This is a genomic window from Arthrobacter sp. efr-133-R2A-120, from assembly GCF_030209835.1.
Lineage (GTDB): Bacteria > Actinomycetota > Actinomycetes > Actinomycetales > Micrococcaceae > Arthrobacter.
Window position 1 is genome coordinate 1 of the sequence record NZ_JARVRF010000028.1, and the last position, 115,343, is coordinate 115,343.

Below are 115,343 nucleotides of genomic sequence, written 5' to 3' on the forward strand. Positions count from 1 at the left end.
TCGCCATGGCCCGCACCCTGTTCCCGGGCTGCGACGTGTGGCTGAACAACCCGCTGAGGCCCCTGGAGGCCTGCGGGACCTCCGGGATGAAGGCGGCCATCAACGGCTCCCTGAACCTCTCGGTCCTGGACGGCTGGTGGGATGAGATGTACGACGGCGAGAACGGCTGGGCGATCCCCACCGCGAACAACGACGCCTCACCCACCGAACGCGATGACATCGAAGCGGCCGCGCTCTACGAGCTCCTGGAGACCCAGGTGGCCCCGCGCTTCTACGGCTCCACGGTCTCCGCGGAAGCAGGCGCGGCCGGGCCCTCGCAGTCCGGCCCGGAAGCGATCCCGACGCACTGGGTCTCCATGATCAAGCACACCCTGGCCCACCTCGGCCCGGCCGTCTCGGCCGACCGGATGCTCCAGGACTACGTCAACACCCTCTACCGCCCGGCAGCGGAGTCCGGTCGGCATGCCGTGGCGGGCTCCTTCAAGGAAGCGAAGGAGCTCGCGGCGTGGACCACCAAGGTCCGCAACGCCTGGCCGCAACTGATCGTGGAACACGTCGACTCCGTGGGCGTCTCCGAGGAGCCCCAGGTCGGGGACACTCTCCAGGTCAACGCGTACATCGCCCTGCACACCCTGACACCGGACGACGTCAGCGTCGAGGTAGCTTACGGGCGGGCTGAAGAAAGCGATGAGTTGGAGGACATCACCGTGGCCGAACTGAACTCGTTCGAGGATCTTGGCAACGGGCGCCACCTGTTCACGGGGTCCATCCTGATCAACCGCTCCGGATCCTTCGGCTACACCGTCCGGGTCTTCCCGAAGCACCCCTCCCTGGCCTCCAAGGCCGAACTGGGGCTGATCGTCAACGCGTAGCGGCTAACCGGGCCCCGGGTGTCAGCAATCCTACGCGTGCTAGCTCCTTCACCGCTTTTGACGCACGCTTCCGGATCACTGACACCCGGCGGATTCGGTTTAGTTGGCTACTGCTGGAAGACCGCTATGACGGCGATGTCCCGCCCGGAGTAGGATTCGGCGTCCTGGAGGATTTCGCAAACCAACCCGAAGGAGCGGTCTGTCCGGTAGGCCGCCGGGACCTGCCAAATCAGGGTGACGGGTGGTTGGTCATCCTCAGACACACTGTCTGCGAAATCGTGGAGTGAATCGTTGAGCGCGTCCAGGTTCACCCCGAAGTACTCGGGGAAGTCGAGCACCTGGCCGAACACTTCCAAGACGGCCTTCTTGCTGGCTGCCGGCGGCACCATCACGGTGCGGCGGCCGGCGTCGGACACTTGTTCCTGCAGTTCTTCCAGTGTCCAGGTGTCTGCGGAATAGATCTTCATGGTTCCTAGGTGCGGTAGACGTTGATGGTGTTGCCTTGGACGACTTCCCGCTCGCCTGCTGCGACCAGTGCTCCCTGCCTGCGGTCATTGAGCTCGGACGTCGTCAGGCGTAGTTCGAACATCCGGCTCCCCGCCCCGGATTCGGCAACCAGCTTGGGCAGGACAACCTTCTGGTCATCCTTGTTCCCGTTGATCACGATCAAGCCGCGGTAAGCGCCGCCCTCCGAGCTCACCAAAAGCTGCACAACCCGCAGGGAGGGATCGTGCCAACGGGCTGCCGTCATAGGCTGGCCCTTGTCGTCAAACCAATCCAGGCCCGTCCCCTTGTCCGGGAAGCCTGCGTCCTGGGCCTGCATGAACTCCTTGCGGAGCCGGATCACCCGTTTGGTGCTCCGCAGCATCTCATGCGATTCGGGTGTCTGGGTCCAGTCGATCCACGTCAGGGGGTTGTCCTGGCAATAGGCGTTGTTGTTTCCCTGCTGTGTGCGCCCGAGTTCGTCTCCGGCAGTGATCATGGGCACGCCGATGGAGATCATCAACGTGGTCATGAGGTTCCGCTTCGAAAGGGCGCGCGCCGCAAGGATCCTCTCGTTCTCCGTGCGTCCTTCGAATCCGTGGTTGTAGCTGCGGTTGTCACTGTGGCCGTCGCGGTTTTGTTCGCCGTTGGCCTCGTTGTGCTTACGGTCGTAGGACACCAGGTCGGCGAGCGTGAAACCGTCGTGGGCGGTGATGAAGTTGAGGGAGGCGAGCCTGGAGCGTCCCGACGATTCAAAGACCCGCGTCGAGCCAGTCAAGGCGTCGGCCAGGACTCCCACGTTGCCGCCGGACATCCCGGCGTCGGCAGCGCCCCGGTCAGAGAGCCAGAAGCGGCGCACGCCGTCGCGGAAGTGATCGTTCCAGTCCACCCATCCTTCGGGGAAGCGCCCGGTCTGCCAGCCACCGTAGCCCACGTCCCACGGTTCGGAAATGAGCTTGGTCCGGGAGATCACCGGATCCTCAGCGATGCGCTTCAGGAATGGGTGCTCAGGATCGAACTCGTTGCCCGCGTTGCGGCACAGGGTCACGGCAAGGTCGAAACGGAAGCCGTCTATGTGGAATTCTTCCGCCCAATAGCGCAGCGACTCAATGGCCAGATCCACTACCCTGGGTTCGGCGAAATTGAGGGTGTTGCCGCAGCCCGTCGTATCGAGGTAGCGGCCGTGGGCATCGTGGCGGTAGTACCGCTGCTCGCCCAGGCCCCTGAAACTGAAGGTGTCGCCGTCAGGCCCGCCTTCCGCGGTGTGGTTGTAGACGACGTCGAGGATCACCTCGATCCCGGCGGCGTGCAGGAGCTTCACCATGCCCTTGAATTCGTCCTGGACGGCGTGGGGGCCGGCCTGCTGGGCGGCCTGCGTGGCGTAGTCCGCATGGGGCGCAAAGAATGCTGCGGTGTTGTAGCCCCAATAGTTGGTCAGGCCCAGGTACTGCAGGTGCTGCTCGTCCATGTGGAAGTGGATGGGCAGCAATTGAACGGCCGTGACTCCCAGTGAGTGGAAGTGCTCGATCATTGCGGGGTGTGCCATGCCCGCGTAGGTGCCGCGGAGGTGCTCCGGGATATCGGGATGCAGCATGCTTTGGCCGCGGACGTGGGCCTCGTAGACAATGGTGTCCCGCCACGTCGTGCGCAGCGGACGGTCGTCACCCCAGTCAAAACCCGATTCCATCCGCACGGAGGTCAGCAGTTCACCCCGCTGGTGCACCGCCCGACCGTACGGATCCAGCAACAGCTGCTCGGCGTCGTCGGCGTCAAAGTCCGGAGCAGGAACGGACAGTGGAAGCGCATCATCGTGGACTGCCGCGCGGAAGCCGTACCGGGTGCCGGGTGGCAGCCCGTCCACGATCCCGTAGTGCACGCCGTCATCAAGTTTTGGCAGCGTGTGGACTTTCCAGGAGTCACCCGGGGCCTTGTAGGCGATTTCGACCCTAGTAAGTCCGGGGGCCCATAGAGCGACGTTGACCCGGTCCGGCGAGGGGGTGTCGCCGTCGGACACTTCAGGCCGCGGAATACTCAGCCCGAGCGGCGACGGCCGCGAGGCGTCCACTGTAGATGCTGTGTCAAAAATCGGCATAACCATTACTTGAGAGTTTAGTCTCCGACGCCAATTCTCCCTTGCCCGCGGCCCATATGACAGTGGCCATGCCCGGCAACCGGAACCAAGCCGGCGGCCCCGGCGAACGCAAACAAGCCCCTCACCTGCTGAAACGTCGAATCGCCCGGCTCATTGCGCTTTTCGTGAAACCAGCCGTTTGAGCGGATTGTGTCGGTTGCGCCGAATGCGCCCCCACCCACGCGGATGAGTTCGAATCCTCGGCACGGTCGTTGCATACTTTGGCTATACACCAATGTGGAGGTAATTGTGCGAATCGCCCTTGCTCAACTCATCAGCGGCCGCGAGCTGGCAGAGAACCTGGTCCTGTTGGAAGACTACGCCCGCCGGGCCAAGGAAGGCGGCGCAGAGCTCGTGGTGTTCCCCGAAGCGACCATGCGGGCATTCGGGAATTCCCTGCTTGACATCGCCGAACCCCTTGACGGGCCATGGGCCAGCCAGGTGCGGAAGATCGCCCAGGACCTTGGGATCGTGATCGTGGCCGGAATGTTCACTCCCGGGCTGGCGTCCGACGGCAGCAACAACGGCAAGGTCCGGAACACCCTGATCGCCACCGGGCCCGGAGTGGACACCAGCTACGACAAGATCCACCTCTTCGACGCCTTCGGCTTTGCCGAATCGGACACCGTCGACGCAGGCACTGATCCGGTGACGTTCGACGCCGGAGGGCTCACCTTTGGCTTGGCCACGTGCTACGACATCCGTTTCCCGGCCCTCTTCACCGCGAATGCCGATCGTGGAGCCGTCGTGAATATCGTGTCCGCTTCCTGGGGTGCCGGGCCGGGGAAGGCGGAACAGTGGAAACTGCTCGCGCGCGCCCGGGCGATCGACACCACGACCTTCGTGCTTGCTTGCGGCCAGGGCGATCCCGCGAGCCAAGGCCGTGAACCCAAGGGTGCGGCGCCGACCGGAGTGGGGCACTCCGTCGTCGTGTCCCCCTTGGGAAACGTGCTGGAAGAGCTCGACGCCGAGCCAGGCCTCTTGTTCGCGGAGCTGGATGCCGCCGTCGTCGAGGACGCACGGGCCAAGCTCCCGGTCCTCGCCAACCGCCGCGACTTCTAACCCCGGCTTCTCGAGGGAACACTGACGCTCGCTCACATCTGGTGTTAAATCGACGGACGCTCGCTCACATCTGGCGCCAGACGGACGCTCGCTCACATCAAGTGAGCGAGCGTCGTAGGTTTTGGCGACATTCCTGAGCGAGCGTCCGTCGGAAACACCCCATAAGTGAGCGAGCGTCTGTATTTGGCCGGTGGCTGTGCCGCCACCCACCGCAGGGTTACTTGGCCGCGCGCTGCCTTGAGACTTCGTACAAGGAGATGCCCACGGCCATGGAGGCGTTGAGCGATTCCATGGCCGAGTCGATCGGAATGGAGATGATCTGGTCGCAGTTTTCGCGGACCAGGCGGCTGAGGCCCTTGCCCTCGGAACCCACGACAATGCACACGGGATCGGTGGCCAAGGAGAGATCCGGCAGCGAGACATCGCCGTCGCCGTCCAGGCCCAACACGAAGATGCCCATCTGCTTGAACTGTTTGAGGGCGTTGTTCAGGTTGGACGCCCGGGCCACGGGGACGCGGACCGCCGCGCCTGCGCTGGTCTTCCAAGCCGAAGCGGTGACGCCGACCGAGCGGCGCTCGGGGACAATCACGCCGTGGCCGCTGAAGGCGGAAACGGAGCGGATGATGGCGCCCAGGTTGCGGGGGTCAGTGATGCCGTCGAGCGCAACGAAGAGGGGCGCGTTGGGAATGTACCCCTTCTTCCATTTGGCGACCGTCTCTTCGGCGAGGTCGTAGGCGTCCTGGTATTCGTACGGCGGGATCTGCAGTACGAGGCCCTGGTGGACGGCGTCTTCGGTCATGCGGTCCAGCTCGGGCTTACCGGTTTCCAGCAGCGGGATGCCCCGTTCGGCGGCGAGCTTGAGGGACTCCTTGACGCGGTCGTCCATCTCGATCCGGATGGCAACGTGCAGTGCCTTCGCGGGGATTCCGGCGCGCAGCGCCTCCACCACGGAGTTGCGCCCAGTAACCACTTCCTCGGTAGCCCGACCCTTCGGGCCTGAGCGGGCGCCCGGGTTGGAGCGGCTGGCGCCCCCGGCTGCGCGTTTGGCCGCGGAGCGCTCGGCGAGCTGCTTGCTCTTGTACGCCTTGTGGTACTCGCGGTCCTCAGCCTTGGGGGTTGGACCCCTGCCTTCCAAGGCCTTTCGACCGTGGCCACCGGTTCCGGTGGTGGGGCCCTTCTTGCTTTTGACAGCCCGGCGACCGTTGTTGGCCATGAATTCCACCCTTGATTGTGTTGAGTACGTCTGCAATCAAGTCTACTGAATCAACTTAAATCGGGACGACGGCGCTTTCTCAGTCCTTTTTGAGGCTCCAACTCGCCCCATCGGCGCCGTCCTCGACGGCGATTCCGGCTGCCGCGAGAGTGTCGCGGATCGCGTCGGAAGCGGCCCAGTCCTTGTTGGCGCGCGCCTCGGCGCGGGCCTGCAACTGGGCTTCCACCAGGACTTCAAGGGCTTGGGCCGTCTCGGAGTTTTCCTGGACTTCGCCGCGGACATCGTTGAGTCCAAGAACGGTTGTCATGGCGAGCACGGCTTGGAGTGACTGCCGGGCCACGGTGTCATCCCCGGACGCCAGCGCCGTATTTCCGGCACGGACAGTCTCGTGCAGGGCGCCGAGGGCCTGCGGAACGTTGAGATCGTCATCCATGGCAGCTGCGAAGGCATCCGGCACGGGGCTCGACTCGGGGTGCGCGGCGAACTCGCCACCGAACCTCTTGGAGGCTTTCGCAATAAAACCGTAAATGCGCTCCACGGCGGCCGCGGCCTCCTGGAGCGAGGTGGGCCGGTAGTCCAGGATGGAGCGGTACTGCGCCTGGCCGAGGTAGTACCGGACAACCCGTGGACTCGCGAGCTCGAGCATTTCTTCGGGGCTCACCGTGTTGCCTACGGATTTGGACATCTTTTCGCCCTCATACGTGACCATGCCGTTGTGCAGCCAGAAGTTGGCGAACTCGTCACCCGCAGCCTGCGATTGTGCCATCTCGTTCTCGTGGTGCGGGAAGCGGAGGTCCAAGCCGCCGCCGTGGATGTCGAACTGCTGGCCCAGGTACTTCGTAGCCATGGCGGAGCATTCAAGGTGCCAACCCGGCCGGCCGGTTCCCCACGGCGAGACCCAGCTCGCCGTCGTCGGCTCCCCGTCCTTGTAGCCCTTCCAGAGTGCAAAGTCGCGCGGGTCGCGCTTCCTGTTGCTGAATTGAGGCTCGACGTCGGCGGCTCCCTGCATGTCGTCGATGTTCTGGCGGGTCAGCGAGCCGTACTTGCTCCAGGAGCGGACGTCGAAGTAGACGTCCCCGGAGTCGTCCAGCGCAGGGTAGGCGTGCCCGCGGTCGATAAGCCTTTGAATGAGGGCGTGCATCTCGGGGATGTGGCCGGTGGCGCGGGGTTCGTAGGTGGGGCGGGAAACGCCGAGGACGTCGTAGGCCTGCTCGAACTCCTGCTCGTAGCGGTAGGCCAGGGCCCACCATTCTTCCTCGGCCTTGGCTGTGGGTTCCTCGGCCCAGTCCGGCCCGAACGACTGCGCCGACTTGGCAAGGATCTTGTCGTCGATGTCCGTGACGTTGCGGACAACAGTGACACGCAGCCCGCGGTATTCAAGCCAGCGGGTCAACTGGTCAAAGGCGATCGCGGAACGGACATGCCCCACGTGCGGCATCCCCTGCACCGTGGCACCGCAGTAGTAGACGCTGGCCTTGCCGGCTTCAAGGGGAACGAAGTCGCGGACTTCGGCGGATGCAGTGTCGTAAAAGCGCAGGGTCACCGCTCCAGATTAGCGGATGCGCACCATCTGGCTTCGTTGCACACCAACTAACTCTTTTTAGGCGGCATCGCCTGGGGGCGCTGCCGCCACGGCGTAAACGAGGGCCGTGGCGACGGCGGAAATGCCCTCGCCGCGCCCCGTGAAACCCAAGCCATCGCTCGTGGTCGCCGTGACGCTGACGGAAGCTCCCGCGGCGGCGCTCAGGACGCGCTGCGACTCTTCACGCCGCGGCCCGAATTTTGGCCTGTTGGCAACGAACTGCACAGCCACGTTCCCGATTTCGAAACCGGCGGCACGGACAATCCTGGCCGCCTCCCCCAGCAGCTTCACCCCGGACGCACCTGCGAACTCGGGACGGTCGGTACCAAAATGCGTGCCCAGATCGCCGATGCCGCACGCGGAGAAGAGCGCGTCGGCCGCTGCATGGGCGACGCAATCGCCGTCGGAATGGCCTGACAGTCCGCGTTCCCCTTCCCAAAACAGTCCGCCGAGCCATAGCGGCTGCGGATCGTTCTCGGGCGCGTAGGCGTGCACGTCAACCCCGATGCCCGTGCGCGGCAGGATCATCGCTACGTTCTCCGAGGCTGCCATCAGCCTTCCACCCAGCGGAATCCGAGCGGCCCTTCCAGCAGGCCTTCGGCAATGATGAGGTCCAGCGGCGTGGTGATCTTCAGCGATTGGCTGGCACCTCGGACTGCGTGAACGGGAACGCCCAGGAGCTCAACGAGCATGGCGTCATCCGTGACTGCCGCCGATTGCTCGTCGTCGAACGTCGCGGCCGCCGCGTGGGCGCGCAACAATGTCTCGTAGTCGAACCCCTGCGGGGTCTGCACCGCACGAAGTTGTTCGCGGGGGGCGGTGCCGGTGACGATCTCCGGCGCGATTCCGGCGTCGTCCCCGTCAGTTTCCACAACCATCTTGACGGTATCCACCACCGGCATTGCGGGGATGACTGCTTTGGCGCCCGACGAGAGCGCCAAAGCGACGCGGTGGAAGACCCGGTCGGGAGTCAACGCCCGCGCGGCGTCGTGAACGAGCACGGCGCGCGTTCCCTCAAGTAGCGCCGCTAGGGCGGCGCGGACCGAAGCGGCGCGGGTGGATCCGCCGTCGACCACTGTGATCAGCGGCCCGTCAGCGCCCAGCTCTTGGCGGAATTGTTCACAAAGCTCGCGCAGTTCCAGGTCCCCCGCCGGGACGGCCACGCAAATCTGGCGGGCAACGTCCGCCGTCGCGACCCCGCGAAGGGCATGGGTCAGGATCGTTTCGCCGCCCAGCGGCACTTTTGCCTTGGGCATGCCGTAGCCAAGCCGCTCCCCTGAGCCGGCCGCAACGACGACGACAGCGGTGGCCTCGCGCTGGGATTGTGTAGTCATGCGCCCAAGCCTACGTGGTGCCCACCCGCCCAACTAGCTCGCACTAGGTGTCTTTTTGGGCGCTGAAAACGACACCTACTGCGTGGGCTCACGCCGGCGAGGGCCCCTGCCTGAGCTTGCGAAGGCTGGGAGCCGGTGGGGACAGTTGGGCTGCGGGGCTGGGAGTTGTGCTTTTGGGCAAAAGGAAACCCCGGCGGCAGGTTGCCACCGGGGTTCAAATCTTTGAATCTCTGTTAGGAAGCCAGAACTTCGTCGAGAACGCTTGCGGCCTTCTCTTCGTCGGTCTTCTCAGCCAATGCCAGTTCTGAAATCAGAATCTGACGGGCTTTGGCCAGCATTCGCTTTTCACCTGCGGAAAGGCCGCGATCGTGATCACGGCGCCAAAGATCGCGGACGACCTCTGCAACCTTGATGACGTCGCCGGAAGCAAGCTTCTCCAGGTTTGCCTTGTAGCGACGGGACCAGTTGGTGGGCTCTTCAGTGAACTCGGCACGGAGGACGTCAAATACGTGCTCCAAGCCTTCCTTACCCACTACGTCGCGAACCCCAACAAGGTCTACGTTTTCTGCTGGAACTTCAATGGTCAGATCACCCTGAGCCACCTTGAGCTTGAGATACATTTTCTCTTCGCCCTTGATAGTGCGCATCTTGATTTCTTCAATTTTTGCTGCACCGTGGTGAGGGTAAACTACTGTCTCGCCGACCTCAAAAACCATGTGGACTTTCCCCTTTCCCGCAGACCAGTTTATCACGCTTAAGGCATACGATTGGCACGGAAAGGGGTCCTGAGCCCTGTAAATACGCGGAAAATGGCCTTTTCAGCCCTCCGGCACCCCCTTGACGGGAGGGCATAAAAGTGCATTGGACACAGCGTTCCCGATGACGCTACTCCTTCTGGAGGGCCGCCACAATGGTGATCGGAATCCTTGTTCCTGCTAGTTTGCCGATAGGCTATGCCTGAAAAGTGTTCCAATGACTCTTAGAGGAGTACGTGTCGTGCGCATTACTGCGATGAACCGTGTCCAGCGCGGCAAACTGGCGATGGCAGCGGCCGCCATCGGCATCAGTCTCTTGTCCGTGAGCGGCTGTGGCTACATCAACCCCCAGCAGACCAACGAGCAGTATTCTCCGTCTGACGGCGTCAGGGATGACCTCGGTTCGCTCCAGCTGCGCAACATGCTCATCGTCTCCACGGATGCCAACAAGCCGGGACGCGTCATTGGTGCCGTGTTCAACACCTCCTCGAGCGATGCAACCCTGACCATCAGTGGTGCCGGCGGGTCACAGGTGACCATTCCGGTCAAGGCCAAGTCCCAGACCTACCTCAACGAGAACACCGACCCCGCGATTCTGAGCACGAGCGGCGGAGCCCCGGGCTCCATGGTTTCCGTGACCATCAAGTCCGGCTCCGATTCCCGCACCGTGCAGTTCCCGGTCCTGGATGCTTCGTTGAAGGAATACGCGAAGTACCTCCCCACGGTTTCCGCTTCTCCGAGCCCCTCGGTCAGCGGTTCCGCCACCCCGGGCGGCAGCGCGACCTCGGGCACCAGCGCGACCCAGACCCCGACGCCGAGCGCCACCGGCCACTAGCCGGCCAGCGAGCTGCGCCGCTCGGGTCTGCAACAGATCCGGCTCCACGAACGCAAAAGGAAGGGCCCCCACCACGGGAGCCCTTCCTTTTGCTATGTTGCTCTCCGTTCGCCTTACGCGGCCGTTCCGGACCCCGCCGGCCCCACGGGTTCCTACGGCTCGAACTTGTAGCCCAGGCCGCGCACTGTCACGAGGTAGCGGGGCACCGAAGGGTCAGGCTCGATCTTGCTGCGCAAACGCTTCACATGGACATCCAAGGTCTTGGTGTCGCCCACGTAGTCGGAGCCCCAGACGCGGTCGATCAACTGCCCGCGGGTGAGCACGCGGCCCGAATTGCGAAGGAGCATCTCGAGGAGTTCGAACTCCTTCAGCGGAAGAGACACCTGTTCGCCGTTGACGCTCACCACATGCCGCTCGATGTCCATCCTGACGGGGCCGGCCTGCACGGTAGACGTGATGAGTTCCTCCGGCTCGCCTTGCCGCCGCAGCACGGCACGAACGCGCGCCACGAGTTCCCGGGAGGAGTACGGCTTGGTGACGTAGTCGTCCGCGCCAAGCTCCAGGCCAACCACCTTGTCGATTTCGGAGTCCTTGGCCGTCAGCATGATGACCGGTACGCTGGAGCGCTGGCGCAATTGCCGGCAAACCTCGGTGCCAGGGGTCCCCGGAAGCTGCAGGTCCAGCAGCACAAGGTCGGCCCCGTTCCGGTCGAACTCCACCAAGGCGTCACTGCCGTTGTCCACAACCTGGACATCGAAGCCTTCCTTGCCCAATAGGTAGGAAAGAGGGTCGCTGAAGGACTCTTCGTCCTCCACGATCAGAATCCTGCTCAAGCGCCAGCTCCTTGCTCTAGGGCGCGCACAGCGCCCGTCGTTTGAATCACGCTTCGGGGCTTCGCCCCGGCGTCGTCCTCCTGGCCTTCCATTTCCGGAAGGCGGATGGTGAAAGTAGAACCTTGGCCGGGCTGCGACCAGACGGTGACTTCGCCGCCGTGGTTGGACACCACGTGCTTGACGATACTCAGGCCCAAGCCTGTTCCCCCGGTCTGCCTGGACCTCGCCGCATCCACGCGGTAGAAGCGTTCGAAGATGCGTTCCTGGTCCTCGGGGCTGAGACCCTCGCCCTGGTCCGTGACGGAAATGGCCACCACGCCCTCCTTGGCGCGGACCCCCACTCCCACGCGGGTGTTCTCCGGCGAATAACGGATGGCGTTGTCGATCAGGTTCCGCAAGGCGGTCACCAACAAGTCCTGGTCACCGAACACCATTGTTTCCGAGCGGCCGCCGACCACGATCTTGATGTTCTTGAGTTCGGCCGGGAGCTGCGAACGATCCACGGCTTCGGCGATCACCGTATTGATATCCACGGTGTGCCCTTGCTGTGCCACGTTCGCGCCCTGAAGCCGGGACAGCTCAATGATGTCCTGCACCAGCGCGGCGAGCCGTGTGGATTCCTTGTGCATGCGCTTGGCGAAGCGGCGCACGGCTTCTTCGTCGTCCGGGCTTGCCTCGAGCGCCTCGGCCAGCAGGGAGATGGCACCCACCGGCGTCTTGAGTTCGTGCGATACGTTGGCCACGAAGTCGTTGCGGATCTCTTCGGTGCGCGTGATTTCGGTGCGGTCATCGGCCAGGAGGACGATATATTCCCATCCGAGCATGGCTGCCCGCACCTGCACCACAATGGTTCCCTTGCCAAGGGGACCGCGGGGCAACTCGAAAGTCTCCTCCAGGATCACGCCGTCGCGCCGCACCTTTGCGGTCATGTCCAGCAACTGCTTGTGGACCACCGTGTGGCCCCGCACGAGGCCGTACGCATAGGCCGCGGGACTGGCCCGGACGACGCCGTCGATCGCGTCCACCACGACGAAAGCGCGCCCGACGACGGACAGCACCTCCGCGGCTCCCTCCGGAAGCAGCGGCTCGGTGACGTCCAGGTCCACGATCTTCCGCTGCCGTTCACTGAGCCTGAAAGCGAGCACGCCAAAGACGCCGCACGACAGGCCGACTAGACCTGCGATGACACCGATGAGCACTGGATCCACGGATCTAGCTTATGCGCTCAAAACACTGCAAAATATGGAACGGTCACCAAACGGCCCCGGTTCAGCTAACGTTCACCTAAAGGTGCGCAATCGTTCATTGACCACTGCCACCCTTACTAGTTGGACCGTAGTTAGCTGTGATGATTTTCCGCGCCGTCAGAGGGGTGCGGAGGAGATTTCCAAGGAGAGGACGCCACCGTGCGCAAGGTTTTTCAGGAGGAGCTCATCCAGGTCGGTGAGGACCTCATCGAGATCTCAAAACTGGTCACAGAGGCGATCCAGAACGCGACCACCGCATTCGAAGGTGCCGACGTTGATCTTGCCCAGGATGTCATTGCTGCCGATGCCCGCATCGATTTCCTGCAGAACGGACTCGACGAACGGGCCATCGACATCCTGGCCCTCCAGGGCCCCGTGGCAAGCGATCTCCGGATGATTGTCGGCTCCCTGCGGATGAGCGCATCCCTGGAGCGCATGGGTGACCTCGCCCGGCACGTGGCCCAACTGGCCCGTTTGCGCTACCCGGCCACGGTCATCCCGGAGCAGCTGACAGCAACGTTCAAGGACATGGCCCGCCTCGACCTCGAAATCATCCAGAAGGTCACCCTGCTCTTGGAGTCGCGTGACTTGGAAGTCGCCCGGGACATCCTCAAGCTCAACATCCGGGTGGACGATCTGCACTTGAGCGTCTTCAGGGCAATCGCAGATCCCGCCTGGGCCGAGACTGCGGCCACCACGGTGGATGTGGCGCTTGCCAGCCGATACTTCGAGCGTTTCGCGGACCACGGCGTCTCCGTTGCCCGCAAAGTGACCTACCTGGTCACCGGTGAATGGCAGCCAGAAGGCTTCTAGCCGGGCTTAATAAACAACGACGGCGGCCGGCCCACCTTGCGAGGTGGGCCGGCCGCCGTCGTTCTCTCAGAGACTTATTTCTTGCCTTGTGCTGCTACAGCCTTGATGGACTCTGCTGCAGCTTCGGGATCGAGGTAGGTTCCGCCGGGGTTGATCGGCTGGAAGTTCTCGTCCAGGTCGTAGACCAGCGGGATGCCTGTGGGGATGTTCAGGCCGGTTATGTCTTCGTCGCTGATGCCGTCGAGGTGCTTGACGAGGGCGCGCAGGGAGTTGCCGTGGGCCGTGACCAGGACCGTCTTGCCTGCTTTGAGGTCTTCCTTGATGTCGGACTCCCAGTACGGCAGGAGACGCACGAGGACGTCCTTGAGGCACTCGGTGCGAGGCAGGGCGTCGCCGAGGCCTGCGTAGCGCACGTCGTTCACCTGGGAGAACTCGCTGTCATCGGAAAGGGCAGGCGGCGGGGTGTCGTAGCTGCGGCGCCATTCCATGAACTGCGCTTCACCGAACTCGGCGAGCGTCTGGGCCTTGTCCTTGCCCTGCAAGGCTCCGTAGTGGCGCTCGTTGAGGCGCCAGTCACGCTTGACCGGGATCCAGCCGCGGTCAGCCTTGTCCAGGGAGATGTTCGCGGTGTTGATGGCCCGCTTGAGGAGGGACGTGTACAGGATGTCCGGGAGAACGTTGTTCTCGACCAGTAGCTCTCCACCGCGCGCTGCTTCCTCGCGGCCTTGGTCGTTCAGGTCGACGTCCACCCAGCCGGTGAACAGGTTCTTGGCGTTCCAGTCGCTGTGGCCGTGGCGCAGCAGAATCAGCTTGTAAGTCATGGTTTTCATCCTAAGCGATCAGGCCCTGCCGCTGCCGGGCGTTACGCCCCCCGCAACGCGGGGTCACTTAGCGCCGGTGTTTGCGCCTCGGATGGGCCGTAAGTGACCCCGCGTTGGAGGATAAAGTTGGACGGTGGTGCAAAAAGCGGAGCGGGTGCAGGGAAGACGCGGCAAACCCGTCGGCAACATCACCAGGGGCACCACCAATCCCAACCGCATGCGCCGCCTGGATCGCTGGTTGGCGGGCCCGCAGGGATGGCGGCTGCGCTCCGCCGTCGACCCCTTGGTAGTGGACCTCGGCTACGGCGCTTCCCCGGCCACCGCCGTCGAACTCTTCGAAAGGCTGCAGGCCGTCCGTCCGGACGTCCGCGTGTGCGGGATCGAGATCGAACCCGAGCGCGTCCGGATCGCGAAATCCTTGGAGAGGCCCGGGCTCAGCTTCCATGTGGGCGGTTTCGAGGTTCCTGTTCCAGGCAATCCCGTGTTGGTGCGGGCCTTCAACGTGCTGCGGCAATACGAGGAATCGGATGTGGCCGGGATCTGGGCGCTCGTGCAGTCGCGGTTGGCACCGCAAGGATTGTTCATCGACGGCACGTGCGACGAAATCGGCCGAAGGGTGACGTGGGTTGCGTTGGATCCGAACGGACCGTTGAGCCTGAGCTTGTCCATGCGGTTCGGCAGTTTCGAACTGCCCTCCGACGTGGCCGAACGCCTCCCGAAGGCACTCATCCACCGCAACATCCCCGGAGAACGCATTCATGCTTTCCTGAATGCTCTGGACCAGGCCTGGTTGGAGGCCGCGCCGCTTGCGTCCTTTGGCAGGAGGCAGCGGTGGACCGCCATGTGCCAATCAATGCGCGACGCCGGTTGGCCGCTTCAGGACGGAACGTCGCGCTGGCGCTTGGGTGAACTTACTGTCGACTGGTCAGCGGTGGCTCCGGCCTAGCTAACCTGGGCCCACGCCGGCAGGGTTCCCTGAGCGAGCTTGCGAGCTTAGGGGGAGCCGGTGGGGCTCACCAAGGACCGTACGGCCCCTGGTTGCGGCCACTGTTGCCGATTTCCTTCACCGCGGGACGGACGTCCGCCAAGTAGACGCACGCCGCGGTCACGGCGGCGATGCCAAAGATGCCAAAGCCCCCGCCGCCACCGAGGACGGAAAGGCCGCCGATCACCGCGGCGACGCCGGTCAGGGCCAGCCAGAAGGTCTTGGTGCGCTTGGATGCGGCTTCAAAGGACGAGGGTTTGTGGCGCAGGCAATCGACCAGCGCCCACAGCTCCAATGCGAAGGCAACCAGTCCCAGAATGAACCAAATCCCATTCTGGATGTATGAAATCAAAATTTTTCCGTCCACGTCCTCAAGCCTAGCGGTCAAGCGACTTGAGTGCTTGCTCTAAATCGGCCCAGAGGTCTTCGACGTTCTCGATGCCTACGCTCATCCTGACCAGGTTGTCTGGCACGCTGAGCGGCTCGGCGGTGTGCCGGCGTCGGCGTTCGATGAGGGATTCGACCCCACCCAGCGACGTCGCGGGGATCCACAACTGCAGTGCACGAACGAGTTGATCCGCTGCTTCGGCACCGCTGCGGGTTCCGTCCCCGGCCAGTTGGATGCACAGGATCGAACCGAAGCCCTTCATCTGGGACTTGGCCCGTTCGTGGCCGGGGTCGTTGGGCAGTCCCGGGAAACGTACGGATTCGACACGCGGGTGGGTGCTCAGCCGCTCGGCCAACGTTGCGGCAGAAGCTTGCGAGCGCTCGATCCGGAGTGCCAGCGTGCGCAGTCCGCGGAGCGCGAGCCAGGCCTCGAAAGGACCCGCGATGCCGCCGTGGATGATGCGGTGGTGGAGGAGTTCCGCGCGCAGTTCCGGATTGGATGTCACCAAGGCGCCGAGTACGACGTCGGAGTGGCCGGCCAGGTATTTGGTCACCGAATGGAGCACGACGTCGGAGCCCAGGCTGAGGGGCTGCTGGACGAGCGGCGTGGAGAAGGTGTTGTCCGTGACCACGATGGCGCCGGCCTCACGGGCAGCGGTGGTCAGGGCCCGGACGTCGGCAATGCCGAGCATCGGGTTGGTGGGGCTTTCAATCCACAGCATGTTGGCGGGCTTTCCCTCCGCGGGGGCGAGCTGTGCCTTGACGGCGTCGGTGTCCGCGATGTCGACGGTCCGCAATTCAAGGATGCCCTTGGCCGCGAGTTCGGTGGCCATGACGAGCGATCCTGCGTAGCTGTGCGTCGGCATGACGAGGACTCCCCCGGCCGGCACGAGCGACAACGCGGAACTCACTGCGGCCAGGCCCGAGGCATAAAGCAGGCCGGGGAGCTCGGCGCCCTCCAGTTGGGCCAGCGCTTCTTCGAACGGATTCCACGTGGGGTTCGCATAGCGCCCGTAGCCGCGGTCGCCGTCGCTCAGTGCTCCTGTGCCGAAATACGTGGAGGACAGAACGATCGGCGGGTTGACGGGCTGGTCATGGCTTCGTTCGGGACGGCCTGCCGCCACCACCACAGTGTCAGGGGACAGATCTGCGGCATGTTCTCGGGAAAGACTCATTGCTCCAGCCTACGGCGCAGGGAGCGGGCGCTGGAAAGCTGTTACGGCTGAACCTCATACCCCTGAACTGCTGCAGGCGGCAGGGTGCGTCCCTCGCGCGCGGACATGCGCCGTCGTCGGGCACGGTCAGTGTTCCTCTGTACGCTTAGATCCGTGACTACGCAGCGCCTCAAGCAGGACCAGAGCCCCATGCCGGACCAGCGCCCAGGACTCTTCATCGCCTTCGAGGGCGGGGACGGGGCCGGCAAGTCCACGCAGGCCGCCCGCTTGGCTGAGGCGCTCGAGTTGCTCGGCTTTTCCGTGCTGCGCACCCGAGAGCCCGGGGGCACCCCGATCGGCGAAAAGCTGCGCTCCCTCGTGCTGGACCACGGCCACGGCACTATCGATCCCCGGACCGAGGCCCTCATGTTCGCCGCATCCCGGGCCGCCCACGCAAGCCAAGTCATCCGCCCGGCCCTGGCACAGGGTTCAGTGGTGATCACGGACCGCTATATAGATTCCTCCGTCGCCTACCAGGGTGCTGGCAGGGACCTCGGGACCGTGGATGTCAGGCGGCTCAACGAATGGGCCACCGAAGGCCTCGAGCCGGACCTGACGGTACTTCTCGACGTCCACCCCGGCGATGGCCGGGACCGCAGAACTGCCGGAGACGTTGCCGAGGACCGGCTCGAGTCGGAACCGGACGATTTCCACGCCCGGATCCGTGCGGCGTTCCTGGAGCTGGCCGAGGCCCGCCCGGAGACGTACCTCGTGCTGCCCGCCCAGGACGCCATCGAGGACCTCGCAGCCCAGATCCTCGGGCGCGTGCGGGACTTGCTCGGGAGCCGGACATGAGTGTCTGGGACGAGCTCCAGGGCCAGGCGCCCGTCGTCGCGCAATTGCGTGCGGCGGCCCAAGGCGAAGGCCTCACGCACGCATGGTTGTTCACGGGACCGCCGGGTTCAGGCCGTTCGAACGCGGCCAAGGCGTTCGCGGCGGCGTTGAACTGTGAGCAGGACGACGTCGCCCTTCGAGGCTGCGGCGAATGTGCCTCGTGCCGGACCATCCTCGGCGAGACCCACTCCGACGTGACCTTTGTCCGCACGGAGAAGGTCACCATCACCATCGAAGAAGCCCGCCAGCTGGTGTCCAAGGCCGGCGACCGGCCGGCGTCGGGCCGTTGGCGCATCATTGTGGTGGAGGACGCGGACCGGATGGCCGAGCGCACCACCAACGTACTCCTCAAGGCCATCGAGGAACCCACGCCCCGGACGATATGGATGCTGTGCGCGCCGTCGCCCGCGGATGTGCTGGTCACCATCCGCTCGCGTTGCCGCCCGGTGTGCCTCCGGATTCCGCCAGCTGCCGACGTCGCCGCCCTGTTGGTAAGGCGCGACGGCGTCGACCCCGCCATTGCGGACCGGGCCGCCCGCGCTGCCCAAAGCCACATCGGCATTGCGCGTCGGCTGGCCCGCGATCCGGAGGCCAGGGAGCGCCGGATGGAGACTGTCCGCTTCCCACTGGGCCTGCGCGGCGTCACCGCTGCCGTGATGATGGCCGAAAAGCTGGTCAAGATCGCGACCGATGAGGCCAACAGCTCCAACGACGAACGCGACGCCGCCGAGAAGGTTGCCCTGCTCGCGAGCCTGGGCGCTCCGGAGTCGGGCACATTGCCGCCGTCGATGCGAAGCCAGGTGAAGCAGCTTGAGGACGACCAGAAACGGCGGGCCAAACGCTCCATCACAGATTCCCTCGACCGCACGCTGACCGATCTGCTCTCCTTCTACCGGGACGTTCTGGTCATCCAGTTGGGGAACGCCGTGGAGTTGGTCAACGTTGAACTCGGGAGTGAATTGGAGGCCTACGCGGCAGGCTCCACGCCTGAGATCACCTTGGCGCGCATGGATGCCATCAACAAGGCGCGCGTACGGATCACCACTACCAACGTGGCACCGCTGTTGGCGGTCGAGTCCATGGCGAGCAGCCTGATTCAGCAATAGCCGGATAGTTTAGAAGTACAGCACGCTTCCCCAGCCTGAGGAGAAACGCATGACCCCCGCACGACGCCGGCCCGCCGGGTCCAGATCCAGGACACGGTTCCCATCACTGCGGCGGGCGGCAGCGGCAGTCGCTGCCACGGTCTCCGCCAGCCTGCTGCTGAGCGGTTGCGTGTTCTCCGTACCGGTGCCCAGCGACGGCGCCAGCAATGGGACCAGCAGCGGCAGCGTCAGCACCCCGGACGCGTCCATCGCCGCCGCGGCTCCGGCAGGACTGGAGAGTTTCTACTCCCAAAAAGTGGACTGGACATCCTGCGAGCAGGGATTACAGTGCGCCAACATCAAAGTACCGGTGGACTATGCCAAACCCGATGGTGACAGCATCTCCATCGCGGCCATTCGGCTCCAGAGCCAGGGCACAAAGAAAGGCTCGCTGCTGGTAAATCCCGGTGGCCCCGGCGCTTCGGGCTATGACTTCGTCAGGGATGCCGGGAAGACGCACTTCACCAGCAAGCTGAGGTCCAGTTTCGACCTGGTTGGCTTCGATCCCCGCGGCGTCAAGCGATCGGCGCCGGTGACGTGCCTCAGCGATGCCGAGCGGGACGCTTCCCGCGAGAAGGTCTACAACTACGAAACTGACCAGGGCATCGCCGCGGCGTTGGCCGACACCAAGGCCATCAATGCCAAGTGCGTGGAAAAATCCGGCCCCGCCCTGGCACATATCGACACCGCCAGCTCCGCCAAGGACATGGATATCCTCCGCGCAGTGCTGAATGACGCAAAGCTCAACTACCTGGGTTTCTCCTACGGAACCTCCCTCGGCGCCACCTATGCGTCCCTGTTCCCGAACAACGTCGGCAAGCTCGTTTTGGACGGCGCAGTGGATCCGGCCCTCAACAACGAGGACCTCACTGCGGGGCAGGCAGAGGCATTCGAAAAGGAGCTCCGCACCTATGTGGCCGATTGCCAGGCAAAGTCCGGGTGCCCCATGACCGGCAGCGTCGATAGCGGCGTGCAGCAGATTCAGGACCTCATTGCCGACGTCGAGCAGAATCCCAAGCGCGCCAAGGACGGCCGACTGGTCACCGGGGCGACGTTTGTCAGCGGTATTTTCACCCCGCTCTACGACAACGAATCGTGGCCTGTCCTGACCCAGGCCCTGGTGGCCGCGTTCAAGGGCGACGTGTCGCTCATGCTTCGGATTGCCGACTTCGGCGCAGACCGGGACCCGAACGGCACCTATACTTCGAACACCCAGTTCGCGTTCAACGCCATCAACTGCCTTGACTACCCCATGGTCACGGACACGGCCGGGATGCGTTCCGAAGAAGCCCGGTTGAAGCAGCTCTCCCCCACCTTCGGCTACTACTTCGCCTACGGCGGCATCAACTGCAAGGACTGGCCCTACAAGCCGGTGCACACTCCGGCCCCCGTCAAGTACACGGGCGCGGCGCCGGTCGTGGTTGTTGGCACCACCGGGGACCCCGCGACGCCAGTCGCCTGGGCTGGTTCATTGCGGAAACAACTCGGCAACGCTTCCCTTGTGACGTGGAGGGGCGAAGGCCACACCGCCTACGGCCGCTCCAACCAATGCGTGTCCGACGCCGTCGACAACTACTTCGTGGACGGAAGGGTGCCCTCAGACGGGACTATGTGTTGAGCTTGGCGGTTCCGTTGTGGGCGGTTCGCCCGCAACGGTTGTCATTTGTTGAGGCGTAGCCCGGAATGGTGGGCCGGATGGCGGCCTGCACTTTTGCGCGGGCCCCAGCAGCGTAGGTGGCGGAATGACGGCTCCCGCGTGGCAGACGTCGGGCCAAAAATGGTAGATCGTTGAGGGGCCGGCGTCAGAGGCGTGCGGCGCGGGGCTCTAGGAGCGCGGGAACGTCCTTGACTGAGGGCACGACGGCGGTGGCACCGGCCGCGCGCAAAGCCGCCTCGGAGTGGAATCCAGTGAGAACGCCCACCACAGCGGAGGCGCCGGAGCGAAGGCCGGACAACATGTCCGAGCTCGTGTCCCCCACCACGACGACCTCGCGGACATCATCCAGGTCGAGGGCCAACACGGCCGTGAGAATCATGTCCGGGTAAGGGCGCCCGCGGCCGGCGTCGGCGGGGCACAGGCTGAGATCGGCCTTCCCCATCCAGCCCAAGGACTCAAGCACCATGTTCTGGGTGTGCCGGCCGAAGCCCGTGGCCAGGCAAACTTTCACGCCGGAGTCCCGCATCCAGTCGATGGTCTCCTCGGCGCCTGGAATAGCCCGGACGCCGCCGTCGGCAATCAGATCGTCGTAGGCCCGTTCAAAGGCCTTATTGGCGCTCTCGGCGCGTTGGGCTTCTTCAAAAAGGTGGCTGAAAACCGTCATCTTCGAAAAGCCCATGGTGTCCCGGGCGTAGCCGAGCATGCTTTCGAATCGGGGCGAACCAGGCTCGACGCCGGTCTCCTGCAGGGCGAAGGACATCGCACGCTCGGTACGGCCATCGTCGGTAATCGTGGTGCCCACCATGTCCAAGACAGCAAGCCGGAGCCGCTGCGCACGATGTGCCCCGGCGTCGTCCGCGTTGATGCTCTTGCTGCTGTCCATGCTCATGGCGCCCCTTCGCTGGTTGATGACCGAAATCGTCCGGCCACGTTAGTCCGCCCAGCTTGCCCCCGGTCCGCGACGACGGCCTGAACCCGGCGCGACGAGCGGGTGAATTCCGCAACAACGGGGCCACGGGAGCTCCACCCGGGCCGTTTTGACCCGGACGAGGTGACTCTATTACAGTTGTATCTTGCGTGATTCAGCCGGTACCCGGACGATAACGCGGTGCTTCCTTAGCTCAGTCGGTAGAGCGTTTCACTCGTAATGAAAAGGTCATCAGTTCGATTCTGATAGGAAGCTCGAAAAGCCCCGCCATCCATAGGAATGAGCGGGGCTTCCTTTTTTGGTTCACGGCTGCTTTCACGACCCGGGCACGAGTGCCTTGGCTCGCAACGGTAGGCTGCCCGGCGCGCCGGGCGCTGCGAAGTTCAGGCAACAGGATAGAAAAGATGGGCGGGAGCTACCGGCTTCCGCTCGTCTTTCCTCGTTCTGTGGGACAGACTTCCGAGCTCCCGAACACCTGAGGGTCATGAACTTCCGCAATCGCCTCGCCCTGCCCACCGCATTCCTTTTTGCCGCATTGACCCTCGCCGGATGTCAGCAGGGAACCCACCCCGCCGAAGCGATGACCAAGGCCGCGTCACCGGCAGTTCCTCAGGCCGTTGCAGCCGTTCCCGGTGGTGCGGCGGCTGCAGCCGTGAAGTCCATCCACTCCCCCGGCGTCGTCGCTACCGACGAGCAGCTTGCCGCAGGACAGTGCTCCGCCAAAGTGGTCGACGCCGCCAGCGGCGCGTACCTGCCGGACCCGGCCTGCACTCCGGGGGCCGCAGATCCAGCGGTTACCCAGGAGAACATCGACTCGACGATTTGCATGAGCGGCTATACGGCCACGGTGCGCCCGCCCGCTTCGAATACCGACAAGGTGAAGGCCGAGAGCCTGCGCGAATACGGCCAGACCGCTGTGAAGACCACGGAATACGACCATCTCATCAGTCTTGAGCTCGGCGGCACTAACTCCGTGTCGAATCTGTGGCCTGAGCCGAACAAGGCGAGCGCCACGGGCACCACGAACCCGAAAGACGCGGTGGAGAACACCCTGCACAAGGCCGTCTGCACTCACAGGGTCACCCTGTCAGCTGCCCAGAATGCGATCGCCCACAACTGGGTCACCGCGCTCAAAGACCTCGGCTTGTAGCGGCGCAAACCGCTGGCTCCGACGATCAGGGTCAGCAGCTGGGGTATAGTCACCCCCTGCTCTGCATGCGTCGATTTACTTGCCCCCGACCGGGTTCCGGTCGCGAGGGCTCTGAGGCGCGCGCCTAGGTCCTGGCGCCGGATTTGAGTCGGGGGTGGAACCCGCCGCTCAAATCCGATCATAAGGACCCGCAATGCCCGCTTATCTCAGTCCCTCCGAACTCAACAACGCTTTGACCATCCGGGATCTCTCAAATCCGGACGGCGGGCCTCATGCAATGCAGACACTCTTGCAAGGAGCAATCGACGCGTTCGGCGGCAAATGGGGTGTGCCGGAACGGATCGTTCGGCACAGCCCGCTGGTGAGCGTGGCGGACAACTACGACCGCCTGGGATTCAACAAATCGGATGTCACTCGGGATCAAAGATACTCCCGCTACGTCAGTCCGACGGTGATGCTCCGCAGCCATACCTCGGCTTCCATCCCCTCTCTGCTGCGGGCACTGGATCCAGACGAATCCATCGACGAACTCTGGGCCATCCCCGGTCTTGTCTACCGGCGCGATTCCATCGATCGCACCCACGTCGGTACTCCACACCAGGTCGACTTGTGGCGCGTCAGCTCCCGGGAAGCCCTCGACTCCGGTGACTTGCAGGAAATGATCGCCTCCCTCGTGCAAGCGGTCATTCCGGGGGCGCAGTGGCGAGCAGTTCCGGCAGTTCACCCCTACACCAGGAAGGGCTTGCAGCTCGATGTATTCATGGACGGGGAATGGCTCGAACTCGCGGAGTGCGGACTCATGGCCCCACATCTGTTCTCCGAGGCTGGCCTGGATCCCGCAAAGTGGTCGGGACTGGCTCTGGGGATGGGCTTGGACCGGGCCCTGATGCTCCGCAAAGGCATCCCGGACATCAGATTGCTCAGGTCGACCGACAAGAGAATCGAACAGCAGATGCTTGACCTGTCCCAATGGAAACCGGTCTCGCAGATGCCCTCAATCTGCAGAGACATTTCTATCGTCATTCCCGCGGATTTGGATGCCGAATTGCTCGGAGACCGGGTGCGGACAGCCTTGGGCAAGCAAGCCGAAGACCTGGAAAGCGTCGAACTCCTGGCTCTGACTTCCTATGAAGAGCTTCCCGCGTCAGCGCGGGCGCGGCTCCGCATTCGCAACGGACAGGCCAACGCCCTGATACGTCTGGTGCTTCGTCCCCTCACCCGAACCATGACAGATCCACAGGCCAACCACATCCGCGACGATGTTTACCTTGCCCTGCACGAGGGGCCGGTCAAGGAGCTCATCGCCGGATAGAGCATACGCGGCCTCGGTCGACGACGATCACCCATCTCTGGAATCCCACATGCCCGATGATGCCCAGACAATTAGTGGCGAGGACATGGCCATCGGCGCAAGATGGCAATCGGGTCCGGGACCCGCTGACAAGGAAGCCTCATCGGCGATGTTGCCTGGATGTTGGACGAGCCGGACAATACCGGCAGGAGGTTAGATGCCATGTCTGACACGCTCGACGACGACCGGCGGGCCGCGGACTTCGTCCTCGTCCCGGATGTTGTGGGGGAACGCTTCCTCAAAGCCCGGGAGATCGCAGGGGCCGCTGGCCTGACCTTGGCGAATCCGGACCCGGATGGGCCGCCGATCAGTGAGATAGCGTGGCGACGAAACACAACCGTTCAGGCCCAGTCTCCTGATCCAGGGAGCCTGCTGTACCGGTACGATTCCCTCCAGGTTTGGTTGCGATCGGATCTGGAGCCGGACATGGCCCGCAAGCCCGACAGCCCGCCACCCTCGGTCGACTCGGCTCATGCAGTTCCGGAAGTCGCGCCTCGATTAGTCGAACTCGCCGGCGAGCAACCGACCGGCGAAGCCGCCGAGTAACAGGCTCCTCCTGTCCCGCTCCCCTACAAGGTGGGCTGGCACTTTCCTTGACCAAGGAGGGAGAGCCCGGTGAGGTCACCGGCGCCGAACGACACCACGCCTGGGGTCTCGGAGGGATTCATGATCTGGCTCGGGTCATTGACATGGTCCAGGCCAACCAGGTGACCGAGCTCGTGTTCGATCACGGCCCTCACCTGGTCAGTGCCTATTTCCGCGGACATCCGTTGAAGCGCAGGCCCGTTCAGTTCCACCTGCCCGCTGACGTAGGTGAAGCCGGTATTCCCGAAGCTGACAGCTTCGCTGCCTCCCAGACCCGTGACAGTCTCCCCTTGCGCAGGATTCGTGAATTTCGATTGTTCGGCGTGGGTCTCCCAGGCGATGAGCACAGGGGCCCAACGGTCCCCGTAACGATCCTTCTGATATGACCGATGGCCCGCGGATGGCACCTCTGTGGTGTCGCCGTCGTTGACGAAGGTCAATCCAGTTGCATGGGAGATCTCAGTGATTGCTTCCTGGATGAGCTCAGGGCCGACGGCGGGTGAGTTGTCGGGGCGGGTGACGTAATGGATCGCCCGGCACGGATCATAGGTGACCGGGCTGCCGTCCTCACGCTTCTGTAGGAAGGCGTACGACTTGCTGGTCACGGTCAGGGGTGCGGGCCACCCGAGCGGGCCCGGATTTTCCCCGACACCCGCTGGTGGATGATCCTTTGCCTGGAGTGCCGCCCCGCCGGCTGCAGGGCCAGCTGGTGTCAACGGTCCGATCGCACCCGGATTGGCAGCGCCGGTTAGTCCACCAAGCCCGTCCAGTCCGGGCACAAATGGGCCCACGAAATAGAGCCCGGCCAGAAGCACAACAATCCCGGTGACGATCGAAACAGCTCTGGCAACCCGCCGCAGTTTTTTAGGTCGCGGGGTAGGATCAGCTGCTTCACGCCAGGCAGTCGGGGTCGGCGTATGCTCTCCCAGCATTTCTTCGAGCTTCCACACCGGAATACGTTCCGGCACTTTCCGTGGCCCAGATGCCGAGCCGCCGGTGACCTCCCCGTAGATGCCTTCGTTGTCCCTCGAATCCCCCATTGTCAGAGTTTATTCCCAGCCACGAACAGACATCCCACGTTCCGGACTACATCAATGAACCCTCAGCGCTCCCCTCTGGGCAACGCGGGGTCACTTACGGCCCATTTGGTGCCGCTGAATGGGCCGTAAGTGACCCCGCGTTGCGAGATCCCGCCCGATACACGCAAGAAGGCCCCGCACCTGTTTTGGTGCGAGGTCTTCCCGTTGAGAAATTCCGCGAGTTGTGAAACTGCAGCAGTTAAGAAACTATGCGAAGTCCGAGACTGCCGGGTCCGGTCCGATGCGGCCTTCGGCGCCTCGGTCCAGGCCGTTGATGGCTTCGATGTCGGCCTCCTCCAAGGTGACGCCAAGCGCTGCGAAGTTCTCCTGGATCCGGGACTCGGTCACGGACTTCGGGATCACGACGTTGCCGATCGCCAGATGCCAGGCGATAACCACCTGCGCCGGGGTGGCACCGTGCTTGGCAGCAATCTGGGCGATAGTGGCGTTCTCAAGCAGCTCGCCGCCCTGGCCCAGTGGCGACCAGGCCTGCGTCAAAATGCCCCGTGCCGTAGCGAACTCACGGAGTTCGGCCTGGTTGAAGAACGGGTGCAGTTCGATCTGGTGGATGGCCGGAACAACGCCGGTCTCCTCGATCAGGCGCTGCAGGCCTTCCTTGCTGAAGTTGGAGACGCCGATGGACTTGATGCGTCCACGCTTCTGGAGCTCAATGAGCGCCTTCCAGGTATCCACGAACTTGTCTTGCTTGGGCTGCATCCAGTGGATCAGGTACAGGTCAAGGGTTTCCAGGCCGAGGCGGTTCATGGACTCTTCGAAAGCCGCGAGCGTGGACTCGTAGCCTTGGTCCGCGTTCCACAGCTTGGTGGTGATGAAGATTTCCTCGGGCTTGAGGCCGGAAGATGCGATGGCGCGTCCGACGCCCGCCTCGTTGCCGTAGATCTTGGCGGTATCGATGTGGCGGTAGCCGGCGTCGAAGGCCTGACGCACCACCTTTTCGGCTACATCGTCCTCTACCTGCCATACCCCGTAGCCGAGCTGGGGAATGGAGTTGCCGTCGTTAAAAGTAAGGTTCGGTGACGAAGTCATGGTTTCCATCCTGCCAGCGCGCACACGCAGTGGCTACGGATTCCGGCGCCTCTAAGCTAGGCGCTTAATAGTTGTTATGTGGGAATAGACGCGTCTGCACCTAACTCCCCCGAACGCTTACGCGCCAGCTTTCGTGCTCAGTAGCCGTTCGGCTTCTTCTACATGCTCGTAAACGGCTTCGGCGCGTCGTCGCACCGAAACCGCTCCCACAGGAACGGGCCCGACGGCGAGACGCAACATCGCGGCCGCCTCCGCGGTCGTGGCAAGAGAGTTTCCCGCTTTGGACAGCGCACGATGGACACCCGCGAGCGATCCGGGAATATCCAGCCCATCACTGGGCGAACGGAGCTGCGCCTCCACGCAGACCGCACGAACCCTGGACGACAAGCCCGCCAGCTCGTTGGCAATGACTACGAGTTCACCGTAGAGCTGCTCGTCTTCGACGCCTTCCAGCACTTGGTGATACCGATCAAGGCCGCGGTGAAAACGGTCGTGGGCACGCCGCCACAATCCTTTGCCAAGTTCAGCGTCATCCTTCCGCCCTTGCCGGACGGCCCCAAAGAATCCCAACCCGGTGCTCAGAGGTACTGGCCCGGGTGGCGGTCCGGATCTTCAACTCGGGCAGGTTTGCCGGGTTCGGCTTCCTTGCCGGGAAGGTGGGCACGCTGAGGCTCACCGTTCTCGCCAATAACGACTCCCGGGGCGATCATGGTTCCGGGCGGGAGCTGGCGAAGCTGCAACTGGGCAACAGCGTGCTCCCGGGCTGCTTGCTGGGCTGCAATGGCGGTCTGGATTCCATGGAACAAGCCCTCGAGCCAACCGACAAGCTGCGCCTGCGCGATCCGGAGCTCAGCGTCGGAGGGGGTTGCGTTTTCAGGGAACGGGAGGCTGATGCGTTCCAGCTCTTCCACGAGTTCCGGGGCGAGGCCCTCTTCCAACTCTTTGATGGAGCGTTCGTGGATTTCGGCAAGGCGTCCGCGCGCTGCCTCGTCCAAGGGAGCGCTCTTCACTTCTTCGAGGAGCTGGCGGATCATGGTGCCGATCCGCATGACCTTGGCGGGTTCGTCGACGAGGTCCTGCAGGGTGGTGCCCTTCTTGGCGCCAGGCTTCCCATTGGCCTTGGGACCCGCTTCCGATGTGCTCTGTGCCGTGCCAGCGTCCAAGGTTGTGCCCTCCACCGGGATGTCGTCAAAACTCTCGCCACTGGGTTGAGTGTCGTCCTGATCGCTCATGCGTTCATACTCTCATGGGCCGCAACTCAGCCCAGTGCCTTGACGAGTATTTCGCCTTCGTCCTTAGCGAAACCACATTTTTCATAGAAGCCCGTGGCATAGAGGTTGGCGGGGACCCAGACCTCTTCCATTCCGTGTTCCCGCATCCATTCCTCCATGACAGCCAAGAGGGACCGGCCGACACCGCGGCGGCGCCACTCGATATGAGTTCCCATTTCCATGAGGAGCAGCTCGGCCCAAGGTCCGGCATTGCGACGGCGCTGAATGCAGCAGTGGAGGAATCCCACGATCCCGCCCCCGAGCTCAGCCAGCCAAAACAGAACGGTCGGGTCGCCCAAAAAGGAGCGGGCGGCGTCGTACGTCAATGCGCCCGACGGGGCGACTGAAGGATCCTCGTCGAACAAGTTATCCGTCTCCGCCAGGCGGATCAGCGCGTCGGCGTCGTCCGGGCCAATCAGCCGGATCCGAACGTCGGCATTCGTCAAGGTTTCGATGTCAGCACCTCCCCTGCGGAGCAGTCTATGCGGTGGTTGTCCCGTTACCACGGACGGTTCCGATCATGCCGTTGCTGGAGCCATTGGCCTGCTGCACCAGCCTGGCTTCGCAGAGATCAAGCCAACGGGCCTCCGCCTCGGCATGGAAGATCAGGGAGTCCAGGACGAGCAGCCTGGCCGTGTCCGTCACTCGTTGGTTGGCGGCCACGTCCTTGCGGTCCTGGGTATAGTCCTGCAGTTCGCGCAGGGAAATCTCACGTTGGGCCTGGATGAGCGCGGGGACGTCGGTGCCCGCCGTCGTGACGGCCAGCGCCAGCTTGATGGCCAATTCGTTCCTCGGCGGCGCTCCACGATCCACTGCGGTTGAGAACCATCGGCGGATCTCTTCAGCCCCGGCGTCGGTGATGCTGAAAAGCACGTGGCCGCGGCCGCCGTCGCCCTCTTTGCGGACCAAAGCGTCGCGCTCCAGCCGGTTCAGGGTGGTGTACACCTGCCCGATGTTCAGCGGCCAGACGGCTCCTGTGCGTTCCTCGAACGCCGCCCGCAATTGGTAGCCGTAGCGTGGCTGCTCCTGAAGCAATGCCAGGATGCTGTACCGGATGGACATCGCTCTCCTTCGTACTGCCGGTTTGGCGGGCGCCGCTAGAGCAGTAGCAGGACTTTGCCCATGTGTTCGCCGGAATCGAAGTACTCGTGGGCTTCGCGGACCTGCTCCAAGGGGAACGACTTGGCCACGAACGGCTTGATTCGGCCGTCGGCCAGCATCGGCCAAACCGACTCGCGGACTGCGTTCATGATGACGCCCTTCTCGGCGACCGGACGCGGACGCAGCGCTGTGCCGATGATCGCCGCGCGTTTGCTGACCAACTGACCGAGGTTGAGTTCGCCCTTCACGCCGCCTTGCAGTCCGATGACCACCAGCCGGCCGTAGTCCGCGAGTGCTTCCACGTTTTGCTGCAGGTATTTGGCACCCACGACGTCGAGAATCACGTCCGCGCCTTTGCCGCCGTTTTGTGCCTTGAGGCTTTCGGCGAAATCTTCTTCCGTGTAATTGATGGCGATGTCGGCTCCGAGGAAGGCTTTCGCGGTTCCGACCTTTTCGGCCGTTCCTGCCGTCGTCGCGACCGTGGCACCGTACGCTTTGGCGAGTTGGATAGCCATGGTGCCGATGCCGCCAGTGGCGCCATGGATCAATACCGTCTCACCCGCGTGCAGCTGTGCAGTCATGATGAGGTTCGAGTACACCGTGGCGGCTACCTCAGGCAATGACGCCGCGGTGACCAGGTCCACGCCGTCGGGCAATCGCAAAACCTGCTCCGCCGGGACGGCAACCTGTTGCGCGTAGCCGCCACCCGAAAGCAGGGCAACTACCTTGTCGCCCACGGAAAACGGCTTGCTCACCTCGGGTCCGAACGCCGCAATCCTGCCGGAGACCTCAAGGCCCGGAATTTCGGATGCACCCGGTGGTGGCGGGTAGAACCCGCGGCGCTGCTGAACATCCGCCCTGTTGAGACCGGCGGCGACGACGTCGATGAGAACCTCGCCGGGTCCGGGAACCGGAGCGGGGACGTCACGGATTTCCAGAACCGCGGGCCCGCCCGGTTCGGAGATGTAGACGGCTTTCATAGAGTGCTCCCGATCCCTCGCTCAGTGCAGTTGGCCTTTTCAGACACCTTAACCGCGTTAATCGCGGCGGCAGGTTTTTGGCGCAGCCAACTCCCTATGAAACACTACTAGGCAGGGAAGGTTGTCCGAGCGGCCTAAGGAGCTGGTCTTGAAAACCAGTGTGCGGTAACCCCGCACCAAGGGTTCAAATCCCTTACCTTCCGCGTGGCGCGTCTTGAGGCGCGAACTGGCAGCAGATGCCCACAGAATCGCTTCTTGTGGGCATCTGCTGCTTTTTCGACGACGCTAGCCTGTTCAGTAGCTGCGGTCGCCGAATCGGCGCTGCACGTCGAGTAGGAACTTGAGCCCGCCGTCAGACGGGGCAGCGACGCCGGGGCGCCCCGGCTACGGCCTAGACGGCTACTTCGACGTATCCGTCCACGAGGCGGGTGGCGTAGCTTGCGAGCCGCAGTTCGGGGTTAGTGAAGCATTCGCCCGTTTCAAGGTCGTAGACCTCTTTGTGAAGCGGCGAGGCGATGGTGGGACGGCTGCCCCGGGAACCGACGATTCCCCGCGCCATGACGTTGGAGAGAGTTGCCGGGTCCTGTTGGGACACCGCCAAGACCTCGTCCGGCGTGGTGCGGAACAGCGCTACTTGCTTGCCTCCGACCAAGGCAGCTTCGCCCCAGGCCGGTTCGAGCTCGTCGATGGCGCAGACTCGGTGCCAACCGGACGCGGTCGGTGCACTCAGCTGTTCTTGGTTTTCCCGATCCAGAATTACGGTCATTTCAGCCCCTATCGCTTAGCCTGCCGGTCCGGCGGATCCAATTCCGCCATCCGGCACGGGCCGTTTGCGGCCACAACTTCACGGTAGGCCCGCCATGTTTCGCCGGAATGCAATCAATGTGTCCTGCTCGTAAAGGAGACCTCACATCGCCGCAATCCTCACCGTGATGCCGAAGTTAAGCCCCTGAAACAAAGGGGAAACTGACGCGAAACTGCGTGTCTTTAGTCTGAAGTGACAAGTCGCGGATGACGGTTCTGCGGCACATGCGAAAGGCCGCCAGTGACCGGACATACTTCCCCTTCAGAGAACCCGCGCCGCATTGTTGTCGCGGGCGGAGGCCCTGCGGCCCACCGTTTTGCCGATGCCATGCATACCCGCGGTCTCGAGGGCTGGCACGTCACGGTCCTGACCGAGGAAGCGCATCTTCCCTATGACCGGGTCACCCTGAGCAAGGCGCTCATCGAGGTGGACTACGACCTCACCCTCGGGCATGCGTCGATGTGGGAGCACGATGCGCTGGAGCTGCGCACGGGCGAGCGGGTCGTCAAGATCAATCCCGAAGCCAAGTCCGTGGAAACCGCGGCCGGCAACAGCTACGAATACGATGCCCTCGTAGTCGCAACGGGTTCGAATGCCGCCCGCCTGCCCATCCCGGGCGCCGAGCACACACATGTCTACCGCACGCTCGAAGACGTGTGGGCCATCAATAAGGCGATCACCGAACTTACCGAGAAACTGGGGCGCAAGATCAACGCCGTCACTATCGGCGGCGGGCTCCTCGGCCTCGAATCAGCCGCCGGGACTGAGCGGCTGGGTGCCACCCCGATCGTCATCGACGGCGCGCCATGGCTGATGGCCACCCAGCTCGACGAAGGCGCTGGCCAGGCAATGGGCCGCCTCATCAAGGACAAGGGCTTCGAAATCCACGGCGGGGTGTTCCCCTCGGAAGTATTGTCCGACGACGACGGACAGGTCACCGGTGTCCTCATGGCTGACGGCCGCATCATCGACGCCGACATCGTGATCGTCGCGATCGGGGTCAGGCCGCGCGATGAGCTCTTTCGCGCAGCGGAGGGCGAGGAACAGGTCTTCACGCTTGGCCAGCGCGGTGGCGTTGTCATTTCCGACGGTTGCGAGACCGAGATCCCCGGCATCTTCGCGATCGGTGAGGTGGCGAACTTCGGCGGGATGTGCCTGGGGCTCGTCGCTCCGGCGAACACGATGGCCGAGATCGTCGCCGACCGCCTGCACGGCGGGCAAGCGACCTTCCCCGGCTTCGACACCGCCACCAAGCTCAAGCTCTCCGGCGTGGACGTGGCCAGCTTCGGCGACGCGTTCGCCAAGACCGAGCATTCCCTGGAGATCGTCTACGCGGATCCGGCCCGGGGCGTCTACCAGAAGATCGTCACCACCGACGACGCCAAGACCCTGCTCGGCGGGATCTTCGTCGGCGACGCCACACCGTACATGAGCCTGCGCCCCCTGCTCGGCCGCGAACTGCCCGCCGAACCCGGCGCCTACCTCACCGCTGCCGGTGGCGGTGACGCCCCCGAGACCGAACTGCCCGACGACGCGATCCTGTGCTCCTGCAACAACGTGGCCGCCGGGTCTATCCGGGACGCCGTCAACGCGTGCGGGACGTGCGAAGGCAAGGAGCCGGTCCAGGACGTTCCAGGCCTCAAGGCCTGCACCCGGGCCGGAACGCAGTGCGGCTCCTGCGTGCCGATGCTCAAGAAGCTCCTCGAAGGGGAACTGAAGAAGTCCGGCATCGAGGTCTCCAAGGCCCTGTGCGAGCATTTCGACCTCTCCCGCCAGGAGCTTTTCGACGCGATCCGTGTGCTGGAACTGACCTCCTTCGAGGACATCCTGGCCAAATACGGCACCGGCGCGGGCTGCGACATCTGCAAACCCACCATCGCCTCGATCCTCGCGTCGCAGCATTCCGCGTACGTGCTCGACGCCGGCCGCGGCACCCTGCAGGACACCAACGACCGCGCCCTGGCCAATATGCAAAAGGACGGCACCTACTCCGTGGTCCCCCGCATCCCAGGCGGGGAGATTAGGCCCGACAAGCTAGTGGTCATCGGAACGATCGCCAAGAAGTACGGTCTCTATACGAAGATCACCGGCGGGCAGCGCATCGACATGTTCGGCGCCCGCCTCGAACAACTCCCGGACATCTGGGGCGAGCTCATTGACGCAGGCATGGAGTCCGGTCAGGCGTACGGCAAGAGCCTGCGCACCGTGAAATCCTGCGTGGGATCCACCTGGTGCCGCTTCGGTGTGCTCGACTCTGTTTCCATGGCCATCAACTTGGAACTGCGCTACCGCGGACTGCGCAGCCCGCACAAACTCAAAATGGGCGTGTCCGGCTGCGCCCGCGAATGCGCAGAAGCCCGTGGCAAGGACGTCGGCGTGATCGCAACTTCGGAAGGTTGGAACCTGTACGTCGGCGGCAACGGCGGCGCGAACCCCGCCCACGCCCAGCTCCTCGCCGGCGGCTTGGACGACGAGACCCTGGTGAAGTACATCGACCGCTACTTCATGTACTACATCCGTACCGCCGACCGCCTCCAGCGCACCGCCCACTGGCAGACGGAACTCGACGGCGGCCTTGAGCACGTGCGCCAGGTGGTAGTCGAGGACTCGCTCGGCATCGCCGACGAGCTCGAGGCCGCTATGGCCAAGCACGTCGAGTCCTACGAGGACGAGTGGGCCGCGACCCTGAAGGATCCGGAACGGCTCCGCCGCTTCCGTTCCTTCGTCAACGCCCCCGAGCAGGAGGACGAGGCCATCGTCTTCGTCCCCGAACGCGGCCAGATCCGTCCGGCCACCAACGAAGAAAAGAGTGCCGTCTTGATTTCTTCCGCCAGCATCCCGGTCCGCGGGAAGGAATAAGACGCACCTCGACGGCGGGCTACGGCGACGGCGAGTGGTCGCCGCGGGCTCCGACCACGCCGCCCCGTAGCTCGCCGTCGGCGTTTTCCAGAAGGGCGCTCAGGCGCTTGACCTGCTCAGCCAGCCGGCGAATCTCCTGCTTCATGGGCTCCTCGGCGACCGTTGCGGCCGCCGCAGCTCCGGAGGAGACCTGTTCAACAAGCCACGAGGCAACCGAAGCCGTCACGACGCCCAAGACAGCGATTCCACAGACCATCAAGCCTCCGGCAACGCAGCGGCCCACGACCGTCACCGGGTAGTGGTCCCCGTAGCCAACAGTGGTGATGGTGACCATCGCCCACCAGATGGCATCGCCAAAGTTGGTGATTTTGGCGCCCGCGGCGTTCTCCTCCGCATCAAGCACGGCGAGCGCACCACAGTACGTCAGGAGGGCCGCGGACCCGAGAACAAAAGTGAGGATGCGGCCCCGCATGGCGTTCCCGGCGGTGCGATGAAGCAGCTTCAGCAGTGTTACGAGCCGCAACAACCTCAAGGGCCTGAGGACCGGGAGGGCCAGTATCAGCAATTCGTGCAGGTTCCGCACGAACCACTGGGCGCGACGCCGCGCCAAGACGAGACACATCGCGTAGTCCACGGCTACCCTAATAGCCGTGTTCACCTGCTGGCACACGGCTGCCTCCCAGCAAACGTTCATCTCCCAGTAACCGGCGCTGGCTAGGATCGAGCCCATGATTAATATGATCCAGGCCATCGTTATGGGCCTGCTGCAGGGAATCACCGAGCTCTTCCCGATTTCCAGCCTCGGCCACAGCGTCATCCTTCCCAAACTCTTCGGTTGGGGCCTGGACCAGAAGGCACCGGAATTCCTGAACTTCCTCATTGCCACCCACTTGGCTACAGCAATTGTGCTCTTCTTCTTCTTCCTCCGGGACTGGGTTGAAATCGCCAAAGGTCTTGGCCGTTCCATCCGGGACAGGAAGATCGCTCCGTCAGACACGTATGCGAAGCTCGGCTGGCTCCTTGTGGTTGGAACCGTGCCTGCCGGAATTATCGGCTTGGTCTTGGAAAAGCCCATTCGGAATCTCTTCGGTTCCCCGCTGATCGCAGCCGCCTTCCTGGTGGTCAACGGTCTCGTGCTTTTCGGGGCCGAACGCCTGCGGACAAGGGACAGCCGCCGCGCCGCGGAGCACCCGGCCACTGCAACGGCTTCCGACGCCGAAATCGCAACCCTGCCGTGGAAGCGCGCCTTGGCAATCGGAACCGCCCAGGCAGCAGCCCTCATCCCGGGTATCTCCCGTTCCGGCTCGTCTATGGCCGGCGGTCTGCTGTCCGGGCTGAACAACGAGAACGCCGCGCGCTTCAGCTTCCTGCTTGCTACGCCGATCATCGGCGCCGCAGCCCTGCTCAAGCTGCCCGACCTTTTCACCCCGGCCATGGCCGACGAGCGCGGCGTGTTCCTGGTGGGGGCGCTGTGCGCCGGTGTCGCCGCGTGGTTCGCCACCAAGTTCCTGCTTCGCTTCTTTGAGACCCGGACCCTGACGCCGTTCGCAATCTACTCGGTGGTCGGCGGAGCGATCTACTTCATCCTGATGCTCGTCATGGGCTAGTTCCGGTGAAAGCATCGAGCGAAGGCATTGAAACTGTCAGAGGCCCCGCATAGGGTTTGTCTGTCTCCACCACCCACTCATGAAACCGTGGAACAACCGCGGTAACGACACAGGAGCAAACATGCCCACGCCTGACATCACCCCCGGTTCACCGTGCTGGATCGACCTGATGACCTCGGACCCGGAGAAGGCAAAGTCCTTCTACAACACGCTCTTCGGCTGGACCTACGAGACCGGGGACCAGGAAAAGTACGGCGGCTACATCACGGCCTCGAAGGACGGCAAAATGGTTGCCGGGATCATGCAGAAGCAGGAAGACATGGGCCAGATGCCCGATGTCTGGTCCACCTACCTGCGCACTGACGACATCAAAGCCACCACCGAAGCGGCCCTCGCCAACGGCGGCCAGGTCTACATGGAACCCATGGAAGTGCCGGACCAGGGAACCATGGCGATGTACGCGGATTCGTCCGGAGCGGCCATCGGTGCCTGGCAGTTCGGCGAGATGAAGGGATATCAGCTGGCTGCCGAAACAGGCGCACCCGCCTGGCACGAGCTCTTCGCCAAGGAGTACGACTCCGCCGTTTCCTTCTACCAGAAGGTCTTCGGTTGGGAAACCACCGTCGTGGGCGATACCCCGGAGTTCCGTTACACCACGCTCGGGGCGGGCGATGACTCCAAGGCAGGCATCATGGATGCCTCCGGTTTCCTCCCGGCCGAGGTGCCGTCCTACTGGGGCGTCTACTTCGCGGTGGACAAGGTCGATGCCACGATCGAGCAGGCCGTCTCCTTGGGCGCTACCGTGATCCAGGCGGCTGAAGACACCCCCTACGGGCGGATGGCCACCCTGACCGACCCCACGGGTGCGATCTTCAAGCTCATCGAAAACCAGGCTGCCTAGGGCCCACCAGCTAGGCGCAGCCCACCACCCACCAGAGAGCATGCTCTCCCCCGGCCCCGGCGAGTGGAGATATCAGGTTTATGTCCACTCGTCGGTACGGGCGGAGAGCATGCTCATTTTTATTGGTGGAACATGCTCATTTTTGGAGGGGAAGGCCGAGCATGTCCCTGGCGATTTCATCGGCGTCGCGGAGGGTCCGTTGCCCACTCCGATAGCCGCGACCATCGGAAGGCCGGGCTTCGGCGGCAATGGCCGTCCCCCACTGGGTCGAAGAAAGCTGCAGGCCAAGGGCGTACATTCCCGGAGTCACGGAACCGTTGGCGCCCACCAAACGGTAGGGATGCGGCTGGACGTCCAAGCCGGAGGTCTGCACCGGCGTTCCCTCGGCAGTCATCATTACCTTGGGCCGCACCAAGCCGTCGGCGAGCAACTGCCGCAGGAGCGGAGAAACACTCACGCCCACCCGGTTCGCCGGGGACATGGCCTCAATCAGCGTCCTGGCTTCCGCGGCGTCGTCGTGCACCCATGCGGACACCGCGCGGAAGGCGCGCTGGGAACGGTCAACACTGAATCGCGGATCCGGGCCCACGAAACTTACGACGCCGGCACGCGCCAAAGCGGCCAACTGTTCGGCGCGCAGGGCCGGAGGACCGCTCGCGAGTCCCTCAACGAAGGATTCGAACCAGCCCCGGAGCTCACCGACCCACGACTCGTCCGTGATGCCGCCGTCGGCCACGGCGCTCTTCAGGATGGCCCGTCCGGTATGCAAGGCACCGATCGCCATCTTCACTGGATCTGCTTCTCCGAGCGCGGAGCGGCGGGCGTCGTCGTCCAGATAGTCCACGACGGCGGCGTCGAGTTCCTTCCTGGACGCGAAGGAATGTCCGGCCAAAGGCGCGGCGAGTCCCAGCAGGTCAAGGCGGCGCGACGCTGCGACATGGGTGGAGACCAACTCCCCGACCTGGTTTTCCCATCGCCCGGTGGCATGCGCGTGGGGCTGCAAAAAGTCTTCGAGGGCGGCCAGGAATTCCGTCGCATCAGACACGGCCACTGGTTCGGCTACGACCAGAGTTGAATAGTATGCCCACAACGCATCCCGATGCAGGAGGGGCCAAAGATCGTGGTCGAAGCCAGGTTGGATGCCCGCCGCGGCGAAGCGTTCCACCGCGCTCTCCGTCAGATAGCGCAATCGCACGGACTTGGGATAGTAGCCGTCCAAACCGGCCTTGGCCCGGTAAGGAGTGCCACGCCTGGATGCCGCGATGATCTTCGGTTCCCGGCCCGAAGGCACGTACTTGAGCTTTCCCTGGAGACCGTCTTCGGCCGGCACGAACTGTCCCCCGCGGCCTTCCGTCAGTTGGCCCATGACGTCGAAGAAATTCAGGCCCATGCCCCGGACCAGGACCGTCTCCCCGTCCGGGACCAGTGCCCAGTCCACGTCGGCAGGTGCGGCTGGCGGCACGTAGAGGAGCCCGAGCTCCCCCGCCACCTCCCTGAAAGAACGCTGCTCCGGGTTGAGCCGGGACTCAAGGTGGCCCAGCGCGAGGACAAGGGAATCCACGGTGAGCCGAGCGCCGTCGTCGAGTTCGACGTCGAACCCTCCGCCCGCGGGCTGACCAGGCGAACCGTCCGGATCGCCCTCCGCCGGACCGCCAGCCAGGGGATGCACCGCCACGGCGTTTTTCCGATGGAAGGCGATCTCCACGCCAGCCGGGACACGGTCCAGCAGTTCCTCCAAAGTGGATCGCAGGTACCGTCCGTAAAGGGCACGGCTGGGAAAGTCGTCCGAGGCGAGGGCGGCAAGTTCGGCCCGTTCCTCAGCACTCAAGCCATGGCCGCCGACGGACCGCTGCTCAGCCCGCCACTGCTCAAAGGAGCCGCCGCCCAGGGGCGGCGCGAGTCGCTCGTCCTCGGGGATCAGTGTGGGGTAGAACGACTGCGTGTTCATGAGGTACAGCCGGGACTGCTCGGGCTGCCAGACGTGCCCGGGACCGGCAGGATAGGGGTCCACGACGTCGATATGCAGCGAACGCCCTTGTGATTCCGTCGCGGCCCAATTGGCGAGCAAACGCTCCAGCACACTGGTGCCGCGGGGACCTGCCCCGATCAGCCCAACCCGAATGTTCTGCGATTTACCCACGCCCAAGCCTAACTTCTTGTGACTTGCTTCCTTCTCAGACAGTCACTCTAGGATGAGGGATGACCACCACAGCAGCTGATCAAGCGCCCGCGCCCGACAACGAAACTGCCCAGGGAACCGCAATCGCCCCCGAACCTGTCGACGAGAATATCTGGCTCGAGGACATTCACGGCGAGGAACAGCTGGCCTGGGTACGGGAGCAAAATGCCCGCACCGAAGACTTGCTCGACGACGCCGACTACGCCGCATTGGAAGCCGGAATCCTGGAGGTTCTGGACTCCACGGACAGGATCGCCATGGTCAACAAGCGCGGCGAGCACTACTACAACTTCTGGAAGGACCAGCAGAACCCCAAGGGCCTCTGGCGCCGGACCACATGGCAGAGCTACCTCAGCGACGCCCCGGAATGGGACGTCCTCCTCGACATCGATGCACTCGCCGCAGCCGAGGGCGAAGAATGGGTTTTCCACGGCGCAAACTTCCTGCGCCCTGCCGATGGCGAACCGCACCGCCTCGCCATCATCGCCCTCTCCCCCGACGGCGGCGACGCCAACCGCCACCGCGAGTTCGACGTCGAATCCCGCACCTTCGTGGACCCTGCCGCAGGCGGCTTCGACCTTCCGACCGCGAAAGGCAACGTGAGCTGGCTCGACGCCGATACCCTCCTGGTTGCCACGACCGCCGACGGCCTGCCGAAAACCAGCTCTTCCTACGCGCGCACCGGGGTGAAGCTCCGTCGCGGCCAATCCCTGGCCGAAGCAGAGCGGATCTTCGAGATCCCCGAAGACCACATGATGGCGCTCGTCGCCCACGACTCCACCCCGGGATTCGAACGCACTTTCGCCGTGGACTGGATCGACTTCTTCAACCGGACCACTTCCGTGCTGCGCGACGACGCGTGGCTGGCCATTGATGTCCCCACTGACGTCAACCTCAGTTCCCACCGCGAATGGCTCATGTTCCGCCCACGGCAGGACTGGCACGTGGATGGAACCACCTACGCCGCCGGGTCCCTGTTGGCTGCCGACTTCGAGGGCTACTTGTCCGGGGCACGCGACTTCACCGTGCTTTTCACCCCGGATGAGCACACGTCCCTCCAGTCGTGGAGCTGGACCCGGAACTACCTCCTCCTGAACCTGCTGCACGACGTCTCTTCCGAAATCAGGGTGCTCGACCCGGCCAGCAAGGATTCCGCCGGCGGTTGGGCCTCGACTTTGTTGGATGCGTGCCCGCCGCTGCACGACGTGAACGCCTACGCCGTGGATGACGAGGACGAAGCAGAAGGCGACGACGCCGGCAACGACTACTGGCTCGTCGCTACCGGCTTCACCACCCCCACGACACTCATGCGCGGCACCTTGTCCCCGGGCATCGCCGGCTACACGCTCGACGCAGGCCATGACGGCGGGGTGGCGAGCACGCACGCAGTAGTGAAGTCCTCGCCGTCGTTCTTCAACGAGGCGGACTACGAGGTCCAGCAGCACTTCGCTACCTCAGCAGACGGTACGCGCGTGCCCTATTTCCAGGTCGCGTCCAAAGATCTGGACCTCGACGGCGAGAACCCCACACAGCTCTCGGGCTACGGCGGGTTCGAAGTCTCAAGGACCCCCGCCTACAGCGGAGCCATCGGGCGCGCCTGGCTGGAGCGCCGGAGCGAAAGCATCACGTCCGACGACGGCTCCGCGCCACATTCACGTGGCGGCGTCTACGTCGTGGCCAACATCCGCGGCGGCGGCGAGTATGGTCCCGCATGGCACCGGGCAGCCTTGCAGGAGAATCGGCACCGCGCGTTCGAGGATTTCGCCGCTGTGGCGCAGCATCTCATTTCGCGGGGCGTCACCAGTCCGCGGAGGCTCGGCTGCGTGGGCGGCTCCAACGGCGGACTACTGGTAGGCAACATGCTGACCCAGTACCCGGAGCTGTTCGGAGCGATCTCCTGCGGCGTCCCGTTGCTGGACATGCGCCGCTACACCAAGCTTTCGGCTGGCTACTCCTGGATTGCCGAGTACGGCGATCCCGACGTGCCGGAACAGTGGGAGTACATCCGCACCTTCTCGCCGTACCACCTGCTGCGCGACGGAGTGGAGTACCCGGAGACGTTCATCTGGACAGCCACCTCCGATGACCGTGTAGGCCCGGTCCAGGCCCGGAAGATGGCAGCCCGGATGCAGGCAATGGGCATCCCGAACGTGTGGTTCCACGAAGCACTTGAAGGCGGTCACGCAGGTGCCTCGGACAACCGCCAGGCGGCCTCGCTCCAAGCCCGCAGCCAGCACTTCCTGTGGCGGGCGCTTGCCGGCAAGAAGGGCTCGGGGCACTAGCGCCCTTAACGGCGGAGCCCCCGACGGCAGCCCGCGTCCCCGTTTTGCACTGGGTGCCCAGTTCTGCGTATCCTTGGTTGGCTAGCAATAGCAACTGGAGACGTGCCAGAGCGGCCGAATGGGCTTCACTGCTAATGAAGTGTGGGGCACAACTCCACCGGGGGTTCAAATCCCCCCGTCTCCGCGTTTTGGCCCCGGTCCCTGACCGGGGCCTTTTTGCGTTCCGGGAGTTTTGGGTTCCGGGACTTTCAGCGTTCCTTGGTCTTTTCGTTACGGTCTTCAGCGGCCACGGTCTTCAGCGGCCGATCCTGGCGGCGAAGATTCATGTCTCCGACTCTTTGAATTCAGCTCGCGCCAATAGCCTCGTCCGGGTAACGGAGACCAACGACGAGGAGAGATTCATGCGTTCAATGACGAGATTCGCGATCGCGACGGTTGGGGCCGTCCTGTTGTCAACCGCGTTGCTCACTCCGCCGGCACTGGCGGCCAACCCCGGTAGCAACACTTCGGGACAGAATAGCTCCAACGGCAACGGACACCAAGGCAATACCGAAGGCTTCAGCTTCGGCGTCATCGGCGACGTACCCTACGGTGCCGCTGAGATCCAAGCCTTCCCGTCCTACATCCAGGACCTCAACGCACACAAGGAACTGAGCTTTGTAGCACACGTGGGCGATATCAAGAACGGATCTTCCCAGTGCACTGACGAGTACTTCGAAGCCATCAAGAAGAACTTCGAAAGCTTTACTGCTCCGCTCGTCTACACCCCGGGGGACAACGAGTGGACTGACTGTCACCGAGCGAACAACGGTGCCTACAACCCGTTGGAAAGACTAGCCAAGGTTCGGGAAGTGTTCTTCCCGAAGCCGGGTGTCACGCTTGGTTCGCCCATGCAGGTGAAGTCACAGGCAAAGGAAGGCTTCCCGGAGAACGTCAGCTTCCGCAAGCATGAGGTCGCCTTCACTGCGGTCAACATTCCGGGCAGCGATAATTCGATGCTGCCTTGGACGGGACTCGGCCAGACCCAGCCCACCGCCGCCCAAGTGGACGAGGTACAGCAGAGGACCGAGGCTGACATCCAGGAGTTGAGGGACACCTTCCGCAAGGCGCGGAACAACGGCGACCGGGCCGTCGTCGTGATGACGCAGGCGGACATGTTCGACCCGACAGTCGCAGCCCCTTCACAGGCGGATTTTGGCGCTTTCAAACCCCTGGTGCAGACCTTGATCGAGGAATCGAACGCGTTCGGCGGCCCGGTCTACCTGATCAACGGCGACAGCCACGTTTACAACCAAGACCACCCCCTCGCCGCCGGTTCCACGTGGCTGTCCTTCTACGGTCAGGCCACAGCGGCGAAGAACCTGACGCGAATCACCGTGGATGGATCCAACAATGCCAAAGACTGGCTCAAGGTCACGGTCAACCCGGAGGAAGCAACGAGCGTCATGTCGTTCGAACGGGTCCCGTTCACGCACCCGGCTTCGTAGCCAAAGCGATCCAAGCAAGACGCGGATGGCCAAGAGTCGCCGGAGTCTCCGTGATGGAGGTTCCGGCGATTGGCGTCCCCAAGGCTCTCTAGCCGCGCCGTTTCTCGGGCTTGCTCACAACGCTGCGGCTGACTTCGGCTCCGGCGTGCCGGTGCAGCGTGAGGCTGTCCACCGTGCTCAACAGCATCACGGCAGCCATGGCGAGGAAGGCGCCACGGTACGCCGAGGAAGGGCCGTCGCCGAAGAACGACGGATGGTCGAAGAGACGCAGGAAGAGCGCACCCACCGCAATACCGGCGCCCGCGGCCAGTTGCACCAACGTGGCTGACACTGCGTTGGCCGAGGGAAGCTCCCCCGGGACGATATCCGCATACTGCACGGAGGCGTACGCCGAGAAGCCGATCGAACGGAAGGCCCCGCTGGCCAGCAGCAAGGCAAAAATCAAAGGCTCCGGGGTCCCTGCGTTGAGGGCCGCACAAGCGGCAAAGGTGACGGCCGACGCGAAAGAGGCGAAGACCAACACAGGCTTGAAACCGAACCGCCGAATGATGGGCGTGGTGGCCGGCTTGATGCCGATGTTGCCGATGAACACCGCGGCCACCATCGCACCGGATTTAAGTGGATCCCAGCCAAAGCCGTCCTGGAACAACAGCGGTAGCAGAAACGGCACCGAGCTGATGGTCAGGCGATAGACGAACCCTCCGGTGGAAGTGGCCCGGAACGTGCGAGTGGCGAAAACCCGGAGATCGAAGAGCGGGGCCTTGGCCTTGAGCATCCACCACGCCGCTCCGGCCAAAGCCACCGCTCCGGCCAGCAGCACGGCTGCCGGGACCGCGCCCGCGCCATGGCCGCCAACCCCTTCAAGACCCACCACAAGCGATCCGACGCCGAAAGTGGTGAGTGTGAGGCCGAGCCAGTCGAGCCGCCGGCCGGCATCGCCTCCCGTTCGCGGAACCAGCCTCAGGGCTGCAATGAACGCAGCAAGGCCCAGCGGGACGTTGATCAGGAAGATCCAGTGCCAGGAAAGGTAGGTTGTGAAAGCTCCGCCCACAAGCGGCGCCAAAACGGGGGCCAACAACCCGGGCCAAACAAGGAATGCCGTGGCTCGGAGGAGCTCCGACTTGGGTGTGCCCCGCAGCACTACGAGAGTCCCTACCGGCACCATCATCGCCCCACCGGCGCCTTGTGCCACCCGGCTCAACGTCAACAGGGTGAGATCCTGGCTTGCTGCGCACAGCAGCGACGCAACGGTGAACACAGCGATAGCCAGACAGAAGATCCGACGCGCGCCAAAGCGTTCTGCGAGCCAACTGCTGAGCGGAATTCCCATGGCCACGGTCACCAAGTAAGCAGTCATCGTAACGTTGACATCGGCCGAGACCACTTTGAAGTCGGCCGCGATGCTCGGCATGGCGGTAGTAAGGACTGTTCCGTCCAGGAACTCCATGAAGAAGGTGGCGGCAACCAGCAACGCGAGCCGTGGCTGCCACTTGGATTCGGGCTGGACGTCCGGGGCTGCGCCCATCACGCTGCTTGACCGAGGACGAGAGGCAACACCGATCCTGCCCCGGCTTGCCTGAGGGCGCGGCCAGCAACAGTCATGGTCCAGCGGCTGTCCGCCAGGTCATCGACCAAGAGGATGCCTTGACCCCCTAGGGATGCAAGGTTCTGTCCAAGTTCCGGACCCACCACGAGGCGCTCCCAGACGCCGGCGAGCCGATAGGCGCTGTTGCCACCGCGCCCGCCCGTGGGGCCGCCGTGCTGGAGTTCGAGGGAACCCAAATACGGCATCTGGCCGATCCCGGCGATGCCGCGGGCCAAGGATTCGACGAGCGCCGGCTTGTTCCTGGACGGGATGCTCACGACGGCCGCCGGACGCCCTTGGCCGCTCCACCCGGTGGATCGGCCGTCACCGGCAGACCATTCGCGCAAGACCTGCACGCAGGCCTGCAACATGGCAGGTTCAACCTCGCGGTCAGCCGCCCCGGCGGCAAAAAGTTCACGGAGGGCACCACCCCAGCCGAGATCGGTCAGGCGGGCCAGGACGCGTCCTTCGGCCAGCAACTCGTCGGGCTTGATCTTGCCTTTTACCGTCACGCCCAGCCGGTCCATGCCACTGGGCCATTGAAGCCGTGGCTCGAGCGCTAGACCCGCGCGCCGGAGGGTCTGCACGGCGGCGTCGGCGGCTGCGGCTGCCACGTCCGCCGGGAACCACTTGCCGGCGCAATTGTCGCAACGGCCGCATGCACGTGCGGATTCGTCGTCCAGGACCGCGGTGATGTATTCCATGCGGCATCCGGCGGTGTCCTGGTAAATCACCATGGAATCCTGCTCATCCACCCGGGCCTCGGCGATGCGGGCGTAGCGTTCGGCGTCGTAGATCCACGGACGTCCCGTGGACCTCCAGCCACCGCCTACGCGCTCCACCGCTCCATCCACCGCCAAGACCTTCAGCAGGAGTTCCAAGGGCGTCCGGCGCAGGTCCACCCGCGCCTCAAGGGCCACCGTTGACAAGGCAGAGCCGGATTCGGCCAAGACGTTGAGGACGGCTGCGGCCTTTTCCTCCGAGGGCATAGAAGCAGTCGCAAAGTACTGCCAGATTTCGCGGTCCTCGGATCCGGGCAGGAGGAGCACATCCGCATTCGCGGCGCCACGGCCGGCACGGCCGACTTGCTGGTAGTAAGCCACCGGCGATGACGGGGCACCAAGGTGGATGACGAACCCGAGATCCGGTTTATCGAAGCCCATGCCGAGCGCCGAGGTGGCAACGAGCGCCTTCACTTGGTTGTCCTTGAGGAGTTGCTCGGCCCGTTCACGATCCGCGGGGTCCGTCCGCCCGGTGTAGGACAAGACGTTGTGGCCTGCCTCGGAGAGCAGCCGTGCGGTGTCTACAGCGGCCGAAACGGTCAAGGTATAGATGATTCCGCTGCCTGGCATGTCTGCCAGATGGGTCAGCAACCAGCCAAGGCGATCCCGCGAATCGGCGAGCTTCAAGACACCCAGCCGCAAGGACTCGCGGCCAAGCTGCCCGCGGATGGTCAGCACTCCGGCGCCGAGCTGCTCTTCGATGTCATGAACCACCCGGGAGTTGGCCGTGGCTGTGGTGGCCAGCACTGGAACACTGCCAGGCAGTTGCTCGATGAGATCGGAAATGCGCCTATAGTCGGGACGGAAATCGTGTCCCCAGTCCGAAATGCAGTGAGCCTCGTCAATCACGAGGAGACCGGTACGCCGGATGAGCTCGGGAAGTTGGTTTTCCCGGAACGAAGGATTGGTGAGCCGCTCCGGCGAAACCAGGAGAACATCCACCTCGTCCGCGGCCAGTTGCTCGCGGACGTTGTCCCACTCAAGTTGATTGGCGGAGTTGATCGCCACGGCTCGCACGCCGGCACGCGCGGCCGCCGCCACTTGATCCCGCATGAGCGCAAGCAGCGGCGAAACGATGAGCGTGGGCCCTGCGCCCCGGCGCCTCAACAGCAACGACGAGACGAAGTACACAGCCGACTTGCCCCAGCCCGTCCGCTGCACCACCAAAGCGCGCCGTCCGGCGTCGACGAGCGCCTCAATCGCTTCGTACTGTCCATCGTGGAATCGGGCGTCTCCATTTCCCACAAGCTCCTTCAGGACTTCAAGGGCCTGCAGCCGGGTGGTGGACTGTTCCGCTGCGAGTAGGGCAGCATCCGGGTTGTTGGGCATGGCTTCAGTATTCCAGCACCCGCAGACAGCCAGAACCCGGAACGTCATCTATGTGGACAAGCGTTTTCCACAGAGATGGCGTCCCTGCGCAGCGACGCCCCCGCTCCACAGTAAGATTGAGCGCGTGACTAGCGAGCAGAACAAGACATTTGACCTCTCAGCTTCCTTCAAGGCCTATGACGTGCGGGGAATCGTCGGCGAATCCATCACATCCCACATCGTGGAATCCGTCGGCGCGGCCTTCGTCGACACCCTCGGCCTGGCTGGCGAGACTGTGCTGGTTGGCGGCGACATGCGCCCGTCATCCCCCGAATTCATCAAGGCATTCGCCGACGGCGCTGCTCGCCGCGGCGCCAATGTCCAGCTCCTGGACCTCATCTCCACCGACGAGCTCTACTACGCCTGCGGTGCCCTGAACGCGGCTGGTGCCACGTTCACCGCAAGCCACAACCCCGCCGAGTACAACGGCATCAAGATGTCCAAGGCCGGCGCCCAGCCGATCTCCTCCGAAACAGGCCTCAAGGAAATCCAGGCGCTGGCGGAGAAGTACCTCAACAACGGAAGCATCCCGGCTGCAGATGTACAAGGCAAGATCAGCACCCGCGACGTCCTGAAGGACTACTCGGAGTACTTGCGCAGCCTGGTTGAACTCAAGGGCTCCCGTCCGCTGAAGATCGTCGTCGACGCTGGAAACGGCATGGCCGGGCTGACCACTCCCGCAGTGCTTGGTGACCAGCTGCTTCCTGCCCTGCCGTTCGAGATCGTCCCGCTGTACTTTGAGCTGGACGGCTCTTTCCCGAATCACCCGGCCAATCCGCTTGAGCCCGAAAACCTGCGCGATCTTCAGGCCGCAGTCATCGAGCACGGCGCGGATATCGGCCTGGCGTTCGACGGCGACGCCGACCGTTGCTTCGTGATTGACGAGAAGGGCGAACCGGTATCTCCGTCTGCCATCACCGGTATGGTTGCGCGTCGGGAAATCGCCCGCGCACAGGCAGCGGGTGAAGAGACACCCGTGATCATCCACAACCTGCTGACCTCGCGAGCAGTCCCGGAACTCGTGGCGACGGATGGTGGCAGGGCCGTTCGCACGCGCGTGGGCCACTCGTTCATCAAGGCTGTCATGGCCGAAGAAGGAGCCGTCTTCGGCGGCGAACACTCGGCGCACTTCTACTTCCGCGATTTTTGGAACGCAGACACCGGCATGCTCGCGGCCATGCACGTCTTGGCGGCACTGGGCGAGCAGGACGGCCCGCTGTCCGAGCTTGGCCGCCAGTACGAGCCGTATGTCTCTTCCGGTGAAATCAATTCCGAAATCGAAGACAAGGCAGGAGCCATTGAGCGGGTGCGCGCCGATTTCGATGACGAAGACGTCGACGTGGACACCATGGACGGCAGCACGTTCACCGCGAAGGACGGCAGCTGGTGGTTCAATCTTCGCCCGTCCAACACTGAACCGTTCCTGCGCCTGAACGCCGAGGCGAAGGATGTTGCCACCATGGAAAAGGTCCGGGACCGCGTGCTTGCACTGGTCCGGTCCTAACCGGCAGCCCCGAAGGCGAGCAGGAGCATGAGCACGGCAAGCAACGGCCTCGAAAGCACAAAGGAACAAGAGCTCCGCGAAGTCCGTGAAACGCTTGGTGCCGCCCTGGCGACGGCGCAGGAACATTTGGAACAAAACGGTGGCTTCCTGCCCTTCGCAGTCACGCTCGCGGAGGATAACGAACTTCGGATCGTCTTCGTAACGCCCGGAGAGCCGGACGACGAGGGACACGTCGACACGGAGTTGATGTTGGCAGACATCCTCGAATTGCTGCGCCAAGGCCGTGACGAATACCGCGCGGTGGCGATCGCCAGCGACGTCATCCTTCCGGAACACGGCTCGGACGGGATTCACGCCGCGGCTGAGCACCGTAGCGGCGGGCTGATGGCAGCCGTCGTCCCCTATGTCCAGATCGCCGAAGGCTTCACCTTTGACAATGCCGAAGCTGACACCAATGAACGCCTCGTATGGGTTGACTAGACCTTACTCCGTAAGCTTGAGGGCATGAAGATCAATGCCTTCGCGGATGTGAGCCTGCGTGCGCTCCTGGTTCTCTCGTCCGCGCCCGCAGGTGAACTCCTGACGACCCAAAACATCGCAGACGCAGTAGGGACTCCTTACCACCACGTCAGCAAGGCCATTGTTCGGCTACGGGAGCTGGGCCTCATCGACGTCGAGCGAGGACGCAAAGGGGGATCCCGGCTCAGCGCCGCCGGACAGAAGGCCACCGTTGGCCACATCCTGCGGGAGTTGAATAACAGGCCCGATCCCGCCGAGTGCCAATCCGTGCATGGCGACTGCCCCCTGATCACCGAATGCGGCCTTCGCCATGCCCTGGCCCGCGCAAGGGAAGCCTTCTACCGGGAACTGGACGACGTCGTCGTATCCTCCCTACCGCGCCTGCGGCAAATGGCGCCGGCGTTCCAGGCGATCGGGCTACGCCCGGGGCTGTAAACCAGGGTCCTGGCGCGCCTCTGTCATCTCCGGGCTGTCGATTCGCCAAATCCTTCTACAGCGTGTAGAAATTTAGCTATAGATACTTGCATTCCAAATACAAGTATTGATCTCGGTCCGCATGCAACCCCACGGGCCACTACGACAGGAGTACCTATGCTCTCGGACAAGTCCTTCCCCGTCATCGAGGCCACCTTGCCGCTCGTCGGCTCCCGGATTGGTGACATCACCCCCAAGTTCTACTCCCGCCTCTTCGCTGCGCACCCCGAACTGCTCGATGGGCTATTCAGCCGTTCGAACCAGCGCTCCGGCAACCAGCAACAGGCCCTGGCTGGGAGCATCGCCGCGTTCGCAAGCCATCTGGTGAGCAACCCCGGCACCCTTCCGGAGACGGTCCTGTCGCGCATTGCACACCGCCATGCTGCCCTGGGGATCACCGAGCCGCAGTACCAAGTGGTCTACGAGCACCTCTTCGCCGCCATCGCGGAGGACCTGGCAGAAGTCATCACCCCTGAAATCGCCGAAGCCTGGACAGAGGTCTATTGGCTCATGGCAGACGCGCTGATCAAGCTCGAAAAGGGGCTCTACGCAGCGCAGGCCAACGGCAGGATGTGGAGCCCTCGGAAGGTCGTGTCCAAGACTCCCGCCGGTACCGGGTCCATGACCTTCACCCTGGAGCCGGCCGACGATACCGCCATCACCGCAGCACTGCCGGGCCAATACATCAGCGTCAAGGTCACCCTCCCGGACGGCCTGCGCCAGGTCCGCCAGTACTCGCTTTCGGGCGATGCCGGCACCAGCCGTAGCTTCACGACCAAGATCGACGACGGCGGCGAGGTCTCGCCCGTGTTGCACAACACGGTCGTGGTGGGCGATGTCCTGGAGATCTCCAACCCCTACGGCGAGATCACGCTCAAGGATGGCGACGGTCCCGTGGTCCTCGCCTCGGCCGGAATCGGCTGCACGCCCACGGCTTCCATCCTGCGCTCGCTCGCCGATTCCGGCTCCGACCGCCAAATCCTGGTCCTGCACGCGGAGAGCAATCTGGACAGTTGGGCCTTGCGCGGGCAGATGACGGACGACGTCGAGCGCCTGGACGCAGCGGAACTCCAGCTCTGGCTGGAGGAACCGCAGCCCGGGTCCAATGCCGGCTTCATGTCCCTGCGCGAAGTGGACCTTCCGGCGGATGCCTCGCTGTATCTGTGCGGACCGCTGCCATTCATGAAGCACATCCGCAACGAAGCCATCAACGCCGGAATCCCTGCCACAAAGATTCACTACGAAGTCTTCGGACCTGATATCTGGCTCGCCAACTAGCAAGCAGCAGATGACCCCAACTAGTCCCCACCGCCACCCTCGCCTCGCAAGTCCCCACCGGGTCCCAGCCCTCGCAAGCTCAGGCAGGGACCCTCGCCGGTGGGCCCCCACGGCCAAGGAACCCTGGCGGCGTGGGCCCACGCAGTTGTTGTCGTTTTGGAGCCTCAAAACGACAACAACTGCGAGTCAGTTGGGCGGCCCAACCAGCAGTGGCAGCATCACTTCATCCACCACGTGCACCAAGAAATCGTCATCAATCGGCATTCCGGAGAAGATGAACCTCTGCCTGAGCAAGGCGGGGCCGGCTTCGATCCTCGTCTCCGTGGCCAGGCCGGGATCGCATTCGCCGCGGGCCGCGGCCTGCTCAATGATCGCGCGCATGATCTTAGCTACGTTGCCGCGGGCGTACTCCCGGATCTGAGCCGCCACCGCCGGATTCTGGAGCGCCTCCCCCAACAACCCGCGCATGGCTTGCCCCACCGCTCCTTCCAGTTGTTGGGCCACGAGCCGCAATATCGCCAGGGCGTCTTCGCGCAGGCTGCCGGTATCCGGCGCGGATGCCGGACCGGGCATGGCATCGTAGGCTGCCTCGAGCACCAAGGCCGCACGTCCGGGCCACCGCCTGTAGAGCGAAGCTTTACTCGCCCTGGCGCGTTCGGCCACGCTGTCCATCGTCAACGCCGCGTAGCCTGACTCGGCGATCTCTGCCCGGACTGCTTCGAAGATTGCGCTGTTCAGGGCCGCCCCGCGGCGGCGCGGCAACTTTCGATGGTCCCGCTGTTCGGGTGTCTGGTCCCGTTGCCCCGGCATCTCAAGGCCTCTCCGCCGAGGCGCCCGGAAGGACCACTCCCAGGGTTCCGTCCACGAGCACATCCTGCCCGTCAACCAATGTGCTGGTGCCCGAACCGGTGCCCATAACGGCCGGAATTCCGTATTCCCTTGCAACGATTGCCGCATGCGAGCCGAGCCCACCGGCGTCCACCACAACCGCGGCTGCCCGCTGGAACAGCGGCGTCCAGGCGGGGTTGGTGTATGGGCAGACGAGGACCTCTCCGCTGCGCAGCAGTCCGAACTCCGCCGGCCCGCGGATCACGCGGACCGGCCCGCTCGCTCGGCCGCGGCTGGCTGCAGTGCCGGAGACGAGGGCCTCTTCCACCTGGCGGCCCTGGCGGCCCCGGCCAAAGAGCAAAGCCGGATCGAGCAGCGGGATGCCTTCGAGCTCGCGCCGCTTCGCCGCCCGAGCCAGCACAAGCGGCCGGAAACGGTCACGGAGCGAAGCCGGCAGCGCGCCGTCGTCGGCGTCAGTGATGGACTCGAGCTCCTCGAACCGCAGGTGGTAGATTTCGTCCGGCTCATCCAACACGCCGGCCAGCACCAGTCGGCGGCCGAGCTCCCGGTAGGCCCGGCGGATAGGCGGGATGGCTTTGGTGGCGTAGAAGTGGCTGTCCTCGCGGAACGCCATTCCGGCTTGGGCGGACTCAACGGCGGCGAGCACCCTCCGCCGCAGCAGTTCGAAGCGGAGAGCCGGATGGCGTTTCAATTCCACAAGCGCATTCCCGGCCTGTTCAACTGTTTGGGGCCGTTCTCCGGACATGGCCTTCACGAGCCCCAAAACCACCTCGGGGGCATCGGACCAAGTGGGCGAACTGCTGAGGACAACGCTCATGGTCTCACGGTGGCCGTACTCGAGCTGAAACGCCTCGAAAGCCTCGCGAAATGCACGATGTCCGTGTTCCTTTTCCAGCAAGTCCAGGAGCTCAAGGGGGCCTGAATCAAGTAGCGCGCGGGACAGCCCGGGATCGTCCGCCGCGATGGACGCGAGCCGTTCAAGGGCCCGGTTCGCTTGGCTCGTCCGGGTTTCCGCCCCGGAAATCAGGGCTGGCGCGAGCTTTGTCTTGCCCAGGAACAAGAGCATGAAACGCATTTTCAGCACCGGCACGAGGATGCCGGGCAGGTAGGAGACCCTCAAGTCCGTGATGCCCTGCATCGCCGCGAAGCATTCCCCGGCAAAGGCAGTGACCGCACGCCACCGCAGCGGGCCGAGGTCTTTGCCATTCAGTCGTTCGATGTTGTCGATAAACGAGGAGAAACGAGGATCCTGGGTCCAAGCGCGGGCGTTGAATCGCATCGCCCTGCGCAGCAAAGACGCTGGCGCGGCAAGCGTTCGAATGGTCGGGCGCGGCACAGGTGGGATGAGCTGCACCACCACCCCGTCCTCCTCCGGCAGCAGCTCCTCAACCGTAGGGAAGACCACACCCACGCTCCCGGCCATCCCGTGCAGCATGGCAAGGATTCCCCGGCTCATCCAGCCGGATACATCCAAGGGATACGGCCGCGACTGGAACATCTCTATGAAGAACGGCCCCACCCGTCGTTGGACCGCGTTGAGGACGGGCGGTTGGGGCGGAAGTGCGGTCATCGGCCTCGACTGCAGCAAGTACAGCTTTCCGCCGACCGCCGCCCATTCGATGTCCTGTGGCCGGCCGAAATGCTGCTGGGCCTTCTTTCCCAGCGTGGCCAATTCCGCCAATTCCGCAGCGGCGAGCCCGGGCGTCGCACCTTGGGCACCGGAGCTTTCTTGCGTGCCGCCGCCCTCAGCCGCGCCGATCACCACCTCGCGGCCACCGGGCGTGAAACTCAGCACCTTTCCCGAGGCGTCCAAGACATAATGCTCCGGCGTCACGCGCCCGGAGACCACGGCCTCACCCAGTCCGGGGTTCGCGTCCACCACCAGCTCGCCGCGCTCGCCCGTGACCGGGTTCGCAGTGAACAGGACACCTGCCATGGCGGCCGGCACCATCTTTTGCACGACGACGGCGATGGCCACCTCGTGCGGATCGATCCCCTGCCGCCGGCGATAGGCCTTGGCCCGGTCCGTCCACAACGATGCCCAGCAGCTGGCTACCGCCTGGACCACATCGTCCCCGCCTTGCACGTTGAGATAGGTGTCCTGCTGACCAGCGAACGCGGCTCCCGGAAGATCCTCCGCCGTAGCGCTGGACCGGACCGCGACCGCCCCGCCGCCCAGCCCCGCATAGGCATCGAGGATCTCCTGCCGCAGCCGGCCAGGCATTTCCGCTCCGGCGAAGAGGGCTCGCAGGGCGGCCCCGCCGGTGCCGTCGCCGCCGTCGGGCGCACCGCCGTCGGGCACTTCATCGGGTTCGACGGACAGAAAGCCGCGCAGCGCCGCCCCAACATTCGTTTCCGCCAGGAAGGACAGGTACGCGCTCGTGGTGACGATGAAACCCGGCGGCACCGGGAACCCTTGACGCACCAACTCCCCGAGAGCTGCACCCTTTCCACCGGCGACGGCGACGTCCCCCACGCCGAAATCGGCCAAGGGCGCGGTGGCCTGCCCGGTTATCTTGGACCCCTCATGCGGTCCTGACGCCAGAGTGGATTCTTTTGTGTACCGCTCGGCATCGTCCATGGCCGGACCCCCCGAAAATTAGAGAACTGCTGGTTCTCTAAAAGCTACTCTCGGCCACATCGCGGCACAATGCTCAGGAAAGGGAACCGACGGCGGTCCCGCACCTTGGTGCGGGACCGCCGTCGTCATAAGCCGGGTTGCCGGCAGGTGGGCTAGGCCAGGCGGGCCTTCAGGCCGTCGAGCTCGGAGAGCAGCGCTGCCGGCAGGGAACCGCCGAACTTTGCGTACCATTCCTCGATCGATGCCAGTTCGGTCTCCCATTCGGCTGGGTCGACGCGCACTGCGGCTTCCACCTCGGCGGGGGTCATGTCCAGGCCTTCGAGGTCGATGGCCTCACCGGTCGGCACGAAGCCGATGGGAGTCTCGACCGCGTCGGCCTTGCCTTCGAGCCGCTCGATGGCCCACTTGAGGACGCGGGCGTTGTCACCAAAGCCGGGCCAGGCGAAGCCACCCTCGGCAGTGCGGCGGAACCAGTTGACCAGGAAGATCTTGGGCAGTCGCTCCGGGTTGGCCTTGGCGGACAGGTTGACCCAGTGGTTCAGGTAGTCGCCTGCGTCGTAGCCGATGAACGGCAGCATGGCCATCGGGTCGCGACGCACAACGCCAACGGCACCGGCCGCTGCAGCGGTGGTTTCGGAGGACAGCGTGGAACCCATGAAGATGCCGTTGGACCAGTCGCGGGCCTCGGTGACCAGCGGGATAGTGGTCTTGCGGCGGCCGCCGAAGAGGATCGCGGAAAGCTCCACGCCTTCGGGGCTGAAGTATTCCTCGGCCAGCATGTCGATCTGGTCGATCGGCGTGCAGAAGCGCGAGTTCGGGTGCGCTGCAGGCTTGTCGGAATCGGGAGTCCAGGAGTTGCCCTGCCAGTCGGTCAGGTGTGCCGGAGTTTCCTCGGTCATGCCCTCCCACCACACGCCGCCGTCGTCGGTCATCGCGACGTTGGTGAAGATACTGTTGCCCTTGGCGATGGCACGCATGGCATTGGGGTTGGTGCCCCAACCGGTGCCGGGTGCGACGCCGAACAGGCCGGCCTCGGGGTTGACGGCGCGGAGCTCGCCCTCTTTGCCGAAGCGCATCCAGGTGATGTCGTCGCCGAGGGTCTCCACCTTCCAGCCCTTGATGGTGGGGTCGAGCAACGCGAGGTTGGTCTTGCCGCAGGCGGAGGGGAATGCTGCAGAGATGTAGTAGGTCTTCTGCTCCGGGGAAGTCAGCTTCAGGATGAGCATGTGCTCGGCCAGCCAGCCTTCGTCGCGGGCCATGACGGACGCGATGCGCAGGGCGTAGCACTTCTTGCCAAGGAGGGCGTTGCCGCCGTAACCCGAGCCGAAGGACCAAATGGAGCGCTCTTCCGGGAAGTGCACGATCCATTTGTCCGGGTTGCAGGGCCAAGCCACGTCCGTCTGGCCGGCTTCCAAAGGAGCACCCAGGGAGTGCAACGCCGGGACGAAGAAAGCGTCGGTCTGCGTAATGCGCTCAAGGACGTCGGTACCGATGCGGGCCATGATGCGCATCGAGGCAACAACGTAGGCGGAGTCAGTGATCTCGACGCCGAACTTCGGATCTTCGGCATCCAGGTGGCCCATGACGAATGGAATGACGTACATGGTGCGGCCGCGCATGGAGCCGGCGAACAAGCCGCGCAGCTTCTGCTTCATCTCGGCCGGGGCCATCCAGTTGTTGGTGAAGCCTGCATCGCGCTCGTTCTCGGAGCAGATGAAGGTCTGCTCTTCCACACGCGCAACATCGGCGGGATCGGAGAATGCGGCGAAGGAGTTCGGGAAAGTCTCCGGGTTCAGCCTTTTCAGGGTGCCCGCTGCGACGAGTTCGTCGGTCAGCTTCTTATTTTCAGCTTCGCTGCCGTCAACCCAGTGGATGCGGTCCGGCTGTGTCAGCTCGGCTACTTCCTCCACCCAGGCCAACAGGCGTGCATGCGTAGTAGGTGCCTTCTCAAGCAACGGCAGTCGCGCCAGATCGCCCATCGTGGTTCCCTTCCTCGGGTTCAGTGGTGTGTCCTAAATGCTAGGGGTCGCGGAGTAGACCAATCCGGGTCCAGACATAGGATCTCTTGACCATTTCGGAGCAAAACCCCTAAAAATCAAGGATCTGCGTCAACGACTTGCCAAATTTAGTGACCAAGGTCACATAGACCGGTCTAGTTAGGCAGATTACACCGCGCCGATTTGGCACGAACGGGGATCTCGCGTAAAGTTTATTGAGGTTCGAGGGGGGAGCGAGTTTGAAACTCCCGAGAATCACCAAGATGCGCCCATAGCTCAGCTGGATAGAGCGTCTGTCTACGGAACAGAAGGTCAGGGGTTCGAATCCCTTTGGGCGCACAAATGAAGACCCGCACCGGTCCCGGTGCGGGTCTTTTTTCGTTAAATTCCGGGGCCGGGCTGGTTGGCGCGCCTCGTCTCGTGGGTTGCGCGCGCCGTCCTGACCCTCTTTGCCGCCCCACGGCCACCACATGACGAGACTCGCCGTGTCGTAAGCGCTTTCCCAAACCAATGAAGGTCAGGAAGGGCAGCCCTTCAAGAACCCGAAGGACTCCCCCGGCACTACGCGGCCAGCAGACCTCACTCCACGGCGGAGGTGCGTACGATTCTGCTGGATCACAAGCACTCCCCGGGCCCGGCACCCTTGGAATCACACGGCCAGAGACCTTCGGCAGGGGGAATGATCCAGCAGAATCCGACGCCTACCCAGGGCATCGCTCTACGATCCAACGTGCAAGCCGACGCGCGCGCCGTTCTGACCCTCTTTGCCGCCCCATGGCCACCACATGACGAGACTCGCCGTGTCGTAAGCGCTTTCCCAAACCAAAGAAGGTCAGGAAGGGCAGCGTCTCCGGGGGTTGCGCGCAAAAGGCAAGGGCCGCCGTCGTACTTCATGACAAAGTACGACGGCGGCCCTTGCGCTTGGGTGCCAGGCCTTAGACCGCGACGGCCTCGCTGATACGACGGCGGATTCCGTCAAAGTGACGGTTGAGCAGTTCGGCGGCCGCGGTCTTGTCCCCGGTTGCGACGGCGGTGTAGATACTTCGGTGCATGGCAGCGGTGGCAACTAGATCTTCGTTCGCGGAGCCGATCTCCACGTGGATCTTCCGGTAGACCTTCCAGAAAACGCCCATGAGGTTGATGAGGAGCTCGTTATTCAACGGCTCGAACAGCCGGCGGTGGAACTCAGCGTCGGCGGCTACGAAGTTCTCGCCAGCGTGCGCCAGCTCCTCCATCTGCTTGACGGCTTCTTCGATCAGGGCAAGCTGCTCAGTGGTCATCACGTCCATGGAGGAGCCGATCAGCCCCGATTCGAGCGCTTGGCGCACGTCCACGAGTTGCAGCGCCTCGAGCCCCTGGTGGCGCAGCGACAAGCGGCCCCGGAACGTGAGGCCGTCGGCGAGCGCCTCGAAGTTGCTCGGGGCGACGAACATGCCAAAGCCATGGCGGATCTCGATGACACCCAGCGCCTGCAGCACCTTCAGGGATTCGCGAAGGGTATTGCGCCCTACCCCCAACGCCACGGAGAGTTCATTTTCCGTGGGCAAAGGATCGCCCGCCTCGAGCTCGCGTTCGAGGATCAATTCCATAATGTCCGACTGGAGGGCCCTGAGCCGGGCCTGTGCGCTGAACCGCGCCTGCGGAACGACACCGGAAGTGGTCATGGCTCTCCTTGCAAAAGTACCCATCCTTGGCCCGGATCCTTTCAGGACCGGGGACAAGGAATCAGTGCAGTGTTAATGTTGAGGTGAGCCTAGCGCCCACCGTGGATATAGTGCTTCGCAACATACAATATCGGATGTCCCATCTCCTTGATAGATGTTCGCCCTAATTTTTGACCGAGCCCCAGGCCGAACTTCGCAAGGCGAACCGCGGCGCATCGCCAATCGGCAGCACCTGCCGGCGACGCCGCAGTCGCTCGTCGGGTCACCAGTGATCCAAATCTCGCTTGACGACTTCATGTGACCGCCCTTACAGTTTCTTTACGAGCATCGGATGTCCTACATCCGATAACCAGAAAACTTGAATGGTGAGGCATCTTATGAGCAACACGATTAACACCCTGCCGCTGGTCAGCGACGCCAGCCGACGCAACTTCCTCAAGCTGACCGGGGCGATTGGAGCCGCGGCAGCCTTCACGGCCACCCTGTCGGCATGTGGTGGTCCTGCCTCCACCACAACGGGCGCAGCAAACAACACTGCGGCCGTCAACAAGGATCTCACCATCGAAGCAGGCATCTCCTATGCCCTGTCCACGGGTTTCGACCCGATGACGTCCTCCGGAGCCACGCCGCAGGCGGCCAACCTGCACATCTTCGAAGGCCTCGTGGAACTCCACCCCGCTACCCGCGAGCCTTACAACGCGCTGGCCGCCAGCGACCCCAAGAAGGTCAACGACACCACGTACCAGGTGACCATCCGCGACGGCGCCAAGTTCCACAACGGCGCCCCTGTCACCACCGACGATGTTGTCTACTCCTTCACCCGCGTGATGGACCCGGCCAACAAGTCCTTGTTCTCCCAGTTCATTCCCTTCATCAAGGACGTCAAGGCCCTCGATGCCAAGACGGTCGAGTTCTCACTGAAGTACCCTTTCCCCGGCTTCGGACCCCGAATCTCCGTGGTGAAGGTGGTTCCGAAGGCTCTGGCCTCAGCCGATCAGAAGGGATTCGATGCCAAGCCCGTAGGTTCCGGCCCCTACAAGCTGATCTCGGCAGTGAAGGACGACAAGATCGTCTTCGAAGCATTCGCCGACTACAACGGCCCCAAGCCGGCACTCGCCAAGGGCATGACCTGGCTGTTGCTCTCGGACGCGGCAGCCCGTGTCACCGCAGTCCAGTCGGGCCGCGTCCAGGCGATCGAAGACGTCCCCTACCTGGACATGGACGGGCTCAAGTCCAAGACCCGCGTTGAATCCGTGCAGTCCTTCGGCATGCTGTTCCTGATGTTCAACTGCGCCAAGGCCCCGTTCGACAACAAGCTGGTCCGCCAGGCACTCCATTATGGACTGGACAAGGACGCCATCATCAAGAAGGCCTTGTTCGGCAATGCCAAGGCTGCGTCGTCGTACTTCCAAGAGGGCCACCCGGACTACGTCAAGGCCAAGAACGTCTACGGATACGATCCCCAGAAGGCCGCGGACCTCCTCAAGCAGGCCGGCGTGAGCAACCTCGAATTCGAGCTGCTCACCACCGATACTGCCTGGGTCAAGGACGTTGCCCCGCTGATGCTTGAATCCTGGAACAAGATCCCGGGTGTCAAGGTCACCGCAAAGAACCTGCAGTCCGGCGCCTTGTACTCAGACAGGGTTGGCAAGGCCGACTTCTCCGTGGTTGCGGCCCCAGGCGACCCCTCCGTCTTCGGCAACGACGCAGACCTGCTCTTGAGCTGGTTCTACTCCGGCGCCACCTGGATGGCCAAGCGCGCCTACTGGACCACTTCGGAAAGCGCCACCCTCCAGGGCCTGATGGACAAGGGCTCGCAGGCCGCAGCCGCCGACGCGAAGAAGATCACCGGCCAGATCGTGGACCTCGTCTCAGACGAAGTCCCGCTGTACCCGCTCTTCCACCGCCAGCTCCCCAGTGCATGGGACGAAAAGAAGCTCTCAGGCTTCAAGCCGCTGCCCACCACGGGACTGTCCTTCATCGGCGTCGGCCGCACCTCCTAGCCACACCCAACTGGCTCGCATTTGTTGTCGTTTAGACGGCTCAAAACGACACTTACTGCGAGTCAGTTGGGCCCCCGCACCAAAGCAACCGGAGAACAAATTGGTCATGATATTGCGTCTGCTTGGACGCAGGCTCGCAGCATTGCCCCTGATGATCCTGGGCATCACGCTGCTGGTCTTCCTCGTCCTTCAAGCAGCACCAGGCGACCAGGCCAGCACTGCCCTCGGCGAAGGCGCCAGCGAGGCGGCCAAACAGCAGTACCGCCAGGACAACGGCCTGAACGATCCCCTTTTCGTCCAATACTTCCGCTTCCTGGGCAGGCTCCTGCAGCTAGATCTTGGCGTGACCACCCCGCCGTCCAAGTCGGTGGCAAGCATGATCGCCGCGGCCTTCCCGCTGACCCTCCAGCTGACGTTCCTCGGGGTGATCATCGCCGTCATCCTGTCCTTGGTTTTCGGCATCATCGGCGCCCTTTACCGCGACAAATGGCAGGACCAGTTGGTCCGGATCTTCTCCATCGCGGCCATCGCCACCCCGTCCTTCTGGCTTGGCATCCTGCTCATCCAGTGGTTCGCGCTTGGGGACAACCCGCTGTTTCCCTCGGGTGGAATCGCGACGCCGGAGTCCGGCTTCGGCGGTTGGCTCAACTCGATGGCGCTTCCGGCCCTCGCGCTCGGCATTCCGGTCTCCGCTTCCCTGATCCGCGTGGTCCGCACGTCGATGGTGGAGGAACTGGACCGCGACTACGTCCGGACAGCCATCGGCAACGGAGTCCCCTACCGCGAGGTGGTTTCCCGGAACGTCCTGCGCAACGCGCTCGTGACTCCGGTGACCGTGCTGGGACTCAGGATCGGCTACCTCCTGGGCGGCGCCGTCGTGATTGAAATGATCTTCGCCCTTCCCGGCATGGGCCAGCTGATCCTCAACGGCATCACCAACCTGGACGTCAACCTGGTCCAGGGCGTGGTCCTCACCATCTCGGTCACCTTCGTTCTAGTCAACATCGTGGTGGACCTCCTGTACCTGCTCATCAACCCCCGAATCAGGACGGTATAGCCATGCGCAGCAAACTTGCTGAACGGCTCAGCGCCCCGGGCGTCCGCTTCAAGTCCCTCCCCTGGGGATCGCGTTTTGCCCTGTTGTTCCTCGTGGTTATCGCCTTGGCAGCCATCTTCGCTCCGGTCGTCGCGCCCCACGATCCCCTGGAAACGTTCATTCCTGCGCAAGCTCCGGACGGCGACCACTTCTTCGGCACCGACCGCCTGGGCCGCGACATCTTCTCCCGGCTCCTTTACGGCTCACAATCCTCGCTCATGATCGGCCTCGGCGCAGTGGCCCTTGCGATCGTCGTCGGCGCCGTGCTTGGCTCGCTCGCCGCGACGTCCAGCAAGGCCGTCAACGAGATCATCATGCGCCTCATGGACATCCTCATGGCCTTCCCGGGCATCGCCCTCGCGGCAGTGCTCCTGGCGGCGTTCGGCAACTCAGTGCCCACCATCATCGTCGCGATCGCCATCATCTACACCCCGCAGCTCGCCCGCGTGGTCCGCGCCAATGTGCTGTCCCAATACGGTGAAGACTACGTCCGCGCCGAACGCGTGATGGGCGCCGGCCGCGCCTACATCCTGCTCAAGCACATTGTCCGCAACACCGCGGCCCCGGTGCTGGTTTTCGCCACGGTCATGGTGGCCGACGCCATCATCCTCGAAGCATCGCTGTCCTTCCTCGGCGCCGGCGTCCAGGATCCCGCGCCGTCATGGGGCAACGTGATCTCCTACGGCCGCAACCTGGTCCTCTCCGGCGGCTGGTGGGCAACCACCTTCGCCGGCCTCACCATCCTGCTCACCGTGCTTGCGCTGAACATCCTCGCCGAGGGCCTCACTGATGCCATGGTGAATCCGAAGCTGCGGAAGGCACCGGTCGTGAAGGACGACGACGGTGCTGCCGCTGCCTTTGCGGGCGCCGCGATGGCGGGCGCCGCCGTCGATACCGAGATTGCGACGTCGGTGGCCCAGTCTTCCGTGGTGGAACAGCACGAGCTCGACGGCGTTCGCGCCGCCAACGGCGATCCGCTCTCCGAAGAGGACTACGCGGCGTCCGTCCTGAACGATCCGAAGCTCGCGGCAGAGAATCCGCACGCACTGCTCGATACGGAGCTTGAGCTCCTCGCATCGATCGAGGCCAAGCGCACCGATCGACTCCCACAGGTCCCAGCCGACGCCCGGAACGTGCTGGAGATCAAGAACCTGTCCATCCGCTTCCCCGGCCGCTTCGGCGAAACCGCGATCGTGGACAACGTCTCCTTCACCGTCCGCGAAGGGGAAACCATGGGACTGGTGGGCGAATCCGGTTGCGGCAAGTCCATCACGTCCCTCGCGATCATGGGCCTCCTGCCAAAGACCGCCGAGATCACCGGTTCCATCGTCTTCGATGGCAAGGAACTCCTGGATTCCGGCTCGAAGCACAGCAACGCCAAGGCCTACCAGGGCCTGCGCGGCGAACAGATCGCCATGGTGTACCAGGACGCGCTGAGCTCGCTCAACCCGTCCATGAAGATCAAGGAGCAAATGACCCAGCTGACCAGGCGAGGCGGCCGCAAGACCCCTGCCGAGTTGCTGGAAATGGTCAAGCTCGATCCCGTGCGCACGCTCGCCAGCTATCCGCACGAGCTCTCCGGCGGCCAGCGCCAACGCGTGCTGATCGCCATGGCACTCTCCCGCTCGCCGAAGATCGTGGTGGCAGACGAACCCACCACCGCCCTAGACGTCACCGTCCAGAAGCAAGTAGTGGAACTGCTCAACGAACTGCGCGAACAGCTCGGCTTCGCCATGGTCTTCGTCAGCCACGACCTCGCCCTGGTTGCCTCCCTGGCGCACCGGATCACGGTCATGTATGCAGGCCAGGTGGTGGAATCCGCACAAGCTTCGGAGCTCCTGCAGAACCCGCGGCACGAATACACGCGCGGTCTGTTGGGCGCAGTCCTTTCGATCGAGGCCGACGCCGTCCGCCTCCACCAGATCCCCGGCACCGTCCCCTCGCCGCGCGATTTCGCCGCTGGCGACCGCTTTGCGGCACGCTCGTTGAGGCCCGACGCCGACCCGAACCAGCAATTGGTCCTCGCCGTTGTTGAACCCGCGGGCGGCGGAACGGACCGGGACCACTACTGGGCCAGCCACCTGAAGGAGGACGCAAAATGAGTGTTTCAACCGGCAAGCCGGTCATCGAACTGAAAGACGTCAAGGTCCACCACCGGGCCCGCACGGGCGGCCTCTTCCGGCCCAACATCGTCAAGGCAGTCAACGGCGTGGACTTCAGCATCAGCCGCGGCGAAACGGTCGGTATCGTCGGTGAGTCCGGCTGCGGCAAGTCCACGCTCGCTTCAGTGCTCGTGGGACTCCAGGCCCCGACGTCGGGCCAGGTGCTCTTCCACGGCAAGCCGGCCATCAAGCGCAACGCCCGGATGCGCAAGGAATTCGGACGCGCCGTCTCCGTGGTCTTCCAGGACCCCGCCACGGCACTCAATCCGCGCATGACCATCCAGGACATCCTCACCGATCCCCTGCAGGTGCACGGCATCGGCAACGCCGCGTCCCGCTCGGACAAGGTCAAGGAACTGCTGGCCCTCGTGGGCTTGCCGCAATCGGCGGCCGAGGTCACGCCGTCGCAAGTCTCCGGTGGCCAGCGCCAGCGCGTGGCGATCGCCCGCGCACTCGCCTTGGACCCGGACATCATCGTGGCGGACGAGCCGACGTCGGCCCTCGACGTTTCCGTCCGCGCCCAAGTCCTGAACCTGCTGTCCGACCTGAAAACCCAGCTGAACCTCGGCATGGTGTTCATTTCGCACGACATCCAGACCGTCCGCTACGTCTCCGACCGCATCTGCGTCATGTACTTCGGACAGATCGTCGAGGAAGGCCCGGCCGCCCAGATCTTCGACAACCCGAGCAACGACTACACCAAGAAGCTGCTCGGCGCCGCGCCCAGCCTGCTCCACACCTAAGTTTTCCCATCCAGATCCAAGCAACGGAGATTTCTGTGTCTACTCAGTTCCAGGGCGTCATTCCCCCGGTCATCACCCCCCGCCACGCGGACGGCCGCGTTGACACCGCGTCCCTGAAGAACGTCACCAAGCACCTGCTCGACGGCGGTGTGTCCGGCCTCTTCGTGTTGGGCTCCTCCGGCGAGGTCCCCTACATGACCAACGAAGAGCGCGAACTCGCCGTCTCCACGATCGCCGACGCAAACGCCGGTGCCGTGCCCCTGATCGTGGGCGCCAACGAACAAACGACCAACCGCGTCATCGAAGAAGCGCGCAAAGTTGTGGACCTCGGCGCCGACGCAATCGTGGTCACCTCCATGTACTACGCCATCGGCAACGCCCAGGAGACCGAAACCCACTTCCGCAGCATCCACGCTGCCGTGGACAAGCCGATCTTCGCCTACGACGTCCCCGTCCGCACCCACTTCAAGCTGCCCACCGACCTCTTGGTCCGCCTCGGCCGCGACGGCGTGATCGCAGGCGTCAAGGACTCCTCCGGCGACGACGTCTCCTTCCGCCAACTCATCCTCGCAGCCAAGGACATCCCCAACTTCGACATCTTCACAGGCCACGAAATCGTCGTCGACGGCGCCCTCCTCGCAGGCGCCCAAGGCGTAGTCCCCGGCCTCGGCAACGTCGACCCCGCTGGTTACCGCCGCTTGTTCGACGCCACCCAAGACGGAGACTGGACCGCCGCCGCCGCCGAACAAGACCGCCTGGCCGACCTTTTCGACATCGTCTACACCCCCAACGGCCGCGTCTCCGGCGGCGCAGCAGGACTAGGCGCTTTCAAGACCGCCCTCCAGCTCATGGGCATCATCGAATCCAACACGATGAGCGCCCCCATGCTCTCCCTCAACGCCGAAGAAACCTCCGCAATCCGCACGATCCTCGAGCGCAACGGCCTGGTCTAGGAGGGCGGCACCGGCTCGCTCACCGTTCGCGGGTTGCCGGATGTCACCTTCTGTGGGTTGCCTCGGCCGGGTCGTGACGCAGGGCCAGTTTTGCCGTCCCTTAGCGTTCAGCCCCTCCCCAAGCCTCGCAAGCTCGGCTCGGGCCCCTGGGGCTTCTCTTCCTCCCGACGCATCGCTACAGTCGCTGAGCGACTTCCGCAATGCTTTGGTCGGCGATGCGGGACTACACAAAACCGTCCCTCCGCCACTCGGGCGATTGGGTCACCGCTCGCTTCGGGAACGTCAGCATCCGCCGGCTCGGCGTGCGGTCTATGAGTCGACAGTTCGCAACGTCAGGTGAGCTAATCGCCCGAGGCGCCGGGCCGGGGTCTTGCGTAGGCGCGCATCGCCGACCAGAGTCGCCCGAAGGTCGCCCAGCGACCGGAGGGCGACGGCGGGAGGTGTCTAAGCGCCGGCAAGGCCGCGGTTTGGCGCCGCCGCAACCACACCTAACTTGAGCACACACGAAACGCTACGGTCCGCGCTGACTCAGCCACATCAAGGCGTGTCCCAGCAGCAATGAACCCAGCAATCGAACGATCCGGAGGACAAAGCATGATGTACGTGGTCGGGGTTGATCTTGGAGGGACGAAGACTGCCGCGGGGGTCGTGGGGGGCGATGGGGAGGTGTTGTTTTCGGAGCAGATTCCTACGCTGAGTCGGGGTGGGCGCGACGCTATTTTGAGGGCGACCGCGGCGCTCGTAGGGCGGCTCATAAGGCGGGCGGCGGGTGAGGGAATCGACGTCGGGCGTGTTGGCGTGGGTTCGGCCGGGGTCATTGATGCCGTGAACGGTGAGGTGGTTTCGGCGACTGATGCGATCCTGGGGTGGGCCGGGACCAGGTTGACGGCGGGGTTGGCGCAACTCCTTGGCTTGCCTAGGGGGTCAGTCAGCGCGGTCAACGACGTGCATGCGCATGCTCTTGGTGAGGCGTGGCGTGGGGCGGCTGCGGGGTCTTCGAGTTCGCTCATGGTGGCTTTCGGGACGGGTGTGGGCGGCAGCTTCGTGCTGGACGGCGCTCCTGTTTTGGGGCACCACTATGTGGGTGGGCACGTGGGACACTTTGCTTCGCCGTACGCGTATCACGAGGGCAAGGCCCTCCCGTGCGTTTGCGGCGGCTCGGGCCACGTCGAGGCGATCGCTTCGGGCCCGGCCATCCATGAATCCTTCCTCCGTTTCGGCGGCTCCCCCGCGGTCCCTGATACGCGTGCCGTGTTTGCTTTGGCTCACGACGGCGATCGTGCCGACTCGGCTGACAGTGCTGCCGCCATCAAGGCCATCGGCGCGGGCGCGGGTGCTGCCGGGCAGGCGATCGGCGGGCTCGTCAACATCCTCGACCCGGAGACGGTGGTGGTTTCCGGGGGTCTCGCGGATGCGGGAGATTTCTGGTGGAAACCCATGGAACGCGCCCTGCGCAAGGAGCTCATGGCCCCGCTTGCTGACATTCCCGTGCTTCGCGCGGCGCTAGGCAATACCGCGGCCATTGTGGGCGCGGCCAAACTCGTCCTGAACTGACACCCGAACACCCGAACCCCCTCGCAAGGAGACACCCCATGATCCTGACCCCCGATGGCCTCGAAGCCCTCCGCTCGCAGTTGATCGTGTCCTGCCAGGCCTACCCGGGCGAGCCCATGCGCGATCCCCGGACCACCGGCCAGGTGGCGGCGTCGGCGGTTATCGGTGGTGCCGCGGCAGTCCGGGTCCAGGGCATCGCTGACGTCCAATTCACCCGTGCGGCTGTGGAGGTTCCGGTGATCGGGCTCTGGAAGGACGGGCACGACGGCGTGTTCATCACCCCCACGCTCCGGCACGCCCTTGCCGTCGCGAATGCCGGCTCCCACGTCGTGGCTATCGACGGCACGCGACGGACGCGTCCCGACGGCTTGACCCTCAAGCAAACCATTGACGGAATCCACGCCGAATCGCATGCCCTGGTCATGGCTGACTGCGGTTCCTTCGCTGATGCGGTGGCCGCCGTCGAAGCCGGCGCTGACCTGATCGGCACCACCCTGGCTGGGTACACGGGGGAGCGTTCCAAGACCGATGGCCCCGATCTTGAGCTTCTGGCGGAGATAGCCGGCGCCGGACTGGGCAAGCCGCTCATCGCCGAGGGCCGCATCCATACCCCCGCGCAGGCACGTCAGGCCCTCGACGCCGGCGCGTTCGCCGTCGTCGTCGGTACCGCCATCACGCATCCGGCGAGCATCACCGGCTGGTTCAAGGGCGCATTGGAGGCCTGATCCAGCAGAATCCGTCGCCACGTCCCTGATCCCGGCGAGCGTCCGGGCGTAGGCTTCTCCCATGGCTGAGGAGAATATCCGGGAATTCGATGTCATCGTGATCGGCGCCGGGGCCGTGGGTGAGAACGTTGCAGACCGAGTGGTCCGGGGCGGCCTTACCGCGGCCATTGTGGAGGCTGAGCTCGTCGGAGGGGAATGCTCCTACTGGGCCTGCATACCGTCCAAAGCGCTCCTTCGGCCTGGAACGGCGCTGCACACCGCCCAGTCAGTGCCCGGAGCATCGGACTCCGTCACGAAGGTCCTGGATCCCGCACCGGTCCTGAAATACCGCGATTACTTCACCAACAAATGGCAGGACGACGGCGCCGTGCAGTGGCTCGTGGATACGGGGATCGAGCTTATCCGGGGCCGCGCGCGCATCACGGGCCCCCGCGAAGTCCAAGTGGATGGCAAGGACGGCAACAGCTACTCGCTCAAAGCCCATCACGCCGTGGTCGTTGCCACCGGATCCACGCCCGTCATCCCGAAAGTCGACGGCTTGCGGGACGTCCCCTACTGGACAACCCGCGGCGCCACCTCTGCCCGATACATCCCGGCACGTTTCGTGGTGCTGGGCGGCGGGGTTGCCAGCGTCGAACTTGCCCAGGCGTTCGCCCGCTTGGGTTCGTCGGTCACTATCGTTGCGCGGGGCCGATTGCTGAGCGCGTTCCCTGAGGAAGCTGCCGACTTGGTTGCCGCAGGGCTTCGGGCGGACGGCGTCGATCTCCGTCTCGGGACAGACACTACGCTCGTCGAACACAACCCGGACCGCGCCTTCAGCGTCACCCTTGGCGACGGAACAGTCTTGAACTCTGACGAGTTGCTGGTGGCGACTGGCCGGCGGCCGGCCCTTGATAATTTGGGACTCGAGAACGTGGGGCTCGACGCCGAAGAGGGCAAGGCTTTGCGCCTCACCACGGACTCTAGCGGCTTGGTTGAGGGCGCCGCCAGCGACGGGACCAGCGGGCTCTGGCTCTACGCGGCCGGCGATGCCGCGGGATCGGTCTTCCTCACCCATCAGGGCAAGTACGAGGCCCGGGCAACTGGCGACGCCATCGTTGCGCGCGCCAAGGGAACCCTCCACGGCACCCCGAAGCCATGGAGCGCCCTCGCAAAGACAGCCGACGAATACGCGATCCCCAGCGTGGTCTTCACGGATCCGGAAGTGGCATCCGTAGGCCCGAGCCTCAAGCAGGCGCTGCAAAAGGGCATCAACGCAAGCTCGGTGGAACTCCCCATCAATGTGTCCGGCTCCCAGCTGCATTCGGAAAATTACGAAGGCTGGGCGCAACTGGTGGTGGACGAGGACCGGAAGGTGGTGGTGGGCGCGACGTTCGCCGGGCCTGGAGTGGCCGAGCTTTTGCATGGCGCCAGCATCGCGATTGTGGGCGAAGTGCCGTTGGACCGGCTGTGGCATGCGGTGCCGTCGTACCCCACTATCAGCGAGGTGTGGCTGCGACTGTTGGAAAAGTACGGGCTGTAAGCCTGGTAGCGGTTGTGGCGCCGACGGGCCGGGAGGACAATGGCCGCATGGCCGAGCTCGTGGACATTGCCGGACACCCAACGTGGGTCGAAGACCGGGGCGGTCCCGGCGAACCCCTCCTGCTGCTGCACGGCGGCTTGAGCAACAGCGACGATCTGCTCAGGAGCATCGGACCGGGCCTATCGGAGCGGTTCCGGGTGGTCGCCTTCGATCGTCGAGGCCATGGGTATACCGCGGACACAGATGCCGAGTTCCACTACGCTGACATGGCCACCGAGACGGTACGGGTGCTCGAGGACGTCATAGGTGGCCGTGCCCATCTCGTCGGGTGGAGTGATGGTGGGATCGTTGGCCTCCTTGTCGCGCTCCGGCGACCCGAGCTTGTCAGCAAGCTGGTTGTCATTGGCACCAATTACCACTACAACGGCACCGTGCCCTTCGAGATGGACCAGGATTCGCCGATCGCTCAGGAGCTGGGCAAGGCCTACATCGAGCGATCGCCCGACGGGCCGGAACACCTCGAGGTCGTCTTTGGCAAAAGTGTGGCAATGTTCACGTCGGAGCCGGAACTCACCACCACCGACATCGCGCACATCACACAGCCGGTTCTCGTGATGGTCGGTGACGACGACGTGGTCACGTTGCCCCATACCCTCTCGCTGTACGAGGCCCTCCCCCAAGGCCAGCTGGCCGTCATCCCGGGAGCCTCCCACGGGCTTCCCCTGGAACAGCCGGAGGTCGTCACGGGCTTGATAGCCAATTTCCTCGCTGCGGAAGAGCCGCCCCGCACGTTTATGCCCGTGCGCCGCGCGAAGCCTGCCGAGGGGTAGCCACCTGAGAGGACCCCGCCCGGGAACCGCCGAGGCTATTTGAACTGACTGGTCAGTTCAGTTACGATTGGAGCAGATAACCAGTTCTGCGAAAGGTCCAATTGTGCTGTCTGCACAGCAACTCCAGATCGACGGCCGCCGGGACGATCTCCTGCCTCCCACGTCCCTCGAAGCCGGACGCGGCGAGCTCCTCCTGGTCAGCGGCGACGGTCAGGACCAGCGCACGGCATTGGCACTTGCGCTGAGCGGCCGGATGAAGACCAGCAAAGGCCTCCTGAGCTGGGACAACTCGGCGAAAATCAAGAAAGTCCGGGCCGCGAGCGCCCTCATTGACGCTCCCGGCGTCAACGAGCCGGAGCAGCATTTGAGCGTCCGCGACCTCGTCACCGAAGACCTCGCCCTCATCCCCCGCCGCTACCGTGGCGCCCTCCTCAGCAAGCCGTGGCTCAAGGTCAACCGATTCGAGGACATCGCCGGGCTGTGGATTGAGCAGCTCCCCGCGGATCGCCGCCTCGAGCTGCTGACAGCCCTGGCCCTCGCGGACCCCGCCATCGACCTCCTGGTGCTCGATTCCCCGGACCGGCACAGCGCGAACACTGGGGATTGGCTCCCCCGGCTTGAGCAGTTGGCGTACGACGCCGGGCGGCCGCTCGCCGTCGTCGCGGTCGTTTCTGCGCTCCCGGACAACTGGGACGGGCCGGCTGCGGTGATCGGCAACTCGGTCACGCATACGGCACCCGCAGAAGCACCCGCCGAACCCGCTGAAGCCGCAGAAGCCGCGCAAGAAGATCCCGAAGAAGTACCCGCAACCCTGCAAAGGACCGCAAAGTGACTGTTCTGCGGCTGGCCCGCTCCGAACTCAAGCGCATGACCGGCGGGCTCCTGCCTAAGCTGACCATCCTCGCCCTGACCATGGTGCCCCTGCTCTACGGAGCCGTGTACCTTTACGCGAACTGGGATCCATACGGCAACCTCAACCAGATCGACGCCGCGCTGGTCGTCGAGGACACGGGAGCCAAGCCGGCAAGCGGCCCGGAACTGCAGGCAGGCCAGAAGGTTGCCGACAGCCTCGTGGAGGGCCACGTCTTCAACTGGCAGCGGGTGACCACCACGGCCGAAGCCGACGCCGGTGTGGAATCCGGCAAGTACGCCTTCGCCCTGAAGATCCCGAAGGACTTCTCGGCCAATTTGGTCTCGCCGGGCAGCTTCGACGCCGCCAACCAGGCGATGCTCAACGTCACCACCAATGACGCGAACAACTACCTCCTCAGCACCATCGTCGACAAACTCACCACCGCGGTTCACTCCACGGTGGCCAAGGAAGTCGGCGAGGAAACCGCCAACCAGCTCCTCACAGGCTTCGGCACCATCCACGCTTCGATCGTCAAGGCGTCCGACGGCGCCTCCCAACTTGCCGACGGCGTCGGGAAGCTCAGCGATGGCGCGGCAACCCTCCATGACGGCACCAGCAAGCTCAGCAGCGGCGCGTCCGAACTCCTGGCGGGCCAAAACAAGTTGCGCGACGGCGCGAATCAGCTGAACGACGGTGCCGGGCAGCTGAGCGCGGGCCTCACGGAGCTGAAGAACAAGACCGCATCCCTCCCGGCCGACTCCCAGAAGCTCGCCGACGGCGCCGCCCAAGTAGCCGCCGGGAACGCGCAGCTGAACGCGAAAGTCCAGGACGTCGTCGGGCAGCTTTCAGCGTTCGACGCCGGGGCGCGGGACCGCGTAGTAGGCAGCACCCAGAAACTCGTGGCTAGTGGTGTCATCACCCAGGACCAGGCCAACAAGATCTTGGCCGACTTCGACACCGCCGCCGCGTCCGGCCCGGTTACTGACGCGAAGGCCAAGATCTCGGCGGATGCCTCGCAGATCCAACAGCTTTCAGACGGGTCGGCCGCAGTCAGTGCGGGCGCAGCCAAGCTTGCGGGCGCCACCCCGGCGCTGACGGGCGCCATCGGCCAGGCCTCGGCAGGCGCGGACCAGCTCAGCTCCGGCGCTGCCACGCTCGCCGCCGGTGAACAGTCCGCCGTCAACGGCACGGCGGCCCTCGCGGACGGTGCCGCGAAGCTCGACGACGGCGCGGCGCAGCTTGCCAGCGGGGCCGCCACGGCCGCGGACGGATCCCGTACCTTGGCGAGCGAGTTGGCGAAGGGCGCCGGAAAGGTCCCGAACCCGAACGACGCCCAAAAGAGCGAGGTGTCCAAGGTGATCGCAGACCCTGTTGCGGTCAACAATGTCTCGCAGGCCAAGGCAGGTTCCTATGGCGCGGGCCTGGCCCCGTTCTTCCTGACGCTGTCCCTCTGGATCGGTGTGTTCATGCTGGTCCAGGCGATGCGTCCGATCACCCAGCGGGCATTGGCCTCGAACGCTCCGTCGTGGAAAATCGCGGTCGGCGGCTGGCTCCCGTTCTTCGTGGTGTCCGTGCTGCAGGCGAGCATCCTCACCCTTGTGGTGGACCTGGGGCTGGGACTCAACGCGGCGCACCCCGTGTGGATGTGGTTGTTCATGCTGGCTGCGGTCATGGCGTTCACGGCCCTCATCCAGGGCATCGTGGCTTTGCTGGGAACTCCTGGAAAGTTCGTCGTGCTGATCCTCTTGGTCCTGCAGTTGGTGTCTTCCGGCGGAACATTCCCCTGGCAAACCACCCCCATGCCGCTGCATGTTGTGCACGAGATCATGCCGATGGGCTACGTAGTGACCGGCATGCGGCACTTGATCTATGGCGGTGACTTGTCCATGATCTGGCCGATTGTCCTGGGCCTGCTTGGCTACACTGTGCTGGGAGCCGCGCTTTCGACGCTGGCTGTCCGTAAACACAAGTTCTGGACCCTCAAGTCCCTGAAGCCGGAGATCGCGGTATGAGCATGCAGGACCCTGAGATTCCGGAGAAGAAGCTCCGCCCGGCCCGCACCAACGCGACCAAGCAGCGCCTCTTCGACGCTTCCATGGAACTGATCGGCGAGCGCGGCGCAGCAGGCGTGACGGTGGACGAGATCGCGGCCGCAGCCGGGGTGTCCAAGGGAACGGTCTATTACAACTTCGGCAGCAAGTCCGATCTGATCGCACAGTTGCTGCGCCACGGCGTCGACATCATGCTCGGCCGGCTCCAGACCATTGAAGGCCTGCACGCCGATCCGCTCGAGGCCATGGAGGCCATGCTCGGCCAGGCCATGGACTTCATGGACGACTACCCGTCCTTCGCGCGGCTCTGGATCAGTGAGAACTGGCGGACGCCCAGCGAATGGGGCAAGCTCTTCGTCGAACTCCGCAGCGAGTTGTTGGCCGTGATCGGAGCGGCCATCGAAAAGGTCGTCAGCACCTACACCGTGGATACGGGCATTGCCCGGGGCAGCCTCGAGGCGGCGATGTTCGGAGCGATCTTCGTGGTGGGCCTTGACCGGCAGACGTACAACCCCGAGCGCACGCGCGAGCAGAGCATAGCGGCCATCATGACCATCATGCGCGGCTACGTGCTGCGGTAACGGTATGGCAACTGGTGCGTCTTGGGGCGTGGCGCTGCCTGCCGGTCAGGGATGATTAATCCCATGCATCACATGGGGAACAGCGGAAAGCTTGCGATCGTCTCTGCCGTGGTGTCCGCTGGTTTGCTGGTGCTCCTCGCCATCACCCTTGACGAAACCGTGATGTACATCTTCCTCGGGGTCTTGGCGATCGGCTATCTGGCATGCGTAGCCGAGGTTTTCACCCGCCGCAGGTACTTCATGCTTGTTCTCGGAGCCATCTCGACGACCCTTTTCATCGCGTTCGGAATTGCGTTCCTGCGCATGTGGGGACTCGCCTTCAACCAGGACGAGAACGCACTGGGCAGCGCGGTGAGCACCAAAGATTCGGACATCTACTTCTACCTCGCCGCACTTTCCGGCTGCAGTTCCCTGCTGGTCCTGTTCGTGGGGGCGGTCTGGCCATCCGGTCGTGCGAAGGCTGCGGCCCGTCCGGCTGCCCGGCGGCCGGCGCCACGGCCTGCTTCGCGGCCTTCCCCGGCACCCACCAGGTCCGCCCAGCGGCCGGCGGCACGTCCGGCGTCGGGGGCTGTAAAGCGCCCTGCACCGCGCTCCCCCGCCGCCCCCGCCAAGCGCCCGACGACGGGATCGCCTATTCCGCGATCGCCGGCTCAGCGCAAGCCGGCCCCCAAGCGCTGACGCACTTCGGGCGCCGCCACATTCCCGGGCTTCGCGCGCCGCTGCAGCACGGCTGTCGCCACGCCGCCCAGCAGGAGGAGGCCGCCGGCCAGTTCCGCCGTCGTCGGGACCTCTGAGATAAGCAGCCACGCCGCGGTCATTCCCACCACCGGGACCAACAACGTGAACGGCACCACGGCCGAGCTCGGGTAGAGGCTGAGCAGCCGGTTCCAGATGCCATAACCCACCAGGGAGGCGAATACGGCGGTGTACAGGGCGCTAAGGATGGTCGCCGGTTGCAGGTTGGTGAGGGTCCCGACGACGGCGGCCGGGCCGTCCACGATGAGCGACAGCGCCGCAAGCGGCAAGGGCACCACAGCCCCGGACCAGACCACCAGACCCAGTCCCGAGGCCGCCTTGGCCTTGCGGGCGATGATGTTACCCGCGGCCCAGGACAACGCGGCGGCGAGCACGATCATGAGCGGCACCACGGGTGCCACCAAGCTTCGGCCCACTGCCACGAGGGCAAGTCCGGCGACACCCAACACCACCCCCGTCAGTTGGCGCTTGCTGGGCCGCTCGCCGAGGAAGCGCGCCGCCAACAGCACCGTCAGGAGTACTTGCGCCTGCAGCACCAGGGAGGCGAGCCCGGCCGGCATGCCCAGCGCCATGCCCAGGTAGAGAAGGCCAAATTGCCCGGCGCTCATGAAGAGCCCGACGCCGATGATCGCCTTCCAGCTGACGTCAGGTTTGCGGACGAAGAAGATGCAGGGGAACACCACCAGCACAAAGCGGATGGCCACGAAAAGGAGAGGCGGCACGTCGGCCGCGCCCCCGCTCCCGTTGCCGGGGTGCAATCCAAAGTCGATCGCGACGAAATTCAGGCCCCAAAGGACGGCGACAAGGACGGCGAGTGCTGAGTGGCGGATATTCACGATTCAACTCTGACAGCCAGTCCGATGAAGCACCAGCGTTGAATTCTGCATCAGATCATGTACGTTTGCTTCATGATTGAAATTGCGGCGCTACGGGCCCTCGTAGCAGTGGAACAGCAAGGCTCGGTGGTGGCTGCCTCGGAGGCCATGGGCTTCAGCCCCTCGGCGGTTTCCCAGCAGATCAAGAAGCTCGAGAAGCAGAGTGGCGTGACGGTCCTGGAACGCCACGGCCGCGGCGTTCTGCTGACGGACCGGGGCATGGCGTTGGCCGAGTACGGACGGCGCATCCTGGGCGAGTTGGAAGAACTGCAGGCCACCCTGCTCGCCGACCCGGAGAAGCCGAGCGGAGTGCTGCGTCTCGTGGCGTTTTCCACGGCCTGCCGCGGACTGGTAGGGCCGATGCTGGGGAAACTGGCTCCCGCTCGGACCGGCACCGGCGGCTCTTCTGCAGCGGCGGGCTCCGGGCTCGGCGGCCCCGGGCTTGAGGTCCGCGTGGTGGCGGAGGACCCACGCGAGGCCGTCCAGAGGGTCGCCACCGGGGAGGCCGATCTCGGCGTCGTGCACAATTGGCACTCGGTGCCCCTCGTTATTCCGGAGAACATGGTCCACGAGGACCTCTGCCTGGACACCGCCGACGTCCTGCTGAACTCAGCCCACCCGCTGGCTGGCCGGACCGCCGTCGAGCCTTCCGACCTGGTGGACGAAAGCTGGATCAGCACCCCGGCCGGTGCCATCTGCAATGAGGCGTTGCTGGCGATCCTCGCAGGCCTGGGGCGAGTGCCGGACATCCGCATCTACGACCCCGACTTTTCCACGCATATCGCCATGGTCCAGCAGGGTGTGGCGGTGGCGCTGGTGCCGCGGCTCGGCCGGCCCGAGCTCCCCGCTGGAGTGGTAGCGGTGCCCGTGGTCAATCCGATGCAGCAACGCCAGGTGGGAATCGTGTACCGGAAGACCATGACGGCAAGCCCCAGTATCCGCCACGTGGTGCGCTTGCTGCAGGATGTGGCCGCAGGCCTCGAGGTGGGCTAGTTCGGACCATCCGCGCGAACTGGCAGCAGATGCCCTCTGGCGGCGCAAAAGGGGGCATTATTTGCCGGTTCGCGCGAGGGAGCTACTTCTTCGGGCGCGGAACGGCGAAGTGCGTCAGCCGAGCATCCTGCCCATCTAGTTCGGCCCACGACTTTTCGAGTTCCATCACCGTCATGGCACTCGTGGGATACCGCGTTGCGGCATCCATGTAGGCGTCATGGTCCGAATCACGGGAAGCCAAGTGCATCGCGAGGTCCTGCACGCCGGGCATGTGCGAGAAGATCATGAGAGTCGTGACGGTTTCCGGTACATGGTTGATGACTGTCAACATGCGCTGCGCAGAGGCGGCATACAGACCGTCCTCGAGTTTCGGCGTCGGGGCCTTGTCCCCCAATTCGCTGCACACCCAAGTGCAGGTCTGCCGGGTCCGGAGCGCGGACGAACACAGGATAAAGTCCGGAATCACGTGGTGTTTGAGGAGCCACTTCCCGGCCAGGGGGGCTTCACGGTGACCACGCTCGGCAAGGGGTCGCTCATGATCCGGCACCCCCAGGGGCCAGTCCGACTTCGCATGCCGCATGATCACCAGCCGCTTGATGTGATGCTCGCTCATCCCCCCACCCTATCGCCGCGGAGGCACATGCTCACTGGTCCTGAGCGCAGGAATGCGGCCGCTTGGTTCGCGCGGGCGCTGTCGCGTGAGCGGGACATCCCGAAAGCGCCGTTGTTGCGTGAGGGACGAGCGCAGGCGCCGAGGGATCGTCCCGCGGAAGCGAAAGCGCCCGCCCCCAAAGAAAGGAGCGGGCGCCTTGGGCGGGTGGAGACTAGATCGAGTATTCCGGAGCGGCCCAGACGATGACCTCGGGGTGCTCGTAGAAACGGTAGCCCTGGCCTCGTACGGTGCGGACCGTGTTCGCGAGGCGGCCGAGCTTGGAGCGGAGGCGCCGGATGTGGACGTCGATGGTGCGCTCGTTGGGGACCTCTTCGGCGTTGCGCCACAGGCCCTCGAGGAGTTCGTCGCGGCCCACGGTCCGGGTGCCGTTCTCGACAAGGTAGTTGAGGAGCTCGAATTCCTTGAACGTGAGGTTCAGGGATTCGCCGTCGAGGTGCACCTCACGGCGGGCGAGGTCGATCAAGACACCAGACGGGCGGGCTTCCTGCGCAGGCTGCGGGCGGAGCGCCTCGGAGCGCTGGCGGTTGCCAACGGTGGGGTCACCGAAAGTCGAGCGGACGACGTCGAGCGCGGAACCGGGGGCGCTGGCCGGGGCTACCGCGACGGCGGCATAGCTCTCGGCGCCGGAAACGAGGGACTGCGCGTAGGCCCGGATTTCCTGGGCAAGCTTGGCGATGGACGTTCCGGCGGCCGCAGCCGTGTCTTCGTCGATGCCCATGTAGAGCACGAATCCGCGGGCCACATTGTCATTTGCAACGGGACGGATGGAGCGGTCCGCTGGAGCCAGGACAGGCGTGGGTGCAGTCATCGGCGAGGCCTCGTTGACGGGAACAGCGCGGAGCTGGCCGTAGGAGTTGGGGTTGTAGCCCTGGGGGACGTAACCGGGCGCCTGGCTGCCACCCTGCGGTGCGGGCTGGGCGTAGGCCGGGCGGTTGCCGAAGCCGGGACGCAGGCCGACGTTCGACGCGGCCTTATTGGCGTTACGGACGGAGATGTGGACGTATCCGGATGCAACTGACATGGATTGCTTACCTCAAAGTGAATAGCCGTCATCGCGGCTTCGAATGCTGGTCTGGTCCCCGCAATGAGATGGGGAGGGGCGCCCGACGCTGGGCAGGGGGCGAATGCCTGAAACTTGTTGGGGTCTTAAGTTAGGCATGCATTCGACAACAGCTCATCGAAAAACCAGCGGGTACGCTGGGCTCGATCGCTGCGGCTGCAGATGCTGTTGAGTTCTTGTTCACATTTGAAGTGTGCAACGTAACAAAGGGAACTTGCAAGTAACAAAGGGCCGAACCGTCCACATTTTGAGACGAATCGGACTATTGTGCCGCACATCACAATTCAGACATGTCCAAATGTGACCCATTCTCGTTCGTCACAATGGCTATTCTCAGTGCAATATTCGAATAAAATTTGATGAAGTTGTCCTTTTCTGAATCTTAAGTCACGTCACGCGCTTGCCTTTGAATCTCGAGATATGAAACAACCCTTGTCCAATCCTGGATCCGCGTCTCGTGAAAATTTTTTGGCAAATCATCTGCTAGGGGCTTTGCAATCGCCCGCCCCACCCCGCGCTCGCATTGGATGTCGTTCTGAAGGCCCGCACCGAAATCAACTGCGTGGGCCCACGCCGCGAGGGTTCCCTGGCCGAGCTTGCGAGGCGAGGGTGGCGGCGGGGACTAGTTGGTGGTGCCGGTTCCTTGGGTACTTGATGTGGTGGCAGTGACGATCTGGATGGACTGGGCCGTGTACTTGTCGGATTCCTTGAGCGCTGTGACCCTCACGCTGGATCCGGATTTCACATCGGCGAGGGTCAGGGTGGTGCCAGTGGTTCCACTTCCGCGTTGCCGCATGCCTTCCTCTACCACGACGTCCGTTCCCAGCGTGTAAGTGCGGGTGAATCCGTCGTCGCTCTTGACAGTCATGGAGCTCGCCGAGATGTCGGTGACCGTACCCAGCTGGCCCGCCATGGTGACGTAGCTGCCGTTCTGGAGGACCACATATTCCGAGTGGACCGCGGCGTTCAGGCCACCCATGCCGACGCCGAGCCCGCCCGGACCTGCGTTCGTGCCGCCGGGGCCACCGAATCCGCCCTGGCCGTTCTGCCCGGCACCCGGTCCCTGCGCGTTGGTGGTATCAGCCGCCGCGGTCCCGTTTCCGGCGGCATATGCACCGGCTCCTGCCGCTACAGCGACAACCACCGCGACGCCGCCAACAATGAGCCCCTTCTTCAGGCTCCAATTCTTGAAAAACGAAGGTCGGGGCTGTCCTGCGTTGTACGGCTGCGGCGCGCCCCACCCGGCGGCAGGTTGCCCAGGCTGCTGGTTCGCCGGCGGCTGCGGCGCACCCCACCCAGCGCCAGGTTGCCCGGCACCAGGCTGCCCGGAATCATCAAGGGGCCGGATCACCGGCTGCGGGTGCCCATTCTCCGGCTCGGAACCAGGTACGGAGGGGTTGTTTTGCTGATCCATGATGTTCTCCATCGAAGTCGGGACTGTTCGGTCGTAGATGTTCCTGTCCCAAACAGCGTCAGCCGCGTTGCTGTGCGTTGGCTGTGTCGAACTGCAGGCTTCCCTGTGACCTGCAGAACCGCTACAACCTCCGGACAGGTGGCTAGGCTGGGACTCACAGGGTGCTCACAGCATCGGCAAAGCACTGGCAAACCGGCAGATTGGAGAGTTGTCCCATGGCATCCTCGCACTCCATGACCAATAACCTTCCGCAGCTCAGCCACCCGGACGGTTCCCCCATCCGTGCCCTCGTGGTGGACGACGAACCCAGCCTCGCCGAGCTCATGAGCATGGGCCTACGCATGGCGGGCTGGTCGGTAGCTGTTGCCGGCGACGGTCCCGCCGCGGTAAAGCTCGCCAAGGACTTCCGCCCGGACGTGCTGGTACTGGATGTGATGCTTCCAGGGTTCGACGGCGTTGAGCTGCTGGGCAGGATCCGCGCCTTTGCGCCTGAGGTGCCCGCGCTCTTCCTCACCGCGAAGGATGACGTGCAGGACCGGATTGTCGGGTTGGCAGCCGGCGGCGACGATTATGTCACCAAGCCCTTCAGCATGGAGGAAGTCCTGTTGCGCCTGCACCGCCTGGTCCAGCGCTCGGGAGTGGCCGCGATGGACACGGCCGAGCTGGTGGTGGGTGACTTGACCCTGAACGTGGACACCCGCGAAGTTACCCGCGGCGGCGAGGACATCCCGCTCACGGCAACCCAGTTCGAACTCTTGCGCTACCTCATGGAAAATCCCAAGCGCGTGGTGAGCAAGGCCCAGATCCTGGACCGTGTGTGGGACTACGATTTCGGCGGCCAAGCCAACATCGTGGAGCTTTACATCTCATACCTGCGCAAGAAGATCGAGGCCAACCACCCGCCCATGATCCACACGGTGCGCGGAGCCGGCTACGTCATCAAGCCTGCCGAATAGCCGGGGCGCCGAATGTCCGCACTCTCGGGTATCCCCCGCCAGACTGACCACAGCTGGTTCAATCCTTCAACCTGGCACTTGCGCACGCGCTTGATCTTGCTCTCGATGGCACTCCTTGTGGCCATCTGCGGTGCCGTCGGGGTGGTCAGCTATGCCTCCATGGACGTGTTCCTCACGAAGCAGCTGGACCAGCAATTGATGCAGGCCTCCCATGGCCGCCCACCGCAGGGCAACCCGGGCGGCCGTCCGGACCCCCTGGATCCGCGGGGCCAGAGCATCGGCACGCTGAATGCACGCATTCTTGGCGGCCAGGTGAGCAGTGATGCCGGATTCTTGTCCTCCGATGCCACCCGTGCGCCGTTGTCCCCCAGCGACGCACGAATCCTGTTGGCCCTCCCCTCCGACGGCCGCCCTGTTGATCGCACCCTGTCCAGTGGCGGCTACCGGCTGGTGGCTGCCGAAACACCCTACGGCGATGTGGTTATCACGGGGCTGCCGCTCGCCTCGAAAGAGGACACCGAAGCCTCGCTCGTGTGGACCATGGTGCTGGTGTCCTTGGGCGGACTGGTCCTGATCGGGCTGGCCGGAACGGTGCTGATCCGCCGCACCATGCGCCCCTTGGAGCAACTCTCCGACGTTGCCACGAAGGTATCGAAACTTCCGCTCGACGCCGGCGAGGTGGCCCTCGCGGTGCGCGTTCCTGCGTCGGCGGCCCACCCGAGCACGGAAGTGGGAAGCGTCGGCCATGCATTGAACCTGATGCTGGACAACGTCTCCAGCGCCCTCGAAGCGCGCCAGCAAAGTGAGACAAAGGTGCGCCAGTTCGTGGCCGACGCGTCGCACGAACTACGCACTCCGCTGACCGCCATCCGCGGCTACACCGAACTCTTGCGCATGACCGAGACGTTCACGGAGGACGGCCGCAAGTCACTGGGCCGGGTGCAGAGCCAGTCAGAACGCATGACCACCCTCGTAGAGGACCTCCTTCTCTTGGCCCGGCTTGACGAAGGGAAGGCGCCGGAGTTCACCGATGTGGACCTTACGCAGTTGGTGATCGAAACCGTCAGCGACGAGAAAGTCATGGCCCCCGAGCACATCTGGCAGCTCAAGCTCCCGGATGAGCCCCTCACGGTCCGCGGCGACACCACCCAACTCCACCAGGTTCTGGCGAATCTGCTCTCCAATGCCCGCAAGCACACCGAGGCGGGAACCACCGTGGTCACGGGCGTCATGCGCTCCGCCGATGGCAGTGCCGTAGTGACCGTGACCGACAACGGCCCGGGCATCCCGCCTGAATTCCAGGGCAGGATCTTCTCGCGCTTTGCCCGTGCCGACGCCGCCCGCTCCGGTTCCGAGGGCACGTCCGGGCTCGGCCTTTCGATTGTGGAATCCATTGTCCAGGCGCATGGCGGCACGGTGGAAGTGGCGTCCCGCCCGGGCCGGACGGAGTTCGCGGTTCGGCTCCCGGCGCTCAGGACCGCCACCGCCTGAAGAGACCAACCAGAAAAGCGCGACGCCGGTGCGCGTCGAGCGCAAGTCGACGCACCGGCGTCGTGATCTCCGTTACCTAAATGTGACTTAAGCTGGATCCTCCTGTACCGTCGAATGGGTGCGCTGGATCATTCCGGCCACCGCCGGGTAGGCGCCGAGCTCTGCCACTCCCCGGTGCCCAACAGTCCAGGCAGAGACGGGGGACCCAGGTCTCCGGGCAAGCGCTCATGTTGAGCCAGCCCTAGGGGTGAAGCCGTACCGCCACGATTCGCTGTGGCCACGGCCGGATGACCTCATCCGAATCCGACAGCTAACTCCGCAGGCGTCGAGAGGCAATCACCATGTCTGATTCCAGGAATCAGTCGCGCCCTGTTGCGCGCCACCGCGGCGAACCTGCCCGGAGAAACAAGTCACGTTCCACCTTGAGGCGAGTCGCCTCGAACCTCGGCACCGGCCAGCGCATGGCCGTTGTTGCCGGCGTCGTCGCCGTGTTCCTCGGTGCAGGCGCCGCCACCCAAGCCGCCGGACAGGCCATCAATGCCCAGGACATGAGCCGGACCTCCGAATCGCGCACGGCGGATCACTCAGCCATGCCATCAGCCAGCGCCACGCCGTCGGCGAGCGCAAGCGCGAGCCCCAAGCGGAGCGCCACGCCGACGCCGAGCCAGGCACCCGCCCCTGCTCCGGCCGCCGTCGCGCCCCAGGCTGCCGCACCGGCCGCCCCCGCGGCACCCCCGGCGCCAGCAGCTCCGGCCGCACCGGTCGCCGTCGATGATCCGGCTGGCGCCCAGGCCTACGCCGCGAGCATCCTTCCCTCCTACGGTTGGGGCCAGGGCGAAATGTCAGCCCTGATCACCTTGTGGAACAAGGAATCGGATTGGCGCACCACTGCCACCAACGCCTCCAGTGGCGCCTACGGCATTGGGCAATCGCTGCCAGGCAACAAGATGGCATCAGAAGGCGCCGACTGGCAGACCAATTACCAGACTCAGATCCGCTGGGGCCTGAACTACATCAAGGAACGCTACGGGTCGCCGTCGGCGGCGTGGTCCTTCCACTTGGCCCACAACTGGTACTAAGCCCACGAGCCACGAGCAAAAGTACGTCGAGGTCCGTCCCTTCCGGGGCGGGCCTCGACGTATTCTGGCCGGGCACATGATTCCCGCACGGCGCTCAGACATCCACAGCCCCGTCACAGGTTCCGCCTAAAGCCCTCATATTAGGCGGCCGCACTCTGGATACATGACGCTCATCGAATCCACCTCCGGAACCCTGAAGGACCCCGCGGTGGTGCCGCCGGGCCTTCCCATCCAAGGCAACGCGCCTTTCCACCCCAACACCCCCGTTCAACCCGGCACCCCAATTCAACGCAGCACCGTGCGTCGCGCCCCCGTGGACACCCACACTGCCATCCCTGTCCTCGACGTCACCATTCCCGTCTTCAATGAGGAACGCGACCTCGAGGAGTGCCTGCGCAGGCTTCACGGCCACTTGCGCGAATCCTTCCCGCATGGCTTCCGCATCACCGTGGCGGACAACGCGAGCACGGACGGCACCTTGAAAATCGCGGAGCGCGTGGCAAGGGAACTGCCTGAGCTCGCGGTTGTCCATCTTGAGGAGAAGGGACGCGGCAACGCCCTGCGCAAGGTGTGGCTGGCATCGCCGTCGCCGGTCCTCGCTTACATGGACGTGGATCTCTCCACCGACCTCGCCGCGCTGGCGCCCCTTTTGGCGCCACTGATCTCCGGCCATTCGGACCTCGCCATCGGCACACGGCTGACCCGCAACTCGCGGGTTGTCCGCGGCCCCAAGCGCGAGTTCATTTCGCGTAGCTACAACTTGATGCTGCACTCCTTGATGGGTGCCCGCTTCAGCGATGCCCAGTGCGGTTTCAAAGCGATCCGGGCAGATGTCGCACAGCAGATCCTCCCCCATACCTTGGACAACTCATGGTTCTTCGACACTGAACTCCTGGTCCTCGCCGAACGCTGCGGCCTCCGGGTCCACGAGGTTCCCGTCGACTGGATCGACGATCCCGATTCGAGCGTCGACGTGGTTCGCACCGCCCTGGCCGACATCCGAGGCATGGTCCGGCTCACCCGGGATCTCGTCTCGGGCCGCATCCCCATTCCGGAACTGCGGGCAGCACTTGCACGCGGGCCGCTTCCGGCGTCGTCGCGTACTGCCGAGCAAAGCCCCCGCAGCAGCCTTTTCGGACAGCTGGTCCGGTTCGCCGCGATCGGCGCTGCGTCCACCCTCGCCTATGTGCTCATCTTCCTGTTCTGCCGCGGCTTCATGGACCCGCAACTGGCCAACTTCCTGGCGCTGCTCGTCACGGCCATCGCCAACACCGGTGCCAACCGGCGCTTCACTTTCGGCATCCAGGGCGGCAATCCCGTTCGGCATCACTTCGAGGGTTTGATCGTCTTCGGGATCGGCCTCGCGCTCACCTCCGGGGCGCTCGCCTTGGTGCACAGTACGACGACGCCGGACCGCTGGGGTGAACTCCTCACCGTGGTCGCCGCTAACCTCGCCGCTACCGCAGTCCGCTTCCTCTTGTTCCGGCTTTGGGTCTTCCGGCAGCCTGCCGCCCAGGCGACTGCACCCACCAAACAAGCCAAATCGCGCACAGAAACGGCAGCATCATGACCTCCACGATTACTCCCGCAAGCACAGGACCGGCCGCCGGAAATGCTGACGCCGGATCCGGCGTCGGGATTGCCGACGCACCGCGTCACTCGGCCGGCCCGTCAGCCCCCGGTGCCGCGCCCCGTTGGACGCGATACGCCTTTGGTCGGCAGCCCCGTTGGGTACGGCCGTCCGCCGCCGGGCTCCTCGTAGCCACAGCCTTCCTGTATCTTTGGAACCTCGCGGCTACCGGCTACGGAAACTCCTTCTACGCCGCGGCCATCCAGGCCGGCACCAAGGACTGGACGGCGTTTCTGTTCGGTTCGCTCGACGCCGGCAACGCCATCACCGTGGACAAGCCCCCGGCGTCTTTGTGGATCCCCGCTTTGGTGGGCTGGATCTTCGGCTTCTCTCCCCTGAGCATGCTGGTTCCCGAGGCACTGATGGGCGTGGCCGCCGTCGGTTTCCTCTATTTGACGGTCAAGCGGGTCTCCGGACCAGGCGCTGGCTTGTTGGCCGGTGGGGCTTTGGCTCTGACGCCGGTGGCGGCGCTCATGTTCCGCTTCAACAACCCCGACGCCATGCTGACCCTGTGCCTGGTCCTGGCGGCGTACTTCACTACCCTTGCTATCGAACGCGCGGGCTGGAAATGGCTCGCCGCAGCCGGCGCCGTCGTGGGCCTCGCGTTCCTGAGCAAAATGCTGCAGGGATTCTTGATTGTTCCGGGCCTGGGACTCGCGTACCTCTGGGCCGCACCCACTCCGTTCAGGCGGAGGTTGCTGCACCTGCTCGGCGCATTGGCCGGTATCGCAGTAGTGGCGGGCAGCTACATCGTTCTTTTCCAGCTGACCCCGGCTTCGTCACGGCCTTACATGGCCGGTTCGCAAACCAACAGCTTCCTGGAGCTGACCTTTGGCTACAACGGGCTGTCCCGCATCACAGGCTCGGGTGAAGGCACGCCCGGCGGGGGCGGCGCGGGCGCCCCTGCAGGAGGCAATCTCGGTGGCCTCGGCGCCTTCGGCGGCGGCGGTGGTGGCAACACTGGTTTCGGTGGAGCTGCCGGGATCACCCGCATGTTTGGCACTAGCTTCGGTGCTGAAGTCTCCTGGCTTCTCCCTGCTGCGCTGATTCTTCTGGCGGCTGGCCTGTGGTTCACCCGCCGGGAAGCGCGGGCCTCCCGTACCCGTGCCGCGCTCATCCTGTGGGGCGGTTGGCTTCTGGTCACGGCGGGCGTCTTCAGCTTCATGAGCGGCATCGTCCACCCCTACTACGCGGTAGCGCTCGCACCCGCAATCGCTGCCTTGGTGGGCATTGGCAGTGTTGAGCTGTGGCGTGGCCGCGGATATTGGCCGGCCAGGATCGTCCTGGCCGTGGTAATCCTCGGTAGTTCAGCGTGGTCCGCGGTCCTCCTGGGCCGCGATGCCTCATGGCTTCCGTGGTTGCGCATTCTGATCGTCGTCCTGGGAGTGGTGGCGGCCGCGGCAATCCTGCTTCGTCTCGACTCACTTCGCTTTGCCGGCCGCTTCCGGAATGCAGCGGCCGCGGCCGTCGTAGTTGTCTCGCTTCTGGCCGGCGGCCTCGGAACGGCAGCATGGACGCTCGCGACGGCGGCTACCGCGCACTCCGGTTCCATCCCGACGTCGGGTCCCACCGGCTCCGCCATGGGCGGCTTCGGAAACCGCGCCGGAGGTTTCGGCGCAGCTGGTGGCGCGGGTCAGGCGGGAGGGCCCGGTTCCGAGGGAACGGCCGACGCCGGACTGACCGCGCTGCTGACGTCCACCACCACGAAATGGTCGGCGATCGTCTCCGGGGCCACCCAAGCCGCAAGCCTTGAGCTCGCCACGAACACGAACGTGATCGCGCTCGGGGGCTGGAACGGCGGCGATCCCTACCCGACGCTGGCACAGTTCCAGGACATGGTGGCCAAGGGACAGATCGGTTACTACATCGCAGGTGGAGGCATGGGTGGCGGCGGCGGGTTCGGAGGCCAAGGTAGCAATTCCGAGGTAGCCTCCTGGGTACAGGCCAACTTCCAAGCCCAGACGGTGGGCAACTCCACCGTCTACAAGCTGACAAAGTAGATCCCGATGACCACTTCCTATTCCACAGACACCGGTTCCAAGGCCGGTCAGTCGGCTCCGCCGTCGCGTTCGGTAGAGCCGCCGGAAGCGGCCGCTCCCAGGGGAGGGGGCGGCCGCGCCCGGGCCGGCGTGACCCGAAAGTCCCGCAGCAACCGTGGCCTGGGTGCCCTGCGGCACCGCGTGGAGCTCGGCATTGTGCTCATCGCAACCGCGGTCCTGTATCTCTGGAACCTCGGCGCTTCCGGCTGGGCCAATGCGTTCTATTCCGCGGCGGCCCAGGCCGGTTCGCAGAGTTGGACCGCGTGGTTCTTCGGATCCTCCGACGCCGCCAACTCCATCACGGTGGACAAGCCGCCGGCGTCGCTCTGGATCATGGACCTCTCGGTACGGATCTTCGGGCTGAACTCCTGGAGCATCCTGGTTCCCGAGGCGCTCATGGGCGTTGCCACTGCATGGCTGCTGTATCTGGCAGTCCGGCGAGCCGCGGTCCCCGCCAGCGGCGATCCACGGCTCGCCCACCGGGCCGGGCTGTTGGCCGCCGTCGTCATGGCCATCACCCCAGTAGCCACCCTCATTTTCCGGTTCAACAACCCGGATGCCCTGCTGGTGCTGCTCATGACGGCCGCCGGTTACGCCACGCTGCGGTCCATCCAGGACAACAAACTGCGCTGGCTCCTGTTTGCCGGGGTGTTCCTGGGTTTCGGCTTCCTGACCAAGCAACTCCAGGTCCTGCTGGTGGTTCCTGGATTTATCGTGGCGTACGTGGTTGCCGCGCAAGGTGGAGTGGGGCGTCGCCTGCTTCGGCTGCTTGCGGCGGGGGCGGCCATGGTGGTCTCGGCCGGCTGGTGGCTCGCCGTCGTCGAACTCATTCCGGCCAACATGCGGCCCTACATCGGCGGCTCCCAGAACAACTCCATCCTTGAACTGACGCTCGGTTACAACGGCCTGGGCAGGCTCAGCGGCCAGGAGACCGGCAGCGTCGGGGGCGGCAACGGCTGGGGAGTTCCCGGGCTGTTCCGGATGTTCAACAGCGAGTTCGGCGGCCAGATCGCGTGGTTGCTCCCCTCGGTGCTCATCCTCGGAGCGGGACTCCTGTGGCTGGGCCGCCGCGCCCCGCGCACGGATTCCGTCCGGGCTTCCGTGATCGTGTGGGGTTCGTGGGTGCTTGTCACCGGTCTCGTGTTCAGCTTCATGGCTGGCATCATCCACCCCTACTATGCGGTGGCGCTGGCCCCGGGCATAGCCGGGCTCGCGGGTCTGGGCGGGGTGCTTTTGTGGCAGCATCGCGCACAGCTCGTCGCCGCGGTCATGCTCGCCATGGCAGTGGCCGCAGCAGGATTCACGGCCTTCGACCTCCTGGGCAGCACCACCGCCTATGGTCCGTTGCTGCGCTGGGCGGTGCTGTTGGGGGCACTGGCAGCCGCGGCCGGGGTGCTACTCTCGGGACGTTTCCCGTCCCGCATCCTTCAGCGCACGACGGCGGTGCTCGCCCTAGCGGCCTCCCTCGCCGGCCCCTTGGCGTACTCCATCTCAACCGCCTCCGTGACGCACAGCGGCGCAATCCCCAGTGCCGGTCCAACGACTACATTTGGTGGCTTCGGCGGCTTTGGAGGCCGGGGCGGCTTCGGGCAAGGGGCCCAGAACACTCCTCCGCAAGCCCTCCAACAGCCGGGCGCCCAGGGCGGCGGCTTCGGCGGGAACCGGCAAGGCGGCGGCATGGGCGGCCTGCTTGGCGCCACCACGCCGTCGTCGGAAATGGTTGCCGCGCTGAAATCCGGCGCCTCGAACTACACGTGGGCGGCCGCCGTCGTAGGCTCCAACAACGCCGCCGGCTACCAACTGGCCACCGAACTGCCCGTGATGGCTGTGGGTGGCTTCAACGGCACGGACCCGTCCCCGACGCTCGAACAGTTCCAGCAGCTCGTGGCACAAGGCAAGATCCATTACTTCATCGCCGGGGGGACCATGCAGGCGAACAGCGGATCGGACGCTCCTGCGCAGATCGAGCAATGGGTGGCTGCGAACTTCCAGTCACAGACCATCGGCGGGACCACGGTGTACGCACTGGCCGGCTGAGGGGGCTGACCGAAGCACCCGGACGGGCTGTGGCAATGATCGCGGAGTAATCCGCAATCTGCCACAGCCCGTCTGTTGCCGTCTCCCTGCTCGGCTTTGTTGACGTAGAAGTCCTTGGCGCGGCGGCTGAGGAGGCCCGAGGAAAAGTTTCAAAAAGACTCTTGTTTTGCAAACGTTTGCAGAGAAAAGTGGACGCCACTGCAGATCCCATTTCCAAGCTTTCGTCGCATCAAGGAGCATGTATGTATTTCGCCGACTGGCTCGTTTTAGGGGCCTACTTCGTGGTCATGATAGGGATCGGCTGGTGGGCCAAGAGCCGAGTGAAAAACGCCGCGGACTTCTTCACAGCCGGTGGGAAGATGCCGTGGTGGCTGGCGGGGATTTCCCACCACATGTCCGGCTATTCGGCTGCTGTCTTCGTGGCCTACGCCGCCATCGCCTACACCACCGGTTTCGCACTGTACGTGTGGTGGGCGCTTACGATCACCATCGCCTGCCTTGTTGGCGCTGTCTTCTTCGCCCCGCGCTGGCCGCGACTGAGGCAGCGTTTGGGAATCATCTCCCCGCTCGAATACCTGGCTACCCGTTACAACCTACCCGCGCAGCAAGTACTGGCTTGGTCCGGTGCCGCATTGAAAGTCTTCGATGTTGCGGCCAAGTGGGCGGCCAGCGCGATCCTCCTGAACGTGTTCGCCGGGGTTCCGATTGCAGTTGGCATCCTGATCGTCGGCGGGGTCACGCTCATCTATTCGACCATTGGCGGCTTGTGGGCGGATGCCTTGACGGATATGGGCCAGTTCATCATCCAGTCCGTAGCGGGCGTTGCGATGCTCATCTTCGCGGTGGCCAAGCTTGGGGGCGTTTCCTCGATCGCGGGAATCTGGTCCCGGCTGCCGGCCTCCCACTCGCAGCCATTCGCCGGGGACTACACCATCGGATTCTTCCTCGCCTATTGCCTGATCAGCACGATTTCCTACAACGGCGGAACCTGGAATCTGGCTCAACGCTTCATTGCGGCCCCATCCGGCTCAGCGGCCCGCAAATCGGTCCTGCTTTCGGGCGGACTATATCTCGTGTGGCCACTGGTGCTTTTCTTCCCCATGTGGGCCGCGCCGCTGATCCTGCCCAATCTGACGCACCCGGATCAGGCTTATGCGCTTCTGACCCAGCAGCTGCTGCCGGCCGGCCTCGTCGGCTTGGTCGTCGCCGGAATGTTCTCACACACCATGGCCATGACCTCTTCGGACGCCAACGCGATTTCCGCCGTCGTCATCCGGGACATCATCCCTGCGTTGCGCGGTTCCCGGCAGCCGCTGACTTCGCGTGCGGAACTACTGGGTGGCCGGATTTCCACGTTCCTGTTCATCGGATTGTCCATGGTCATTGCCCTGAGCGCGGATTCATTCGGCGGCGTCCTGGGCCTGATAATCCTCTGGTTCGGGGCCTTGGTAGGGCCGATCGCCGTTCCCATGCTGCTCGGGATGTTGCGACCATTCCGGCGCTGCGGGCCCTCTGCGGCATTGTTCTCCTGGGCCACCGGTTTGATCGTTTTCGCACTCGCAAAGTACGCTTTGGCCGCTCCGATCGCGAGCCTGGGCACGGCCAGTGCACAGACGATCAACGTGGCCGCCCCCGTGCTTGCGTCCGCAATCGTCTATTGCGTCTTCGGCTGGCTGCGCCCTTGGCACAACGAAGCATCGGACGCCCTTGTCGAGTCCCTTGACCGTGACCTCGAGCCGGCTACATCGCTTCCAGTTGAAAGCACCGTGGCATGAGCGCAACCGCTTCCGAAATACGGGATCAGCTCCTCAAGGGCATCCTCCCTTGGTGGCTCGAGAACGGAGTCGACAGGAAAGACGGCGGGGTTTTCACGTGCTTTTCCAACTCGGGGCGATTGCTTTCGAACGAAAAATATACGTGGTCCCAAGGCCGCTGGGCTTGGCTCTGCTCAAGGATTGCGCTGGACAGCGAGGCCGGAATCATCGGGGAAGATCCCCAGCTGTGGGCAACCCTGTCGATTGAAACCGCCAGGTTCATCCAGGCACACGCCATCCTGGACGGCAGCGTGACGGCATACCGCACATCGGCTGAGGGGCAGGCCCTGCCCTCCGGGCCGCAAGGGGAGATCGCAGTCAGCGTACTCTCTGACCTCTTTGCGGTCCTGGGCCTGGCGGGTGCAGCCCGGCTTCCCCAAGCCGCACACCGGGAACGTGAAGAGTGGCTGCAATCAGCCCATGCGCTTCTGGCACATGCCGAAGAAATGATCGAGGCCCGGAGCGCTCCGTCCGAGCCGTACCCCGTCCGGGCAGGATTCAAGGACGCGGCCGGGCTGATGCTGCTACTGAATGTGGGCGCCCAGTTGCACTTGGCCAGCGGCTCGGCTGAAAGCGCGGAAACAGCCGGCGCAGCACTTTCCCAGCTCCTCGGAGACGGAAACTCTGAAAGCATGTGGAAGGCCGACACCTGGTGGGAATACCGGCCGGACAGCAGCGATGACCTGGACACGCTCCTGGCCCGCCACCGCACCCCCGGCCACCTGCTGGAGATGCTGTGGATGGTCATGGAGGCCGTCGACATGATGCCTGAACTTGCGCCCCGGATTCCGGATTGGCTACCGGACCTTGCCGTGCGCGCTCTGGAGACCGGCTGGGATGACCAGCACGGCGGCGTCGTCCGATACGTCGACAGCACTGGAGATGAACCGCGGGGCAGGCTCTTCGGCAACGACCCCTACGAAACTTTGGTGACCCAAACATGGGACACCAAACTGTGGTGGGTCCAGGTGGAGGCACTCTACGCAACCAGGCTGCTCGCCGAGCGTTTCGGGCGTCCGGACCTCCTGGACTGGCATGAGCGGATCTGGTCCTACACCCTCAACACCTTTCCGGACCCCTCCGGCCAGGAGTGGCTGCAAATACGCGACCGCGAAGGGAAGCCGCTCGACAAGGTGGTGGCGCTGCCAGTCAAAGACCCCTTCCATATAGCCCGATCACTCCTCCTGACCACTGAACTAGAAACCCGAAGGACACACACGTGACAGCACTGACCATTTACACCCCCGCCGTTTCCACACACCCTGACCGGGCCGCGCTGGGGAAACACGCAGGCGCGCATGCAGCGGAAACGCTGCGCAAGGCGCTCCGGAACCAGCGGGAAGTCCGGCTGATGCTCGCAGCAGCTCCCAGCCAGGAGGCAACGCTTCAGGCGCTCGTCCAGGAGCCCGGCATCGACTGGAGCCGCATAACGTGTTTCCACATGGACGACTACCTCGCGCTCGAGGCCGACGCACCCCAAGGATTCGGAAACTGGCTGCAACGCACGTTCTTCAGCCACGTTCCGCCGACCACCTTTCACCGCATCGATCCGGGGAACCCCGCCGAAGAGGAAGCGCAGCGCTATGGCACGCTGATGGGCCAAGATCCGTTTGACCTCGTCCTGCTCGGCTTGGGCGTCAACGGCCATCTTGCCTTCAACGATCCCCCGGCCGACCTCGCCGACCCGCTGCCCGCCCGCGTCATCAACCTGGACCAGGTAAGCCGCCAGCAACAGGTGGACGAAGGGCACTTCGCAAGTTTCGACGACGTTCCGCAGCGCGCCATCACGGTCTCCATCCCGCGGTTGTTGCACGCGTCCGAAATCATCGCTTCCGTTCCCGGCCATGCCAAAAGGATGGCCGTCCACAACGCCCTGAGCCAGCCGGTCAGCGGAGACCACCCCGGTACGGCGTTGCGCACCCACCCCAACGTCACCATCTACCTCGACGCCGAATCCGATCCGCGATGAACTCAAATGAGCAGCTGTCGCAGGACTACCTCGGAAAAATCACCGAACTCCTCGGGCGGATCCGCCTGGAAGAAGCCGAAAACATCAGCGTCGCCGCGGACATTCTCGCGGCCCAGGTAGCCAAGGACGAACTGGTCCACATCTACGGCCCCGGCGGTCATTCGAACCTGGCAAGCCAGGAAGTGTTCTTCCGGGCAGGCGGGCTTATGCACGTTTCAGCCATTTTGGACGAAGGCACCCTGCTCTCCAGCGGCGCCCTCCGCTCAATGGCCATGGAGCGGACTCCGGGTTACGGCCGGATCGTCATCGAGGACGCCGGCCTCGGACCAGGGGACGTCCTCATCCTGGTCAACGCCTACGGCATCAATAGCGCGCTTATCGACGCGGCCCTGACGGCACGCGAACTGTCCGTCAAGACCATCGGCGTTTCCTCGCGGGAGCACGCAGAGGAAACAGCCCGTGACCACCCCGCACGGCATCCACAGAAGCTGAACCTGCACGACGTCGTCGACCACCACATCGACACGAAGGTTCCGGTCGGAGACGCCGTCATGAAGGTCCCCGGGGCAAAGGAAAAAACGGCCGCCGTGTCCACGTTCGCCAACGCCTTCACCCTGAACTTGCTCATGATGTCCGCCATCAGCAAGCTGAACGAAATCGGCGTTGAGCCGCCATTGTGGCGATCGGGAAATGCTCCCGGCGGGGACGAAGCCAACCAGCAATTCATTTCACGTTTCAAAGGACGGGTACACAAGCTGTGACACAGCCCAAAACGATTGTGGGCAAAGACCCCCACCGAGGGATCAATCTGGAAATCGCCTACGACACGACCATCCTGTCTGTGCGGGAGATCGACCCTGACCAAGGGCTGCCCGTCATCGCACCGGGATTTATCGATGGCCAGGTCAACGGTTACGGCGGATTCGACGTCAACGCCGCTGACGTCAGCCCGCAAACCATCATCAACATGAGCGCCGAGCTGGCGAAGCTGGGCGTCACGACGTGGGTGCCGACCATTGTGACAGCGTCGGAGGAGGCCATCACCGGCGCGCTCGAGCAGATCAACCGGGCCCGCGAAATTGATCCAAGCACCAGGGCAGCTATCCCCTGCGTCCACATCGAGGGCCCCTTCATCTCGGACCAGGATGGTCCCCGGGGCGTCCACGATGCAGGATTCGTTCGCCCCTTGGACGTCCAGGAGGTCCGGCGCTGGCTTCGCGCAAGCGGAATGGTCGGTATCGTCACCGTCTCCCCGCACACGCCCGATGCGCCTGCCCAGATCGCGCAAATCCGCGAACTCGGCGTCGAAGTGGCCATCGGACACACGCACGCGAGTCCTGGACAAATCGCGGCTGCCGTCACCGCGGGAGCCCGCCTGGCGACCCATCTGGGCAACGGCATAGCGACCATGCTGCCCAGACACCCTAATGCCCTGTGGACTCAACTGGCGGACGATCGCCTCACGGCGGGACTCATAGCGGACGGCCACCACTTGCCCAGCGATACGCTGAAAGTGATGATCAGGGCAAAGACCCCCGAACGCGCTTATCTGGTGTCGGACAGCACTGCACTGGCCGGTAGCGAGCCTGGCCGCCACAGTACTTCCGTGGGCGGCCTGGTGGATCTTGCCCCTGACGGAAGGCTCTCCCACGTGGGCACGGATCTGCTCGCAGGGGCCGCCGCTACCCTGCCGGACGGTTTCCGCAACGTGATCCACGACGTCGGCCTGGATCTACCGGAAGCCCTCAAAATGGTGACGTCCACTCCCGCTCGGGTGATCCCCGGCACCCGGCCGGGGCTCGGCCACCTTCGAGTCGGTTCCCCGGCAGATTTTGTCCTGATCACCGGGGAAGGACCCGAAGCGGGGACCATTACCGAGGTTGTCCAGCACGGCCGGAAAGTATCGGGCGGACCGGAATGAATACCACCGAAGCCGAGCAGGCCACCATGCGGGTGGGCGCCGCCGTCGTCGAGATCTCACCGCCCGCAGGTACGCCAATGGCCGGATTCGCAGCAAGGACGGAACCGAGCACCGGCGTCCACGACCCCCTGAGCGTCCGGGCGTTGGCTGTCGATGACACGTGCTGGATCACCGTGGATGTGTGCGGCCTCCACGAAGACACGTGCACCCGCATCGCACGCGGCTTGCCCTTTATGCCGGAGGGTGTCGCGATCACCGCGACACATACCCACGCAGGTCCGTGCGTCATGCCGGGCCGGCTCGGAGGCCATGACCCGGGTCTCCTGGAGGAGATCGTCGTGGCTTGCCACGAGGCCGCCGAGACCGCGTTGGCCTCCCAGCAGCCTGCCACCCTGCAATACGGCGAATCGCGCGGAGTGGACATTGCAAGGAACCGGCGCCATCCCGAACGTGCCGTGGATCCGCCGGTCCAAATCGCCACATTCAGCGATGCGCGCGGACAAGTGCTTGCCTGGGTTGTTCTCTATCCCTGCCACCCGGTGGTCCTGGGTCCGGAGAACCGGCTCATCAGCGGCGACTACCCGGCGTTTACCAGAAGCGTCGTGGAGGAACGTTCCCCCGGTTCAGTGGCCCTTTTCCTGCCCGGGACCCCCGGTGACATCAACTCGGGCCATCCCGCCGACGCGTCGTACTCGCTTTCCGGCTCCGCCGGCAGGACGATGGAGCAAGCGCGCAAGATCGGAGAACATGTGGCGGCATCCGCGTTGGGGACCCAGCTCCTCCCGGTCTTCGATTCGGGTTCCGATTCGGGTTTCGCTTCGGGGATGGCTTCCGCCGCCCGGAGGACCATTAACGTCGCAATGAATTCGCGTGATGCGTTTTCCCCTGCGGAGTTGAGCCGGCAGTGGGAGGCGGAAGCGGTTTCGGCAGATCCGGGCCGGCGATCCCTCCTCAACGGGTGGAAGCAATGGGCCGTGGACCGCAGTCCCGACGAGAAAATGTCCTGGCGCGCACCAGTGAGCGTCTTCAACTGGCAGGGCCTGACCCTCGTAGGATTACCCGGAGAACCATTCCTGGCCGCAACCGAAGCCATCGCCTCCGAGCTCGAAGGGCCCGTATTCGTCACGGGCTACACCAACGGGTGCCCCGGATACTTCCCGAGCGCGGACGAATATGACTTCGGAGGATACGAAGTGGAGGACGCGCACCGCTATTACGGTATGCCTGCCCCCTTCGCGCCTGGCAGCGCCGAAGCCCTTGTCCTTGCCGCATTAGAGCTCGCCGGTGAGCTCCAATGACGGGCCGTCCAACCATCACGCAATTGGCGGCCGAACTCGGCATCGCCCCCTCAACCGTGTCCAGGGCCTTTACCCGGCCAAACCTCCTCAAACCGGAGACGGTGGCACTGGTTCAAAAGGCTGCCGAAGCCGCCGGCTACGTGCCGAACCATCACGCGCGCGCCCTCTCGACAGGACGCGCCGGCGCTATCGGACTCATCGTGCCGGACATCGCCAACCCGTTCTTCCCTCCGCTGGTCCGCGCGGCTCAAAACTACGCGAGCGACCTCGGGCTATCCGTGTTCTTGGCGGACACGGATGAAGATCCCAATCGGGAAGACCGTCTCATCTCACGGATGGCTCCCCAGGTCGAAGGGTTGATCGTCGTATCTTCCCGGCTCGCTTCGTCCCGCATCCGGCAAATCGCCGATTCCCAACGCGTGGCGTTCATCAACCGCGATGTTCCCGAGACCTACCGGGTGCTGCTGGACACCACTGCAGCCATCCGCTCCGCGCTGACGCACTTGGCCGAGCTCGGCCACCGTCGCATAGCCTACGTCGGCGGGCCACCACAATCATGGGCAAACAAGCAGCGTCACTCGGCGGTGGACAACTTCACGAAGGCCCACGCCCTCGAGGTCATGCATTTCAGTGCGGATCCGGGCACCTACGAAGCCGCGAAGGCGCTCGGCGATTCTGTGGCAGCGTCCGGAGTCACGGCTGTCATCGCTTTTGACGACGTCATCGCTCACGGCCTGATGGGCGGATTCGCTGCCGCGGGCGTGGAGGTACCGAAGGACGTGAGTGTCATCGGATGCGACGACACCCTCGCGACCACAACGTTTCCTGCCCTTTCGACGATTGCGGTCAATGTCGGTGCAGCAGCCCGGCGCGCCGTCGCCGCCCTCTCCGAGAACCCAGGCTCAACCAGCCTGACGGGCGCGAGGGTCATCTTCGAGGGAACCCTCGTCCTCAGGGGAACAACAGGTCCGGTCAGGTCCGCATCCAGCCCTCTGACGCTAGAACCGGAGCTCGATTACCCGACGACCGGAAGCGTCCAGGTTCGCCGTGGCAGTGATAGCTGAGTAGTCCGCGATCTGCCACAGCCCATCTGCCGCCTCGCCTCCGGCGTCGCCCACCACCACGGTCCGCATGCCCGCCGCACGGGCGGAAGCGATGCCCGCGGGGGCATCTTCGAAGACGACGACGTCGGCTGGCTCGGCACCCAGCAGCGCGGCGGCCTTGAGGTAGCCTTCCGGGTCCGGTTTGCCGCGCGTTACGGCCTCCGAAGTGACAGTGGTCGCCGGCATCTCGAGTCCGGCCGCCTTCATACGTACTCCGGCGAGGATCCGATCGGCCGAGGTGACCATGGCGACGGCGTCGGCAGGCAAGGACCGCAACAGTTCCGAGGCTCCGGGCAACGCCACGATCCCGTCCGTCCGGGTCCGTTCCATCTCGCCGAGTTCCTCCGCAAGCGCGTCGATGTCGGCTCCAGCCGGGGCGAAACGGCGCACCGTGTCCTTGGCTTGGACCCCGTGTGAAGTCCGCAGGATCTCGCCGATGTCCAGTCCATACCGGCCCGCGAATTCGCTCCAGACTTCCTCCACGATCGCGGTGGAGTCCACCAAGGTGCCGTCCATATCGAAGAGGACAGCCCGGACGGTCAGGGTTTTCACGGCTTCAGCAGGCAGGTTCATGCATCCATCCTGCCTGCGTATCCGTTCCGCGGCCCAACTCTTACGGTGTGAGTCCTAGCCGTTGGGCCTGTGCGGGATGTACTGGACGGCCCATTTATTGCCGTCCGGATCGGCGAAGTACACGAAGTGGCCCCAATCCTGGATGTCGATGTCGCTGACTTCCACGCCGTTGGCCTTGAGCTGATCGTGCGCTTCCTGAATATTGCCGACCACCATTTGCAGGCTGGGGGCGGTGCCTGGAGGGGCGTCGTTCAGGCCCTCGCCGATGCAGATGGAGCAGGCCGAGCCAGGCGGAGTCAATTGGACGAAGCGGATGCCGTCCATGGGCCGCTCGTCGTAGTCCGCGTTGAAGCCCACTTTGTTGACGTAGAAATCCTTGGCGCGGTCCACATCGGACACAGGGACAAACACAAGTTCAAGTTTCCAGTCCATGGGCCAAAGGCTATCGGCGGAGCCGGAAAACCGGTAGGGGCGGAGCACAACGCGGGGTCACTTACAGCCCATGTTGCTGCTCGAATTGGGCCGTAAGTGACCCGGCGTTGACGAGTTCGACGGCGGCGCCTCCCCAGGTGCCCACGCCGACTTCTGTTTCAGCTTGCGCGCGGGCTCGGGCTCGGGACGGAAGGAGCCACGCCACCAGCGTGGCAAGGACCAGCACGGCCGCACCAACGTAGACGGCGGGAATGGCCGCTTCCACGTAGCCCGTGGGAGTGAGTTTGCCGCCGGCTCCCGTGAAGACTGCCGTCAGGACGGCCACGCCCAGTGCTACACCGATCTCCCGGAGAGTCGAGTTGGTGCCGCTCGCCTTCGCGTGGTCCTCGGCGCGCATGTTGGCGAGCACCGACGTCGACATCGGGGCGAAAACCAGGCCCATACCGATTCCAGCCGCCACAAATCCTGGGACCAGAGTCTCGTACGGGACGGTCGCGGAAAGGACTCCGGCCAGCCAGAACATGCCCGCTGTCAGCAGCACGAGGCCCGCGATCATCAGGGTCCTGGTGCCAAGCCGCGGTGCCAACAGGCCGGCGAGCGGTGCCACGAACATGGGCGCCAGGGTCCAGGGCATGGTCATCACGCCGGCTGCGAGGGGTCCGTGGCCCTGCACCACCTGCAGGAACTGGATGAGGATGAAGACGGAGCCGAAGATCCCGAAGCTGAAGGTCAGGCCGATCAGGTTAGCCACAGTGAAGCTACGGTCGCGGAAGAGCCGGAGTGGAAGGAGCGGCGCGGCAACGCGGGATTCCCACAAAACGAAAGCAAGCAGCAGGACCCCGCCAGCGATCAAGGCGCCGAGCACCTCGGCACTGGACCAGCCGGCGTCGTTCCCTCGGACAATGCCGAAAACGAGCGCCAAGAGGCCAAGTCCGGAGAGAAGAAGGCCTACGACGTCGGCTCGGACGCGGGCGCCGAAGCTGTTCGGAAGCGCGAAGAGCGCCAGCGGAATCGACAGGATGCCAATCGGCACGTTGAGCCAGAAGATCGCTTCCCAGCTCCAGCCTTCCACGACCGCGCCGCCGATCAACGGCCCAAGGGCGACACCCAGGCCGGAAACTCCGCCCCAGATGCCGATGGCGAGCGGGCGCAGCTTGTCGCTGACCGAGCCCACCAGCAGGGTGAGCGATAGCGGCATGAGCGCCGCGGAGCCCACGCCTTGGACTGCGCGCGCGGCGATGAGCTGCGCCGGGTCCGTGCTAAGGGCGGCTGCGGCGGAAGACAGGGTGAAGACGGCAAGGCCGGCGATGAACACGTGTCGGCGGCCGAAGCGGTCCCCCAGGCCGACGGCCAGCAACATGAATGCCGCGAAGCTCAGGGAGTAGGCGTTGACGATCCACTGCAGTTCCTCAACGCTCGCGCCGAGGGCCTTGTGCATCACGGGCAGTGCGTTGGTGACCACAAGGTTGTCCAGCGTGGCCATGAAGACGGGAAGGGAGGCCGCCACAATGGCCAGCCAAACGGGAATGGTGCGTTTCATGATGACTCCACGAGGTCGCTGAAGGTGCCACTTTTCGGCTTGTTGTAATCGAATGATTACTTAAAAGGCAAAGTTAGTTATCGGCTGATAACATGTCAAGTGTGGCGAAGAAAACAGCGGGCACAGGCGCCCCGGAAACAGGCTCAAGCAGTCAGGCAACTGCCGAACGCATACCAGCGGCGCAGCGGCGCGAACTGATCCTGGAAGCTGCCACCGGCGTCTTTGCCGAGCGCGGATACGCCGGGTCCACCACGGACCGAGTGGCCAAGGCCGCAGGGATCAGCCAGCCGTATGTCGTGCGGATGTTCGGCACCAAGGAGACACTGTTCCTGGAGGCCCTGGACCGCGCCCAAGGCAAGTTACTGCGCGCGTTCCGCGACGTCATCGCGGCTTACGACGCGGGAGAACTCGCCGAAGAACTGCAGCACCTTGATCCGGCCGCCGGGAGCGGCCGGCCGGGACAGCTCAAGCAACTCATGGCCATCGCCTACGCGGATCTCGTGGCGGACCGCGGGATCCTCATGATGCTGATGCAGGCGTTCGTGGCAGGTCATGAGCCCGCCATCGGGGCGCGGGCCAGGGAAGGATTCCTGGATATTTACCGCCTGGTGCGGGACGAAGCCGGCCTATCCCCCGAAACCGTCCGGGACTTCCTTGCGCAGGGCATGCTCATGAACACCCTGATCGGCATCCGCCTGCCGGAGGTCTACGAACAGGACCCGACGGCCGAGGAGTTGCTTGAGTGCACCCTGCGGTCCAAGCTGCCCATGGTGCTCAAGGCAAGCAAGGCCCAGCGCCGGGCGGGTTAGCTGCTAGCCGGACTCGCTAGCCGGCTACGCCGTAGAGGCGGTCTCCGGCGTCGCCCAGGCCCGGAACGATGTAGGCCTTCTCGTTGAGCCTCTCGTCGATCGAGGCGAGAACGATCTTGACGTTGGCGTCTGAAAGCTCTTCTTCCAGCTTGGCCAGGCCTTCCGGGGCTGCAAGCAGGCAGATGCACGTGACGTCCGAAGCGCCGCGTTTGAAGAGGAACTTGATGGCTTCGCGCAGTGTGCCGCCGGTGGCGAGCATGGGGTCCAGGACGAAGATCTGGCGGCCGGTGAGGTCTTCGGGGAGGCGCTCGGCGTAGGTGATGATGTCCAGGGTCTCTTCATCGCGGGCCATGCCCAGGAAGCCCACTTCGGCGGTGGGGACCAGCTTGGTCATGCCCTCCAGCATGCCGAGGCCCGCGCGGAGGATGGGAACCACCAACGGCGTCGGCTTCGTGAAGGCGGTACCGATCGCCTTGGTGACGGGGGTTTCGATCTCTACCGCTTCGGTCCTGACCTCGCGGGTGGCCTCGTAGGCCAGCAGGGTGACGAGTTCTTCGGTGAGTTGCCGGAAGACCGGTGAAGGAGTGTTCTTATCCCGCAGAACGGTGAGCTTGTGAGCGACCAGCGGGTGGTCCACGACGAGTGTGCGCATGACTCCAAAACTATCATTGAGGCATGAGCACCAACGAGCCTTATCACGCAGAGCACGCGGCCTGGATGGGTCTGGCCCTGGACGAGGCCCGGCGGGCGCTGAATACGGACGATGTGCCGATCGGCGCTGTCGTTTTAGGGCCCGACGGCGGCGTGCTGGGTGCCGGGAGGAACGAACGGGAAGCGCACGGCGATCCAACGGCGCACGCCGAGATCGTCGCCATCCGCGAGGCGGCCGCCGCCCTGCAACGCCATGCCCTTGAGCTGGGCGAAGGCGGAGACGGCTGGAGGCTCGAGGACTGCACGCTCGTGGTGACGCTGGAGCCGTGTGCGATGTGCGCCGGAGCCATTGTGCTGGCCCGGATTCCGCGGGTGGTCTTCGGCGCCTGGGATGAGAAGGCCGGTGCCGCCGGATCGGTGTTCGATATCTTGCGTGAACGCAGACTCAATCACTGGGTGGAGGTCTACGCCGGCGTGCGCGAAGAGGAATGCTCGGCATTGCTCCGCGATTTCTTCGCAGCCCACCGGGAATAGCAGCTGCCGTCGGATCGCACGCGTCGGAGGCCCTTGAAATTGTCAGGTGTTTGGACGTCAGATGGTCTCAGGCAGCACATCTGAGGAGGACCTCATGACAGTCTCTTTCAACCACACCATCGTCTATTCGACGGACAAACGCCGTTCCGCGGAGTTCCTCGCCAAGGTGTTTGGACTCCCGAAGCCGCAGCCCATGTGGTCCTTCATGACCGTGTCCTTTGAACACGGAGTAGCGCTCGATTTCGCGACAGCCGACCGGCCAATTTCTCCCCAGCACTACGCCTTCCTGGTCAGCGAGGAAGATTTCGACGGGATTTTCTCCCGGATCCAGGCCGAGGAAATCCCCTACTGGGCGGACCCTGCGCGGTCCCGCCCCCAGCAGATCAACCACAACGACGGCGGACGCGGCGTCTACTTCGCGGATCCGGACGGGCATTTCCTCGAGGCAATTACTCGGCCATATGGATCGGGTGCCGCATGAGTTCCCCGGTGCGGGTCACGGCCATGGTGACCGGCCGCGTCCAGGGCGTCGGCTTCCGCTACTCGACAATGCACCAAGCCCGAATGCTCGGACTGACCGGGGAGGCGGCCAACCAGTTGGACGGCTCGGTGCAGGTCATCGCTGAGGGTGATCGCGAATCCGTCGATTCCCTGCTGGAATGGCTGCAATCCCGGGATGCTCCAGGCCGCGTGAAACACGTGGATGCCACCTTCACGCAAGCCACCGGCGAGTTCTCCGGATTCTGGGTGGACTGAAGCACTCCAACCTGAGACCGGCGTTCGCCTTATGAATTGGCACTGTCCAGGGCGTCGATGCGTTTCTGTCGCGATGCCGGCGAGTCCAGGCTGAACGAGCGGAAGTCCCCGAGGTCCTCGCGGATCCAGCTCTCCACCTCACTGATTCGCTGGGCGACGGCCGCGCTGGGCTTGTCGAACGTCCAGGCTGCGATCCGTTCCTTGCCCGGATCGTACTGCCACAGCCCGATGATCCGTCCCCGGTCCAGGATCGGATGGTCCGAGAGGTCCGCCTGCAGCGCGAGCGTGGTGTCCAGGATCTTCCGGCCCCGATCGCCTTCAGCCAGCATGTCCGCCGAGTTCCTGCGCAACAGCACCAAAGAATCCGTCCCGGCCAGAAGCTGGATCTGTTCCTCGTGCGGTGCCTTGAACGCGGAAAGGTGCTCGACGTCGTCGGGCAGCATCCAGAGCGGCTCGCCTGCCGCCGTCGTCACTTCGACGGCGCCGACGGCGACCAGCCCCGCCTTGCTCTGCGCGACTGTGAAGCCGGTAAGCCATTGGCTCTGCTTGAACGTCGCACCACCCGTCCAGCGCAGGTACCGTTCGATCAAGCGCGCGCGGGCGGCGTCGTCGTCGATGGTGCTGGGCGGTAGCGCCCACGACGTGTAGGCGTAGCGCTGCTGGTCGAGGCGGCCATTGACGGGCACGCGGCGGATGCGGCCGTCGGCTTGGAGGAGGCCCAACGCCGTGGGGAGGGTGGTGGACGCACCCTTCTTCTTGCCTTCTTCGCCGAGGCTGCGGACGGATTCGCCGAGCTCGTCCCTGAGTTGCTTGGGATCCATGGGGTCGCTGGATTCCATGAGGGTGTGCAGCACTTGCTCTTCGAGGAGGGTGATCTCACCACGCTCGACGCCGAGCCGGGCCAGGACCTTGAACGGCGCCACCGCGGCGTCCCGGCCGACTTGGAGGCCCCACGCGAAGTCGCTCCGGCCGAGGACGTACGTGCATCCGCGGGCGGTCGGAAGCTCGTGGATTCTCAGCTCGGCGACGTCGCGATCCACCTGTTCGCGCCTGATCCCGGCGCGGGCAAAGAGCGTCAGGTAGGGGTTGGCGCCGCCCACGGAGCGGGCCCAGCCGGCACGGTCCAGGACTTCCTCGGACGTCTTGCCCGCGAGCGAGCCGTCCAGGCCCTGCCTATGCCACGCCCAGGCGCGGAGGAGTTCCGGGGTGAGCGTTTGGGTGGAAAGCACGGCGGACGTCATGGCCCCATTCTGCACCGTTTGCCCGCCATGCGGGGCAGTCCCGCGCGAGCTATCGCTCGAAATCCAACGAGAAGCCCGCCCAGGCGTCGGGATGTTCCCGGAGGACGACGTCGACGCCGGCGAGCGCACCGCCGTCGTCGCTCCCGCGAACCTTAGCGGCAACCGCTACAGCGATGAAGCGGGCCAGCACTTCCGTCGTCGTGAGCTGCCCGGCGAAGTCGGGGTGCTCATCGAGGTTCTTGTAGTTGAGGCCGGCAAGGACGTCGTCCAGGATGGTTCCGGCTGCGCCGATGTCCAGGACGATCGCGTCGCCGTTCAGTTCGGCCCGGCGGAACGTCACCTCGGCAACGAAAGTGGCCCCGTGGAGTCCCTGCGCCGGGCCGAACGACTCCCGCGGAAGGCTGTGGGCGATCATGAAGTGCCGGCGGACAGTGAGGCTGAACATCGTTAGGCCTTCCTGTCTTTGGGGTAGGCAATGATGTGGCAAAGGTCGTCCAGTTCGCCGTTTTCCAGGCCGTCGAAGACGCCGGGGAGCTCCTCGAACTGCGACTCTCCCGTCAGGAAGGCGTCGAAGACAGGGTCCCGCAGGAGGGACACTGCCAGCTCCAGCCGCTCGCTTGAAGTGCGGCGGTGCCGGCGCGAACGTGCCACCACTCCCACCTGGCTGGCACGGATGGAGAGTCGCCGGGCGTGGAAGTCCTCCCCCAGCGGGAGGGAAACAGCCCGGTTCCCGTACCAGGACATCTCGATGATCTCGCCCTCGTCCCCCACTAACTGCAGGCTGCGGGCCAGTCCTTCATCCGTCGCCGAGCAGTGGAACACGATGTCGCAATCCTGCTGCGCGTCGTCCGGATGCACGAACTCCACGCCCAGGGATTCCACGAACCCGCGCTTTCCCGGATCCGTCTCCACCAGTTGCAAGCGTTCCAGAGGGAAGCTGCGCAGGAGCGCCGCGGTCATGCCGCCCACGAGTCCGGCGCCGACGACGGCGATCCTGTCACCGAGGCGGGGTCCGGCCTCCCACAGGGCATTGAGGGCGATCTCGGCGATGCCGGTCAGCACGGCCCGGCGTGCCGGTACACCGTCGGGGATTCGCGTAAGTGAGGTGAGTGGCACGACGTAGCGGTCCTGATGCGGGTGCAGGCAGAAGACGCTCTGGCCGATCCAGTCTTCGGGGCCGTCTTCAACGACGCCGACTGACAGATAACCGAACTTGACCGGCGCGGGAAAATCCCCGGTTTGATGGGGTGCCCGCATCTTCTTCGCAATCCGCGGAGGCACGTGCGCTTCATGGACCACGAGCTCTGTGCCCCTGCTGATTCCCGAGTACAAGGCACGGACCAGAACCTCACCCTGGGCCGGCGCCGGAAGGTCTTCGCTCCGGAGCTCACCTTGGCAGGGGCCCACGGTCCAGTAGGCCAGGGCCGTCTGTCGGTGCGTTTGTGCTCGCTGGGGTGCCGGCTGCTGCGGGAGAGTCATGGTGCTTGCGAATCTAGCCCTGCGGCTGCGATTGCGGAAGGGACGGCACTTAGGAGGGCTGTGCTTGGGAAGGCCGGGCCGTCGTCCGCGGCCGGCCAGGCGGGGCCGTTTTGGGGAACAGGCCTCCACTCCGGTACCCTATTTCAGTTGGTGACGTGTCCGAGCGGCCGAAGGTGCAACACTCGAAATGTTGTTTGGTGTAAAAGCCAACGTGGGTTCAAATCCCACCGTCACCGCCACGGGGGTTTTACGAATTGCCCCCGATAGTGATTACGAATTCCCCCGGAGCGCTGTTTTCCGGGGGAATTCGCCTTTTTAGGGCGGTTGATTGGGTCGGCCGTCTTGGCATCTGGTCGACCCGGGCGTGTAACGTTCTACGGATTCCGGGGACTGCCGCTGTTGCCGTGTGGTTACTGGCACACCAACGACCCCGACACCTTGGGTGCCGGGGTCGTTGCTTGGATGGGTGTTGTTAGTCGTTCATTCGCTCGTCGAGGGTTTTTGTCCGGCGTTCCCTGTTCTTCTTCGGTTCGGGGCCGAAATCCCAGGCTTCGCCTCCCCAGGGGTTTTGCTTTCGCCTCTTGAAGGACCAGTCCCGCACGATGCGGAAGTTCAGCGATGCGAGCGACAGCGCGAGGAGGAACGCGGTCCGGGGCCTGGTGAAGGTTTTGACGTAGCCTCGCCGCCAGCTGAGCTTGTTGGTTCGCACGTCGGCGTTGAATGATTCAACGGCGTTGCGGGCCGCGTATTGCTTGACCCAGGATGTGGTCCCGTACAGTGGCCATTGCGACTCGCGGGCGTGGTCGTCGGGGACGAGAGTGAAAGTTCCGGAACAGCCGCAGGGCTCTCCGGGGGTGCAGTCCGTTTCGGGGTTTTCGTATCCGAGCCTCATGGATTGGGCGTTGTTGGGGCAGCGAAGCTTGCCGGCGGTTGCGGGTCCTTTGTAGCGTTGGTGTCCGTTTTCCGGGTTGCGCGCACCGTGGGGGTGGTAGGCGTAGTGGCTGCGCTCGTCGTAGAGTTTGGCCCGGCGCTCCTTTTCGGCGGCGTTGATGTTTGGTGCCGCTGACGAGTCCAGCTCGTATAGCCGCTTGGGGATGGCCATCGTGAAGAGCCCTCCGTCAATGTAGATGGTCCCGGGGCGGGTGCTTGACATGGTTGTCCTTTGGTTGATGGTCAGGTCGCAGACCTGACGGAGGTTTCTACTCCAGAGGGGCAGCTGCCAATTGGTGGCTTTGAGGATGGAATAGCCGCGGTCGGCGTAGACGGTGGTGAGTCGGTAGGCTGCGCCAGCGATTTTTTTGACGATGTCCAGGCTGGTCAGGCCGGCTTCGGCCCGGCTCGAGCTTGCGGGGACAAGGACGAATGATCTGATGACGCGTGGGGCGTCGAGGGTTCCTTTCGGGTTGGCGTCAACACCGAAGTGGGCCTCGTATCCGAAGAACATCTCCTTCGGATGGTTCTCGGTGGCGGTCTTCTTTCCTAGGTGGGCGTCCGGGTCGACGGAGCTCCATTCCTGGGATTCTTCCTTTCCTGCTTTGGTGGCGGGCTTCTTCTCGGGTTTCATCCTTTCCTGTTCAGGTTGCCCTCTGATCTTCCAGTGGCGTACGGCGTAGGCCTCCACACCTGTGCCGTCGATCGCGATCCCTATGGGGGATGGCACGCTGTCGTGGATTGCTTCGGCAATCATTGAGTTCAGAAGGACGTCAAAGCGGGAGACGTTGCCGCGGGTTGCTTTTTCGCTCAGGATCTCTCCCGTTGCCGGGTCGACCCACGGTTCCCCGTCGACTGTGAATCTGGCCAATAGTTTTTCGAGGGAGTCGTGGGTTTGCCAGAGGTTCTTGTTTGACACCTCCCCGCCGATGATGCCGAGTTCTTTCTTCTGTTCAATGTCGAGCAGTTCGAGATCCTGGGCGATCGCTGTCCAGTGCAGGCATTGGGGTTGGCGAAGCATGTGGTGGTAGAGGCCGCCTACGATGAGGGCTTGGAAGGGGATCTTCCGTTTGGGGCCCGTCCGGGATGCTTCGTAGTCGATTACCTGTTCGGGCAACTCAATCCGGGCGCCCCACTCGCGGGCGGCCCGTAGTGCTTGTTTTTGTGTTACCGGTGGCGGGTTTTTCATGTTCCGGACGTTGATGGGTTCAGTCATGAAAAGTCGCCGCCTCTGCAAACCAGTCCTGCACGTTTCTGAAGTCGATGTACGGCACAAGGTCAATGAGGGACTTCGTGCCCTGAAGACCGGACATGTACATGACTTCAGCCAAATTGCAGCCGCTGCGAAGCATCCTCACCATCCACGTTGTCCGCAATCTGGTGGTCGACGGACGCCAAACCCTCGGGTACTTGATCAAGCCCAGGACCCTGTCAAGGCGTTCGGCTGGAGCGGTGCCGGTCAGCGGGGCTATGAACGGCTCACCAGGGTGCTGTTCACCGATATCAAGAAGAAGATCCACGTAGCGCTGATGCATCGGCACTTTGCGCGCCCTTTCCCCGGGAATTTCCATCATGAAAACTTCCCCGTGCAGAACAAGCTGTTCAAGACCGACCGTCATATACTCCTGGGCAATCAGCCCCGCACCCAGACCTAGACAAAGCTGCGCCGTCGCTACCCGGCGCCTGAACTTCGTAGACAGTTGCCCGGCCATCTGGAGGTACAGTTCGACTTCCTGGGAGGAGTACGGCGGTTGAAGCTGACGCATTTCAAAGCTCACCCCGGGAGGCGGCCACGGTGCCCGGCGCGTGACCTCACGCCCCACCCTGACGAGGGAAGCTCGATGGGAGGCCCGTGAACTGGGGACCAAATGAGTTGTGGCGGTCTGGACGTACTGCTGCACCCTGGACGGGGTGAAGATGATCTCGACGTCGAGCAACAGGCCGCGCTCGTACGTCCAGTAGACGTAGTAGGCGATCGCGTGGATGTAGTTCTTCATCGTTTCAGGGCTCAAGTAGCCAAGGCGTCCGGCGACTTCCCGCACGAACGGTCCGATGGCCGACCATGCTTCCGCAGGGATGCGGCCTGGTTTTGGTTCATAGCTCGCGATCAGCTCGGCTGTGCGTTCGGGGCTCAAGAGGGCCTCCCGCAGACGTGCAGGAGGCTAGCAGGGCGGTGGCACCGCCGGCGGCTGACGGATCCGTTCGCGTTGGGCCCGGCGGCGAGCTCGACGGACAGAACGAAGATGACTGTTGTAAAAGGGCGCACTGAATCCACGCGTTGCGTACCCGACACAAAGTGGGTACCATCGTAAACGTCCGAGCAAAAGACATTTACGTAAAGACCCCCCGATGCCGCGTTGGCGCGCGACTTCGCTTTGGGGGTTTTTTGCGTTTCCAGTGCCGCCTTGTGGCGGCTGGTCATGAGTTCAAGCAGTCCTTTCAGATGATGATCTTTGGCTACACGGCAGTTGACAGGGCGTCAAATGCGTGTAATGCTATACGTGGGGTTTTGTGTAGCCACGTCGACTAGACTAACATAGACGACATGGCCGTTTTCCTATGCCTAGAGGCTTCATGAGCCACCCAAGGTATATTCCCCGCAGCTACGCGGCGCATCCGCATGAGTTCGGCAAAGTCGAACACCTCCGCTGGCCAGCGCCGGAACTCGACACTGACCGAGACCTCGCCAGCGCCGCCCATCTCCAGCACTACTTCTCGCACCGGATCCTTAACCGTTTGAGCGAACTTGGGCTGTCGCTGCGGGAGTACGCTTCCATGACCGGACAAAACTACGACCGAGTCATCAAGGTCTACCGCGGCAACACCGTCCTGAAGATAGAGGAAGTCTTCCGCGCCGAGCGTCTGCTCGGTGACGTCATTGACCCTGACGGCACCCCGTTTCATCAGTTCGCCCAATTCGATTAGAGGATGCCCAATCGCTTCGGCGCTACGTTTCACACAGGCTGGCAACCCGGTTCCCGCTAACTTCTAACTCACTCCTAAGGCCCCGCGAGCTCTACGGCCCTTTGCAACAACCGAGCGGCGAAAGCTTTGTTCGGCTATGTGACCCTTGACCGTGAACGCCTCGAGCGACTCCCGGAATTGGAATTGACCGGCCCCGTAAAATCACGGACCCAGCGGAATGGGCTGATCCGCCGCGGTTGTGCCCAGAGTTCGACACAGTTGACTATGGCATCGAACTTCTCATGGCCGACGGGCGGGTGTTTTCCTCGACCTGGGACCCGCCGGGTGACATTGTGGGAATTGGGCTGCGTGCCGTCCCGCTCCTGGGACCGGAGTTGCGGCCGACGCCGATGTTGCAATCTGGGACGTCGGCGGACAATGACGCTGGCGCGACAGATGCGCCCACGAAATCATGGGCGTGGAGCTCAACTACAGTCGATGGGGCACCGGCTCGGGTTTCTGGTGCCCGGGGGTCAACATCCACTTCAAAAACTCGTCGGTTGAGTTGATGCTTGGTGAGTCCGGGCCTGAATGTGTCCTGGTTCCATCAGCCGACAACCTCATTGTCCGGTAGGAGTGACCGCCAGCCCGGGTTCGTCTCCGCCATAGCGAATCCCTTTCGCCAAGGGTGCTTCGGTTCCTACCCCAGGATCGCTGAGTTCCCGTTGGTTTGAGCATCCGGTCAATGCCAAGATGCAACCAATCAACGATCGGAGATGAATTGGTGAGGGTCCGGCCGACGGCAACCGTCAGCGAATGGCTTCTCTCGGTGGCGGAAATGCTTCCCCTTCAGCATCGGGCTGGTGCCCCATACACCCTGGGTGAAGCGGTTACCGAACTCGGCGAGTATGCTCAAGCGGTCGATGCTTCGGAGTGGAATTCGAACCCCGCAAAGTAGAACCGCGATTCCTTACGAACTGAGATTCAGGCACAGTCTGAAGCCCGGCAGCCAGCAGAAGCGCCGATGCGAGGGCATCTCCCGTCTTGAACCCGGGCAACACGGCGAGTTCACGCCGTCCGGCGGAAGCGGCCTCAGGTACGGTCAGCGTCGGGTTATTCGCCGCCGCCACGGCCTTTGCCGTCACCGCCCGGACGTCATGTTCTGGCTTGGTCATCAAGTCTCGGACCCAGGTTGTGTCCGCTCGGAGGCGCTTCCAGAACAGCAGAGCCCCGATATCTGCCTTGCCGATGGCTCCGGTCCGCGACTTCGGCGAGCACCTCGTCATACACAGGCGATGTGCCTGACTGGTAGGCGGCATGGGCGGCGCGAAGTTTTTCCCAGGCCTCCGGGTTGAGGACTTGGAATGAGCGTGCCGGCATGTTCATGTTCCGAGGATGCCACAAGCCGGCTGTCTGCCTGTCGGCCCCGGGGCAGTGTCGCGTTGTGCGACCGAGAATACCATGAAGGAAAGGCGCAACGCCGCCCGCTGCTCAGGATCACATGATGGCACCTCGCAACGACATCGAAGACGACAACCGGGGCAACCACGCCCACGCTGCGGGCGCGCCCCGCCTCGGTCACCGCATCCGGGAAATCCGCCAACAACTCGACAACCGGCACCACGTTTTGACCCGCTACCGGGTCACCCATGCTGTTCCGCGTTCCACCAACCGGGCGGGCGCTAGGAAAGTACGGACACCGCCTGATCCGGGACCTGTACGCGCTTCCGAACAAGACGCCCTCGGTTCGACTCCCCCGGGACTTTTTCACGGACGAAAGCGTCACCGCGAAGCTGCCCTGGAAAACTTCGACCTGAACATGGCCTTCTTCGCGCAGATTCCGGCAGAATCCTTTGAAGACGCCCTGACCGAACTGTTGTCTAAAAACAAATCGCGGCCGCTCGTCAGAGAGGGCGACTGCGAGGCCACCCAAGCGACCCCACTTGGCGCGGAGCCTTTCCTCGTCCTTCGTCTTGCGGCGCTCATATTCGCGTCGGGCGGACGACCCGGCTACTCCGGACTCAGCGGCCAACGAATCATTAGAAGGTGGTTCCAGGTCTGGGGACATGGTTTCCGTAGCGTCGGTGGCACAATCCAAACAGAGGACGGTCTTCGTTTCGCTCTCATAAATAGCTTCTGTCCCGGCCGGAAGAGAGACATCGCACGCCCTGCACACTCCGGCGTACCGGAGCCTCATCTGCTTCATAAAGATGACCTTTGGAACAGGGGCACGGACCCAGTCTGCTTGTAGACCGCGGCGGTTAGGCCGCGGATGTGCTTTGCCATGGCTCAATCCTCACCCAGGGCAGAACCTTTTTCGGGGGTGCCGCGCATAGCGGTACCCAAAGACCTCGCGAACTGCATCACGGAGGATCGGCTATCGGGCGGCCGTGCCGAGAATGCGCGCCACGATGCGGCCCGGCGATTCCGATGCGTTGATGCGCTCTTGTTCCACGAACGATAGCGGCTGCCAGCCGTGGTACCAGGCCCGCATCTCGTCCTCGGTGAAGTCTGTCGCTTGTGGCCGCATAGCGTGCCTGCGGACGGTTTCGTCGAACGTTAGGTCGTAGGCGTAGAACCTCGCGTCGTCGCTTTGCGCGGCGATGCGTTCGAGCATCGCTGAATACCGCTCCGCGTTGAATATCCCTTCGAGGATGACGTGATGCCCGGCGCTGATGCAGTGAGCTGCCGCGACTTCGAGAAGGTCCGCGTGGGCGAGGCTCTCCTGTTCCCGCTCCCGATACACGATTCGCCGGAAATGATCCTGACTAAGGATCGCAGTCGGCCAGCCCAGCTCTCGCTGTAGCGCGGCCGCGACGGTGCTCTTACCGGAACCGGAGTTTCCACGCAGGACGACGAGCATGTTCGACCTTAACAGAGGACATGTCCCACGGGGACCGGCCATCTGGCGCCCCGTGAAGGACACTTCCTGGCGCTAGAGTTCGGTCCATGATCGTTTGGCTCAATGGCACCCATGGAGTGGGAAAGACGACGACGAGCGCGCTCGTGCAGCAATTGCTGCCCGACGCGCGCGTCCTCGACGCTGAGAAGGTCGGTGAGGTGCTCATGGACATCAAGCCGGGGCTTCCTGCAACGGACAACTTCCAGCACTGGGAACCGTGGCGGGGGCTCGTTGTCGAAACGGCCCGGCGCGTGCTCGAGTACACCGGAGGCACACTCGTGATGCCGATGACTGTCCTGGTCGAGCGCTACTGGCGGGAGATCAGCGATGGCCTTACCGAGCACGGCATACCGATCCACCATTTCGTGCTCCACGCCAGCCCGGCCACGCTCCGCGACCGCATACAGAACGATAAAGACCTCGGCCCCTCGACGTTCCGCTTCGCGTACTTGGAGCCATACGCCGAGGCAGCCCGTACGTGGCTGCACGATGAAGCCGAGGTCATCGACACGACACACATCACACCGGAGCAAGCCGCACACCAGATTGCGGATTCGGTGCTTGGCCGCTGAGAGAGACCCAGACTGATCAACTGACGCACACCATCAAGGTCGCCTGGGGCGCCTCTACGAGCAGCTCCCGCGCGCTCTCCGCCCAGGGTTTGATCTAAGGGATGATTGTAGAACCCAACGAGGGCATCCCGACGGTTTCGCCGTGCTGCCCACCAGGCAGGGCGGTTCACCTCCGATTCAAACGATGACGCTACGGTTTGCCCGTGAAGCGCTTTTTTGGGCACCCCATGACCTTGTGGCCGTCTATGCGGAACCGCCTGCACGTCTACGCACTGCCATCCCCCGGCCTCCGATCGGCGCTGGAAGAACGTCAGCGCGTCCTGGAGGCGTTCGACTACTGCTCCATCCAGCCAGCCGCGTACCTGCATGCCACGGTGCAGCAGTTCGCGGTTACCTCCGAGGAGGTCAGCCCCGAAGAAATGGCCGCCTTCATGGTCAGGCTCAAGAGCGTCACCGCCGAAACCAAGCCGTTCAGCGTCGAGCTGGGCGAACCGGAGGCGGATGATTACTCGCTCGGGGTCAGAGGGACGAATACGCCATCATGGGCGAAACTGACCGCGGCGGTCCGCGACGCGGCCGCCGATACCATCAACAAGAGCCACCCCCTGCCCGGAGCCCCCTTCAACCCTCATCTCACCCTGGGCTACGCCCTGGCCGAAGGCAGTACCGAACTTATTCAACAAGCGTCCGACCGTCTGAGGGCGCCCGCCCTGCCTGCCCTGACCATCAACGAGGTGCACTTCATAGCTGTCCACCAGGACGTCAACCGAGGCACCTTCACTTGGGACACCACATCCCGCTTCCCTTTCAGCGCACCGCCGGCCAAATAATCGCTGTGAAATGCCCGGAGTTCACTAGGGCAAGTTGGGAAGCGTTCCATCGAAAACTTCAAGGCCGTCAATTCTGATCTCGCGCCGTGGAACCTCATCATCGGTGATCGTTGGACGTTTATCGATTGGGACGCTGCCGTACCGAGCACACGACTGTGGGATCTGGCCTACGCCGCCCAGGCATTCACGCTCTCGGACACGAACCGGGCGCCGGAGGAAGCCGCGCAGAATTTGACGGCCTTCATTGGTGGGTACGAAGCGGATCGACGTATGCTCGGACAACTTCCAGAAGCGATGTCTGAGCGCGCCGCGGCGATGTATCACCTTCTAAAGTCTTCTCATGACGCGGGGCATGAACCGTGGGGCTCGATGTATGACGATGGCCATGGGGACCACTGGCGGGCCGCAACCGAATACGCACAGCGTCATCAGGATCTTTGGTCGAAAGCGCTTCTCATATCCCCACACTGAGGGATCCCCATGCGGGCTGCCGGGCGACAAATAGCGCTGCGAAAAGACCGCCATTTATCGCGGCGAGTCACATCGCCGCGTTTCCGCGGCCGTTTGATTCCCGTAGGATCCGCCCGCAAATGCCCGGTGATGGGGGCTAAACGGTACATTCAACACCATCACCGTCAGGACTCCGGTGATCGCCGCGGTGGCGCCAGGGTTCGTTGAACCCCACCTTCGCCGTCCCTCGCGATCGGTGTTACGAGGCAGATACCTCTGGCCCACGGAGCGGCTTCGTCCCAAAATATGCAGTCAGAAGGAGGATGAGGGCAGAGCAGGCGAGGATGCCGTCGATGATTCCCGCAGGGAGCATAAAGACCATGAGAACGATGGTGACGACGCAGTTGAGGACAGCGAGCACGAGGCCCCACATCCTGTTGCGGAGAACGCCTACGGCACCGACGATGCGGACGATCCCGAACAAGCCGCTCAGCACCATCATCTGGGCGAGGTGTTCCTGGAAGTAGGTAACGTTGAACGAGAAGTACTGCCCGACCGCGCCCAAATCCACTCCGAGCGCGAAAAGAGGGATCAAGGCGAGGAACACTCCAAGCTCCATGATGGCACCGTGTCCGAGCATCAAGATGGCAGCAGCACGGTATCGACCGATCAAGTTCCCCATGCTCAGAGCCTACCTGCGCTGTGCGTCGAATCAGTAAACGTCACCGTCGGTTGGTCAGAACAGCCCAGGGCGCGGAGTATCCGGAACATCGCTGCAGTAGTTGACTCGGTGGTATGCCCAAGTCCTAATGAAGTTCGGCGCCGAATATCTTTTCCGAAGCGACTGAATATCTGGCACGGACTGCTGGAGCCCATTCACGCGACGGGGACGGTTGTATCAGCGTGTAGCTGGGCCGGTTCCACTGAGGCAACTCTCCCGTGAGTGCCCATGCCGCTTGCTTAGCTGCCCCCAATGCTGCGTATTCCCGCGGCTCCGGCCATCCTACGGTTCTACCGGTGAGGTCTGAGACCGCCTGACGAAGTGATTTGGATTTTGAGCCGCCTCCGATGAGGGTCACGGTGTCAACTACCAAACCGGCGCCAGTGAGGTCCTCAACTGCGTCTGCTATCGCGCATGCCAGGCCCAGAATCCCTGCCCGCGCCAGGTTTTCCGGGGTCATGGACCGGCGGGTCATACCGGTCAGCGCGCCTTGTGATTCGGGCAGCAGCGGTTTCCTCTCGCCGTCCAGATACGGAACGAAGGATATTCCGCCCGCATCCGGTGGAGCTGCGGAGGACAGGACGTCCATCTCACCGAGGCTTAGCCGGAGCATGGCCGCCATCGCAGTCAGGGTTCTGGCGCCGTTGAGTGTGGCGACCAGCGGCAATTGTCCGCCGGAGGCGTTGGCCATGTCGGCGACGTGGCATGAAGGGTCGTTGACGTGGCTGTCCTCCACCATGGACACGGTCATGCTGGTGCCGATGGAGACGACGGCTTCCCCGCGTTTCGCCCCGAGCCCAAGGATCGCGGCAGCGTTGTCACCGCACCCTGCGCCCACCACCACCCCGCGCGAGGTGATGCCCGCCCGGTCTGCCGGACCAAGCACGTTCGGGACTTTGAGGTCCCGGCCCAGGGCCAGCTGGATGAGGTCGTTGCGGTACTCTGCGTCAGATGAGGACCAGTAGCCGGTTCCGGACGCGTCGGAGCGGTCCGTCATCGGTTCGCCCTGTTGTCCGAGCAAGCCCCACGTGAGCCAGTCGTGAGGGATCATCACGCGTCGGATCCTGTTTGCGGCCTCTGGTTCGTGATGCGAAAGCCAGCGCAGTTTGGATACGGGGTGTGCCGCGGTCGGAACCATTCCCAGTTCGCGGAGCCAGCGGTCCTGACCGTATTCGTGGCGCAGATCCAACGCCGATTGCGTTGCCCGGTGGTCGTTCCAAAGGATGGCATCGTGGACGGGTTGGTCGTCGGCGCCGAGGACGATGGTGGAATGCTGTTGAGCGCTGACGGCGACGGCGGCGATGCCCTGAAGTCTGGTCGCACCGACTCCCTCGAAGGCATCCCGCCAGCGCCGCGGATCGACAGCCGTACCGTCGGGGTGCGGCAGTGCCGTCGAGCGAAGGACCTCCCCCGTGGCAGCATCGACGGTGATGTGTTTACAGCTTTGCGTTGACGAATCGACGCCAGCGACGAGGACGGGCCGCGCCATTCCTAGCCTCCGAGGAGTCTTTCAGCGGTGGCGCTGTCTGTCACCAGGCCCTGGATAAGCCCGGAGGCCAGGAGCGCACGGATTGCCCGGGTCTTCGATGGACCGCCGGCGGCGGCGATGACGGCGGGGATTGCCCTCCATCCTTCTTCCGAGATCGCGATGCAGCGGTCATCGATGTCATGGATGACTTCGCCTGAGTCCGCTATCAGCGTGGCACCAAATTCTGCAACCACTCCCCGCTCCAGCAGTTTCGTCCGGTCCTCTTCGCTCAGTGCACGGTTCTTCATCATTTGGGAGTTCTCCGGCTGCCAGGAGCCGACGGCTCCGACGGCCACGGTGACGCGGGGAAATTGATCAAAGGTTTGGGCCGTGTCGGGCTGCCGGCGCACCCCGAGGGCGGCTTGGGCGTCGCTGATGACCAGGGGCGAATAGATGGTCCAGGGCCGGACTCCAGCGAGGCTGCTGACGCGCCGCATGATTTCCAGCCCCGTTTCCTGGATGGGTCCGGCCACGCCGGCAAGCTGGACCACCCCGCATTTGGGCAACGTTGTCAGTGAGCGGGCCATCGCGCTGAGCGTCCGGCCGGACGTCAGCCCGAGAACGTCGTCGTCGGTCAGGATTTCACTGAGCAGGTCCCCGACGGTGGAGCCCAGGCGGGCCTGCAGGACCTGCTCATCGTCAGAGGGAACGTCAACGACCACGGAGTGGTCGAGTTTAAAGCGCTCCGCCAGCTGCACCGACAGATCAAGCCTCACACCGGAGGGGCTTTGAATGTCGATCCGGACGATTCCGGTGCTGACGGCCTCATCCAGCAGACGTGCGACTTTGAAACGGCTGAGGCCGGTTTCGTTGGCGATCTCGATTCGGGTCTTGTTCTTCAGGTAGTGCTGCGTAGCGATATGCGCGATCTGCACCTGCCTGCCTGGCCCTGGCGCCTGTGCCATGCACACCTCCGCAGTAGTAACTCTCGTCTCCCGCACGAGTATACAACCACGCTCAGATGAGCGCCAGTCCCATTCAATGTCCATTTTGCTCATATGAGCAGAGGGTATTAAATAATGCGCACAGCCAGCGTATAGTCATTTCTCGCCACCGTTTGGTGGCCGCTGAGACGGCAATGCAAAGGAGCTCGATACAGGTGTCGACCGTCCGCTCAGACGACAGCAACCAAGTCGTCCCCATGCTCGAGTGTTCGGGCATCACCATGTCATTCGGAGGCATCCCGGTCCTCCGCGGAATCACGTTCTCCTTGGAACCAGGTACCGTCACCGCCCTCGCCGGAGAAAACGGTGCAGGCAAGTCCACGCTGATGAAAATCGCCTCCGGCCAGTACCGCCCCATCGACGGCACGGTGCAGGTCAGGGGCCAGGACCTGGTCAGCGGCAACACGCAGGCCGCCTACGAACTCGGCGTCGCCATCGTGCCCCAGGAACTCGCATCGATCCCGGAAATGATGGTCTACGAAAACCTCTTCATCGGACGGGAGGTCAAGACCCGGCTGGGAACCTTGGACCGCGCAGCCATGGTCAAGGCCGCCAAGGGCTACCTCCAGGAATTCGGTCTGGGCACAGATCCCAAGACCCGGATGCGCGAATTGCCGGTGGGTATCCGGCAAATCATCGAAATCATCAAGGCAACCCACCGCGGAGCCCGGGTCCTCCTGCTGGACGAACCCACCAGCGCCATCGCCGAGCGCGAAGTCGCACGGCTGGCAACGATTGTCCGCTCGCTCCGGGACCAGGGCGTAGCCATCCTCTTCACGACCCACAAGATGGAAGAAATCCGTGCCATGGCCGACCGGGTGGTGGTCCTGCGCGACGGCACCCTGGTCAGCGACACCCCGTTGGCGGATATTTCCGACGACGGGATCGTCACCGCCATGATCGGACGCGAGCTCGACCAGCTCTTCCCCGAACGCCCGGACGCAGGCAAC

At 64.1% G+C, this 115,343-nt stretch carries 100 protein-coding genes, 5 tRNA genes, 1 pseudogene and 1 riboswitch (1 of these 107 running past the window's edge); of the genes and pseudogenes, 60 read left to right on the forward strand and 46 right to left on the reverse strand.

Annotated elements, in window-relative coordinates; translation table 11 throughout:
• Positions 1-872, forward strand: a pseudogene (locus QRN52_RS13870) (DUF3417 domain-containing protein); the annotation flags it as partial.
• A 107-nt stretch (positions 873-979) separates the two neighbouring features.
• Here QRN52_RS13870 and QRN52_RS13875 read toward each other — a convergent pair.
• A complete protein-coding gene (locus tag QRN52_RS13875) occupies positions 980-1,339 on the reverse strand; it encodes a barstar family protein (RefSeq protein WP_284753368.1) in 360 nt (119 codons plus the stop codon).
• A 5-nt stretch (positions 1,340-1,344) separates the two neighbouring features.
• Positions 1,345-3,453, reverse strand: a complete 2,109-nt coding sequence (glgX, locus tag QRN52_RS13880) for a glycogen debranching protein GlgX (RefSeq protein WP_284753369.1) — start codon at positions 3,451-3,453, stop codon at positions 1,345-1,347.
• A gap of 282 nt (positions 3,454-3,735) precedes the next feature.
• On the opposite strand from glgX, the gene QRN52_RS13885 reads away from it, so the two are divergent.
• Entirely contained in the window at positions 3,736-4,548 is an 813-nt protein-coding gene (locus QRN52_RS13885) for a carbon-nitrogen hydrolase family protein (RefSeq protein WP_284753370.1), read from the forward strand.
• Positions 4,549-4,765: 217 nt separating this feature from the next.
• Here QRN52_RS13885 and rlmB read toward each other — a convergent pair whose 3' ends face one another.
• From rlmB to QRN52_RS13910, 5 genes are all read right to left on the reverse strand, one after another.
• The gene (rlmB, locus tag QRN52_RS13890; protein WP_284753371.1) at positions 4,766-5,761 is read right to left on the reverse strand and encodes a 23S rRNA (guanosine(2251)-2'-O)-methyltransferase RlmB; all 996 of its coding nucleotides are present in this window, start codon (positions 5,759-5,761) and stop codon (positions 4,766-4,768) included.
• Between the two features lie 79 nt (positions 5,762-5,840).
• Entirely contained in the window at positions 5,841-7,304 is a 1,464-nt protein-coding gene (gene cysS / locus QRN52_RS13895) for a cysteine--tRNA ligase (protein ID WP_284753372.1), read from the reverse strand.
• Positions 7,305-7,361: 57 nt separating this feature from the next.
• Entirely contained in the window at positions 7,362-7,871 is a 510-nt protein-coding gene (gene ispF / locus QRN52_RS13900; protein ID WP_476901533.1) for a 2-C-methyl-D-erythritol 2,4-cyclodiphosphate synthase, read from the reverse strand.
• Positions 7,872-7,894: 23 nt separating this feature from the next.
• Positions 7,895-8,677, reverse strand: coding sequence for a 2-C-methyl-D-erythritol 4-phosphate cytidylyltransferase (gene ispD / locus QRN52_RS13905; RefSeq protein WP_284753376.1), 783 nt, complete (start codon positions 8,675-8,677; stop codon positions 7,895-7,897).
• 233 nt (positions 8,678-8,910) lie between these two features.
• Complete coding sequence (locus QRN52_RS13910) at positions 8,911-9,393, reverse strand: CarD family transcriptional regulator (protein WP_011690592.1); 483 nt, start codon at positions 9,391-9,393, stop codon at positions 8,911-8,913.
• A 295-nt stretch (positions 9,394-9,688) separates the two neighbouring features.
• On the opposite strand from QRN52_RS13910, the gene QRN52_RS13915 reads away from it, so the two are divergent.
• A complete protein-coding gene (locus QRN52_RS13915; protein ID WP_284753531.1) occupies positions 9,689-10,267 on the forward strand; it encodes a hypothetical protein in 579 nt (192 codons plus the stop codon).
• Between the two features lie 152 nt (positions 10,268-10,419).
• Here QRN52_RS13915 and QRN52_RS13920 read toward each other — a convergent pair whose 3' ends face one another.
• Positions 10,420-11,100 (reverse strand): winged helix-turn-helix domain-containing protein, encoded by a 681-nt coding sequence (locus tag QRN52_RS13920; protein WP_059388662.1) that lies wholly within the window; start codon positions 11,098-11,100, stop codon positions 10,420-10,422.
• Positions 11,097-12,299: a sensor histidine kinase gene (locus QRN52_RS13925; RefSeq protein WP_284753532.1), complete on the reverse strand. Its 1,203-nt coding sequence runs from the start codon at positions 12,297-12,299 to the stop codon at positions 11,097-11,099. Before QRN52_RS13925 ends, QRN52_RS13920 begins: the two co-directional genes overlap by 4 nt.
• Positions 12,300-12,506: 207 nt before the next feature.
• On the opposite strand from QRN52_RS13925, the gene phoU reads away from it, so the two are divergent.
• Positions 12,507-13,160: a phosphate signaling complex protein PhoU gene (phoU, locus tag QRN52_RS13930; protein ID WP_284753411.1), complete on the forward strand. Its 654-nt coding sequence runs from the start codon at positions 12,507-12,509 to the stop codon at positions 13,158-13,160.
• A gap of 74 nt (positions 13,161-13,234) precedes the next feature.
• Here phoU and QRN52_RS13935 read toward each other — a convergent pair whose 3' ends face one another.
• A complete protein-coding gene (locus tag QRN52_RS13935) occupies positions 13,235-13,981 on the reverse strand; it encodes a phosphoglyceromutase (RefSeq protein WP_236815209.1) in 747 nt (248 codons plus the stop codon).
• 133 nt (positions 13,982-14,114) lie between these two features.
• On the opposite strand from QRN52_RS13935, the gene QRN52_RS13940 reads away from it, so the two are divergent.
• Positions 14,115-14,927, forward strand: coding sequence for a class I SAM-dependent methyltransferase (locus QRN52_RS13940; RefSeq protein ID WP_390281113.1), 813 nt, complete (start codon positions 14,115-14,117; stop codon positions 14,925-14,927).
• A 67-nt stretch (positions 14,928-14,994) separates the two neighbouring features.
• Here the strand turns inward: QRN52_RS13940 and QRN52_RS13945 are convergent, their stop codons facing one another.
• Together QRN52_RS13945 and QRN52_RS13950 are read right to left on the reverse strand one after the other, a co-directional pair.
• Positions 14,995-15,333 carry a DUF2516 family protein gene (locus tag QRN52_RS13945; RefSeq protein ID WP_284753414.1) on the reverse strand — a complete coding sequence of 113 codons (339 nt, stop codon included), beginning with the start codon at positions 15,331-15,333 and terminating at the stop codon, positions 14,995-14,997.
• Positions 15,334-15,343: 10 nt separating this feature from the next.
• Positions 15,344-16,528 (reverse strand): trans-sulfuration enzyme family protein, encoded by a 1,185-nt coding sequence (locus QRN52_RS13950; RefSeq protein WP_284753415.1) that lies wholly within the window; start codon positions 16,526-16,528, stop codon positions 15,344-15,346.
• Between the two features lie 189 nt (positions 16,529-16,717).
• On the opposite strand from QRN52_RS13950, the gene tmk reads away from it, so the two are divergent.
• From tmk to QRN52_RS13965, 3 genes are read left to right on the forward strand one after another with little or no spacing between them, the layout of a single operon-like run.
• On the forward strand, positions 16,718-17,362 hold the full coding sequence (tmk, locus tag QRN52_RS13955; RefSeq protein ID WP_284753534.1) for a dTMP kinase: 645 nt from the start codon (positions 16,718-16,720) through the stop codon (positions 17,360-17,362).
• Positions 17,359-18,507, forward strand: a complete 1,149-nt coding sequence (locus tag QRN52_RS13960) for a DNA polymerase III subunit delta' (protein ID WP_284753416.1) — start codon at positions 17,359-17,361, stop codon at positions 18,505-18,507. Before tmk ends, QRN52_RS13960 begins: the two co-directional genes overlap by 4 nt.
• 49 nt (positions 18,508-18,556) lie before the next feature.
• Positions 18,557-20,164, forward strand: coding sequence for an alpha/beta hydrolase (locus QRN52_RS13965; RefSeq protein ID WP_284753417.1), 1,608 nt, complete (start codon positions 18,557-18,559; stop codon positions 20,162-20,164).
• A 184-nt stretch (positions 20,165-20,348) separates the two neighbouring features.
• On the opposite strand, the gene QRN52_RS13970 is transcribed toward QRN52_RS13965, so the two are convergent.
• Positions 20,349-21,086 (reverse strand): HAD family hydrolase, encoded by a 738-nt coding sequence (locus tag QRN52_RS13970; protein ID WP_502869710.1) that lies wholly within the window; start codon positions 21,084-21,086, stop codon positions 20,349-20,351.
• A gap of 227 nt (positions 21,087-21,313) precedes the next feature.
• Between QRN52_RS13970 and QRN52_RS13975 the strand changes: the two genes are divergently transcribed.
• The 4 genes from QRN52_RS13975 (at position 21,314) to QRN52_RS13990 (ending at position 24,178) form a co-directional block, all read left to right on the forward strand.
• Positions 21,314-21,386 (forward strand) — tRNA-Thr (locus tag QRN52_RS13975).
• A 229-nt stretch (positions 21,387-21,615) separates the two neighbouring features.
• Positions 21,616-22,281 (forward strand): hypothetical protein, encoded by a 666-nt coding sequence (locus QRN52_RS13980; protein ID WP_284753419.1) that lies wholly within the window; start codon positions 21,616-21,618, stop codon positions 22,279-22,281.
• A gap of 193 nt (positions 22,282-22,474) precedes the next feature.
• The gene (srmL, locus tag QRN52_RS13985) at positions 22,475-23,593 is read left to right on the forward strand and encodes a PheS-related mystery ligase SrmL (protein ID WP_284753420.1); all 1,119 of its coding nucleotides are present in this window, start codon (positions 22,475-22,477) and stop codon (positions 23,591-23,593) included.
• A 201-nt stretch (positions 23,594-23,794) separates the two neighbouring features.
• Positions 23,795-24,178, forward strand: a complete 384-nt coding sequence (locus tag QRN52_RS13990) for a PASTA domain-containing protein (protein ID WP_284753421.1) — start codon at positions 23,795-23,797, stop codon at positions 24,176-24,178.
• A 23-nt stretch (positions 24,179-24,201) separates the two neighbouring features.
• Here QRN52_RS13990 and QRN52_RS13995 read toward each other — a convergent pair whose 3' ends face one another.
• From QRN52_RS13995 to QRN52_RS14025, 7 genes are all read right to left on the reverse strand, one after another.
• Complete coding sequence (locus tag QRN52_RS13995; RefSeq protein ID WP_284753422.1) at positions 24,202-25,257, reverse strand: matrixin family metalloprotease; 1,056 nt, start codon at positions 25,255-25,257, stop codon at positions 24,202-24,204.
• 246 nt (positions 25,258-25,503) lie between these two features.
• Positions 25,504-26,343, reverse strand: coding sequence for an aldo/keto reductase (locus QRN52_RS14000; RefSeq protein WP_284753424.1), 840 nt, complete (start codon positions 26,341-26,343; stop codon positions 25,504-25,506).
• A 117-nt stretch (positions 26,344-26,460) separates the two neighbouring features.
• Complete coding sequence (locus tag QRN52_RS14005; RefSeq protein ID WP_284753425.1) at positions 26,461-26,913, reverse strand: hypothetical protein; 453 nt, start codon at positions 26,911-26,913, stop codon at positions 26,461-26,463.
• Positions 26,914-26,921: 8 nt separating this feature from the next.
• Positions 26,922-27,575, reverse strand: a complete 654-nt coding sequence (locus QRN52_RS14010; RefSeq protein ID WP_284753427.1) for a bacterial proteasome activator family protein — start codon at positions 27,573-27,575, stop codon at positions 26,922-26,924.
• Between the two features lie 26 nt (positions 27,576-27,601).
• Positions 27,602-28,060, reverse strand: coding sequence for a GNAT family N-acetyltransferase (locus QRN52_RS14015; RefSeq protein ID WP_284753428.1), 459 nt, complete (start codon positions 28,058-28,060; stop codon positions 27,602-27,604).
• A 34-nt stretch (positions 28,061-28,094) separates the two neighbouring features.
• A complete protein-coding gene (locus QRN52_RS14020) occupies positions 28,095-28,676 on the reverse strand; it encodes a PadR family transcriptional regulator (RefSeq protein WP_284753430.1) in 582 nt (193 codons plus the stop codon).
• 35 nt (positions 28,677-28,711) lie between these two features.
• Positions 28,712-29,695: an NAD(P)H-quinone oxidoreductase gene (locus tag QRN52_RS14025; protein ID WP_284753431.1), complete on the reverse strand. Its 984-nt coding sequence runs from the start codon at positions 29,693-29,695 to the stop codon at positions 28,712-28,714.
• A gap of 115 nt (positions 29,696-29,810) precedes the next feature.
• Here QRN52_RS14025 and QRN52_RS14030 point away from each other — a divergent pair.
• Positions 29,811-29,898: transfer RNA gene (locus QRN52_RS14030), tRNA-Ser, on the forward strand.
• A gap of 188 nt (positions 29,899-30,086) precedes the next feature.
• Here the strand turns inward: QRN52_RS14030 and nirD are convergent.
• Positions 30,087-30,461: a nitrite reductase small subunit NirD gene (gene nirD, locus QRN52_RS14035; RefSeq protein ID WP_284753433.1), complete on the reverse strand. Its 375-nt coding sequence runs from the start codon at positions 30,459-30,461 to the stop codon at positions 30,087-30,089.
• 279 nt (positions 30,462-30,740) lie between these two features.
• On the opposite strand from nirD, the gene nirB reads away from it, so the two are divergent.
• Positions 30,741-33,359, forward strand: coding sequence for a nitrite reductase large subunit NirB (gene nirB / locus QRN52_RS14040; protein WP_284753435.1), 2,619 nt, complete (start codon positions 30,741-30,743; stop codon positions 33,357-33,359).
• 19 nt (positions 33,360-33,378) lie between these two features.
• On the opposite strand, the gene QRN52_RS14045 is transcribed toward nirB, so the two are convergent.
• Positions 33,379-34,089, reverse strand: a complete 711-nt coding sequence (locus QRN52_RS14045) for a potassium channel family protein (RefSeq protein ID WP_350225152.1) — start codon at positions 34,087-34,089, stop codon at positions 33,379-33,381.
• Between QRN52_RS14045 and QRN52_RS14050 the strand changes: the two genes are divergently transcribed.
• Positions 34,088-34,966 (forward strand): undecaprenyl-diphosphate phosphatase, encoded by an 879-nt coding sequence (locus QRN52_RS14050; protein ID WP_284753437.1) that lies wholly within the window; start codon positions 34,088-34,090, stop codon positions 34,964-34,966. The genes QRN52_RS14045 and QRN52_RS14050 overlap by 2 nt on opposite strands.
• A 121-nt stretch (positions 34,967-35,087) precedes the next feature.
• Positions 35,088-35,867 carry a VOC family protein gene (locus tag QRN52_RS14055; RefSeq protein ID WP_284753438.1) on the forward strand — a complete coding sequence of 260 codons (780 nt, stop codon included), beginning with the start codon at positions 35,088-35,090 and terminating at the stop codon, positions 35,865-35,867.
• 136 nt (positions 35,868-36,003) lie between these two features.
• Here the strand turns inward: QRN52_RS14055 and QRN52_RS14060 are convergent, their stop codons facing one another.
• A complete protein-coding gene (locus tag QRN52_RS14060; protein WP_284753439.1) occupies positions 36,004-38,007 on the reverse strand; it encodes an FAD/NAD(P)-binding protein in 2,004 nt (667 codons plus the stop codon).
• Positions 38,008-38,066: 59 nt separating this feature from the next.
• On the opposite strand from QRN52_RS14060, the gene QRN52_RS14065 reads away from it, so the two are divergent.
• The 3 genes from QRN52_RS14065 to QRN52_RS14075 all read left to right on the forward strand — a co-directional run bounded on the left by QRN52_RS14065 (position 38,067) and on the right by QRN52_RS14075 (position 41,815).
• Positions 38,067-40,328, forward strand: a complete 2,262-nt coding sequence (locus QRN52_RS14065; RefSeq protein ID WP_284753440.1) for a prolyl oligopeptidase family serine peptidase — start codon at positions 38,067-38,069, stop codon at positions 40,326-40,328.
• 96 nt (positions 40,329-40,424) lie between these two features.
• Positions 40,425-40,512 (forward strand) — tRNA-Ser (locus tag QRN52_RS14070).
• Between the two features lie 217 nt (positions 40,513-40,729).
• On the forward strand, positions 40,730-41,815 hold the full coding sequence (locus QRN52_RS14075; RefSeq protein ID WP_284753441.1) for a metallophosphoesterase family protein: 1,086 nt from the start codon (positions 40,730-40,732) through the stop codon (positions 41,813-41,815).
• Between the two features lie 88 nt (positions 41,816-41,903).
• Here the strand turns inward: QRN52_RS14075 and QRN52_RS14080 are convergent, their stop codons facing one another.
• Both QRN52_RS14080 and QRN52_RS14085 read right to left on the reverse strand, forming a co-directional pair.
• Positions 41,904-43,340, reverse strand: a complete 1,437-nt coding sequence (locus QRN52_RS14080) for an MFS transporter (RefSeq protein ID WP_284753442.1) — start codon at positions 43,338-43,340, stop codon at positions 41,904-41,906.
• Positions 43,340-45,511, reverse strand: a complete 2,172-nt coding sequence (locus tag QRN52_RS14085; protein ID WP_284753443.1) for a DEAD/DEAH box helicase — start codon at positions 45,509-45,511, stop codon at positions 43,340-43,342. The genes QRN52_RS14080 and QRN52_RS14085 overlap by 1 nt, the downstream gene beginning before the upstream one ends.
• Before the next feature lie 124 nt (positions 45,512-45,635).
• Here QRN52_RS14085 and QRN52_RS14090 point away from each other — a divergent pair, with 124 nt between their 5' ends.
• The 4 genes from QRN52_RS14090 to QRN52_RS14105 all read left to right on the forward strand — a co-directional run bounded on the left by QRN52_RS14090 (position 45,636) and on the right by QRN52_RS14105 (position 49,325).
• Positions 45,636-47,054, forward strand: a complete 1,419-nt coding sequence (locus QRN52_RS14090; RefSeq protein ID WP_284753444.1) for a phosphomannomutase/phosphoglucomutase — start codon at positions 45,636-45,638, stop codon at positions 47,052-47,054.
• A 27-nt stretch (positions 47,055-47,081) separates the two neighbouring features.
• Entirely contained in the window at positions 47,082-47,534 is a 453-nt protein-coding gene (locus QRN52_RS14095) for a hypothetical protein (protein ID WP_284753445.1), read from the forward strand.
• A 24-nt stretch (positions 47,535-47,558) separates the two neighbouring features.
• A complete protein-coding gene (locus tag QRN52_RS14100) occupies positions 47,559-48,008 on the forward strand; it encodes an RrF2 family transcriptional regulator (RefSeq protein ID WP_284753446.1) in 450 nt (149 codons plus the stop codon).
• A 156-nt stretch (positions 48,009-48,164) separates the two neighbouring features.
• Positions 48,165-49,325 carry a globin domain-containing protein gene (locus tag QRN52_RS14105; RefSeq protein ID WP_284753447.1) on the forward strand — a complete coding sequence of 387 codons (1,161 nt, stop codon included), beginning with the start codon at positions 48,165-48,167 and terminating at the stop codon, positions 49,323-49,325.
• A 186-nt stretch (positions 49,326-49,511) separates the two neighbouring features.
• Here QRN52_RS14105 and QRN52_RS14110 read toward each other — a convergent pair whose 3' ends face one another.
• The 3 genes from QRN52_RS14110 to QRN52_RS14120 all read right to left on the reverse strand — a co-directional run bounded on the left by QRN52_RS14110 (position 49,512) and on the right by QRN52_RS14120 (position 54,734).
• Positions 49,512-50,135 (reverse strand): TetR/AcrR family transcriptional regulator, encoded by a 624-nt coding sequence (locus QRN52_RS14110; RefSeq protein WP_284753448.1) that lies wholly within the window; start codon positions 50,133-50,135, stop codon positions 49,512-49,514.
• A 1-nt stretch (position 50,136) separates the two neighbouring features.
• A complete protein-coding gene (locus QRN52_RS14115) occupies positions 50,137-52,755 on the reverse strand; it encodes a PEP/pyruvate-binding domain-containing protein (RefSeq protein ID WP_284753449.1) in 2,619 nt (872 codons plus the stop codon).
• Positions 52,756-52,907: 152 nt separating this feature from the next.
• Complete coding sequence (locus tag QRN52_RS14120) at positions 52,908-54,734, reverse strand: phosphoenolpyruvate carboxykinase (GTP) (protein WP_284753450.1); 1,827 nt, start codon at positions 54,732-54,734, stop codon at positions 52,908-52,910.
• 283 nt (positions 54,735-55,017) lie between these two features.
• Here QRN52_RS14120 and QRN52_RS14125 point away from each other — a divergent pair.
• Positions 55,018-55,091, forward strand: a tRNA-Arg gene (locus QRN52_RS14125).
• Positions 55,092-55,687: 596 nt separating this feature from the next.
• On the opposite strand, the gene QRN52_RS14130 is transcribed toward QRN52_RS14125, so the two are convergent.
• Complete coding sequence (locus tag QRN52_RS14130) at positions 55,688-56,416, reverse strand: FadR/GntR family transcriptional regulator (RefSeq protein WP_284753451.1); 729 nt, start codon at positions 56,414-56,416, stop codon at positions 55,688-55,690.
• A gap of 362 nt (positions 56,417-56,778) precedes the next feature.
• On the opposite strand from QRN52_RS14130, the gene QRN52_RS14135 reads away from it, so the two are divergent.
• The 13 genes from QRN52_RS14135 (at position 56,779) to QRN52_RS14195 (ending at position 72,167) form a co-directional block, all read left to right on the forward strand.
• The gene (locus tag QRN52_RS14135) at positions 56,779-58,419 is read left to right on the forward strand and encodes an ABC transporter substrate-binding protein (protein WP_284753452.1); all 1,641 of its coding nucleotides are present in this window, start codon (positions 56,779-56,781) and stop codon (positions 58,417-58,419) included.
• 100 nt (positions 58,420-58,519) lie between these two features.
• Positions 58,520-59,476, forward strand: a complete 957-nt coding sequence (locus tag QRN52_RS14140) for an ABC transporter permease (RefSeq protein ID WP_390281171.1) — start codon at positions 58,520-58,522, stop codon at positions 59,474-59,476.
• Between the two features lie 2 nt (positions 59,477-59,478).
• The gene (locus QRN52_RS14145; RefSeq protein WP_284753454.1) at positions 59,479-61,617 is read left to right on the forward strand and encodes a dipeptide/oligopeptide/nickel ABC transporter permease/ATP-binding protein; all 2,139 of its coding nucleotides are present in this window, start codon (positions 59,479-59,481) and stop codon (positions 61,615-61,617) included.
• Positions 61,614-62,420 carry an ATP-binding cassette domain-containing protein gene (locus QRN52_RS14150; RefSeq protein WP_284753455.1) on the forward strand — a complete coding sequence of 269 codons (807 nt, stop codon included), beginning with the start codon at positions 61,614-61,616 and terminating at the stop codon, positions 62,418-62,420. Before QRN52_RS14145 ends, QRN52_RS14150 begins: the two co-directional genes overlap by 4 nt.
• A gap of 35 nt (positions 62,421-62,455) precedes the next feature.
• Entirely contained in the window at positions 62,456-63,373 is a 918-nt protein-coding gene (locus QRN52_RS14155) for a dihydrodipicolinate synthase family protein (RefSeq protein WP_284753456.1), read from the forward strand.
• 594 nt (positions 63,374-63,967) lie between these two features.
• Positions 63,968-64,927, forward strand: coding sequence for an ROK family protein (locus tag QRN52_RS14160; RefSeq protein ID WP_284753457.1), 960 nt, complete (start codon positions 63,968-63,970; stop codon positions 64,925-64,927).
• A 38-nt stretch (positions 64,928-64,965) separates the two neighbouring features.
• Positions 64,966-65,652: an N-acetylmannosamine-6-phosphate 2-epimerase gene (locus tag QRN52_RS14165; RefSeq protein ID WP_284753458.1), complete on the forward strand. Its 687-nt coding sequence runs from the start codon at positions 64,966-64,968 to the stop codon at positions 65,650-65,652.
• Positions 65,653-65,713: 61 nt separating this feature from the next.
• Positions 65,714-67,174 (forward strand): dihydrolipoyl dehydrogenase family protein, encoded by a 1,461-nt coding sequence (locus QRN52_RS14170; RefSeq protein WP_284753459.1) that lies wholly within the window; start codon positions 65,714-65,716, stop codon positions 67,172-67,174.
• Between the two features lie 47 nt (positions 67,175-67,221).
• Entirely contained in the window at positions 67,222-68,004 is a 783-nt protein-coding gene (locus QRN52_RS14175) for an alpha/beta fold hydrolase (RefSeq protein ID WP_284753460.1), read from the forward strand.
• Positions 68,005-68,107: 103 nt separating this feature from the next.
• Positions 68,108-68,836, forward strand: coding sequence for an ABC transporter ATP-binding protein (locus QRN52_RS14180; protein WP_284753462.1), 729 nt, complete (start codon positions 68,108-68,110; stop codon positions 68,834-68,836).
• Entirely contained in the window at positions 68,833-70,869 is a 2,037-nt protein-coding gene (locus QRN52_RS14185) for a YhgE/Pip family protein (RefSeq protein WP_284753463.1), read from the forward strand. Before QRN52_RS14180 ends, QRN52_RS14185 begins: the two co-directional genes overlap by 4 nt.
• A complete protein-coding gene (locus QRN52_RS14190) occupies positions 70,866-71,489 on the forward strand; it encodes a TetR/AcrR family transcriptional regulator (RefSeq protein ID WP_284753465.1) in 624 nt (207 codons plus the stop codon). The genes QRN52_RS14185 and QRN52_RS14190 overlap by 4 nt, the downstream gene beginning before the upstream one ends.
• Before the next feature lie 72 nt (positions 71,490-71,561).
• Positions 71,562-72,167, forward strand: coding sequence for a hypothetical protein (locus tag QRN52_RS14195; protein ID WP_284753466.1), 606 nt, complete (start codon positions 71,562-71,564; stop codon positions 72,165-72,167).
• Here QRN52_RS14195 and QRN52_RS14200 read toward each other — a convergent pair.
• Entirely contained in the window at positions 72,140-73,081 is a 942-nt protein-coding gene (locus tag QRN52_RS14200) for an EamA family transporter (protein ID WP_284753469.1), read from the reverse strand. The genes QRN52_RS14195 and QRN52_RS14200 overlap by 28 nt on opposite strands.
• 72 nt (positions 73,082-73,153) lie before the next feature.
• Here QRN52_RS14200 and QRN52_RS14205 point away from each other — a divergent pair, with 72 nt between their 5' ends.
• Positions 73,154-74,113: a LysR family transcriptional regulator gene (locus tag QRN52_RS14205; RefSeq protein WP_284753470.1), complete on the forward strand. Its 960-nt coding sequence runs from the start codon at positions 73,154-73,156 to the stop codon at positions 74,111-74,113.
• Between the two features lie 82 nt (positions 74,114-74,195).
• Here the strand turns inward: QRN52_RS14205 and QRN52_RS14210 are convergent, their stop codons facing one another.
• The 3 genes from QRN52_RS14210 to QRN52_RS14220 form a co-directional block, all read right to left on the reverse strand.
• Positions 74,196-74,726 (reverse strand): SixA phosphatase family protein, encoded by a 531-nt coding sequence (locus tag QRN52_RS14210; protein WP_284753471.1) that lies wholly within the window; start codon positions 74,724-74,726, stop codon positions 74,196-74,198.
• A gap of 211 nt (positions 74,727-74,937) precedes the next feature.
• On the reverse strand, positions 74,938-75,807 hold the full coding sequence (locus tag QRN52_RS14215; protein ID WP_284753472.1) for a winged helix-turn-helix domain-containing protein: 870 nt from the start codon (positions 75,805-75,807) through the stop codon (positions 74,938-74,940).
• Positions 75,808-76,468: 661 nt separating this feature from the next.
• Entirely contained in the window at positions 76,469-77,260 is a 792-nt protein-coding gene (locus QRN52_RS14220) for a hypothetical protein (protein WP_284753474.1), read from the reverse strand.
• Positions 77,261-77,475: 215 nt separating this feature from the next.
• Here QRN52_RS14220 and QRN52_RS14225 point away from each other — a divergent pair, with 215 nt between their 5' ends.
• The 13 genes from QRN52_RS14225 to QRN52_RS14285 all read left to right on the forward strand — a co-directional run bounded on the left by QRN52_RS14225 (position 77,476) and on the right by QRN52_RS14285 (position 94,558).
• Positions 77,476-78,216 (forward strand): response regulator transcription factor, encoded by a 741-nt coding sequence (locus tag QRN52_RS14225; protein ID WP_078106594.1) that lies wholly within the window; start codon positions 77,476-77,478, stop codon positions 78,214-78,216.
• Positions 78,217-78,228: 12 nt separating this feature from the next.
• A complete protein-coding gene (locus QRN52_RS14230; RefSeq protein WP_284753478.1) occupies positions 78,229-79,707 on the forward strand; it encodes a sensor histidine kinase in 1,479 nt (492 codons plus the stop codon).
• 165 nt (positions 79,708-79,872) lie between these two features.
• Positions 79,873-80,046: riboswitch (cyclic di-AMP (ydaO/yuaA leader) on the forward strand.
• A gap of 2 nt (positions 80,047-80,048) precedes the next feature.
• Positions 80,049-80,786 (forward strand): aggregation-promoting factor C-terminal-like domain-containing protein, encoded by a 738-nt coding sequence (locus tag QRN52_RS14235; RefSeq protein WP_284753480.1) that lies wholly within the window; start codon positions 80,049-80,051, stop codon positions 80,784-80,786.
• A 163-nt stretch (positions 80,787-80,949) separates the two neighbouring features.
• Complete coding sequence (locus QRN52_RS14240; RefSeq protein ID WP_284753482.1) at positions 80,950-82,356, forward strand: bifunctional glycosyltransferase family 2/GtrA family protein; 1,407 nt, start codon at positions 80,950-80,952, stop codon at positions 82,354-82,356.
• Positions 82,353-84,416 carry an ArnT family glycosyltransferase gene (locus tag QRN52_RS14245; RefSeq protein WP_284753485.1) on the forward strand — a complete coding sequence of 688 codons (2,064 nt, stop codon included), beginning with the start codon at positions 82,353-82,355 and terminating at the stop codon, positions 84,414-84,416. The genes QRN52_RS14240 and QRN52_RS14245 overlap by 4 nt, the downstream gene beginning before the upstream one ends.
• Positions 84,417-84,422: 6 nt before the next feature.
• Positions 84,423-86,492, forward strand: coding sequence for an ArnT family glycosyltransferase (locus tag QRN52_RS14250; protein ID WP_284753486.1), 2,070 nt, complete (start codon positions 84,423-84,425; stop codon positions 86,490-86,492).
• Between the two features lie 242 nt (positions 86,493-86,734).
• Entirely contained in the window at positions 86,735-88,267 is a 1,533-nt protein-coding gene (locus QRN52_RS14255) for a sodium:solute symporter family protein (RefSeq protein ID WP_284753487.1), read from the forward strand.
• Positions 88,264-89,529: an AGE family epimerase/isomerase gene (locus tag QRN52_RS14260; RefSeq protein WP_284753488.1), complete on the forward strand. Its 1,266-nt coding sequence runs from the start codon at positions 88,264-88,266 to the stop codon at positions 89,527-89,529. Before QRN52_RS14255 ends, QRN52_RS14260 begins: the two co-directional genes overlap by 4 nt.
• On the forward strand, positions 89,526-90,275 hold the full coding sequence (locus QRN52_RS14265) for a 6-phosphogluconolactonase (protein WP_284753489.1): 750 nt from the start codon (positions 89,526-89,528) through the stop codon (positions 90,273-90,275). Before QRN52_RS14260 ends, QRN52_RS14265 begins: the two co-directional genes overlap by 4 nt.
• Entirely contained in the window at positions 90,272-91,036 is a 765-nt protein-coding gene (locus tag QRN52_RS14270) for a sugar isomerase domain-containing protein (RefSeq protein WP_284753490.1), read from the forward strand. Before QRN52_RS14265 ends, QRN52_RS14270 begins: the two co-directional genes overlap by 4 nt.
• On the forward strand, positions 91,033-92,196 hold the full coding sequence (locus tag QRN52_RS14275; RefSeq protein WP_284753492.1) for an N-acetylglucosamine-6-phosphate deacetylase: 1,164 nt from the start codon (positions 91,033-91,035) through the stop codon (positions 92,194-92,196). The genes QRN52_RS14270 and QRN52_RS14275 overlap by 4 nt, the downstream gene beginning before the upstream one ends.
• On the forward strand, positions 92,193-93,494 hold the full coding sequence (locus QRN52_RS14280; protein ID WP_284753494.1) for a neutral/alkaline non-lysosomal ceramidase N-terminal domain-containing protein: 1,302 nt from the start codon (positions 92,193-92,195) through the stop codon (positions 93,492-93,494). Before QRN52_RS14275 ends, QRN52_RS14280 begins: the two co-directional genes overlap by 4 nt.
• Positions 93,491-94,558, forward strand: coding sequence for a LacI family DNA-binding transcriptional regulator (locus tag QRN52_RS14285; protein WP_284753496.1), 1,068 nt, complete (start codon positions 93,491-93,493; stop codon positions 94,556-94,558). The genes QRN52_RS14280 and QRN52_RS14285 overlap by 4 nt, the downstream gene beginning before the upstream one ends.
• Here QRN52_RS14285 and QRN52_RS14290 read toward each other — a convergent pair.
• The 3 genes from QRN52_RS14290 to QRN52_RS14300 all read right to left on the reverse strand — a co-directional run bounded on the left by QRN52_RS14290 (position 94,493) and on the right by QRN52_RS14300 (position 97,142).
• Complete coding sequence (locus QRN52_RS14290; RefSeq protein WP_284753498.1) at positions 94,493-95,170, reverse strand: HAD-IA family hydrolase; 678 nt, start codon at positions 95,168-95,170, stop codon at positions 94,493-94,495. The two genes, QRN52_RS14285 and QRN52_RS14290, sit on opposite strands and share 66 nt — an antisense overlap.
• Positions 95,171-95,224: 54 nt before the next feature.
• Positions 95,225-95,602 (reverse strand): VOC family protein, encoded by a 378-nt coding sequence (locus QRN52_RS14295; protein WP_284753500.1) that lies wholly within the window; start codon positions 95,600-95,602, stop codon positions 95,225-95,227.
• Positions 95,603-95,663: 61 nt separating this feature from the next.
• Positions 95,664-97,142: an MFS transporter gene (locus QRN52_RS14300; protein ID WP_284753501.1), complete on the reverse strand. Its 1,479-nt coding sequence runs from the start codon at positions 97,140-97,142 to the stop codon at positions 95,664-95,666.
• Between the two features lie 101 nt (positions 97,143-97,243).
• Between QRN52_RS14300 and QRN52_RS14305 the strand changes: the two genes are divergently transcribed.
• Complete coding sequence (locus QRN52_RS14305) at positions 97,244-97,951, forward strand: TetR/AcrR family transcriptional regulator (protein WP_284753502.1); 708 nt, start codon at positions 97,244-97,246, stop codon at positions 97,949-97,951.
• A 16-nt stretch (positions 97,952-97,967) separates the two neighbouring features.
• Here the strand turns inward: QRN52_RS14305 and upp are convergent, their stop codons facing one another.
• On the reverse strand, positions 97,968-98,603 hold the full coding sequence (gene upp, locus QRN52_RS14310) for a uracil phosphoribosyltransferase (RefSeq protein WP_236815028.1): 636 nt from the start codon (positions 98,601-98,603) through the stop codon (positions 97,968-97,970).
• A 23-nt stretch (positions 98,604-98,626) separates the two neighbouring features.
• Here upp and tadA point away from each other — a divergent pair, with 23 nt between their 5' ends.
• The 3 genes from tadA (at position 98,627) to QRN52_RS14325 (ending at position 99,892) form a co-directional block, all read left to right on the forward strand.
• Positions 98,627-99,136 carry a tRNA adenosine(34) deaminase TadA gene (tadA, locus tag QRN52_RS14315; protein ID WP_284753505.1) on the forward strand — a complete coding sequence of 170 codons (510 nt, stop codon included), beginning with the start codon at positions 98,627-98,629 and terminating at the stop codon, positions 99,134-99,136.
• Between the two features lie 94 nt (positions 99,137-99,230).
• Positions 99,231-99,617 (forward strand): VOC family protein, encoded by a 387-nt coding sequence (locus QRN52_RS14320; protein ID WP_284753507.1) that lies wholly within the window; start codon positions 99,231-99,233, stop codon positions 99,615-99,617.
• Complete coding sequence (locus QRN52_RS14325) at positions 99,614-99,892, forward strand: acylphosphatase (RefSeq protein WP_284753509.1); 279 nt, start codon at positions 99,614-99,616, stop codon at positions 99,890-99,892. The genes QRN52_RS14320 and QRN52_RS14325 overlap by 4 nt, the downstream gene beginning before the upstream one ends.
• A gap of 29 nt (positions 99,893-99,921) precedes the next feature.
• On the opposite strand, the gene QRN52_RS14330 is transcribed toward QRN52_RS14325, so the two are convergent.
• The 3 genes from QRN52_RS14330 to QRN52_RS14340 are packed head-to-tail and all read right to left on the reverse strand — an operon-like array spanning position 99,922 to position 102,612.
• A complete protein-coding gene (locus tag QRN52_RS14330; RefSeq protein ID WP_284753511.1) occupies positions 99,922-101,133 on the reverse strand; it encodes a DNA glycosylase AlkZ-like family protein in 1,212 nt (403 codons plus the stop codon).
• 49 nt (positions 101,134-101,182) lie between these two features.
• Positions 101,183-101,578: a 6-pyruvoyl trahydropterin synthase family protein gene (locus QRN52_RS14335; RefSeq protein ID WP_284753513.1), complete on the reverse strand. Its 396-nt coding sequence runs from the start codon at positions 101,576-101,578 to the stop codon at positions 101,183-101,185.
• A gap of 2 nt (positions 101,579-101,580) precedes the next feature.
• A complete protein-coding gene (locus tag QRN52_RS14340; RefSeq protein ID WP_284753514.1) occupies positions 101,581-102,612 on the reverse strand; it encodes a dehydrogenase in 1,032 nt (343 codons plus the stop codon).
• A gap of 149 nt (positions 102,613-102,761) precedes the next feature.
• On the opposite strand from QRN52_RS14340, the gene QRN52_RS14345 reads away from it, so the two are divergent.
• Positions 102,762-102,851, forward strand: a tRNA-Ser gene (locus tag QRN52_RS14345).
• Positions 102,852-103,084: 233 nt separating this feature from the next.
• Here the strand turns inward: QRN52_RS14345 and QRN52_RS14350 are convergent.
• Positions 103,085-104,758: a hypothetical protein gene (locus tag QRN52_RS14350; protein ID WP_284753515.1), complete on the reverse strand. Its 1,674-nt coding sequence runs from the start codon at positions 104,756-104,758 to the stop codon at positions 103,085-103,087.
• On the reverse strand, positions 104,751-105,677 hold the full coding sequence (locus QRN52_RS14355) for a site-specific integrase (protein ID WP_284753516.1): 927 nt from the start codon (positions 105,675-105,677) through the stop codon (positions 104,751-104,753). The genes QRN52_RS14350 and QRN52_RS14355 overlap by 8 nt, the downstream gene beginning before the upstream one ends.
• A gap of 439 nt (positions 105,678-106,116) precedes the next feature.
• Here QRN52_RS14355 and QRN52_RS14360 point away from each other — a divergent pair, with 439 nt between their 5' ends.
• Positions 106,117-106,467 (forward strand): hypothetical protein, encoded by a 351-nt coding sequence (locus QRN52_RS14360; RefSeq protein ID WP_284753517.1) that lies wholly within the window; start codon positions 106,117-106,119, stop codon positions 106,465-106,467.
• A gap of 2,356 nt (positions 106,468-108,823) precedes the next feature.
• Here the strand turns inward: QRN52_RS14360 and QRN52_RS14365 are convergent.
• Positions 108,824-109,309 carry an AAA family ATPase gene (locus QRN52_RS14365; protein ID WP_284753518.1) on the reverse strand — a complete coding sequence of 162 codons (486 nt, stop codon included), beginning with the start codon at positions 109,307-109,309 and terminating at the stop codon, positions 108,824-108,826.
• An 86-nt stretch (positions 109,310-109,395) separates the two neighbouring features.
• Between QRN52_RS14365 and QRN52_RS14370 the strand changes: the two genes are divergently transcribed.
• Together QRN52_RS14370 and QRN52_RS14375 are read left to right on the forward strand one after the other, a co-directional pair.
• Positions 109,396-109,920, forward strand: coding sequence for a P-loop nucleotide/nucleoside kinase family protein (locus QRN52_RS14370; RefSeq protein WP_284753519.1), 525 nt, complete (start codon positions 109,396-109,398; stop codon positions 109,918-109,920).
• Between the two features lie 203 nt (positions 109,921-110,123).
• Positions 110,124-110,750 (forward strand): 2'-5' RNA ligase family protein, encoded by a 627-nt coding sequence (locus QRN52_RS14375; RefSeq protein ID WP_284753520.1) that lies wholly within the window; start codon positions 110,124-110,126, stop codon positions 110,748-110,750.
• A gap of 709 nt (positions 110,751-111,459) precedes the next feature.
• Here the strand turns inward: QRN52_RS14375 and QRN52_RS14380 are convergent.
• The 3 genes from QRN52_RS14380 to QRN52_RS14390 form a co-directional block, all read right to left on the reverse strand.
• A complete protein-coding gene (locus QRN52_RS14380; RefSeq protein ID WP_284753522.1) occupies positions 111,460-111,882 on the reverse strand; it encodes a hypothetical protein in 423 nt (140 codons plus the stop codon).
• A 124-nt stretch (positions 111,883-112,006) separates the two neighbouring features.
• Entirely contained in the window at positions 112,007-113,410 is a 1,404-nt protein-coding gene (locus QRN52_RS14385; protein ID WP_284753523.1) for a xylulokinase, read from the reverse strand.
• A 2-nt stretch (positions 113,411-113,412) separates the two neighbouring features.
• Positions 113,413-114,354 carry a sugar-binding transcriptional regulator gene (locus QRN52_RS14390; protein WP_284753524.1) on the reverse strand — a complete coding sequence of 314 codons (942 nt, stop codon included), beginning with the start codon at positions 114,352-114,354 and terminating at the stop codon, positions 113,413-113,415.
• Between the two features lie 194 nt (positions 114,355-114,548).
• Between QRN52_RS14390 and QRN52_RS14395 the strand changes: the two genes are divergently transcribed.
• On the forward strand, positions 114,549-115,343 hold the 5' portion of the coding sequence (locus QRN52_RS14395; RefSeq protein ID WP_284753525.1) for a sugar ABC transporter ATP-binding protein. 765 nt of this gene lie beyond the right edge of the window; the window shows 795 of its 1,560 coding nt (coding positions 1-795); it begins with the start codon at positions 114,549-114,551; its stop codon lies beyond the right edge, outside the window.

Coding starts and splice junctions, on each gene's coding strand:
- QRN52_RS13960 (WP_284753416.1), top strand. CDS start 17,359: ATGAGTGTCTGGGACGAGCTCCAGGGCCAGGCGCCCGTCGTCGCGCAA.
- QRN52_RS13980 (WP_284753419.1), top strand. CDS start 21,616: ATGAACTTCCGCAATCGCCTCGCCCTGCCCACCGCATTCCTTTTTGCC.
- QRN52_RS14285 (WP_284753496.1), top strand. CDS start 93,491: ATGACGGGCCGTCCAACCATCACGCAATTGGCGGCCGAACTCGGCATC.
- nirD (WP_284753433.1), bottom strand. CDS start 30,461: ATGACCGTAATTCTGGATCGGGAAAACCAAGAACAGCTGAGTGCACCG.
- QRN52_RS14290 (WP_284753498.1), bottom strand. CDS start 95,170: ATGAACCTGCCTGCTGAAGCCGTGAAAACCCTGACCGTCCGGGCTGTC.
- QRN52_RS14075 (WP_284753441.1), top strand. CDS start 40,730: ATGCGTTCAATGACGAGATTCGCGATCGCGACGGTTGGGGCCGTCCTG.
- QRN52_RS14320 (WP_284753507.1), top strand. CDS start 99,231: ATGACAGTCTCTTTCAACCACACCATCGTCTATTCGACGGACAAACGC.
- QRN52_RS13915 (WP_284753531.1), top strand. CDS start 9,689: ATGAACCGTGTCCAGCGCGGCAAACTGGCGATGGCAGCGGCCGCCATC.
- QRN52_RS14080 (WP_284753442.1), bottom strand. CDS start 43,340: ATGGGCGCAGCCCCGGACGTCCAGCCCGAATCCAAGTGGCAGCCACGG.
- QRN52_RS14160 (WP_284753457.1), top strand. CDS start 63,968: ATGATGTACGTGGTCGGGGTTGATCTTGGAGGGACGAAGACTGCCGCG.
- glgX (WP_284753369.1), bottom strand. CDS start 3,453: ATGGTTATGCCGATTTTTGACACAGCATCTACAGTGGACGCCTCGCGG.
- QRN52_RS14105 (WP_284753447.1), top strand. CDS start 48,165: ATGCTCTCGGACAAGTCCTTCCCCGTCATCGAGGCCACCTTGCCGCTC.
- QRN52_RS13970 (WP_502869710.1), bottom strand. CDS start 21,086: ATGGACAGCAGCAAGAGCATCAACGCGGACGACGCCGGGGCACATCGT.
- QRN52_RS14085 (WP_284753443.1), bottom strand. CDS start 45,511: ATGCCCAACAACCCGGATGCTGCCCTACTCGCAGCGGAACAGTCCACC.
- QRN52_RS14150 (WP_284753455.1), top strand. CDS start 61,614: ATGAGTGTTTCAACCGGCAAGCCGGTCATCGAACTGAAAGACGTCAAG.
- upp (WP_236815028.1), bottom strand. CDS start 98,603: ATGCGCACACTCGTCGTGGACCACCCGCTGGTCGCTCACAAGCTCACC.
- QRN52_RS14385 (WP_284753523.1), bottom strand. CDS start 113,410: ATGGCGCGGCCCGTCCTCGTCGCTGGCGTCGATTCGTCAACGCAAAGC.
- ispD (WP_284753376.1), bottom strand. CDS start 8,677: ATGACTACACAATCCCAGCGCGAGGCCACCGCTGTCGTCGTCGTTGCG.
- QRN52_RS14025 (WP_284753431.1), bottom strand. CDS start 29,695: ATGAAAGCCGTCTACATCTCCGAACCGGGCGGGCCCGCGGTTCTGGAA.
- QRN52_RS14020 (WP_284753430.1), bottom strand. CDS start 28,676: ATGTCCATCCGGTACAGCATCCTGGCATTGCTTCAGGAGCAGCCACGC.
- QRN52_RS14360 (WP_284753517.1), top strand. CDS start 106,117: ATGAGCCACCCAAGGTATATTCCCCGCAGCTACGCGGCGCATCCGCAT.
- QRN52_RS14330 (WP_284753511.1), bottom strand. CDS start 101,133: ATGACGTCCGCCGTGCTTTCCACCCAAACGCTCACCCCGGAACTCCTC.
- QRN52_RS14145 (WP_284753454.1), top strand. CDS start 59,479: ATGCGCAGCAAACTTGCTGAACGGCTCAGCGCCCCGGGCGTCCGCTTC.
- QRN52_RS14100 (WP_284753446.1), top strand. CDS start 47,559: ATGAAGATCAATGCCTTCGCGGATGTGAGCCTGCGTGCGCTCCTGGTT.
- QRN52_RS14390 (WP_284753524.1), bottom strand. CDS start 114,354: ATGGCACAGGCGCCAGGGCCAGGCAGGCAGGTGCAGATCGCGCATATC.
- tmk (WP_284753534.1), top strand. CDS start 16,718: ATGCCGGACCAGCGCCCAGGACTCTTCATCGCCTTCGAGGGCGGGGAC.
- QRN52_RS13910 (WP_011690592.1), bottom strand. CDS start 9,393: ATGGTTTTTGAGGTCGGCGAGACAGTAGTTTACCCTCACCACGGTGCA.
- QRN52_RS14220 (WP_284753474.1), bottom strand. CDS start 77,260: ATGGATCAGCAAAACAACCCCTCCGTACCTGGTTCCGAGCCGGAGAAT.
- QRN52_RS14120 (WP_284753450.1), bottom strand. CDS start 54,734: ATGGGCGATCTGGCGCGACTGCCGTTGCTTGAGAAGGCACCTACTACG.
- QRN52_RS14295 (WP_284753500.1), bottom strand. CDS start 95,602: ATGGACTGGAAACTTGAACTTGTGTTTGTCCCTGTGTCCGATGTGGAC.
- ispF (WP_476901533.1), bottom strand. CDS start 7,871: ATGATCCTGCCGCGCACGGGCATCGGGGTTGACGTGCACGCCTACGCG.
- QRN52_RS14000 (WP_284753424.1), bottom strand. CDS start 26,343: ATGACTTCGTCACCGAACCTTACTTTTAACGACGGCAACTCCATTCCC.
- QRN52_RS14190 (WP_284753465.1), top strand. CDS start 70,866: ATGAGCATGCAGGACCCTGAGATTCCGGAGAAGAAGCTCCGCCCGGCC.
- QRN52_RS13995 (WP_284753422.1), bottom strand. CDS start 25,257: ATGGGGGATTCGAGGGACAACGAAGGCATCTACGGGGAGGTCACCGGC.
- QRN52_RS14365 (WP_284753518.1), bottom strand. CDS start 109,309: ATGCTCGTCGTCCTGCGTGGAAACTCCGGTTCCGGTAAGAGCACCGTC.
- QRN52_RS14045 (WP_350225152.1), bottom strand. CDS start 34,089: ATGGGCTCGATCCTAGCCAGCGCCGGTTACTGGGAGATGAACGTTTGC.
- QRN52_RS14170 (WP_284753459.1), top strand. CDS start 65,714: ATGGCTGAGGAGAATATCCGGGAATTCGATGTCATCGTGATCGGCGCC.
- srmL (WP_284753420.1), top strand. CDS start 22,475: ATGCCCGCTTATCTCAGTCCCTCCGAACTCAACAACGCTTTGACCATC.
- QRN52_RS14235 (WP_284753480.1), top strand. CDS start 80,049: ATGTCTGATTCCAGGAATCAGTCGCGCCCTGTTGCGCGCCACCGCGGC.
- QRN52_RS13965 (WP_284753417.1), top strand. CDS start 18,557: ATGACCCCCGCACGACGCCGGCCCGCCGGGTCCAGATCCAGGACACGG.
- QRN52_RS14165 (WP_284753458.1), top strand. CDS start 64,966: ATGATCCTGACCCCCGATGGCCTCGAAGCCCTCCGCTCGCAGTTGATC.
- QRN52_RS14050 (WP_284753437.1), top strand. CDS start 34,088: ATGATTAATATGATCCAGGCCATCGTTATGGGCCTGCTGCAGGGAATC.
- QRN52_RS14175 (WP_284753460.1), top strand. CDS start 67,222: ATGGCCGAGCTCGTGGACATTGCCGGACACCCAACGTGGGTCGAAGAC.
- QRN52_RS14135 (WP_284753452.1), top strand. CDS start 56,779: ATGGTGAGGCATCTTATGAGCAACACGATTAACACCCTGCCGCTGGTC.
- QRN52_RS14250 (WP_284753486.1), top strand. CDS start 84,423: ATGACCACTTCCTATTCCACAGACACCGGTTCCAAGGCCGGTCAGTCG.
- QRN52_RS13875 (WP_284753368.1), bottom strand. CDS start 1,339: ATGAAGATCTATTCCGCAGACACCTGGACACTGGAAGAACTGCAGGAA.
- QRN52_RS14230 (WP_284753478.1), top strand. CDS start 78,229: ATGTCCGCACTCTCGGGTATCCCCCGCCAGACTGACCACAGCTGGTTC.
- QRN52_RS14325 (WP_284753509.1), top strand. CDS start 99,614: ATGAGTTCCCCGGTGCGGGTCACGGCCATGGTGACCGGCCGCGTCCAG.
- QRN52_RS14130 (WP_284753451.1), bottom strand. CDS start 56,416: ATGACCACTTCCGGTGTCGTTCCGCAGGCGCGGTTCAGCGCACAGGCC.
- QRN52_RS14245 (WP_284753485.1), top strand. CDS start 82,353: ATGACCTCCACGATTACTCCCGCAAGCACAGGACCGGCCGCCGGAAAT.
- QRN52_RS14065 (WP_284753440.1), top strand. CDS start 38,067: ATGACCACCACAGCAGCTGATCAAGCGCCCGCGCCCGACAACGAAACT.
- QRN52_RS14280 (WP_284753494.1), top strand. CDS start 92,193: ATGAATACCACCGAAGCCGAGCAGGCCACCATGCGGGTGGGCGCCGCC.
- QRN52_RS14110 (WP_284753448.1), bottom strand. CDS start 50,135: ATGCCGGGGCAACGGGACCAGACACCCGAACAGCGGGACCATCGAAAG.
- QRN52_RS13950 (WP_284753415.1), bottom strand. CDS start 16,528: ATGAGTCTTTCCCGAGAACATGCCGCAGATCTGTCCCCTGACACTGTG.
- QRN52_RS14270 (WP_284753490.1), top strand. CDS start 90,272: ATGAACTCAAATGAGCAGCTGTCGCAGGACTACCTCGGAAAAATCACC.
- QRN52_RS14350 (WP_284753515.1), bottom strand. CDS start 104,758: ATGACTGAACCCATCAACGTCCGGAACATGAAAAACCCGCCACCGGTA.
- rlmB (WP_284753371.1), bottom strand. CDS start 5,761: ATGGCCAACAACGGTCGCCGGGCTGTCAAAAGCAAGAAGGGCCCCACC.
- QRN52_RS14260 (WP_284753488.1), top strand. CDS start 88,264: ATGAGCGCAACCGCTTCCGAAATACGGGATCAGCTCCTCAAGGGCATC.
- QRN52_RS13935 (WP_236815209.1), bottom strand. CDS start 13,981: ATGACTTACAAGCTGATTCTGCTGCGCCACGGCCACAGCGACTGGAAC.
- tadA (WP_284753505.1), top strand. CDS start 98,627: ATGAGCACCAACGAGCCTTATCACGCAGAGCACGCGGCCTGGATGGGT.
- QRN52_RS14255 (WP_284753487.1), top strand. CDS start 86,735: ATGTATTTCGCCGACTGGCTCGTTTTAGGGGCCTACTTCGTGGTCATG.
- QRN52_RS14335 (WP_284753513.1), bottom strand. CDS start 101,578: ATGTTCAGCCTCACTGTCCGCCGGCACTTCATGATCGCCCACAGCCTT.
- QRN52_RS14340 (WP_284753514.1), bottom strand. CDS start 102,612: ATGACTCTCCCGCAGCAGCCGGCACCCCAGCGAGCACAAACGCACCGA.
- QRN52_RS13990 (WP_284753421.1), top strand. CDS start 23,795: ATGTCTGACACGCTCGACGACGACCGGCGGGCCGCGGACTTCGTCCTC.
- QRN52_RS14215 (WP_284753472.1), bottom strand. CDS start 75,807: ATGTCAGTTGCATCCGGATACGTCCACATCTCCGTCCGTAACGCCAAT.
- QRN52_RS14055 (WP_284753438.1), top strand. CDS start 35,088: ATGCCCACGCCTGACATCACCCCCGGTTCACCGTGCTGGATCGACCTG.
- QRN52_RS14370 (WP_284753519.1), top strand. CDS start 109,396: ATGATCGTTTGGCTCAATGGCACCCATGGAGTGGGAAAGACGACGACG.
- QRN52_RS14115 (WP_284753449.1), bottom strand. CDS start 52,755: ATGGACGATGCCGAGCGGTACACAAAAGAATCCACTCTGGCGTCAGGA.
- QRN52_RS14095 (WP_284753445.1), top strand. CDS start 47,082: ATGAGCACGGCAAGCAACGGCCTCGAAAGCACAAAGGAACAAGAGCTC.
- QRN52_RS14300 (WP_284753501.1), bottom strand. CDS start 97,142: ATGAAACGCACCATTCCCGTTTGGCTGGCCATTGTGGCGGCCTCCCTT.
- QRN52_RS14010 (WP_284753427.1), bottom strand. CDS start 27,575: ATGAGCGATCAGGACGACACTCAACCCAGTGGCGAGAGTTTTGACGAC.
- QRN52_RS14205 (WP_284753470.1), top strand. CDS start 73,154: ATGATTGAAATTGCGGCGCTACGGGCCCTCGTAGCAGTGGAACAGCAA.
- QRN52_RS14240 (WP_284753482.1), top strand. CDS start 80,950: ATGACGCTCATCGAATCCACCTCCGGAACCCTGAAGGACCCCGCGGTG.
- QRN52_RS14225 (WP_078106594.1), top strand. CDS start 77,476: ATGGCATCCTCGCACTCCATGACCAATAACCTTCCGCAGCTCAGCCAC.
- QRN52_RS14380 (WP_284753522.1), bottom strand. CDS start 111,882: ATGGGGAACTTGATCGGTCGATACCGTGCTGCTGCCATCTTGATGCTC.
- QRN52_RS14195 (WP_284753466.1), top strand. CDS start 71,562: ATGGGGAACAGCGGAAAGCTTGCGATCGTCTCTGCCGTGGTGTCCGCT.
- QRN52_RS14210 (WP_284753471.1), bottom strand. CDS start 74,726: ATGAGCGAGCATCACATCAAGCGGCTGGTGATCATGCGGCATGCGAAG.